This window comes from Streptomyces sp. NPDC052052 (assembly GCF_040680455.1).
In the GTDB taxonomy this organism is placed as follows: domain Bacteria; phylum Actinomycetota; class Actinomycetes; order Streptomycetales; family Streptomycetaceae; genus Streptomyces.
The window spans coordinates 1-112,313 of the sequence record NZ_JBFAWU010000014.1 but is presented as its reverse complement, the minus strand read 5'-3'; the positions used below and the strand labels follow the sequence as shown (position 1 = coordinate 112,313).

104 protein-coding genes and 2 pseudogenes (1 of these 106 running past the window's edge) are annotated in these 112,313 nt (G+C 70.3%); 45 read left to right on the top strand and 61 right to left on the bottom strand.

Annotated features, from left to right (window positions below; all coding sequences use genetic code 11):
- Positions 1-1,231, bottom strand: the 5' portion of a protein-coding gene (locus AB0L71_RS18695; RefSeq protein ID WP_365243869.1) for a hypothetical protein. Its footprint begins 41 nt before the window's first position; only the first 1,231 of its 1,272 coding nucleotides appear in the window; the start codon lies at positions 1,229-1,231; its stop codon lies off the left edge, out of view.
- A 307-nt stretch (positions 1,232-1,538) separates the two neighbouring features.
- On the opposite strand from AB0L71_RS18695, the gene AB0L71_RS18690 reads away from it, so the two are divergent.
- Positions 1,539-2,357 carry an intradiol ring-cleavage dioxygenase gene (locus AB0L71_RS18690; RefSeq protein ID WP_365243867.1) on the top strand — a complete coding sequence of 273 codons (819 nt, stop codon included), beginning with the start codon at positions 1,539-1,541 and terminating at the stop codon, positions 2,355-2,357.
- Between the two features lie 156 nt (positions 2,358-2,513).
- On the opposite strand, the gene AB0L71_RS18685 is transcribed toward AB0L71_RS18690, so the two are convergent.
- Entirely contained in the window at positions 2,514-5,096 is a 2,583-nt protein-coding gene (locus AB0L71_RS18685) for a bifunctional FO biosynthesis protein CofGH (RefSeq protein ID WP_365243865.1), read from the bottom strand.
- Between the two features lie 225 nt (positions 5,097-5,321).
- On the opposite strand from AB0L71_RS18685, the gene AB0L71_RS18680 reads away from it, so the two are divergent.
- The gene (locus tag AB0L71_RS18680) at positions 5,322-5,948 is read left to right on the top strand and encodes a hypothetical protein (protein ID WP_365243863.1); all 627 of its coding nucleotides are present in this window, start codon (positions 5,322-5,324) and stop codon (positions 5,946-5,948) included.
- Between the two features lie 550 nt (positions 5,949-6,498).
- On the opposite strand, the gene AB0L71_RS18675 is transcribed toward AB0L71_RS18680, so the two are convergent.
- The gene (locus tag AB0L71_RS18675; RefSeq protein WP_365243861.1) at positions 6,499-7,266 is read right to left on the bottom strand and encodes an SDR family NAD(P)-dependent oxidoreductase; all 768 of its coding nucleotides are present in this window, start codon (positions 7,264-7,266) and stop codon (positions 6,499-6,501) included.
- Between the two features lie 220 nt (positions 7,267-7,486).
- Between AB0L71_RS18675 and AB0L71_RS18670 the strand changes: the two genes are divergently transcribed.
- From AB0L71_RS18670 to AB0L71_RS18660, 3 genes are all read left to right on the top strand, one after another.
- Complete coding sequence (locus AB0L71_RS18670; RefSeq protein ID WP_365243859.1) at positions 7,487-8,143, top strand: TetR family transcriptional regulator; 657 nt, start codon at positions 7,487-7,489, stop codon at positions 8,141-8,143.
- Positions 8,144-8,591: 448 nt separating this feature from the next.
- Complete coding sequence (locus tag AB0L71_RS18665; RefSeq protein ID WP_365243857.1) at positions 8,592-9,635, top strand: helix-turn-helix domain-containing protein; 1,044 nt, start codon at positions 8,592-8,594, stop codon at positions 9,633-9,635.
- 93 nt (positions 9,636-9,728) lie between these two features.
- Positions 9,729-10,388, top strand: coding sequence for an HAD family hydrolase (locus AB0L71_RS18660; RefSeq protein ID WP_365243855.1), 660 nt, complete (start codon positions 9,729-9,731; stop codon positions 10,386-10,388).
- Between the two features lie 265 nt (positions 10,389-10,653).
- On the opposite strand, the gene AB0L71_RS18655 is transcribed toward AB0L71_RS18660, so the two are convergent.
- Positions 10,654-11,211, bottom strand: a complete 558-nt coding sequence (locus tag AB0L71_RS18655; RefSeq protein ID WP_365244010.1) for a hypothetical protein — start codon at positions 11,209-11,211, stop codon at positions 10,654-10,656.
- Between the two features lie 110 nt (positions 11,212-11,321).
- Between AB0L71_RS18655 and AB0L71_RS18650 the strand changes: the two genes are divergently transcribed.
- The 5 genes and pseudogenes from AB0L71_RS18650 to AB0L71_RS18630 all read left to right on the top strand — a co-directional run bounded on the left by AB0L71_RS18650 (position 11,322) and on the right by AB0L71_RS18630 (position 13,595).
- Complete coding sequence (locus tag AB0L71_RS18650; RefSeq protein ID WP_365243853.1) at positions 11,322-11,564, top strand: helix-turn-helix domain-containing protein; 243 nt, start codon at positions 11,322-11,324, stop codon at positions 11,562-11,564.
- Positions 11,565-11,708 (top strand): annotated as a pseudogene (locus AB0L71_RS18645) (winged helix-turn-helix domain-containing protein); the annotation flags it as partial.
- Positions 11,709-11,723: 15 nt separating this feature from the next.
- Positions 11,724-12,085 (top strand): annotated as a pseudogene (locus tag AB0L71_RS18640) (transposase); the annotation flags it as partial.
- A gap of 145 nt (positions 12,086-12,230) precedes the next feature.
- Complete coding sequence (locus AB0L71_RS18635) at positions 12,231-12,776, top strand: hypothetical protein (RefSeq protein WP_365243851.1); 546 nt, start codon at positions 12,231-12,233, stop codon at positions 12,774-12,776.
- A 306-nt stretch (positions 12,777-13,082) separates the two neighbouring features.
- Positions 13,083-13,595 (top strand): hypothetical protein, encoded by a 513-nt coding sequence (locus tag AB0L71_RS18630; RefSeq protein WP_365243849.1) that lies wholly within the window; start codon positions 13,083-13,085, stop codon positions 13,593-13,595.
- Positions 13,596-13,646: 51 nt separating this feature from the next.
- Here the strand turns inward: AB0L71_RS18630 and AB0L71_RS18625 are convergent, their stop codons facing one another.
- Positions 13,647-14,492 (bottom strand): LLM class F420-dependent oxidoreductase, encoded by an 846-nt coding sequence (locus AB0L71_RS18625; RefSeq protein ID WP_365243847.1) that lies wholly within the window; start codon positions 14,490-14,492, stop codon positions 13,647-13,649.
- Positions 14,458-15,930, bottom strand: a complete 1,473-nt coding sequence (locus tag AB0L71_RS18620) for an MFS transporter (RefSeq protein WP_365243845.1) — start codon at positions 15,928-15,930, stop codon at positions 14,458-14,460. Before AB0L71_RS18620 ends, AB0L71_RS18625 begins: the two co-directional genes overlap by 35 nt.
- 207 nt (positions 15,931-16,137) lie before the next feature.
- Between AB0L71_RS18620 and AB0L71_RS18615 the strand changes: the two genes are divergently transcribed.
- Both AB0L71_RS18615 and AB0L71_RS18610 read left to right on the top strand, forming a co-directional pair.
- A complete protein-coding gene (locus tag AB0L71_RS18615; protein ID WP_365243843.1) occupies positions 16,138-16,776 on the top strand; it encodes a DNA polymerase ligase N-terminal domain-containing protein in 639 nt (212 codons plus the stop codon).
- Between the two features lie 14 nt (positions 16,777-16,790).
- Positions 16,791-17,465 carry an endonuclease gene (locus tag AB0L71_RS18610; protein WP_365244004.1) on the top strand — a complete coding sequence of 225 codons (675 nt, stop codon included), beginning with the start codon at positions 16,791-16,793 and terminating at the stop codon, positions 17,463-17,465.
- Between the two features lie 40 nt (positions 17,466-17,505).
- On the opposite strand, the gene AB0L71_RS18605 is transcribed toward AB0L71_RS18610, so the two are convergent.
- The 8 genes from AB0L71_RS18605 to AB0L71_RS18570 all read right to left on the bottom strand — a co-directional run bounded on the left by AB0L71_RS18605 (position 17,506) and on the right by AB0L71_RS18570 (position 30,328).
- Positions 17,506-20,199: a GNAT family N-acetyltransferase gene (locus tag AB0L71_RS18605; protein ID WP_365244002.1), complete on the bottom strand. Its 2,694-nt coding sequence runs from the start codon at positions 20,197-20,199 to the stop codon at positions 17,506-17,508.
- Between the two features lie 155 nt (positions 20,200-20,354).
- Positions 20,355-21,818: an aldehyde dehydrogenase family protein gene (locus AB0L71_RS18600; RefSeq protein WP_365243841.1), complete on the bottom strand. Its 1,464-nt coding sequence runs from the start codon at positions 21,816-21,818 to the stop codon at positions 20,355-20,357.
- A complete protein-coding gene (locus tag AB0L71_RS18595; RefSeq protein ID WP_365243839.1) occupies positions 21,815-23,554 on the bottom strand; it encodes a D-aminoacylase in 1,740 nt (579 codons plus the stop codon). The genes AB0L71_RS18600 and AB0L71_RS18595 overlap by 4 nt, the downstream gene beginning before the upstream one ends.
- A 265-nt stretch (positions 23,555-23,819) precedes the next feature.
- Positions 23,820-24,947 carry an LLM class flavin-dependent oxidoreductase gene (locus AB0L71_RS18590; protein WP_365243837.1) on the bottom strand — a complete coding sequence of 376 codons (1,128 nt, stop codon included), beginning with the start codon at positions 24,945-24,947 and terminating at the stop codon, positions 23,820-23,822.
- A gap of 110 nt (positions 24,948-25,057) precedes the next feature.
- Positions 25,058-25,855 carry an SDR family NAD(P)-dependent oxidoreductase gene (locus AB0L71_RS18585; RefSeq protein WP_365243835.1) on the bottom strand — a complete coding sequence of 266 codons (798 nt, stop codon included), beginning with the start codon at positions 25,853-25,855 and terminating at the stop codon, positions 25,058-25,060.
- 10 nt (positions 25,856-25,865) lie between these two features.
- Positions 25,866-26,810, bottom strand: a complete 945-nt coding sequence (locus AB0L71_RS18580) for a TIGR03619 family F420-dependent LLM class oxidoreductase (RefSeq protein WP_365243833.1) — start codon at positions 26,808-26,810, stop codon at positions 25,866-25,868.
- Positions 26,811-27,049: 239 nt separating this feature from the next.
- Positions 27,050-28,945, bottom strand: coding sequence for an AMP-dependent synthetase/ligase (locus AB0L71_RS18575; RefSeq protein ID WP_365243831.1), 1,896 nt, complete (start codon positions 28,943-28,945; stop codon positions 27,050-27,052).
- A gap of 114 nt (positions 28,946-29,059) precedes the next feature.
- A complete protein-coding gene (locus tag AB0L71_RS18570) occupies positions 29,060-30,328 on the bottom strand; it encodes an acetyl-CoA C-acetyltransferase (protein WP_365243829.1) in 1,269 nt (422 codons plus the stop codon).
- 71 nt (positions 30,329-30,399) lie between these two features.
- Here AB0L71_RS18570 and AB0L71_RS18565 point away from each other — a divergent pair, with 71 nt between their 5' ends.
- Complete coding sequence (locus AB0L71_RS18565; RefSeq protein ID WP_365243827.1) at positions 30,400-31,719, top strand: 3-oxoacyl-ACP reductase; 1,320 nt, start codon at positions 30,400-30,402, stop codon at positions 31,717-31,719.
- A gap of 4 nt (positions 31,720-31,723) precedes the next feature.
- Entirely contained in the window at positions 31,724-32,632 is a 909-nt protein-coding gene (locus AB0L71_RS18560; protein ID WP_365244000.1) for a MaoC/PaaZ C-terminal domain-containing protein, read from the top strand.
- Here AB0L71_RS18560 and AB0L71_RS18555 read toward each other — a convergent pair.
- The 5 genes from AB0L71_RS18555 to AB0L71_RS18535 form a co-directional block, all read right to left on the bottom strand.
- Entirely contained in the window at positions 32,562-33,215 is a 654-nt protein-coding gene (locus AB0L71_RS18555) for a TetR/AcrR family transcriptional regulator (RefSeq protein WP_365243998.1), read from the bottom strand. The two genes, AB0L71_RS18560 and AB0L71_RS18555, sit on opposite strands and share 71 nt — an antisense overlap.
- A 211-nt stretch (positions 33,216-33,426) precedes the next feature.
- Positions 33,427-34,758, bottom strand: a complete 1,332-nt coding sequence (locus AB0L71_RS18550; RefSeq protein ID WP_365243826.1) for a dicarboxylate/amino acid:cation symporter — start codon at positions 34,756-34,758, stop codon at positions 33,427-33,429.
- 411 nt (positions 34,759-35,169) lie between these two features.
- On the bottom strand, positions 35,170-35,424 hold the full coding sequence (locus AB0L71_RS18545) for a DUF4229 domain-containing protein (RefSeq protein WP_365243996.1): 255 nt from the start codon (positions 35,422-35,424) through the stop codon (positions 35,170-35,172).
- Between the two features lie 188 nt (positions 35,425-35,612).
- Positions 35,613-36,776 carry an aminofutalosine synthase MqnE gene (gene mqnE, locus AB0L71_RS18540; protein ID WP_365243824.1) on the bottom strand — a complete coding sequence of 388 codons (1,164 nt, stop codon included), beginning with the start codon at positions 36,774-36,776 and terminating at the stop codon, positions 35,613-35,615.
- Between the two features lie 88 nt (positions 36,777-36,864).
- The gene (locus tag AB0L71_RS18535; protein WP_365243822.1) at positions 36,865-37,320 is read right to left on the bottom strand and encodes an Lrp/AsnC family transcriptional regulator; all 456 of its coding nucleotides are present in this window, start codon (positions 37,318-37,320) and stop codon (positions 36,865-36,867) included.
- Between the two features lie 132 nt (positions 37,321-37,452).
- On the opposite strand from AB0L71_RS18535, the gene AB0L71_RS18530 reads away from it, so the two are divergent.
- On the top strand, positions 37,453-37,596 hold the full coding sequence (locus AB0L71_RS18530) for a hypothetical protein (protein ID WP_365243821.1): 144 nt from the start codon (positions 37,453-37,455) through the stop codon (positions 37,594-37,596).
- A gap of 8 nt (positions 37,597-37,604) precedes the next feature.
- On the opposite strand, the gene AB0L71_RS18525 is transcribed toward AB0L71_RS18530, so the two are convergent.
- The 3 genes from AB0L71_RS18525 to AB0L71_RS18515 all read right to left on the bottom strand — a co-directional run bounded on the left by AB0L71_RS18525 (position 37,605) and on the right by AB0L71_RS18515 (position 40,743).
- Positions 37,605-38,288, bottom strand: a complete 684-nt coding sequence (locus tag AB0L71_RS18525; RefSeq protein WP_365243819.1) for a UbiX family flavin prenyltransferase — start codon at positions 38,286-38,288, stop codon at positions 37,605-37,607.
- Positions 38,289-38,371: 83 nt separating this feature from the next.
- Positions 38,372-39,289 (bottom strand): menaquinone biosynthesis prenyltransferase MqnP, encoded by a 918-nt coding sequence (gene mqnP / locus AB0L71_RS18520; protein WP_365243818.1) that lies wholly within the window; start codon positions 39,287-39,289, stop codon positions 38,372-38,374.
- Positions 39,286-40,743: a menaquinone biosynthesis decarboxylase gene (locus AB0L71_RS18515; RefSeq protein WP_365243816.1), complete on the bottom strand. Its 1,458-nt coding sequence runs from the start codon at positions 40,741-40,743 to the stop codon at positions 39,286-39,288. Before AB0L71_RS18515 ends, mqnP begins: the two co-directional genes overlap by 4 nt.
- Positions 40,744-40,946: 203 nt before the next feature.
- Here AB0L71_RS18515 and AB0L71_RS18510 point away from each other — a divergent pair, with 203 nt between their 5' ends.
- Positions 40,947-41,351 carry a PLD nuclease N-terminal domain-containing protein gene (locus AB0L71_RS18510; RefSeq protein ID WP_365243815.1) on the top strand — a complete coding sequence of 135 codons (405 nt, stop codon included), beginning with the start codon at positions 40,947-40,949 and terminating at the stop codon, positions 41,349-41,351.
- Positions 41,352-41,360: 9 nt separating this feature from the next.
- Here AB0L71_RS18510 and AB0L71_RS18505 read toward each other — a convergent pair whose 3' ends face one another.
- From AB0L71_RS18505 to hemL, 8 genes are all read right to left on the bottom strand, one after another.
- Positions 41,361-41,888, bottom strand: a complete 528-nt coding sequence (locus tag AB0L71_RS18505; protein WP_365243813.1) for an SRPBCC domain-containing protein — start codon at positions 41,886-41,888, stop codon at positions 41,361-41,363.
- Positions 41,889-41,941: 53 nt separating this feature from the next.
- Complete coding sequence (gene ccsB / locus AB0L71_RS18500; protein WP_365243811.1) at positions 41,942-43,030, bottom strand: c-type cytochrome biogenesis protein CcsB; 1,089 nt, start codon at positions 43,028-43,030, stop codon at positions 41,942-41,944.
- Positions 43,027-44,835: a cytochrome c biogenesis protein ResB gene (locus AB0L71_RS18495; protein WP_365243809.1), complete on the bottom strand. Its 1,809-nt coding sequence runs from the start codon at positions 44,833-44,835 to the stop codon at positions 43,027-43,029. Before AB0L71_RS18495 ends, ccsB begins: the two co-directional genes overlap by 4 nt.
- A 5-nt stretch (positions 44,836-44,840) precedes the next feature.
- Positions 44,841-45,599 carry a cytochrome c biogenesis protein CcdA gene (locus AB0L71_RS18490; RefSeq protein WP_365243807.1) on the bottom strand — a complete coding sequence of 253 codons (759 nt, stop codon included), beginning with the start codon at positions 45,597-45,599 and terminating at the stop codon, positions 44,841-44,843.
- 4 nt (positions 45,600-45,603) lie between these two features.
- Positions 45,604-46,215 carry a TlpA disulfide reductase family protein gene (locus AB0L71_RS18485; RefSeq protein ID WP_365243805.1) on the bottom strand — a complete coding sequence of 204 codons (612 nt, stop codon included), beginning with the start codon at positions 46,213-46,215 and terminating at the stop codon, positions 45,604-45,606.
- 67 nt (positions 46,216-46,282) lie between these two features.
- Positions 46,283-47,524 (bottom strand): hypothetical protein, encoded by a 1,242-nt coding sequence (locus tag AB0L71_RS18480; protein ID WP_365243803.1) that lies wholly within the window; start codon positions 47,522-47,524, stop codon positions 46,283-46,285.
- 382 nt (positions 47,525-47,906) lie between these two features.
- Positions 47,907-48,599: a histidine phosphatase family protein gene (locus AB0L71_RS18475; RefSeq protein WP_365243801.1), complete on the bottom strand. Its 693-nt coding sequence runs from the start codon at positions 48,597-48,599 to the stop codon at positions 47,907-47,909.
- Positions 48,596-49,903, bottom strand: a complete 1,308-nt coding sequence (gene hemL / locus AB0L71_RS18470; protein ID WP_365243799.1) for a glutamate-1-semialdehyde 2,1-aminomutase — start codon at positions 49,901-49,903, stop codon at positions 48,596-48,598. Before hemL ends, AB0L71_RS18475 begins: the two co-directional genes overlap by 4 nt.
- A gap of 283 nt (positions 49,904-50,186) precedes the next feature.
- Here hemL and AB0L71_RS18465 point away from each other — a divergent pair, with 283 nt between their 5' ends.
- From AB0L71_RS18465 to AB0L71_RS18455, 3 genes are all read left to right on the top strand, one after another.
- Positions 50,187-50,777, top strand: coding sequence for a hypothetical protein (locus AB0L71_RS18465; RefSeq protein WP_365243797.1), 591 nt, complete (start codon positions 50,187-50,189; stop codon positions 50,775-50,777).
- 125 nt (positions 50,778-50,902) lie between these two features.
- A complete protein-coding gene (locus AB0L71_RS18460; RefSeq protein ID WP_365243795.1) occupies positions 50,903-51,511 on the top strand; it encodes a hypothetical protein in 609 nt (202 codons plus the stop codon).
- Between the two features lie 81 nt (positions 51,512-51,592).
- A complete protein-coding gene (locus AB0L71_RS18455) occupies positions 51,593-52,465 on the top strand; it encodes an LLM class flavin-dependent oxidoreductase (protein WP_365243792.1) in 873 nt (290 codons plus the stop codon).
- Positions 52,466-52,688: 223 nt separating this feature from the next.
- Here the strand turns inward: AB0L71_RS18455 and AB0L71_RS18450 are convergent, their stop codons facing one another.
- Positions 52,689-53,249 carry an NAD(P)H-dependent oxidoreductase gene (locus AB0L71_RS18450; RefSeq protein WP_365243790.1) on the bottom strand — a complete coding sequence of 187 codons (561 nt, stop codon included), beginning with the start codon at positions 53,247-53,249 and terminating at the stop codon, positions 52,689-52,691.
- A gap of 116 nt (positions 53,250-53,365) precedes the next feature.
- Here AB0L71_RS18450 and AB0L71_RS18445 point away from each other — a divergent pair, with 116 nt between their 5' ends.
- Positions 53,366-54,019: a TetR/AcrR family transcriptional regulator gene (locus tag AB0L71_RS18445; protein WP_365243788.1), complete on the top strand. Its 654-nt coding sequence runs from the start codon at positions 53,366-53,368 to the stop codon at positions 54,017-54,019.
- Here the strand turns inward: AB0L71_RS18445 and AB0L71_RS18440 are convergent.
- On the bottom strand, positions 53,994-56,516 hold the full coding sequence (locus AB0L71_RS18440; protein WP_365243786.1) for a glycosyl hydrolase family 65 protein: 2,523 nt from the start codon (positions 56,514-56,516) through the stop codon (positions 53,994-53,996). The genes AB0L71_RS18445 and AB0L71_RS18440 overlap by 26 nt on opposite strands.
- Before the next feature lie 309 nt (positions 56,517-56,825).
- Between AB0L71_RS18440 and AB0L71_RS18435 the strand changes: the two genes are divergently transcribed.
- From AB0L71_RS18435 to AB0L71_RS18420, 4 genes are all read left to right on the top strand, one after another.
- Positions 56,826-57,287: a cyclic nucleotide-binding domain-containing protein gene (locus AB0L71_RS18435; protein WP_365243784.1), complete on the top strand. Its 462-nt coding sequence runs from the start codon at positions 56,826-56,828 to the stop codon at positions 57,285-57,287.
- 147 nt (positions 57,288-57,434) lie between these two features.
- Positions 57,435-58,436: a nitroreductase gene (locus AB0L71_RS18430; RefSeq protein ID WP_365243782.1), complete on the top strand. Its 1,002-nt coding sequence runs from the start codon at positions 57,435-57,437 to the stop codon at positions 58,434-58,436.
- 114 nt (positions 58,437-58,550) lie between these two features.
- Positions 58,551-59,453: a universal stress protein gene (locus AB0L71_RS18425; RefSeq protein ID WP_365243780.1), complete on the top strand. Its 903-nt coding sequence runs from the start codon at positions 58,551-58,553 to the stop codon at positions 59,451-59,453.
- A 158-nt stretch (positions 59,454-59,611) separates the two neighbouring features.
- A complete protein-coding gene (locus AB0L71_RS18420; protein ID WP_365243778.1) occupies positions 59,612-59,902 on the top strand; it encodes a hypothetical protein in 291 nt (96 codons plus the stop codon).
- On the opposite strand, the gene AB0L71_RS18415 is transcribed toward AB0L71_RS18420, so the two are convergent.
- A complete protein-coding gene (locus AB0L71_RS18415; RefSeq protein ID WP_365243776.1) occupies positions 59,862-60,434 on the bottom strand; it encodes a TIGR03086 family metal-binding protein in 573 nt (190 codons plus the stop codon). The genes AB0L71_RS18420 and AB0L71_RS18415 overlap by 41 nt on opposite strands.
- A 226-nt stretch (positions 60,435-60,660) precedes the next feature.
- Here AB0L71_RS18415 and AB0L71_RS18410 point away from each other — a divergent pair, with 226 nt between their 5' ends.
- The 3 genes from AB0L71_RS18410 (at position 60,661) to AB0L71_RS18400 (ending at position 63,087) form a co-directional block, all read left to right on the top strand.
- Positions 60,661-61,440, top strand: coding sequence for an SDR family oxidoreductase (locus tag AB0L71_RS18410; protein WP_365243774.1), 780 nt, complete (start codon positions 60,661-60,663; stop codon positions 61,438-61,440).
- 119 nt (positions 61,441-61,559) lie between these two features.
- The gene (locus AB0L71_RS18405) at positions 61,560-62,150 is read left to right on the top strand and encodes a GNAT family N-acetyltransferase (RefSeq protein ID WP_365243772.1); all 591 of its coding nucleotides are present in this window, start codon (positions 61,560-61,562) and stop codon (positions 62,148-62,150) included.
- Between the two features lie 154 nt (positions 62,151-62,304).
- Entirely contained in the window at positions 62,305-63,087 is a 783-nt protein-coding gene (locus AB0L71_RS18400) for a Mut7-C RNAse domain-containing protein (RefSeq protein ID WP_365243770.1), read from the top strand.
- A gap of 52 nt (positions 63,088-63,139) precedes the next feature.
- Here AB0L71_RS18400 and AB0L71_RS18395 read toward each other — a convergent pair whose 3' ends face one another.
- Positions 63,140-63,712 (bottom strand): TetR family transcriptional regulator, encoded by a 573-nt coding sequence (locus AB0L71_RS18395; RefSeq protein WP_365243768.1) that lies wholly within the window; start codon positions 63,710-63,712, stop codon positions 63,140-63,142.
- 122 nt (positions 63,713-63,834) lie between these two features.
- Between AB0L71_RS18395 and AB0L71_RS18390 the strand changes: the two genes are divergently transcribed.
- From AB0L71_RS18390 to AB0L71_RS18380, 3 genes are all read left to right on the top strand, one after another.
- Positions 63,835-65,292: an FAD-dependent oxidoreductase gene (locus AB0L71_RS18390; RefSeq protein ID WP_365243767.1), complete on the top strand. Its 1,458-nt coding sequence runs from the start codon at positions 63,835-63,837 to the stop codon at positions 65,290-65,292.
- 195 nt (positions 65,293-65,487) lie between these two features.
- Entirely contained in the window at positions 65,488-65,823 is a 336-nt protein-coding gene (locus AB0L71_RS18385; protein WP_365243765.1) for a YnfA family protein, read from the top strand.
- 54 nt (positions 65,824-65,877) lie between these two features.
- The gene (locus AB0L71_RS18380) at positions 65,878-66,636 is read left to right on the top strand and encodes an SDR family NAD(P)-dependent oxidoreductase (protein WP_365243763.1); all 759 of its coding nucleotides are present in this window, start codon (positions 65,878-65,880) and stop codon (positions 66,634-66,636) included.
- A 36-nt stretch (positions 66,637-66,672) separates the two neighbouring features.
- Here AB0L71_RS18380 and AB0L71_RS18375 read toward each other — a convergent pair whose 3' ends face one another.
- Entirely contained in the window at positions 66,673-67,866 is a 1,194-nt protein-coding gene (locus AB0L71_RS18375; protein WP_365243762.1) for an RtcB family protein, read from the bottom strand.
- A 170-nt stretch (positions 67,867-68,036) separates the two neighbouring features.
- Between AB0L71_RS18375 and AB0L71_RS18370 the strand changes: the two genes are divergently transcribed.
- From AB0L71_RS18370 to AB0L71_RS18355, 4 genes are all read left to right on the top strand, one after another.
- Positions 68,037-68,999: a DUF3558 domain-containing protein gene (locus AB0L71_RS18370; protein WP_365243760.1), complete on the top strand. Its 963-nt coding sequence runs from the start codon at positions 68,037-68,039 to the stop codon at positions 68,997-68,999.
- Between the two features lie 214 nt (positions 69,000-69,213).
- Entirely contained in the window at positions 69,214-70,038 is an 825-nt protein-coding gene (locus AB0L71_RS18365) for a DUF3558 family protein (protein WP_365243758.1), read from the top strand.
- 248 nt (positions 70,039-70,286) lie between these two features.
- The gene (locus AB0L71_RS18360) at positions 70,287-71,711 is read left to right on the top strand and encodes a DUF2637 domain-containing protein (protein ID WP_365243757.1); all 1,425 of its coding nucleotides are present in this window, start codon (positions 70,287-70,289) and stop codon (positions 71,709-71,711) included.
- A gap of 107 nt (positions 71,712-71,818) precedes the next feature.
- Entirely contained in the window at positions 71,819-73,717 is a 1,899-nt protein-coding gene (locus tag AB0L71_RS18355) for a serine/threonine-protein kinase (RefSeq protein ID WP_365243756.1), read from the top strand.
- 166 nt (positions 73,718-73,883) lie between these two features.
- On the opposite strand, the gene lysS is transcribed toward AB0L71_RS18355, so the two are convergent.
- Positions 73,884-75,644, bottom strand: a complete 1,761-nt coding sequence (gene lysS, locus AB0L71_RS18350) for a lysine--tRNA ligase (RefSeq protein ID WP_365243754.1) — start codon at positions 75,642-75,644, stop codon at positions 73,884-73,886.
- Between the two features lie 286 nt (positions 75,645-75,930).
- On the opposite strand from lysS, the gene argS reads away from it, so the two are divergent.
- Complete coding sequence (gene argS / locus AB0L71_RS18345; protein WP_365243753.1) at positions 75,931-77,700, top strand: arginine--tRNA ligase; 1,770 nt, start codon at positions 75,931-75,933, stop codon at positions 77,698-77,700.
- 66 nt (positions 77,701-77,766) lie between these two features.
- Here the strand turns inward: argS and AB0L71_RS18340 are convergent, their stop codons facing one another.
- The 6 genes from AB0L71_RS18340 to AB0L71_RS18315 form a co-directional block, all read right to left on the bottom strand.
- Complete coding sequence (locus AB0L71_RS18340) at positions 77,767-78,561, bottom strand: triphosphoribosyl-dephospho-CoA synthase (RefSeq protein ID WP_365243751.1); 795 nt, start codon at positions 78,559-78,561, stop codon at positions 77,767-77,769.
- Between the two features lie 3 nt (positions 78,562-78,564).
- Positions 78,565-79,524 carry an intradiol ring-cleavage dioxygenase gene (locus AB0L71_RS18335; RefSeq protein ID WP_365243749.1) on the bottom strand — a complete coding sequence of 320 codons (960 nt, stop codon included), beginning with the start codon at positions 79,522-79,524 and terminating at the stop codon, positions 78,565-78,567.
- Between the two features lie 196 nt (positions 79,525-79,720).
- Positions 79,721-80,071 carry a MerR family transcriptional regulator gene (locus AB0L71_RS18330; RefSeq protein ID WP_365243747.1) on the bottom strand — a complete coding sequence of 117 codons (351 nt, stop codon included), beginning with the start codon at positions 80,069-80,071 and terminating at the stop codon, positions 79,721-79,723.
- Positions 80,072-80,092: 21 nt separating this feature from the next.
- On the bottom strand, positions 80,093-81,040 hold the full coding sequence (locus AB0L71_RS18325; RefSeq protein WP_365243745.1) for an aldo/keto reductase: 948 nt from the start codon (positions 81,038-81,040) through the stop codon (positions 80,093-80,095).
- Positions 81,041-81,148: 108 nt separating this feature from the next.
- Positions 81,149-82,195 (bottom strand): S66 peptidase family protein, encoded by a 1,047-nt coding sequence (locus AB0L71_RS18320; RefSeq protein ID WP_365243743.1) that lies wholly within the window; start codon positions 82,193-82,195, stop codon positions 81,149-81,151.
- 78 nt (positions 82,196-82,273) lie between these two features.
- Positions 82,274-83,659, bottom strand: a complete 1,386-nt coding sequence (locus AB0L71_RS18315; protein ID WP_365243741.1) for a helix-turn-helix domain-containing protein — start codon at positions 83,657-83,659, stop codon at positions 82,274-82,276.
- 308 nt (positions 83,660-83,967) lie between these two features.
- Between AB0L71_RS18315 and AB0L71_RS18310 the strand changes: the two genes are divergently transcribed.
- The gene (locus AB0L71_RS18310) at positions 83,968-84,771 is read left to right on the top strand and encodes a DUF4232 domain-containing protein (RefSeq protein WP_365243739.1); all 804 of its coding nucleotides are present in this window, start codon (positions 83,968-83,970) and stop codon (positions 84,769-84,771) included.
- A gap of 135 nt (positions 84,772-84,906) precedes the next feature.
- Here the strand turns inward: AB0L71_RS18310 and AB0L71_RS18305 are convergent, their stop codons facing one another.
- Positions 84,907-85,326: an ATP-binding protein gene (locus AB0L71_RS18305; protein ID WP_365243737.1), complete on the bottom strand. Its 420-nt coding sequence runs from the start codon at positions 85,324-85,326 to the stop codon at positions 84,907-84,909.
- A gap of 151 nt (positions 85,327-85,477) precedes the next feature.
- Between AB0L71_RS18305 and AB0L71_RS18300 the strand changes: the two genes are divergently transcribed.
- Genes AB0L71_RS18300 through AB0L71_RS18285 form a run of 4 tightly spaced genes read left to right on the top strand, consistent with a single transcriptional unit; the run spans position 85,478 to position 88,116 of the window.
- Complete coding sequence (locus AB0L71_RS18300; protein WP_365243735.1) at positions 85,478-86,263, top strand: helix-turn-helix transcriptional regulator; 786 nt, start codon at positions 85,478-85,480, stop codon at positions 86,261-86,263.
- Complete coding sequence (locus tag AB0L71_RS18295; protein ID WP_365243734.1) at positions 86,260-86,571, top strand: DUF397 domain-containing protein; 312 nt, start codon at positions 86,260-86,262, stop codon at positions 86,569-86,571. Before AB0L71_RS18300 ends, AB0L71_RS18295 begins: the two co-directional genes overlap by 4 nt.
- Positions 86,572-86,595: 24 nt before the next feature.
- Positions 86,596-87,267: a 1,4-alpha-glucan branching protein gene (locus AB0L71_RS18290; RefSeq protein WP_365243732.1), complete on the top strand. Its 672-nt coding sequence runs from the start codon at positions 86,596-86,598 to the stop codon at positions 87,265-87,267.
- A 57-nt stretch (positions 87,268-87,324) separates the two neighbouring features.
- On the top strand, positions 87,325-88,116 hold the full coding sequence (locus tag AB0L71_RS18285; RefSeq protein WP_365243730.1) for a DUF4253 domain-containing protein: 792 nt from the start codon (positions 87,325-87,327) through the stop codon (positions 88,114-88,116).
- A 91-nt stretch (positions 88,117-88,207) separates the two neighbouring features.
- Here AB0L71_RS18285 and AB0L71_RS18280 read toward each other — a convergent pair whose 3' ends face one another.
- From AB0L71_RS18280 to AB0L71_RS18270, 3 genes are all read right to left on the bottom strand, one after another.
- Positions 88,208-88,933, bottom strand: coding sequence for a dienelactone hydrolase family protein (locus AB0L71_RS18280; protein WP_365243729.1), 726 nt, complete (start codon positions 88,931-88,933; stop codon positions 88,208-88,210).
- Between the two features lie 175 nt (positions 88,934-89,108).
- A complete protein-coding gene (locus AB0L71_RS18275; RefSeq protein WP_365243727.1) occupies positions 89,109-90,362 on the bottom strand; it encodes a MarR family transcriptional regulator in 1,254 nt (417 codons plus the stop codon).
- A 407-nt stretch (positions 90,363-90,769) separates the two neighbouring features.
- Positions 90,770-91,447 (bottom strand): GAP family protein, encoded by a 678-nt coding sequence (locus AB0L71_RS18270; RefSeq protein WP_365243725.1) that lies wholly within the window; start codon positions 91,445-91,447, stop codon positions 90,770-90,772.
- Positions 91,448-91,730: 283 nt separating this feature from the next.
- On the opposite strand from AB0L71_RS18270, the gene AB0L71_RS18265 reads away from it, so the two are divergent.
- Positions 91,731-92,300 carry a DUF664 domain-containing protein gene (locus AB0L71_RS18265; protein WP_365243723.1) on the top strand — a complete coding sequence of 190 codons (570 nt, stop codon included), beginning with the start codon at positions 91,731-91,733 and terminating at the stop codon, positions 92,298-92,300.
- Positions 92,301-92,493: 193 nt separating this feature from the next.
- On the opposite strand, the gene AB0L71_RS18260 is transcribed toward AB0L71_RS18265, so the two are convergent.
- Complete coding sequence (locus tag AB0L71_RS18260) at positions 92,494-93,075, bottom strand: RICIN domain-containing protein (protein ID WP_365243721.1); 582 nt, start codon at positions 93,073-93,075, stop codon at positions 92,494-92,496.
- Between the two features lie 440 nt (positions 93,076-93,515).
- Here AB0L71_RS18260 and AB0L71_RS18255 point away from each other — a divergent pair, with 440 nt between their 5' ends.
- Entirely contained in the window at positions 93,516-94,778 is a 1,263-nt protein-coding gene (locus AB0L71_RS18255) for a choice-of-anchor A family protein (RefSeq protein WP_365243719.1), read from the top strand.
- A gap of 65 nt (positions 94,779-94,843) precedes the next feature.
- Here the strand turns inward: AB0L71_RS18255 and hemB are convergent, their stop codons facing one another.
- The 6 genes from hemB to AB0L71_RS18225 all read right to left on the bottom strand — a co-directional run bounded on the left by hemB (position 94,844) and on the right by AB0L71_RS18225 (position 101,459).
- Positions 94,844-95,842 carry a porphobilinogen synthase gene (gene hemB, locus AB0L71_RS18250; RefSeq protein ID WP_365243717.1) on the bottom strand — a complete coding sequence of 333 codons (999 nt, stop codon included), beginning with the start codon at positions 95,840-95,842 and terminating at the stop codon, positions 94,844-94,846.
- Positions 95,843-96,004: 162 nt separating this feature from the next.
- Positions 96,005-97,675: a bifunctional uroporphyrinogen-III C-methyltransferase/uroporphyrinogen-III synthase gene (locus tag AB0L71_RS18245; protein WP_365243716.1), complete on the bottom strand. Its 1,671-nt coding sequence runs from the start codon at positions 97,673-97,675 to the stop codon at positions 96,005-96,007.
- Positions 97,672-98,658, bottom strand: a complete 987-nt coding sequence (gene hemC, locus AB0L71_RS18240) for a hydroxymethylbilane synthase (RefSeq protein WP_365243714.1) — start codon at positions 98,656-98,658, stop codon at positions 97,672-97,674. The genes AB0L71_RS18245 and hemC overlap by 4 nt, the downstream gene beginning before the upstream one ends.
- Positions 98,655-100,148, bottom strand: a complete 1,494-nt coding sequence (locus tag AB0L71_RS18235; RefSeq protein WP_365243713.1) for a glutamyl-tRNA reductase — start codon at positions 100,146-100,148, stop codon at positions 98,655-98,657. Before AB0L71_RS18235 ends, hemC begins: the two co-directional genes overlap by 4 nt.
- Positions 100,145-100,912, bottom strand: coding sequence for a redox-sensing transcriptional repressor Rex (locus AB0L71_RS18230; RefSeq protein ID WP_365243711.1), 768 nt, complete (start codon positions 100,910-100,912; stop codon positions 100,145-100,147). The genes AB0L71_RS18235 and AB0L71_RS18230 overlap by 4 nt, the downstream gene beginning before the upstream one ends.
- Positions 100,913-101,183: 271 nt before the next feature.
- On the bottom strand, positions 101,184-101,459 hold the full coding sequence (locus tag AB0L71_RS18225; RefSeq protein ID WP_365243709.1) for a glutaredoxin family protein: 276 nt from the start codon (positions 101,457-101,459) through the stop codon (positions 101,184-101,186).
- A gap of 225 nt (positions 101,460-101,684) precedes the next feature.
- Between AB0L71_RS18225 and AB0L71_RS18220 the strand changes: the two genes are divergently transcribed.
- The 3 genes from AB0L71_RS18220 to AB0L71_RS18210 all read left to right on the top strand — a co-directional run bounded on the left by AB0L71_RS18220 (position 101,685) and on the right by AB0L71_RS18210 (position 105,167).
- Entirely contained in the window at positions 101,685-102,617 is a 933-nt protein-coding gene (locus AB0L71_RS18220; protein ID WP_365243707.1) for an HAD-IB family hydrolase, read from the top strand.
- 364 nt (positions 102,618-102,981) lie between these two features.
- Entirely contained in the window at positions 102,982-103,758 is a 777-nt protein-coding gene (locus AB0L71_RS18215; RefSeq protein WP_365243705.1) for an ECF subfamily RNA polymerase sigma factor, BldN family, read from the top strand.
- Positions 103,759-103,976: 218 nt separating this feature from the next.
- The gene (locus AB0L71_RS18210) at positions 103,977-105,167 is read left to right on the top strand and encodes a DUF5667 domain-containing protein (RefSeq protein WP_365243703.1); all 1,191 of its coding nucleotides are present in this window, start codon (positions 103,977-103,979) and stop codon (positions 105,165-105,167) included.
- Between the two features lie 109 nt (positions 105,168-105,276).
- On the opposite strand, the gene AB0L71_RS18205 is transcribed toward AB0L71_RS18210, so the two are convergent.
- The 8 genes from AB0L71_RS18205 to AB0L71_RS18170 all read right to left on the bottom strand — a co-directional run bounded on the left by AB0L71_RS18205 (position 105,277) and on the right by AB0L71_RS18170 (position 112,191).
- A complete protein-coding gene (locus AB0L71_RS18205; RefSeq protein WP_365243701.1) occupies positions 105,277-106,341 on the bottom strand; it encodes a lysophospholipid acyltransferase family protein in 1,065 nt (354 codons plus the stop codon).
- A gap of 14 nt (positions 106,342-106,355) precedes the next feature.
- Positions 106,356-107,450 carry an NAD-dependent epimerase/dehydratase family protein gene (locus AB0L71_RS18200; RefSeq protein WP_365243699.1) on the bottom strand — a complete coding sequence of 365 codons (1,095 nt, stop codon included), beginning with the start codon at positions 107,448-107,450 and terminating at the stop codon, positions 106,356-106,358.
- A gap of 205 nt (positions 107,451-107,655) precedes the next feature.
- On the bottom strand, positions 107,656-107,754 hold the full coding sequence (locus AB0L71_RS18195; RefSeq protein ID WP_003948845.1) for an AURKAIP1/COX24 domain-containing protein: 99 nt from the start codon (positions 107,752-107,754) through the stop codon (positions 107,656-107,658).
- Between the two features lie 109 nt (positions 107,755-107,863).
- On the bottom strand, positions 107,864-108,076 hold the full coding sequence (locus AB0L71_RS18190) for a helix-turn-helix domain-containing protein (RefSeq protein ID WP_365243697.1): 213 nt from the start codon (positions 108,074-108,076) through the stop codon (positions 107,864-107,866).
- 128 nt (positions 108,077-108,204) lie between these two features.
- Entirely contained in the window at positions 108,205-109,020 is an 816-nt protein-coding gene (locus AB0L71_RS18185) for a phosphatase (RefSeq protein WP_365243695.1), read from the bottom strand.
- 137 nt (positions 109,021-109,157) lie between these two features.
- Complete coding sequence (locus AB0L71_RS18180) at positions 109,158-110,330, bottom strand: acetoin utilization protein AcuC (protein ID WP_365243693.1); 1,173 nt, start codon at positions 110,328-110,330, stop codon at positions 109,158-109,160.
- The gene (locus AB0L71_RS18175) at positions 110,299-111,504 is read right to left on the bottom strand and encodes an MFS transporter (protein WP_365243691.1); all 1,206 of its coding nucleotides are present in this window, start codon (positions 111,502-111,504) and stop codon (positions 110,299-110,301) included. The genes AB0L71_RS18180 and AB0L71_RS18175 overlap by 32 nt, the downstream gene beginning before the upstream one ends.
- A gap of 42 nt (positions 111,505-111,546) precedes the next feature.
- On the bottom strand, positions 111,547-112,191 hold the full coding sequence (locus AB0L71_RS18170) for an HAD family hydrolase (RefSeq protein ID WP_365243689.1): 645 nt from the start codon (positions 112,189-112,191) through the stop codon (positions 111,547-111,549).
- Positions 112,192-112,313 lie beyond the last annotated feature (122 nt).

Here is a 112,313-nt window from a genome sequence, read left to right as displayed (position 1 = left end):
CCAGCCGCCCGTACCGAGTGGTCAGGGCCGCCGCCGTTGCGACGAGCGCGGCCCCCAGGGCGAGCAGGAGGTCGCCGGGATCGGCGTCGCCGAGCACCTGGAGAACACTCAGGGCGGTGCCGACCGGCAGTCCGAGAATGGCGAGGACTCCGAGGGCCCCGGCGATCTGCTGTCCGTCCTGGGTCTGCACGAGCCGGGAGTAGTCGGCGGCTTCCGCGAGGATCTCCTCGAACCTGGTGGGCAGTCGGTACTGCGCGTGGTAGGCGAGGAGCAGCTCATTGGCCGGGCCGTGCGCGGTGAGGTGCTGACGCCAGTAGGTGCTGCGGAAGCCCGCGATGTTCCGCTCCAGGACGGCGACCCGGCGGGCGAGCCCGGGGCCGTCGAAGACCCCGGAGAGTTCGTCGGTCAGTTCGTCGATGTGGTCCCGCTGGACGATGCCGAGGAGCAGGGCGTCCAGATAGACGGAGCGCACATGCAGGGCTGCGAAGTCATAGAAATCGCCGCTGCCTTGATCCGGGCGATGGCCGAGGAAGGCGGTCCCGTGCCGCAGGACGAGAGCGCTCCAGTCCGCCGAGATCCGGACAACGTCCTGGGTCTGGGCCGGCAGCTGCTCCGGGGCCGTGGGAAAGTCCGCCTCGTTGGATCGGGACGCCAGGGCCCAGAGCCATCGGTCCGCCGTGGGCGGCAGCACTCCGGCAGAGCGCAGTGCCGGTGTCTCGGTGGTTCCGGGTGTCAGGAACGCGACGGTGTAGGGGTGCGCTGCCGCGAAGGGCGACCCTGTCGTGGCGGGTGTGGCGATACCGGAGAGCAGGGTGTCGGGGGCAAGGGGCCCGGTGAGCGGATCAGGCCCGGCCCCGGTCCGGAGCCCGATCGCCCTCAGTACATCCAGCAGCACGGCTGTGTGCACGGTGAAGTGCAGGACGGCCAGGGCGTGCTGGGGGTTCAGGGCGGTCGGGGTACGCAGGATCTCCATGCCGTTCAGATGCAGGGCGCCGTGAGTGATATCGGCCAACCGGTGCCAGCGGCGCGGCCGTTCGGGTGTTCCGTACAGCGCACGTCCCGCAGCGTGCGCGAAGTACGTCTGCCGTGCGGCCACGTCCGTACGGTGCCCACCGACGTCGAAGGGAAGGGGGCCTTCGGGCCACGAGCCCGGGTCGGCCGGGAGGCGCACCGGGATGATCAGGCTGACCGACTGGCGAACGCCCACTGCGGAACCGATGGGGGTGGTCATTCGCGCCCCGCCCCGACAGGACAGCACCCACACATACCGTGCCCCCGGTGTTCGCGCACCGACACCCCCGTGTTCAGCTCTCGCCGTATGACGCCGGGCAAGGTTACCCGGATCCGCACCCTCCCGGTACGGACTTCTCCGGCCGGCTCCGCCGTGGGACGACGCGACCAATGGCGTTCCCACCGACCGCAGTTCCGAGAAATTCCGGAACCCCGCACTCCTCCTTGTCCTGCACTTTGCTTGACGAAATGCCTTTTTGCCGTTCTGACAGGTTCCTGACAGGAATGATCCCTACGGTGCCGTGTTCATGACAGACACCTCACGGGAACACCCCGTCCCCTCCGAAGCCGCCGAAGCCGCCGAAGCCACCAAGGCCGAGACTCCCTTAGGGCGCCGCACCGTACTGTTCGCCGCCGGCGCCACGGTGGCCTCCCTGGCGGTCGGCGCGGCCGCCGCGTCGCAGGAACCGGCTGCCGCCGAAGCCGTCCGTGCGGAGCCCGCCGCCGCTGCGGCGGTCTGCACCCTCACCAAGGAGATGACCGAGGGCCCCTACTACCTGGACGGCCAGCTGGTCCGTTCCGACATCACGGAGGGCAAGGCCGGCGCCCCGCTCCAGCTGGCCCTCACCGTCGTCGACAGCTCCACCTGCGCGCCGCTGTCCGGCGCACTGGTGGAGATCTGGCACTGCGACGCGCTCGGCGAGTACTCCGGCTTCGTCGGCGGCAACGGACACAACGAGCCCGACGACGGCACCTTCCTGCGCGGCGGCGTGCTCACCAACGCCAGCGGCCTGGCGAGCATCACCACGATCTACCCGGGCTGGTACCGGGGCCGCTGCGTGCACATCCACGTCAAGGTCCACACCGGCGTCACCCTCACCTCGGACGGCTCCTTCACGGGAGGCAACGAGATCCACACCGGCCAGCTCTTCTTCAACGAGACGATCACGACGGCGGTCGGCAAGGTCTCTCCGTACTCCACCAACACCGTCACCCGCACCACCCTCACCCAGGACTCGATCTACGACGGCGGGGGCGCCAGTTCCGGCCTCCTCACTCTGACCGCGCTGGGCTCCACCGCCGCCTCCGGCTACAGCGGCACCCTCACCCTGGGCGTCGACGCCTGACCCTCTCCCCCACGCAGGTGGCCCGCCGGACGCCGCAATCGTCCGGCGGGCCACCGTCATGACACGCCCTCGCGCCCGCCCGCATCGCTCGCGGCCGCGACGGACCGGCGGACCGGCGGACCGGCGGACCGGAAAGCCCGCAGGGCCCCGCCCGGCTCAGTCCGGCAGCAGGGGCAACAGCTCGGGAAGGTGCCCGTCGGATGCGGTGGCCGCCGCCACCCGCTCCTGCGGGACCTCGCCGTACAGGGTCGTGCGCGGCCTGGCCGGGCGTCCGGCCCGTTCGGCGATCGCGACCAGGTCCTGGATGGACCGGTACGAGCCGTAACTCGACCCCGCCATACGGGAGATGGTCTCCTCCATCAGCGTGCCGCCCAGGTCGTTCGCACCCGAGCGCAGCATCTCGGCGGCCCCCTCCGTGCCGAGCTTCACCCAGCTGGTCTGGATGTTGGTGATGTGCGGGTGGAGCAGCAGCCGGGCCATGGCGGTGACGGCCCGGTTGTCGCGGTCGGTCGGGCCGGGGCGGGCGATGCCCGCCAGGTAGACGGGGGCGTTGGTGTGGATGAAGGGGAGGGTGACGAACTCCGTGAAGCCCCCGGTCTCCTGCTGGAGCCGGGCCAGGGTCCGCAGGTGGCCGAGCCAGTGGCGGGGCTGGTCGACATGGCCGTACATCATCGTGGACGAGGAGCGCAGGCCCACCTCGTGCGCGGTCCTGATGACCTCCAGCCAGGTCGAGGTGGGCAGCTTGCCCTTGGTGAGGACCCAGCGGACCTCGTCGTCCAGGATCTCGGCCGCGGTGCCGGGGATCGAGTCGAGGCCGGCCTCCTTCGCGGCGGTCAGCCAGTCACGGATGGACAGGCCGGTGCGGGTCGCACCGTTGACGACCTCCATCGGCGAGAAGGCGTGCACATGCATGCCGGGGACCCGTTCCTTCACCGCCCGCGCGATGTCGAAGTACGCGGTGCCGGGCAGGTCCGGATGGATGCCGCCCTGCATGCATACCTCGACCGCGCCGACGTCCCAGGCCTGCGCGGCCCGGTCGGCGACCTGGTCCAGCGAGAGGGTGTACGCGTCGGCGTCGGTGCGCCGCTGGGCGAAGGCGCAGAAACGGCAGCCGGTGTAGCAGACGTTGGTGAAGTTGATGTTCCTGGTGACGATGTAGGTGACGTCGTCACCGACCACGTCACGGCGCAGGGTGTCCGCGATCCGGCAGAGTTCGTCGAGCGCCGGGCCGTCCGCGTGGAGCAGGGCGAGCGCCTGGTCGTCGGTGAGCTTCGTCGGGTCGTCGGCTGCCTGGCTCAGCGCCTCGCGCACATCGGCGTCGATGCGGGACGGAACCATGCCGGGGGCGGCCGCCTCGCGCAGCGCCTCCCAGTCCCCGTACACCTCGTCGAAGTCCTCGCGGCGGTCGCCGGTGCGGCCCTCGGTGTCGATGGTGCGGTGCAGGTCGGTGCGGCCGGTGGCGCCGAACTCCTCGTCGGGCTCCTGCCAGGGCAGGCCGACCGGGATCGTCCCCTCCTTCGCCAGGCCCGTCTCCGGATCGGCGAGGGCGCGCACGTGCGGGACGATGCGGGGGTCGAGCCAGGGCTCGCCGCGCTGGATGAACTCGGGGTAGATGGTGAGGCGTTCGCGAAGCGTGAAGCCCGACTCGGCCGTACGGGCGGCGAGTTCGTCGATGTGCGGCCAGGGGCGTTCGGGGTTGACGTGGTCCGGGGTGAGCGGGGAGACGCCGCCCCAGTCGTCGATGCCCGCGCCGATCAGCAGGGCGTACTCGGCGTCGACGAGGTTCGGCGGGGCCTGGATGCGGGCGGACGGGCCGAGGACGTGCCGGGCGACGGCGACGGCCGCGGCCAGCTCCTCCAGCTCGGCGTCCGGCATGCCGCGCATCGCCGTGTCCGGCTTGGCGCGGAAGTTCTGCACGATGACTTCCTGGATGCCGTGGTAGGCGCGGGCGGTCCTGCGGAGCGCGAAGAGGGAGTCGGCGCGCTCCTCGTAGGACTCACCGATCCCGATCAGGATGCCGGTCGTGAACGGGACGTTGGAGCGCCCCGCGTCCTCCAGGACGCGCAGGCGTACGGCCGGTTCCTTGTCCGGGGAGCCGTGGTGCGGGCCGTCCGGCTCGGACCACAGGCGGGTGGCGGTGGTCTCCAGCATCATGCCCATGGACGGGGCGACGGGCTTGAGGCGCTGGAGGTCGGTCCAGGTCAGCACCCCGGGGTTGAGGTGCGGGAGGAGGCCGGTCTCCTCCAGGACCCGGATCGCCATGGCGCGCACATACGCCAGAGTGTCGTCGTAGCCCTCGGCCTCCAGCCACTCCCGGGCCTCGGGCCAGCGGTCCTCGGGGCGGTCGCCGAGGGTGAACAGCGCTTCCTTGCAGCCCATGGCCGCGCCCTCGCGGGCGATCTTCAGCACCTCGTCGGGCGAGAGGAACATGCCGTGGCCCGCCCGCCGCAGCTTGCCGGGGACGGTGACGAAGGTGCAGTAGTGGCAGCGGTCGCGGCAGAGCCGGGTCAGCGGGATGAAGACCTTGCGGGAGTACGTGATGACACCCGGCCGGCCGGCGGCTTCGAGGCCGGCGTCACGCACCCGGGCCGCCGAGGCGGCCAGATCCGTCAGGTCGTCGCCTCGCGCCTGGAGCAGGACGGCAGCCTCGGTCACATCGAGTGCGACACCGTCGCGGGCCCGCTTGAGGGCGCGCCGCATGGAATTGGTGGTCGGACGTCCGTGCTGAGGATCGGTCATGGAGCGAGCATACGAGCGGTGCACGCGCCCCGGACCAGGGAGTCCTTGTGGAGGGGAGGGCCAGGGTCCGGGACCGGCCACCGCGGGACGGCGACGCCGCCTCCCCGGACGCCGGGCAACGGTGCGGGGGCGCCGGGCCGGCTGCGCACATTCCGGTGCCGGCCCCGTCGATCCCTGGCATATGCTCCGCGTGCCCGCGTGCAAGGCAGACCGAGGGGGACCTTCATGAGTGATTCCTGGAACGCCGGTTCGGAGACCAGGGACGGGACCTGGGTGGGCGAGGAGTCGAGGGGGGCGCCGTTTCCGGAGGACATGAGCGGTGCGTCCGAGAGAAGGACCGGGCCATGGCGCAGGCTGTCGTGCCTGGGGGGTGCTGTCATCGTCCTGGCCGTGCTGGCCGGAGGGGGCGTCTGGCTCTTCCAGGCTGACCTGTTCCACCCGTTCGGCGACGCCCGGGCGTGCGAGGGAAGCGACGTGCAGTTGCCGGACGTGATCCACGCCGGGGGTGCGTCGATACCCTCCGGCGCCTCCGACATCCACTATTTCACCCAGAACGGTCGCGCCGAGGTCACCTTCCTGAGCAGCCAGATTCCCGACTACCTTGACCGGGCGGGCATCCTCCCGGAGGGCGAGCCCCTGTTCGACACGAAGTACGGTGTAAAAGGGGATGCCGAAGATGAGTTCGCACTCCCGGACGGTCTGTGCGGCTCTCCCCTGCGGGGCCCCGTCTGGATCTACCACTCCACAAGCGCCACCGGGTCCAGAGTCGAGGTCATGGTCGAGCGCTCTCCCACCCTCAACGACTACTTCCGCGTCCCAGCCCGCACCGTGGTCACCTACAGCCTGCACTGACGGCACAGGGGAAGTTCGCCGGTCACGCGCCCCCTGAGCCACCGATTCAACCCGACCGTCACAGCGGCGGTGTCCGGTCCACGCGGCGCACGTCGGACGCACCGGGACAGGAGCCCGCACCGGACGCCAGGGCACCAGGGCATTGCCGGACGGCTGCTGGCGAGCGCGGCACCATTCGTGGTGGGCGCGGCGGCGGGTGGCGGTGTGCATCTGAGCCGCGCCCGGTGACGGCTCTCTACGCGGGCGTACTCCCGGTCAGCACCGACTACGGCGTCTGGCCCCTTCTGGTCCTCGGGGCCACCGGCCTCGCACTGGCTTGGCGGTCAAGGTCACCCGGGCCGACCGAGACGGCCGTGATGGCCGTGATGGCCGCACCCTGCCCGCCGTTCCTTGCCTACGCCTGCACAGGAGCCTGGGCCACCTGCTTCCCGTCCTGGGCATCGCCGCAGTGGTGCCGCTGACCGGTGCGCCGGCCGCCGGCGCGCATGCGCTTCGCCTTCGCGGCCGGCCCGGCCCGCGCTGAAGCCCTTCGCCGGCGGCCCGTGCGGGGTCAGACCGCGGACCAACCGCCGTCGACCGGAAGGATGGTGCCGTTGATGTTGCTCGCGGCGTCCGAGGCGAGGAAGAGTATCGCGGCGGCCTGAGTCTCTGCCGCGGCCGGCCTGCCGACGTTGCCCATGTAGGCGCCCAGGGTCGCCGGGCCCAGAGCGTTCTCGGCCACGTTCACCTGAATGTTGGTTGCCGTACCGCCGGGGGCGATCGCGTTCGCTCGAATTCCCTTGTCGCGGTACATCACCGCAAGAGACTTGGTCAGCCCTGCGATGCCGTGCTTGGACGCGGTGTAGGCGGCGCCGGCAGCGCTTCCGCGCAGTGACGCCTCGGAGGCCGTGTTGACGATCACGCCCCGGCCGGCCTCGAGCATGTGCGGCAGAACGGCCCGGGTGAGCAGGAACGGCGCCGTCAGATTGATGCGGATGACCCGCTCCCACTCCGCATCCTCCGTCTCGTGGGCTGCGGACATCCGGTCCATGATCCCGGCGTTGTTGACCAGGACGTCGATCGCGCCGAAAGCGTCCAGTGCTGTGGTGACGACGCGGTCGACCACCGCGGGATCGCTGAGGTCGCCGACGACGGTGACGGCCCGGCCGCCCTGGTCCTCGATGGCGGCGACCGTCTCCTTGGCGCTCGCGTCGTTCAGATCGGCGACGACGACCTGCGCGCCGGCGTTCGCGAACGCCAGAGCGGAGGCGCGGCCGATGCCCGAACCGGCGCCGGTGACGATGACGCTCTTGCTGTCCAGACCGTCGACGGTGCTCATGTGCTTCTGCTCCTTGCTGGATCCGGGCGGCCGCGATCAGGCCGCCCGTGGGCGGGGCCGGTGTTGGCCATCCGTCCACACAGCTGAGCGTACAGCCTTTATGGCGCAGCACGACAATATGTCGCGGCGCGCCAGATTGTTAGAATCTGAGAGCGGGGAGGCCGCGGACGCCGGGCCCGTGGCGGAAGCACCTCGCCCTGGGTGCGGACAAAGGGAACTCATGACGCGAACGGATGGACCACCAGTCCTGCATCAGTCCGGCGCTGCCGGTAAACAGGCGGCGTCGCGGACGGGCCGCCCGCCGATGTCCGAGCGTCGCCGCCAGGCAGTGCGGCTTGAGATCTCCCGGGCAGCAGTGCGGCTCTTCGCGTCCCGTGGCGTCGCCGAAACCTCGGCCAACGACATCGCAGACGCTGTCGGCATGTCCACCCGCACGCTGTGGCGTTACTTCTCCTCGAAGGAGGAGTGCGTGCGCCCACTGCTGGCGATCGGCGCCGAGGAGACCGCTGCCCGGTTGCGTGCTTGGCATTCCGACTCACCCTCAATCGCCATGTTCGGCGGTGAGCCAGACCGCCAGATCCGCGAGCAGCTGAGGCAGATGATCCGGCTGACACGCACCGAGCCAGGGCTCCGCGCGGTGTGGCTGGCCGTGCACAACGAGGCGGAATCAGCGTTCGCCAAAGCGTTGGCTGAGCGGGCCGGGCTTGCCGAGGATGCACTCACTCCTCGGGTGCAGGCAGCCATGATCAACGGTGCGCTTCGGGTCGCCGCTGAGGAATGGGCCTGGTCCGGAGATATCGACGAGCCGATGTCGCCGGCCCTTGTGGAGACGATCCGCCAGGCGCTGCGCGCGGCCCTGTCGGGCCTGTCGGCGTGACGTCCCGTCAGTCAGGGGCCGGTTGCGGGTGGCCTTGCAGCCAGTGATCACCGCCTGGTCGGTTTCGGGTCCGCTGTCGTCGCGTACGTGCGCGCCAGGGCCGGGCACGGCCCGCGCCGCCTGACACGCCTTGCGGTGTACCGGATCGCGACAGCCGCGATCCGGGTACACCGCAACTGGCACACCACGACGTGGCACACCGCGACGTGGCGGCCCCCGATGTAAAAGCTTTAAAGGCTTTGGGGAGAAGGAACTTCCCCAACCAACCCCTCCCCCGACCCCACCAGGGACCCGTCACTCGCATGGGTGAGGTTTGCGAACTTAGCTGGATTTCCAGGTGGTTGGCAGACATATGCTCACCGCGACAACCCCAGACATGCGTCGGCCCCCGGCCGGGACTCGGAATCCCGATCGAGGGCCTGACCACCGAGGAAGAAAGCCCTTCCCGATGGATACCCAGCAGGTTAGCGCGCGCCCGCGCGCCACGTCTCCCCGTCGCGGGGACGCCACGCCCTCGTCCGGCGTCATGCACATCCACTCCCGCCACACCAGCCGCTTCACGGTCGTCGGCAACCACCTCGCCCAGCACCGCGAGCTCTCCCTCCTCGCGATCGGCCTCGCCACCCACATCCAGTCGCTGCCCACCGGGGCGAACATCGGGATCAAACACCTCACCGAACGCTTCCCGGAGAGCGAGGCCCGTATCGCCGCCGCCCTGCACGAACTGGAAGCCCACGGCTACCTCCGCCGCACCCGCGAACGCCTCCCCGACGGCCGGATCGTCACCCGTACCTGCTCCTACAACCAACCGGGCTCCACCGACGCCCGCCACCCAGCCCCGGCATCCGGACGACGCTCCAAGCCCAGCCGCCCCGCCCCGGCCCGATTCGTGGCTCCGGCTCCGGCACCGACCCCGGTCGCCGCTCCCGCACCACAAGCACCCGAGGTACCCGAGGTACTTGAGGCGCCCCCGGCACCCGAGGCACCCGCCTTCACGGCCGTAGCCACCGCACCACCAGCCCACCCGCTCGCAGCCCCCGCATCCCCGCCGCACCCCACACCCCCCTGCGTCCCCGCTCGCACCGCACCGAAGCCCCCGCCCTCGCCGCTCCCCCACCCCCGCGAGCCCCTCCCCCAGCTCCTCCACGTCGCCGCCGCGCTCCTCACCGATCTCCACCGCCACGCACCCCAACTCACCCTCTCCGAAGGCGACATCCACCACCTCGCGCCCGCCGTCACCGCCTGGCTCGAACGCGAGGTCACCCCGAGCGCCATCCGCCACGCCCTCACCAACGACCTTCCCCACCCCCTCAAACATCCCGCCAAACTCCTCCGCCACCGACTCACCGCCCTCATCCCGCCCCCACGTATCCCCCGCCCCGCAGCCGCACCGCTCCAGAACTGCGACCGCTGCGACCACGCCTTCCGCTCCCCCACCCCCGGCCACTGCGGCCCCTGCGCAGCCGCCGAAACGCAGCTCTCACCGGCCTGAACACGTGGTGGGGGCCCTGGCCCTGAGGTGCCGGGCGGGCAGCCGGCTGACCTCGCGCCTTCGCCGGCCGACGGGCATCCCTATCCTTTCTGGATGATCACAAGGGCCGCACCTCCCCCCGAACTCGTCATATTCGACTGCGACGGCGTACTCGTCGACAGCGAGCCCATCGCCGTGCGCATCAGTGTCGAGGTGGGCGCCGAGCTGGGATGGCCGCTGACGGCGGACGAGGTCCTGGAGAAGTTCGTGGGCCGGTCGAACGCGTCCGTAGGCGAACTGATCGAGGCGCGCCTGCCGGGCCGGTCCGCCCTCTGGCAGGAGCGCTTCGAGCACCTGCACCGCGAGGCGGTGGACACCGAACTCGTCGCGGTCGACGGCATCCACGAGGCACTGGACGCCCTCACGCTCCCCACCTGTGTGGCGTCGAGCGGCAGCCACGAGAAGATGCGCCACACCCTCGGTCACACCGGACTCCACTCCCGCTTCGAGGGCCGCATCTTCAGCGCCAGCGAGGTCGCGCACGGCAAGCCCGCCCCGGACCTCTTCCTCCACGCGGCCCGGCGGATGGGCGTCGACCCCGCGGCCTGCGTCGTCGTCGAGGACAGCAAATACGGCGTGCAGGCCGCCCGTTCGGCCGGCATGCGATCCCTGGGCTACGCGGGCGGGCTGACCCCGGCGCACTGGCTGGGGGGCCCGGACACGGTGGTCTTCGACGACATGCGCAAGCTGCCGGTGCTGCTGTCCGCGCTCTGAACTCCGCACCCGAACACTCGCACTCAAAACCTCATCCGACCGGCCGCGGTACGCAGAAGGGCCGGGCACCCCACTTCCCGTGAGGGGCCCGGCCCTTCTGCTCACCTCGGCGATGTCAGCGGACGACCGCCTTCGTCGCCTTGCTGGTGGCGTAACCGTTCGCATGGCCGGTGCGGCGGGCGGTTACACGCAAAGGCGTCGCCAACTAGAGCGGGTCTCTTTGATGGGGTGGGCAGTTGATCGGATGTGCCGGCCCGATTAGTGATCAATGATGCGATGCGGGACCGAATCGGGCCGCTAATGCCGGCCGATCCGGTCCGTGGACGACGCCATTCATCTGGGCACGGAGGTTAAATGACGGCCGAATCCACAAGCCCAGGCTCGTGACGAAGGACGAAATGGTAGGTGCTACGACCCGCCATTGGCACAGACGGGGGTTCGTCCAGAAGTCACTACCGACAATGCGTGGGTTAGAGGGATCGGTACGGTAGTCAAGCGCCAGGGCACCATCGTCACCGGGATTGCGGGCGATAGCGATCAGCACAGCCTGGTCAGCGTCGAGCCAGGGGAGTTCGAGTGGGGCGGCTGCCCGGCTTCCGCGTCCCACACTGAAGAAGGCGGAGTGCGGATCGTCGGCGAACATGTCCAGCGATTGGGACGCGAACGTCATCTGCTCCGATTTCTTCACAAAGGCAAGCGAATCCTCGAACCACGGGATTACCTCCGTCAGCACGGCATCGCCCGGGTGCCGCCAGAGGTCGCGATCGATGAGGGACGTCAGTTGGGCGGGCAGAGCAAGTCCACGGACTATCGAAGGCGCCATGGCGCACACCTTCGCACGGCAGGACGACCCCACTGCAGCCGACTACTGAGGTTGAACTCGTGGTGTCGTAGGGGCTGACGTCTCATCTCTCGCTGCGGTATCACCGGGGCATGCGGTATCCACAAGGGGGCGGGCTGACCGCCGAACGGCAGCAGTTCCGCGAGCGGTTACGGCTCCAGGCTGCAAAACTGTTTGCCCTGGGTAAGGTGAGCGCGGCGATCGCCAAGGACCTGCGGGTCAGCGTCCGGTCGGTGCAGCGGTGGCGGCGGACGTGGGACGAGGACGGTCCGCGGTCCCTGCGGTCGCAGGGGCCGGCGTCGCTACCGAGGCTGAGCGAGCAGCAGTTCGCGTAGCTGGAGGCGGAGCTGGCCAAGAGGCCGGCCGCGCATGGCTGGGAGGACCAGCGGTGGACGCTGGCGCGCATCAAGACCGTGATCGGGCGGCGTTTCCAGCTGACCTACACCGTTCAGGGCGTGCGCAACCTGCTGGTACGTAACGGCTGGTCCTGCCACGGACGCAAGAGCTTCTCCTGGCGCGACTACCGCGACCTGCTGACCGCCGCCCACCAGCAGCTCGGCGGCCCGATCGTGCTCATCTGGGACAACCTCAACGTCCACAAAGCTGCCGGACTGCGGGAGTGGGCCACGGCTTGGGACTGGCTGGCCATCTACTACCTGCCGCCCTACGCACCTGACCTCAACCCCGTCGAAGGGATCTGGTCCCTCATGCGACGCGGATGGCTCTCCAACGTCGCCTTGTCACCCCCGAACACCTCGTCCAACGCATCCGACGCGGCCTACGGCACATCCAGTACCGCAGCCACCTCATAGACGGCTGCCTCGCCGAGACGGGGCTGACCATCGGACCCGGCTGAGCAACGACACAACGCCACGAATTCAGCCCCCCCCCCAGCAACCCTGGAAGGTCGTGCTGTGTGACGACCGACTGCCACTGTCCCGGCCGGTCATCTCACCGGCCCCTGATGCGCGGGTCGTGAGCGGGTGCGCGATCACCGTGCGATGGATACGGGTATGTGGCCGGTGCTCCCGGACACGGAACGGGATCAGTGGAACTACCTCCCCGGGCGGACCCTGGGACCGCTGCGCATGAACATGCAGCAGGAAGAGGTCATCGCGGCCATGGCCGCGCACGGCTTCACCGCCCAGCCCGACGGATACAGCCCAGGGTGGGACTGCCTGCGCTTCGCCAAGGAAGGCGCCCCCATGAGCCAGGCGGCGGTGGAATGCTACTTCCATGCGGACGGAGAGCTGGCCTACGTGCAGGTCGATGGACGCCTCGGCCCCCAGGTGACCTGCGAGGGAATCCCGCTCATCGGCCGTGTCCCGTCGCAGCTCGCGCAGGAGATGGAAGCCCACGCGACCAAGCACGACACCGACCTGCGGTTCAGCCCCACAGGAGACTTCTTCTGCGACGGCTTCCAACTCGAACTCGGCGCACAGCGCGTCGGCGACCACGTCGTGTCCTGGGCTCTGTTCTTCGTCGCGGGAGATGACCACTCCATCACACGCGACGAAGCACCCAAAGTGGTCTGGCAACGCTGGTAGACGGCACCACGCTCACCTCGCCGCATCGAACCTCGAACGCCTTCATAGGGGGAGGAAGGGCATCGTGGAGCTGGCGGCGGGGCCGGTCAGCCCCTACGACAGCACGAGTTCAACCTCAGTAACACCACCAAGGAGACAGGCTCTAGCCGGACAAAGGACTCAGCACCACCCTGCGAACGGAACGCCCGCCCCCAACCTCACGTTGTGCTCAAGCTTGTATGCACACCTGGGTGTTCTCGGCTGCGTGTGTGGCTTACTGATGCCATCGCCGCTCCAGCAAAAGGGCGGCCGGGGGAAAGGTGCCTCATGGGCATCATCGGTCGGGGACCCGTGGGTTCCGTCATCGCGTTTGCCGTGCTTGTCGGCACCGCCTCGGTGCTGACCGGATGCAGCGGGGAGGCGGAGCCCGCATCGGCCGGACCGTCCGCCTCTCCCTCTCCCTCTCGATCCGTGGATGCCAGTCCGGCGCACACCGCCGACCGGGTTCAGTACCTCAAGGGCGAGACAACGTCCCAGGCCCCCAAGCCGGTGGATGACCAACAGGTTCTGCTGTCCGTCGCGTCCAGGAAAGGCAGTGCCGAGCTACCTCTGGACAAGGAGGTCGGCGTCGGGGGTCTGGACATCCAGGTCAACTGCCAGGGCACGGGCACACTCCGCGTAACCGTCGAAGCGGTTGGACTCTCCTTCCCGATGGAGTGCGTCGACACGGAAGTCAGCAGCATCTCCAACGAGATCAAGCGAAAGAGCGCGCGCGGCAAGGGAAGTGTGCGGGTTACGGCTCCCTCAACTGTTCGCTGGTCCCTGACCGTCTCGCAGTAGGGCCAAGAGGCGCGCACGGCAAAGGGGAGTTCGCCGGGGCGCGCTCCACCGCTACAGATACGCCGCGTACGCGTCCAGCGTCCGCAGCACCTCCGCCTCCCCCGCCGGGGGCAGTTGCAGGACTACCTCCTCGATGCCCAGGTCCGCGTAGTGCGCGAGCTTTCCGGGGCTCGGCAGCGCCGCGTAGGGAATCACCTGGAGCTGCTTCGGGTCGCGGCCGGCCGACTCCCACGCGGCGCGCAGGGTGGGCAGGGACTCCGTCAGGCCGCGTCCGCCGATCGGGAGCCAGCCGTCGGCGTACTCGGCGATGTGCGCGAAGAGCTTGGGGCCGGCCGCGCCGCCGATCAGGGTGCGCGGGCCGTTCACCGGGCCGCGGGGCGCCTGGACCGGTTTGGGGTAGGCGTAGCTGGCCCGGACGGAGCCGAACTCGCCCTCGTACGCGATTGGTTCGGGCGACCACAGGGCGCGCATCAGGGACATCCGGTCGCGGACGAGATCCCGGCGCGTCGGCCAGTGGACCCCGTGGTCCGCGGCTTCCTCGACGTTCCAGCCGTAGCCGAGGCCCAGGGTGAACCGGCCGCCGGAGAGGTGGTCGAGGGTGGCGATCTGCTTGGCCAGGTCGATCGGGTCGTGCTGGGCAACGAGCGTGATGCCCGTGCCGAGGGCGAGGCGTTCGGTGACGGCGGCGGCCTGGGCGAGGGCGATGAAGGGGTCGAGGGTGCGGCCGTACTCGGGCGGGAGTTCGCCGCCGGAGGGGTTGGGGGTGTCCCTGCTCACCGGGATGTGGGTGTGCTCGGGCAGATAGAGCCCGGCGAAGCCGTGCTGTTCGAGCTCGCGGGCCAGCCTCAGGGGCGTGACCGTCTCATCGGTGAGGAAGATCGTCGTGGCGATCCGCATGGGAGGACACCTCCGTCGTGGTCCGTTGGGACCCCAACGTATGCGGTGCGGCGGGCGAAGCCGAGGGTGCGCGCGTACGGGTCCGGGCATCCGTCTCCGGGGCGGGCGGGGCGAGGAGGCCGAGCCGGTGGGCGCAGGCCCACTGCTGCACGACGGCGAGGCCCGCGACCGCCGTGCCCAGCACCAGCCAGCCTGCCGGCCCTGCGGCCATCACCGCACCGGTGAGCAGAGGCGGCCCGGCGGACTTCTGGATGGACTGGGACATCCCGGCGACCCCCAGATACGCGGCGCGGTCGTCCTCGGGTGCGAGGAGGACCGCCAGCTCCCAGGAGCTGACCGACCGCATCAGCTCCGCCAGCGTGACCACGAGCGCCGCGGCGAGCAGGACCACCGCGGCCGTCCACGTCCCGCCCAGGGGCGCCGCGGCCAGGAGCACACAGCACACCAGCGTCATGGCCCCGTACAGCAGCACCGCCCGGGTGGCCCGGCGTGGGCCCTCGGCCCGCGCCGACACGCTGATCTGCAGCACCACGACCATCACGGTGTTGATGACCAGGAAGGCCGGGATGAGGGCGTGCGGCGCCGAGGTGCGGTCCACCAGCCACAGCGGCAGGCCGACGCCGAGGATCGAGTCGTCGAGGTTCATCGGGATGTCCAGGAGCACGAACGTGAGGTAGCCGCGGTCCCGCCACGGGCCGGCCCGGCGGGCGGCGCGGCGACCGGGAAGCCGTTCGGTCGCCGGGCCGTCGGGCGGGCCTGCCGGGGCCGCCGCCTCGACGGGGGTCTCCCGCACGTCTTCCGTACGCCACACCAGTGCCGCGGCGAGGACGAAGGAGAGCGCGTTGCCGAGGATCAGGGCCTGGTAGGCGCCGGTGGTCCCCACGGCCAGGCCGATGGCCGCGATCCCCGCGCCGACACCGAAACCGGCGTTGGCCGCGCTGCGGGACAGCGCCTGGTAGGCCACGCGGTGCTCGCCGGCCGCCCTGGTCGCGAACAGCATCTCCAGCATCTTCGCCGCCCGGTCCCCCAGATGCGTGACGGCGATGACGGGCAGGAGCGCACCGAAGCTGTCGCACACCAGCACCAGCACCACCGTCACCAGGCGCAGCAGATGACAGCCGATCAGCAGCGAGCGCACGGGGAAACGGCCGGCCAGGCGTCCGGCCAGCGGCGATCCCGCGATGCCCGCGACTCCGGCGACCCCGAGGAGCACCCCGATCTGCGCGGCGCTCAGATGCGTCACAAAGGTGAGGTAGAGGACCACGGACGCCGCCCACAGCCCCGAGCCGATCCGGTCCACGGCCAGGGCGAGCAGCATGATCCGCGCATTGCGGCCGCCCGGCGGGTTCCGCAGCCGGGCCCACAGCCCCTGCCTGACCTTCGGAACCTTTGGAGCCTTCGGATCGTCCGGGTTTCCGCTGCCTGTGCCGCGCCGCATCCCGTACCCCCTCGGATATGCCTCGACATCAAGAGATCGATGGACCAAGAGGGAGCCTTGCAGGAGATTCATCTCGATGTCAAGATACTTGATGTCGACATACCTTCGTGTGTGGCCGCGTCCCGTCCCGGTGCGCCGCGCGGCCGGGAGCGTCACAGTGGAAGGGGGACACGGGGCGGGCCTGCCGGAGGAGGTGTCCGGATGGATGTGACCGGCGCAAGCGACGACCGGCTCCGAAAACACCGGGGCAAGCGGCACTTCGACATGGCCGAGGAGCCGCACGGCGACAGCGGGCAGACGGCCGCGGCACCCTGTTTCGTCGTACAGATCCATCAGACGCGGCGGATGCACTTCGACTTCCGGCTGGAGGTCGGCGGTGTGCTGAGGTCGTGGGCGGTGCCGCGCGGGCCGTCGGAGAACCCGCGCGAGAGAAGGCTGGCCGTCCCCACGGAGGACCACCCGCTGGAGTACCGCACGTTCGAGGGAGTGATCGAGAAGGGCAAGCACGGCAGCGGCACCGTGATCGTCTGGGACCAGGGCACCTACCGCCCGCTCAGCCACAACCGCTGGGGCAAGCCCATACCGTTCGAGCAGTCCCTGGAGGACGGACACGCGACCTTCTGGCTCGACGGCACCAAGCTGCACGGCGAGTTCGCCCTCACGCGCTTCAAGGGAGGCGGCAAGGACGGCGACCCCGGTGAGGAGATCTGGCTGCTGATGAAGGCCAAGGACGGGCGCGCCACCCATGACGGCCCGGAGGCGCCGGACCCGTATCTGGCCCGCTCGGCCCGTACCGGACGCACCCTGGCCCAGGTCGCCGCCGAGGAAGGGGGCGGGTCCTTGTGACCGCTCGCAGGACCATGGAGGTCCTCCTCGACCGCTACGGCACCACCTATGCCGCCGAGGCCGGCATCCGGCTGCGGAACACCCCGCAGCCGCTGTACCAACTCCTCGTGCTCAGCGATCTGTTGAGCGCCCGCATCCGGGCTTCGGTAGCGGTGGCCGCGGCCCGCGCGCTCTTCGCCCACGGCCTGCGCACCCCGGAGCGGATGATCGCCTCGACGTGGCAGGAGCGCGTCGACGCGCTGGGCGAGGGCAGCTACCGGCGCTACGACGAACGGACCGCCACCCAGCTCAGCGACGGGGCGGAGCTCCTGCTCTTCGAGTACGGGGGCGATCTGCGGCGGCTGCGCAAGGAGGCCGACGGCGACCTGGACGTCCTGCGGGGCGGGCTGCGCAGGACCCCGGGCGTGGGGCCGGCCGGTGCGGACATCTTCGTGCGCGAGGTGCAGGACGTCTGGCCGGAGACGGCTCCGTTCCTGGACGGGAAGGCGCTCCAGGGAGCCGAGAAGCTGGGGCTGCCCGCCTCACCGGCGAAGCTCGCACGGCTGGCGGAGCAGGCCGAGGAGTCCGGGGCGGCCGCGGCGGCCGAGGAGGAAGCACCCGACGGCCACGGGCAGGCCGTGCTGGCGGCGGCTCTGGTGCGGGCGGCGCTGGACAAGCACGTGGTGGAGGACGTGCGGGAGCGGGCCTGAGGGCTACCGCCGGGACGTGATCCGCCCCGGCGGTCGCCGCTCAGGCCTGCGTGGCCGCCGGCCGGTCGAGGAACACCAGCCGGGCCCGCTTCTCCGGCTTGTCGATCTCCGGGCCGAGTGCGAAGCCCTCCCGCACCAGGCGGGCGATGACCTTCTCGTTGCGGGCGTCCGGCTCGGCGACGATCCGCAGGTGCTCCGGATCGCTGAAGAGGTAGCCGATGAACACCGAGAACAGTGCGCCGGTGAAGCCGCGTTCGGCGGTGTCAACCGGACCGACCAGGAGGTGGAAGCCGAAGTCCCCGGGCTGGACGTCGTAGCAGTCGGCGAGCGGGTCGGCGGCCGGTTCGTACGTCTGGAACAGGGCGACCGGGACGCCGTCGCGCAGGGCCAGGTAGGCATGGTGCGTGGTGAGCGAGTCCAGGAACTCGTAGGTCTCCAGGACCTGTTCGCGGCTCGCCTCGCCCATGCCCCAGAAGCTGGCGCGCTCCTCGGTGACCCAGCCATGGATCAGATCGAGGTCCGCCGCGGGATCCACGGGGACGAGGCGGACGGTCCCGAAGCCGGGCACCTCCTGCTCGTGGACGCGGGTGCGCACTGCTCTGGCAGCGGAATCGACGGTCAACTCGGCACTCTCCTCTGTTCGGTGCAGTGTGTTCCAGTCCGTGACGACGGGCGCGAGCGCGCCCGTCGCCCACAGCGGCTGCTGGTCGCGGTAGTGGGCGTCGCCGGGGATCCCGGACGCGCCGAACGGGACCACCCACAGGCTGTCCTCGCGCCGGGCCAGGTCCCAGACGTAGCGGGCGGCGGGGCCGCGGGCGAATCCGTCGGTGACGCCGGGAACGCTGGAGGTGGACAGCACGCAGTCGTGGTCACCGGCGAGGCCCGGCAGCGGGGTGGCGTCGTCCGCGTCGGGCCAGGCCCGCCAGGCGATCAGCCGGTGGTGCTCGCCCCACGGCCGCGGCTCCTCGCCCTCGGCACAGCGGGCCGCCACCGCCTCGGCGGCCTCGGCGACCGCCGCCAGCCGGTCGGCATGCGGGAGCGGCCCGTGGGTCAGCAGGGTCTCCAGGGCGAACGCGATGCGCGGCACCGCGGCCAGCCAGGGGCGGAACATCGCCGGGTACGCGGAGGTGACGGCCGGGTCGGCGGGGCCGGTGAGCGCGGCCAGGGCGGGGTGGGCGGCCACCCGGTGCACGACCTCGGCGCGGACGGCCGCGTAGAGGGTGGCGTCCGTGCTGTCGGCCTCCATGTGCCGGTCCCAGCCAAGCAGTCGGTCCCGCAGGCGGGTGGCGTCGGGGCCGAGGCCGGTCGCCGTGGCAAGGAGGTCCAGCAGCGGGCGGGCGGAGGCGAGGCGGGTGTCGGTATGGATGTCCGTCATGGCCTTGGCGCTCCACCGGTCGGACCGGTCGAGCAGTTCCCGGATGCGCGCCGCCCGGTGCGGGGGTGCGAACTCGACGCCGAACGGGGTGGCGAGGCCGCGTGCGTTGGCCATCACCGCCGTGGAGTCGACCGTGGTGCGGGGCAGCGGGGTGTGGTGGCCGCGCCAGGCGTACGCGGCGTCGTGGGCCGGTACGACCCGCAGCCGGTTCTCGCGCGGGCGCAGCGGGACATGGCCGGCGACCCGGTGCAGGGTGGCTCCGGTGGTGTCGGCGGCGAGGACGACGTTGACCGGCTCCACCCAGTGGTCCAGGGCGGCGTCGAGACCGGCGACGTCACGGGCCCGGAGCAGCTCGGGCAGTGCCTCGAAGCCCAACGCGTGGGTGACCCGGGGCGGGTAGCGAAGGCTGATGCCCGACCCGCCGCCGTCCAGGTCGGCCTCCGGGCCGCCGATGATGACCGGACCGCGCCCGGTCTCGATCACCTCGACCGGGACCGGATCGGCGCCGGCCACCTCGATCGTCTCGGTGTGGACGGCGGCCGTCTCCCAGCCCTCGGGGCCCAGCGCCTCGACGCCGCCCGTCGCCGTACGTCGCAGCCGTTCCCGGTACAGGTCCTGGTAGTCGGCCATCGCGTTGGTGATCGCCCATGCGACGCCCCCGGTGTGCCCGAAGTGCGCGATGCCGGGCACACCGGGGACGGCGAGGCCCACCACGTCGAACTCGGGGCAGGCGAGCCGGATCTGCTGGTAGACGCCCGGGTTCTCGATGAAGCGGTGCGGGTCCCCGGCGATGATCGCCGCCCCGGTGGCGGTGCGGTCGCCGGTCAGCAGCCAGCCGTTGGAGCCGGAGGTGCCGGGGCCGTCGGTGGCGAAGAGTTCGATCGCGTCGTCACCGAGCCGGCGGGCCACCTCCTCGCGCCAGAGCTTGGTGGGGAAGCCCGCGAACAGGATGTGGGTGGAGAGCCAGATACCGAGCGGGGTCCAGGGCTCCCACCGGTCGGGGGTGAGGCCGGCAGCCGTGAACTCCGGTGCGGTGGCGGCCCCTTCGGCCAGACCTTCGTTCACCCCGTCGACGTACGAGGCGACCCAGGCCGCGGTCTGCGGCGCGACTCGCTCCAGGCGGTCGAAGCAGCGCTGCGCGGTGTCCGCCAGCCGGGCCTGCCGGGCGAACCGGTCCCACTCGACGGCTTCGGGGCCGAAGGTCGCGGCCGTGGTGCCGCACACGCGGTGGCGTTCGACCTCGATCTGCCAGGCGCGGTCCCGGGCGGCGTTGCGGCCCTGGGCGCGGGCGAGTTCGAGGGCGCTGTCCGCCCATAGGTGGGGTATGCCCCACTCGTCCCGGTAGACCTCTCCACGCATGCCGCTGCCCGCCCTTGTGCTCAACCGTCCACGTTCGAACCCCCTGGAAGTTAGGTTAACCTAACCAAAACGGGGCGGTTCCGGGGGTGGGGTGGACGCGGCGGGCCGGTTCCCCCGTGGGCGCCCGGCCGGCGGACACCCACGGGCCGACCGGTTCAGCCCGGCCAGACGATCGCCTGGAGTTCGCTGTACGCGTGCAGGGCGTAGGAGCCGACGTCCCGGCCGACCCCGCTCCGCTTGAACCCGCCGAACGGCGCCTCCATGTTCCGTCCGATGGTGTTCACACCGACCCCGCCGGCGCGCAGCCGGCGGGCCACCCGGAAGGCGCGCGCCACGTCCGAGGACCAGACGTAGTCGATCAGCCCGTAGTCGCTGTCGTTGGCGAGGGCGATGCCCTCGTCCTCGTCGTCGAAGGGGACGACCACGACGACCGGGCCGAAGATCTCCTCGCGCACCACGCGCATGTCGTTGGTGCAGTCGGCGAGCAGGGTGGGGGCCACGTAGAAGCCCCGGTCGAGTCCGGCCGGGCGTTCGCCGCCCGTGACGATCCTCGCCCCTTCCTTCCGGCCGAGTTCGATGTACGACTCGACGCGGTCCCGGTGGGCGGCGGAGATGACCGGGCCGACGACCGTGCCCCGCTCCCTCGGATCGCCCACCGTGAGGTGGCCCGCGTAGGCGGCGAGCTTCCCGATCAGGGCGTCGTGGACGGTGCGTTGGACCAGGACGCGGGTCGGGGCCGTACAGATCTGCCCGCTGTAGAAGGAGAACGTGGTGCCGATGCCGGCCACCGCGGAGTCCAGGTCCGCGTCGTCCAGGACGACGGCCGCCCCCTTTCCGCCCAGCTCCATCAACTGGCGTTTCATGCCCCGTCCGCACACCTCGGCGATGCGCTGCCCGACGGCGGTGGAGCCGGTGAAGCTGACCATGTCGACGTCCGGCGCGTCCACGGCGGCCTCACCCGCCTCGGCGCCCGATCCGGAGACGACGTTGACGACGCCCGCCGGGACGCCCGCCGCTTCGAGCGCCTCGGCCATCCGGTAGACGGAGAGCGGGTCCTGCGGCGCGGGCTTCACCACGACGGTGTTGCCCATGGCGAGTGCCGGGGCGATCTTGCCGGCCGGGTTGGCCCACGGGTTGTTGTACGAGGTGATGCAGGTGACGACGCCGACCGGCTGACGCACCGCGAGCGCCCCGAAGACCCCGGCCCGTCCCATCGGCCCGGCCTCGTTGATCTGGGGTGCGATCGGCTGCTCGACCGGTTCCAGGGCGCCCTTGGCGTACCGGTGGAAGCGGCCGGCGCCGACGGCGACCTGCATGCCCCGGGCCGTCGCGGTGGTGGCGCCGGACTCCGCCTGGGCGAGCGCGGCGTGGTCGACGAGGTCGCGCCGCATCAGGCCGGCGGCGCGGTCGAGGATCGCGGCGCGCTCCTGGGGGCGGGTGCGGGACCAGGTCGTGAAGGCCTCGCGGGCCGCGGCGGCGGCCGCGTGCACCTGCTGCCGGCTCGCCTCGGGGGCCCGGCCGACGACCTCCTCGGTCGCCGGGTCGATGACCTCGTAGTGGCCGTGGTCGGGTTCGGTCCACTCGCCGCCGATGAAGAGGCGCTGCGCGTCGGTGCTCATACGGTGCTCACCGTCCGGGTGTCCCGGCCGGAGCGGAGCACCGTACCGGGAACCGCACCGGTCACCTTGTCCTCGCGCAGCGTCTCCACCCCGTTGACGCGGACGGACACGATGCCGAGGGCCTTGGAGTCGAGGCGCGGGCTGTCGCCGGGCAGATCGTGCACGAGGATGGCGGGCCCGGCGTCGATGCGTTCGGGGTCGAAGAGGACGAGGTCGGCGTGGTAACCCTCCTCGATCCGGCCGCGGTCGCGGAGTCCGAAGAGCCGGGCCGGGTCGTCGGTGAGCATCCTGACGGCCTGTTCGAGGGGGACGAGCCTGCGCCGGCGCAGGCAGTCGCCGAGGAAGCGGGTCGTGTACGGGGCGCCGCACATCCGGTCCAGATGCGCTCCCGCGTCGGAGCCGCCGAGCAGGACGTCCTCGTGTTCCCAGGTCTGCCGTCGCAGCTCCCAGGAGCCGGGGTCGTTGTCCGTGGGCATCGGCCACAGCACGGTGCGCAGGGAGTCGGCGGCGCAGATCTCGACCAGGCAGTGGAAGGGGTCCTGCCCGCGTTCGGCGGCGATGTCGCCCACGACGCGGCCGCTCAGCCCTTCGTTGGCCGCACTGTAGGTGTCGCCGATGACGTACCGGCCGAAGTCGGCGAGCCGGCGGAAGACACCGGCCTCCTTGCTGTCGGCGCGGCGGAGCATCTCGGCGCGGGTGTCGGCGTCACGGAGCCGTTCGATGCGCTCGGGCACGGGCAGGGCGAGGATGTCGCCCCAGCCAGGGATGAGGTTGAGGGCGCAGAAGGTGCCCAGCGACATGTTCATCGGGGTGAGGATCGGCATGGTGAGCGCGACGATCCGGCCGCCGGCCCGGCGGGCCCGTTCGCTGGGGATCAGCTGGCGCGGCACCCGGTCGGGGACGGCCGCGTCGATGGTGAGGACGTTCCAGTTCAGCGGGCGTCCCGCAGTGGCGGTCATGTCCACCAGGAGTTCGATCTCCTCGTCGGAGAACCGGTCGAGGCAGCCCGCGACGATCGCCTCGATCTGGGTGCCCTCGTGCCGGCCGACGGCCCGGCAGAGCGCGAGAAGTTCCTCGGGGAGCGCGTGCCGGGAGGCGACGGGCTGCCCGTCCCCGTCGGAGTGGGTGCCGGACTGGGTGGTGGACAGCCCCCAGGCCCCGGCTTCCATCGCGTCGTGGAACAGCGCGAGCATGGCGTCGAGCTGTTCGGGGGTGGGCTGCCCGCCGATCGCGTCGGCGCCCATGACGTGTCTGCGCAGGGCGCAGTGGCCGACCATGAAGCCCGCGTTGACCGCGATCCGCCCTTCGAGGGCGTCGAGGTACTCGCGGAAGCTGGACCAGGTCCAGTCGACCCCCTCCTCCAGCGCCTTGAGCGCCATGCCCTCCACCCGCGCCATCATCCGGCGGGTGTAGTCGGCGTCCTCGGGGCGCCCGGGGTGGAGCGGGGCGAGGGTGAATCCGCAGTTGCCTCCGACGACGGTGGTGACGCCGTGGTTCATGGAGGGGGTGGCGTACGGGTCCCAGAAGAGCTGGGCGTCGTAGTGGGTGTGCGGGTCGACGAAGCCGGGGGCGAGGACGAGGCCGGTGGCGTCCTCGGCGGTGACGGCCTCCTCGGTGAGGGTGCCGGGTTCGGCGATGACGGCGATGCGGCCGTCACGGATGCCGACGTCGGCGGGGTACGAGGGCCCGCCGGTGCCGTCCACGACGGTCGCGCCGCGGATGAGGTGGTCGAGCATGACGGGGTTCCCTTCTGCGGTGGGTGGCCGGGGTGCGGCCAGGAGTGGGGTGAGACGTGCAGCCGGGGTGCGCACGGCCGCGGTACGCACCCCGGCTGCACCGGGCGGCGGTCCGGGAAGACGCCGCCGTCGTGACCGGGGCGGGGCCCCGGCTGGTGCCGTGGCAGGCAACGTTCGCCCGGTCGCGGGCACACCTTGCCTGCCACGGCACTCGGGAGGGGACGGGGGAAGGGCCCGGGCCGGTCGGGCCCCCGCACCCCCCGCCCTACGCCCCCGCCGCCGCCCGGAACCGCGAGGTCCGGTGGACCGGATCCGTGTCGATCTCCGGAATCACGTGCTCCCCGATGAGCTTGATGGAGTTCAGCGTGTCCTCGCGGCTCAGCCCGACCGGCAGTCCGAAGCTCAGCTGGTCCGCCCCGGCCTGATCCCACCGCTTGCACTGGCGCAGTACCTCGTCCGGATCGCCGCAGATCATCAGCTCCTCGGCGATCAGGAGCTCGATGATCTCCTCGGAGTACTCCGGCAGGAGCTCGGGCCACTCCGGGATCCCCTCGGGCCGGGGGAACGTGTCGTGGTAGCGGAACAGCAGCGACTGCAGGTAGTTCAGCCCGCCGCCCACCGCGATCTCGACGGCCTTCGCGTGCGTCTCGGCACAGATCGCCGTGGAGGTGACCATGACGTTGTCGTTGACGAAGTCACCGACCGGTTCGGCCTCCTTGACGGCCGTCTTGTAGGAGTCGACGACCCACTCCATGTCGGAGACCTTCTGCACGCTGAAGCCCAGCACGCCGAGCCCCTTCTTCCCCGCCATGGCGTACGAGGACGGCGACCCGGCCGCGTACCACATCGCCGGGTGGGACTTCCCGTACGGCTTGGGCAACACCTTGCGCGGCGGCAGCGACCAGTGCTTGCCCTGGAAGCCGACGTACTCGTCCTGGAGCCACATCTTGGGGAACTCGGCGATGGTCTCCTCCCAGAGTTCCTTGGTGTGGTTCATGTCGGTGATGCCCGGCATGAAGCCCAGGATCTCGTGGCTGCCGGCCCCGCGCCCGGAGCCGAACTCGAAGCGGCCCCCGGAGAGGTGGTCGAGCATGGCGACCTTCTCCGCCACCTTCACCGGGTGGTTGACCGGGGCGAGGGGGTTGAAGATGCCGGACCCGAGGTGGATGCGTTCGGTGGCGTGCGCGAGGTAGCCCAGGTACACGTCGTTGGCCGAGAGATGGGAGTACTCCTCCAGGAAGTGGTGCTCGGAGGCCCAGGCGTACTTGAAGCCGGACTTGTCCGCCTGGATGACGTACTCGGTCTCCTCGATCAGCGCCTTGTGCTCTGCCTCGGGGTCGATCCTGGCCCGCGCGGCGGGCACGTACCCCTGTACAAAGAGGCCGAATTCCAAGGGAGTTCACCGTCCTCAAGTTCTTTTCTGACACATCGTCAGATTGTGATGCGTCCGACTGTTCCACCGGCACCAGCACCCGTCAATACCTGACGCTTCGTCAGACGCGCTCAGAACACACTGACGCCCGCCAGCCACCCTCCGTCGATGACGAACGGCTGCCCGGTGATGTACGAGGAGTCGTCCGAGGTCAGGAAGAGCGCCAGCACCGCGACCTCCTCCGGCTTCCCGATCCGCCCCAGCGGGACGAGCTTGCTGTAGAGCTCGTCCACCGCCGCCGCGGTCTCCTCCGGGTCCGCGGTCGGGTCCAGCGCCGCCGGGTTGGTCATCGCGGTGTCCACCGCCCCGGGGCAGAGCGCGTTGACCCGGATCCCCTTCCCGGCCAGCTCCAGCGCCGCGACCTTGGTCAGCCCGAGCACCGCGTGCTTGGTGGCCGCGTACGTGCCCACGAACGCCATGCCGGTGAGCCCCGTGTACGAGGCGGTGTTCACGATGGTCCCGCCACCCGCGGCCTCGATCTCGGGCGCGACGTTCCTGATCCCCAGGAACGCGCCCACCTGGTTGACCTGCACCACCTGCTGGAACTCCTCCAGCGGCGTGCTCACCAGCTCGTTGAACCGGAGGATCCCCGCGTTGTTGACCAGCCCGTCGATCTTTCCGAAGGCGTCCTTCGCGGCGGTCACGGCAGCGCGCCAGTCCTCCTCCCGGCCCACGTCCAGGTGGACGAAGAGGGCCACCTCCTCCCCGTGCTCCTCCCGCAGCTCCTTGGCCAGCGCCTCACCCTGCTCGTCGAGCACATCGGCGATCACCACCCGCGCGCCCTCCGCCGCGAAGAGACGCGCCTCCTGCTCGCCCTGCCCGCGCGCCGCGCCGCTGATCAGCACGACCCGTCCGTCCAGCTTGCCCATGGCCTGACTCCTATCGGTCGAGATGGGGTGCGACCTCGGCGGCGAACGCCGCCATCTGGTCGGTCAGTTCGCTACGGCTCCGGCTGCGGAACCGCACCTGGATCTGGTGGACGCCCATGGCGGCGTACGCGCGCAGCGACTCCGCCAGGGCCTGCGGCCGCCCGGTCAGGGTGCGCCGCCCCACGGACCACGTCGGCTCTCCGACGTACAGCGGCTCGGTGATCGCACCGATGACGACCGGCGCCTCGACCCCCGCCGCCGCGCGCAGCTCCCGCAGCCGGGCGATCTGCCCGGGCAGCTTGTCCCGCGGATCGCCCTGCGGGAGCCAGCCGTCCCCGCGCAGCGCGGCCCGGCGCACGGCGGCGGGCGAGGAACCGCCCACCCAGACCGGCACCCGCTCCTGGGCCGGACGCGGCAGCTGGCCGAGCCCGGAGAAGGAGAACCGCTTCCCCTCGAACTCCGGGTACTCCTCCGGGCCGAGCGCCGCCTTCAGCGCGTCGATGGTCTCGTCGAGGACGTCGCCCCGCCCCTCGAAGTCCGCCCCGAGCACCTGGAACTCCTCGGGGACGTGCCCGGCCCCGACCCCGAGGATCAGCCGCCCGCCGCAGAGGTGGTCGAGGGTGGCGTACTGCTTGGCGGTGGCCAGCGGATGCCGCAGCCCCACGACGGCGACATGGCTCATCAGCAGCACCCGCTCGGTGATCCCGGCGAGAAAGGACAGGGTGGCGACCGGGTCGTACCAGGTGGTGCCCATGGCTCCGGCGAGCCGCCGCGGGATCGCGACATGGTCGCAGGTCGCGAGGTAGGCGAAGCCGGCCCGGTCGGCGGTGCGGGCGATCTCGGCGAGGTCCGCGGGGGTGGCCGCGGCCTCCCACCCCTCCGCGTAGAGGGCGCTCTGCGACTGGATCGGGAGCTGCATCCCGTACGACAGCGGCCCGGTGGTCGGTAACGGCACCGAACGGCCTCCTTCCCCTCAGGGGATCTGACGCATCGTCATATAACGAGCGCGGGGCCATCGTCGTGCCTGTCGCCGCAACCGGCAAGAGTCCTGCGCGAACCGTGCGGCGGTGAGCGCGGCGTTGCGCGCCGGTGGGGACGGCGACGGGGCGACGGCGCACCGGGCCGAAGCGCACCTGCGCCTCCGGCGTCACCCTCGTCGTCGTCCCCGCCGGTCGCCGCGCACCGCCATCGCGGTCACTTCCGGTAGAGCTCCTCGATCTCCTTCTCGAAGTCGCGTGCGATCACATCCCGTTTCAGCTTCAGCGACGGCGTCAGGTGGCCGCTCTCCTCCGTGAAGTCCACCGGCAGCACGGTGAACTTGCGGATGGACTCGGCGCGCGAGACCAGCCGGTTGGCCTCGTCGACGGCGCTCTGGAGCGCCGTGTGCAGCTCCTCGTCCGCCACCAGATCGCGAATCGGCACACCCTGCTTCTTCTTCATCTGCTGCCAGTGGGCGAGCCCGTCCGGCTCCAGGGTGATCAGTGCGGTGATGAACGGACGGTTGTCCCCGACGACCATGCACTGGCTGACCAGCGGGTGGGCGCGCAGCCAGTCCTCCAGCGGGGCCGGGGTGACGTTCTTGCCGCCGGAGGTGATGATGATGTCCTTCTTGCGGCCGGTGATCGTGAGGTAGCCGTCCTCGTCGAGTGCCCCGAGGTCGCCGGTGGCGAACCAGCCGTCCTGCTGCCCCGGGACGGCCTCGCCGCGTTCGGCGTCCCAGTAGCCCTGGAACACCTGGCCGCCGCTCAGCAGCACCTCGCCGTCCTCCGCGATCCGTACGGCGGAGCCGGGCAGCGGCCAGCCGACGGTGCCGAGGCGCGGTTTGAGCGGCGGGGTGACGGTGGCGGCGGCGGTGGTCTCCGTCAGGCCGTAGCCCTCGAAGATCTCGATGCCCGCGCCCGCGTAGAACGAGGCGAGGCGTCGGCCCAGCGGGGAGCCGCCGCAGATCGCGTACCGGACGTGTCCACCGAGCGCGGCCCGGATCCGGCGGTAGACCAGGGGGTCGTACAGGGCGCGGGCCGCCCTCAGGGCCGGCCCCGGGCCGGGGCCCGTGCCGTGCTGGGCGGCCTCGACGGCCTGCCCGTAGCGCTGGGCGATCCGCGCCGCGCGGTCGAAGGACGAGGCGCGGCCCATCTTCTCGGCCGTGGCGCGGCCGGTGTTGTAGACCTTCTCCAGCACATACGGGATGGCCAGCAGGAACGACGGCCTGAATCCGGCCAGGTCGGCGAGGAGGTCCTCGGTCCGGATGGAGGGGGCGTGGCCGAGGCGGACCCGGGCGCGCAGACAGCCGATCGCGACCATGCGTCCGAAGACATGGGAGAGAGGAAGGAAGAGGAGCGTGGACGCCGGGTACTTGCTGACCGACGTGAAGACCGGGTGGAGCAGTTCGATCGCGTTGTCGACCTCGGCGAAGAAGTTGCCGTGGGTGAGGACACAGCCCTTGGGGCGGCCGGTGGTGCCCGAGGTGTAGATGAGGGTGGCGGGGGTGCCCGGCTCCAGGGTGGCGCGGCGGGCGGTGACGGCGTCGTCGGGGACGTCCCGGCCCAGGCTCTTCAGCCGGCCGATCACACCGGTGTCGAGCTGCCACAGGTGGCTCAGGTCGCCGAGCTGCTTGCGCTCCTGGCTGATCAGCCGGGCCTGGTCGGCGGCCTCCACGGCGCAGGCGACGGCCCGGGAGTCCTGGAGGATCCAGCGGGCCTGGAGGGCGGAGGAGGTCGGGTAGATGGGGACCGTGACGAGTCCGGCGGCCCAGGCGGCGAAGTCGAGCAGGGTCCATTCGTAGGTCGTGCGCGCCATGATCGCGATCCGGTCGCCGGCGTCGAGTCCCTCGGCGACGAGGCCCTTGGCGACGGCGAGCACCTCGGCCGCGAACTGGGCCGCCGTCACGTCCTGCCAGGTGCCGTCCGGCTGTTTGCGGCTGAGGACCGCGTCGGCGGGGGCCTCACGGGCGTTGTCGAACGGGATCTCGGCGAGGGAGCCCCGGTGGACGGGGGGCGCGGCGGGCGGCACGGAGACCTGGTGGACCGCCCCGTCCGCGGATCGGATCTTCTCCGGCTCGACGAGGGCGGGCAGGCTGGGCGGCGTGGGCATGTGCGGCTCCTCAACGGGGAAGGGGGCGGGGCGCCGGGTCCGTCCGGCGGCCGGTTCGTGCTGGGGGCCGGGCGGAGCAGGGCGGGGCCCGTGGGGCAGGGCGCCGGTGGTGCGTCACGGGCGTTCGAGGATGGCCGTGACGCCCTGGCCGCCGGCCGCGCAGATCGAGATCAGGCCGCGGGACGGGGCGTCGCGTTCGGCGAGGAGTGCGGCGAGGGTGGCGACGATCCTGGCGCCCGTCGCGGCGAACGGGTGCCCGGTGGCGAGCGAGGAGCCGGCCACGTTGAGCTTGTCCCGGTCGATGGGGGCCAGGCCCTGCTTCTCCCAGGCCGCGAGGGTGGCCAGCACCTGGGAGGCGAAGGCCTCGTGGATCTCGAAGAGGTCGAAGTCCTCGATGGTGAGCCCGGCGCGCTCCAGCAGGCGCGGTACGGCGTACGCGGGGGCCATCAACAGGCCGTCCTCGCCGTTCACGTAGTCGACGGCGGCGGTCTCGTAGAGCGAGAGGTAGGCGAGCGGTTCCAGGTTGTGGGCGCGGGCCCAGTCCTCGCTCGCCAGCAGCACGGTCGCCGCGCCGTCCGTGAGCGGGGTGGAGTTGCCCGCGGTCATCGTCGCGCCGGGCCGGTCGGTGCCGAACACCGGCTTGAGCCGGGCGAGTTTCTCGGCGGTGGAGTCGGGGCGCAGGTTCTGATCCCGGGTCAGCCCCTGGAAGGGCAGCACGAGTTCGTCCAGGAAGCCTCGCTCGTACGCCGCGGCCAGGCGCTGGTGGCTGGTGGCGGCGAGCAGGTCCTGGTCCTCGCGGCTGATGTCCCAGCGGCGGGCGGTGACCGCCGCGTGGTCGCCCATCGAGAGACCGGTGCGCGGTTCGGCGTTGCGCGGGATGTCCGGGACGAGGTGGCGGGGGCGGATCCGTCCAAGTGCACTGATCCTGGCTCCCGTTGTCTTGGCGCGGCGTACGGAGAGCAGTATTCTGCGCAGCTCGTCGTTGACGCCGAGAGGCGCGTCGCTCGTGGTGTCCGTGCCGCCCGCGATCGCCGAGTCGATCGCACCGAGCATGATCTTGTCGGCGGCGGTGATGACGGCCTGGAGGCCCGTTCCACAGGCCTGCTGGATGTCGTACGCGGGGGTGCGCGGGTCGAGTGCCGAGCCGAGCACGGTCTCGCGGGCCAGGTTGAAATCGCGACTGTGTTTGAGGACGGCGCCCGCGACGAACTCGCCGACGCGCTGCCCCTGGAGAGAGAACCGCTCGACCAGGCCGTCCAGCGCGGCGGAGAGCAACTGCTGGTTGGAGACCTGTGCGTACGGGCCGTCGGAGCGCGCGAACGGAACGCGGCTGCCGCCGATGACCGCGACCCTGCGGGGCTGCGGAAGTGCGAGGGGGATCATCTCGACCAGCTCCTGACTCTTGAGTAACCTTACTCCGCAGTAAATCTACGACCGAGCAGGGAGTCTGGACAATGGCCGACCGCTATCTGCACTTCACCGGCACCGCCCCCGGCCGTTTTCTGACCCGGCGGCTCGGGCTGCCGCAACCCGCCCCGTTGCGCCGCTGGTCACCCGGGACCCCGTCGCTGGACGGGCCGTTGCTGCACCTCACCGCCGGCGAGTCCGCCACCACCAAGGAACTCGGCGCACTCCTCGCGGAGACCGGCCTCGACGTCACCGGGCAGGCCGACCGTCCGGCAGCGATCGTGCTGGACGCCACGGCCGTCACCACCGCCGGCGCGCTCGGCGAGGTCCATGCCGCCCTGCACCCGGTGGTCCGCTCCCTGGCGCCGGGCGGACGCATCGTGGTGGTGGGAGTCCGGCCGTCGGCCGGCGACCACCACCAGGCCGCCGCCCAGCAGGCCCTCGAAGGCTTCGTACGCTCACTGGGCAAGGAGATCGGCAAGGGCGCCACCGTACAACTCCTGCGCATCGAACCGGAGTCCGTCGCCTCGGCCGGGTCCACCCTCCGCTTCCTGCTCTCCCCCCGGTCCGCCTACATCAGCGGCCAGGTGATCGAGCTGACCGATGCCGCACCCGGCCCCGTCGCCGACTGGACCGCCCCGCTCGCCGGCCGCACCGCCCTGGTCACCGGGGCGGCCCGCGGCATCGGCGCCTCGGTCGCCTCTGTCCTGGCCCGCGACGGCGCCCGGGTCGTCTGCCTGGACATCCCCCAGGCGGCCGACGAACTGACCCGGACCGCCGACCGGCTCGGCGCGACCGCACTGCCGCTGGACATCACCGCGGCCGACGCGGCGGAACGGATCGCCGCCGCGGTCCCGCAAGGTCTCGACGTCCTCGTCCACAACGCGGGCATCACCCGGGACCGCCGGCTCGCCAACATGCCCGCCGACCGCTGGGCCTCGGTCATCGACGTCAACCTCGACAGCGTGCTGCGCACCACCGACGCACTGCTCTCCTCCGGCACCGTCAACCGCGACGGCCGGATCATCGCCACCGCTTCCATCGCCGGGATCGCGGGCAACAACGGCCAGACCAACTACGCGGCGAGCAAGGCGGGCATCATCGGCCTGGTCCGCTCGCTGGCCCCACGGGCCGCCGCCGACCACGGCGTCACCGTCAACGCGGTGGCCCCCGGCTTCATCGAGACCAAGATGACCGCGGCGGTCCCCCTCTTCATCCGGGAGGCCGGCCGGCGGATGAACTCCCTCTCCCAGGGCGGCCTGCCGGTCGACGTCGCCGAGACGACCGCCTGGTTCGCCCAGCCCGCCTCCTCGGCCGTCAACGGCCAGATCGTACGGGTCTGCGGCCAGAGTCTGCTGGGTGCGTGACGCGGTGCCGCATCTGAACGCCACCCTCGTACGGGCCGCCGTCACCTCCCCGTTCAAGAAGGCCGGCCGCTCCGGCGCCACCGTCCCCACCGACCGGGCAGTCCTCCCGGCCGCCCCCATCGACTCCGGCCGCCTCGCCCGGTACCGGCACATCTGCGGCTTCCCCGAGTCGGGCCCGCTGCCGCTCACGTACCCGCATGTGCTGGGCTTCCCGCTCGCCATGCGGCTGATGGCCGCACGGAAGTTCCCGCTGCCGGTCGTCGGGCTCGTCCACACCTGGATCGTGATCACCGCCCACCGGACCCTCGACCCGGCCGATCTGCTCGAACTCACGGTGTACGCCGAGGGATTGACCCCGCACCGGCGCGGCACCGAGGTCACCCTGGTCACCGAGGCGCGGCGGGCGGGCGAGCTGGTCTGGGAGTCCCGCAGCGGCTACCTCTCCCGGCACGCCACCGACCGGTCCACCACCGACGGGTCCGCCACCGACGGGGCCTCCACCGACGCCACCCCGGCCGCTCCTGCCCCGGCCACCCCCGCCGCGGAGCTCCCCGCCGTCACCGACTGGCGGCTCCCCGGCGACCTGGGGCGCCGGTACGGGGCCGCTTCGGGCGACCGGAACCCCATCCACCTGTACCCGTTCACCGCCCGGCTCTTCGGCTTCCCCCGGCCCATCGCCCACGGCATGTGGACCGTCGCCCGCTGCCTGGCCGAGGCGCCGCGGTCCGAGGAGATCCGCCGGGTGCGGGCCGACTTCAGGGCGCCCGTCCTGCTGCCCGCGACCGTCACCTACGCCGCGGACGCCACGGGCTTCCAACTGCACGGTGCGGGCCGCGTCCACCTCACCGGGACGACGCTCGCCGGGCCCGGCCCGCAGCCTGAGCCGGCGGCTGCCAGGGACGGCCGTTCATAAGGTTCTCCAGACCCGCCCAGGAGAAGTTCATCAAGGTGGCCGCGGCCTCCCTCGCCGAGACGCCCGGGGTCTCGTTCGCCCACCCGGCGAGCGATTCCGCGGCCCCCACGAGCGCCTGCGCCAGCCCCGACACATCACGGTCGGGCAGCGCCGGATCGTGATGCGCCTCGCGGGCCGCGGCCCCGATCAGACCCGTCACGAACGCAACGATCTCGTCCCGCATCACCATGACCTCGGTGGCGAACGGCTCCCCGTGCGTACGGGCCTGACGGTGCAGCACCGCCCAGCCGTCCGGGTGCTCCGACGTGTGCGTGAAGAACGCGCACAGCCCGGCCCACAGCTGCCGATCGGCCGGAAGCCCCGGCTCCGCCCCGGCCCGTACCGCCTCGACCAGCGCTTCCGCCTCCCGCCGGATACAGGCGGTGAACAGCTCTTCCTTGGAGTTGAGATACAGATAGACCAGGGGCTTGGACACACCGGCCAGCTCGGCGATCTCGTCCATCGAGGCGGCACGGTAGCCACGCTGCCCGAAGGTCCGCACGGCGGCGTCCATCATCTGCTGCTCACGCACGGCACGCGGCATCCGTTTGCTCTTCACAGCACCCACGTCGACTTCCTCCTACCCCCGCTGCACTGCTCCTCGGTAAGGGTACGGGGCGGCCTTCTCCCCCGTGGTGCACTGCGGCCCGCCACCGGCCGGATCCGGCCGGTGGCGGGCACCCGTCCCCACCACGCACCGCGGGCCCCTCCCCCGGTCCGGAGAAGAGGCCCGCACGCACCGGACGGAACAGCCCCTACGCGGCGGCCGGCACGGGCTGCGGCTGGGCGTCGTCGACCGGGGAGGACGAGGCGGAGTGGTACGCGTCGAGGTCGAGGATCTTCTCCCGGGCCGAGACGATCACCGGGACCAGCGCCTGGCCGGCAACGTTGGTGGCCGTGCGGATCATGTCCAGGATCGGGTCGATCGCCATGAGCAGACCGACCCCCTCCAGCGGGAGGCCCAGCGTCGACAGCGTCAGGGTCAGCATCACCGTCGCGCCGGTGAGACCGGCGGTGGCCGCGGAACCGATCACCGAGACGAACGCGATGAGGAGGTAGTCACCGACGCCGAGCTGGACGTCGAAGATCTGCGCGATGAAGATCGCCGCCAGCGCCGGGTAGATCGCGGCGCAGCCGTCCATCTTGGTGGTGGCGCCGAACGGGACCGAGAAGGAGGCGTACTCCTTCGGGACGCCGAGGCGCTCGGTGACCTTCTGGGTGACCGGCATCGTGCCGACCGAGGAGCGGGAGACGAAGGCCAGCTGGATGGCCGGCCAGGCGCCCTTGAAGAACTGCAGCGGGCTGAGCTTGGCGACGGTGGCGAGCAGCAGCGGGTACACACCGAACAGCACCAGGGCGCAGCCGATGTAGACGTCGGCGGTGAACGTCGCGTACTTGCCGATCAGGTCCCAGCCGTAGTCGGCGATGGCGTAGCCGATGAGGCCGACGGTGCCGAGCGGGGCGAGGCGGATGACCCACCACAGGGCCTTCTGGAGGAGCTCCAGGACGGCCTCGCTGAGGGTGAGGACCGGCTGGGCCTTCTCGCCGAGGCTGAGGGCGGCGATACCGGCGACGGCGGCCATGAAGACGATCTGGAGCACGTTCAGCTCGGTGAACGGGGTGATCACGTCGTTCGGGATGATGCCGGTGAGGAAGTCGAGCCAGGAACCCGCGTGTTCGGGGAGCTTGCCGTCCTTCGGCGTGAGGCCGGTGCCGGAGCCGGGGTTGGTGATCAGGCCGATCGTGAGGCCGATGGCGACCGCGATCAGCGAGGTGATCATGAACCAGAGCAGGGTGCGGGTGGCCAGCCGGGCGGCGTTGTTGACCTTGCGCAGGTTGGTGATCGACACCAGGATCGCGAAGAAGACGAGCGGTGCGACGGCCAGCTTCAGCAGCTGGACGAAGATGTGGCCGACCTTGTCGAGCGTGGTGTAGAGCCAGTTGACGTCATACGTGCGGGCCAGCCATCCGAGGACGACGCCGAGGACCAGACCGGCGACGATCTGGGCCCAGAACGGCACCTTGGGTATGCGGAAGCCGGAACCGGACGGGCTGTCGGTCGCGGCGGACGCGGGATTCGCGGACACGGACACACTCCAGGGGTGACGCATCGAGGGGGCGCACGGCTCGGCCGCGCGAGGGAACGGGATGCGGCGCCCGCGTCGGGGCGGGGCCGCTGCATGGTGCCGGTTCAGACGGTGCGGCAACAGGCCGCGGACATACAGCGGCAGAGGTCGACGTGCAGGCGCGCCACGAGCGGGATGCTCGCGGCGTGTGGTGGGCGCACTGCTGTCTTCACGCCCACGACGTTAACACCACGACTTTGAGATCCTCAAAGTCTTTCTTTGGGTGGGGGGATGGGTGCCGAGGCCCCGATGCGTGTGCGGAAACGGCAGAACCCCAGCACAGGAGCGGTTGCTCCGGTGCCGGGGTTCTGTCCGACAGGTATGCGGGGTGTGAGGAAACTTACGCGGTCCTCGCGTCGCCCGACCGGGTTCTCAGAGGCTGACGTGGTCCTCGCTGCTCCGGTTCGCTTCGAGCCGCGCCTTGGTGCGGCCGACCGTGGACACGATCTGCTCGGACATCTCGTCACGCTGCTTGCGCAGCAGCACGTAGCTGAGCGGCGCGGACAGGACCAGCGCGAGCAGGATCACCCAGATGACGTTGGATCCGCCGACCCCGGAGGGCAGCAGGCCGAAGTGGACGGCCACGGCCGCGACGAGGAAGCAGCTGACGAAGATGCTGAGGCGCATCGCGGTGTACCGAATCGTCGCGTTCGGCTTGGCAGCGGACACAGTGGGCCTCTCTCTCCTACGTACGACAGACCTGCGATCCTGCCCGACCAGTGAAGCATGCCCCGGAATCGATCACTTCGGAGGGTTCCGGTGGCCTAGCGCCGCGGCCTGCTGCGGCACTGGGCCACCGGTCGGTGCGGAAGGCGTCAGACGCGCATCGGCTGCGGGGACTCGCGGCGTTCGGCGTCCGGTCCCGGGTACTCGCGGATGATCTCGTACCGGGTGTTGCGCTCGACGGGCCGGAAGCCCGCGTCCCGGATCAGGTCCAGCAGGTCCTCGCGGCCGAGCTTGTTCGGGGTGCCGTAGTTGTCCGCGTCGTGCGTGATCTTGTACTCGACGACCGAGCCGTCCATGTCGTCGGCGCCGTGCTGGAGCGCGAGCTGGGCGGTCTGCACCCCGTGCATCACCCAGAAGACCTTGACGTGCGGGACGTTGTCGAAGAGGAGCCGGGAGACCGCGAAGGTCTTCAGCGCCTCGGCGCCGGTCGCCATCGTGGTCCGCGCCTGGAGCTTGTTGCGGACCTTGCCGTCCTTCATGTCCACGAAGTCGTGCTGGTAGCGCAGCGGGATGAAGACCTGGAAGCCGCCGGTCTCGTCCTGGAGTTCACGCAGCCGCAGCACGTGGTCGACGCGGTGCCGGGGCTCCTCGATGTGCCCGTACAGCATGGTCGCCGGGGTCTTGAGCCCCTTCTCGTGCGCCAGGCGGTGGATGCGCGACCAGTCCTCCCAGTGGGTGTTGTGGTCCACGATGTGCTGGCGGACCTCCCAGTCGAAGATCTCCGCGCCGCCACCGGTCAGCGACTCCAGGCCGGCCTCGATCAGCTCGTCGAGGATCTCGGAGGCGGAGAGTCCGGAGATGGTCTCGAAGTGGTGGATCTCGGTGGCGGTGAACGCCTTGAGGGAGACCTGCGGCAGGGCCTCCTTCAGCGCGCTGAGCGAGCGCGGGTAGTACCGCCACGGCAGGGTCGGGTGCAGCCCGTTGACGATGTGCAGCTCGGTGAGGTTCTCGTTCTCCATCGCCTTGGCGAGGCGGACGGCCTCCTCGATGCGCATCGTGTACGCGTCCTTCTCGCCCGGCTTGCGCTGGAACGAGCAGTAGGCGCACGACGCGGTGCACACGTTGGTCATGTTGAGGTGCCGGTTGACGTTGAAGTGCACGACGTCGCCGTTGAGCCGGGTCCGCACGCCGTGCGCGAGGCCGCCGAGCCAGGCCAGGTCGTCCGACTCGTAGAGGGCGATGCCGTCCTCACGGGTCAGTCGCTCCCCTGCGCGGACCTTCTCCTCCAGCTCGCGCTTGAGCCCCACGTCCATGCGGCTGCCTCCCAGTTGTCGTCGCGCTGTGCCTTCCCGGCGATACCGGGCGAAACCCCCGGTGGCCGGGGGTCCCACCACGTTACGCCTACGCCTGCTCGGGCAGTTCCCCGACCCGGTTCTCCCACTTGGTGGAGAGCACGATCGTGGTACGCGTGCGCGAGACGCCCTTGGTGCCGCTGAGTCGGCTGATGGTCTTCTCCAGGCCGTCCACGTCCCCGACGCGCACCTTGAGCATGTACGAGTCGTCGCCCGCGATGAACCAGGCGTCCTCGATCTCCGCGAGGTCCTTCAGCCGCTGCGCGACGTCCTCGTGGTCGGCGTCGTCGGAGAGCGAGACCCCGATCAGGGCCGTGACCCCGAGCCCCAGGGACGCGGCGTCGACGGTGGCGCGGTAGCCGGTGATGACACCGGCGGTTTCCAGCCGGTTGATGCGGTCGGTGACGCTGGGCCCGGAGAGCCCCACGAGCCGCCCCAGCTCGGCGTACGAGGCCCTGCCGTTCTCCCTGAGGGCCTGGATGAGCTGCCTGTCCACCGCGTCCATATGACTGAAACCTTCCATTGTTCAGCAGTATCGCGAGTCTAAGTGTAGAATCTAAGGCATGCAGGCTTGATCACCTGTAGAACGTCCCGAATATTCAAAATCCGCTTTCGAATCTTCAGGAGTGAGGACACCGTGTACCCGATCGAGCTGGCCTACGCCCACATGCGTGAGCTGCGAGACCTGGCCGACCGCTCGCGTGCCCACCAGCCCGCCGCCGCCCACCGGGTCGACCGGGCCCGCACCACGCGCACCCGGCGCACCTCGAAGAAGCGCTGAGCCGGGCCTCAGGGCCGCGCGCCGCGAGAGCCACCACCGAGCTCTCCCTCCCATCGGCGGTACAGGTCGTGCGGCACCCCCGCCGCGTCCAGTACCCGCCCCGCGACGAAGTCCACCAGATCCTGGATGTGCGTCGCCCCCGCATAGAACGCCGGAGAGGCGGGCAGCACCACGGCGCCCGCCTCGTCCAGGCTCACCAGATGCTTCAGCGTCTGACCGCTCAGCGGGGTCTCCCGCACCGTGACGACCAGCTTCCGCCGCTCCTTGAGCGTCACGCTCGCCGCCCGCTGGAGCAGATCCTTCGAGAGCCCGAGCGCCACCCCGGCCACGCACGCCGTCGAGGCCGGGACGATCAGCATTCCCTTCGCCGGATACGACCCCGACGACGGACCCGCCCCGAGATCGCCGGCCGCCCAGTGCCGTACGCCCTCGATCTGCGCATCGCCCACGTCGAAGGTGTGCGGCTTCCCGTCCGCCCCGCGCGCCAGCCAGCTGAGCAGGTCCTCCTGCCAGTGCGCGTCGCGGAACGCGATCCCGGTCTCGTCCAGCAGCGTCAGCCGCGACGCCCGGCTGACCACCAGGTCGACGCTCTCCCCCGCGGCCAGCAGCCCGCGCAGCACCGCGGCGGCGAACGGGGTGCCCGAAGCACCGGAAACCCCGACAATCCACGGCTGCCGCCGCTGCTGGCTCACTGAACTCCCGGAATCCACACACCCGAGCCTATCCGGCACCCCGCACCGAGAAGACTCCGTTCCCGCGCTGAGGGCTTCAGCCCTCACACCGTCAGGCCGCGCGCCAGCAGGTCGAGCAGCGCGCACGCGAAGAGCGCTATCCCGATGAACCCGTTGACCGAGAAGAACGCCCGGTTCAGCCGGGACAGGTCGTGCGGCCGCACCACCCGGTGCTCGTACACGAACGCGATGGCGACGACCACCATGCCGATCCAGTAGAACAGCCCCGCCTGCGTGGCCAGCCCGAACCAGACCAGCAGCCCGGTCGTCACCACGTGGCTGACCCGCGCCCCCCACAGCGCGGCCGGGATCCCGAACCGGGCCGGCACCGACAGCACTCCGTGGGCCCGGTCCGCCTGGACGTCCTGGCAGGCGAAGATCAGGTCGAAGCCGCCGATCCACACCCCGACCGCGAGACCGAGGATCACCGCGTCCCACGACCAGCTGCCGGTCACCGCCAGCCAGGCACCGATCGGCCCCATGGCCTGCGCGATGCCGAGGATGGCGTGCGGGTAGTGGGTGAACCGCTTGCCGTACGGGTAGACGACCATCGGGACCACGGCGACCGGCGCGAGCGCCAGGCAGAGCGGGTTCAGCAGGGCGGCCGCCCCGAGGAAGACGAACACGGCGACGAGCGCGCCGGTCCACGCCGACCGCACGGACACCGCCCCGGTGACCAGCTCCCGGCCCGCGGTACGCGGGTTGCGGGCGTCGATCTCCCGGTCGATGATCCTGTTCGCTGCCATCGCGAACGTCCGCAGCCCCACCATCGCCACGGTGACGAGCAGCAGCGTGACCCAGTGGATGGACTTGTCGTCCCGGAACATCGCGGTCAGGGCGGCGATGTACGCGAAGGGCAGCGCGAAGACCGAGTGCTCGATCATCACCAGCCGCAGGAAGGCCTTGACCTTGCTGTTCGGCTGGACGGGCTCCGAGCCCAGTGTTGCTTCGGCGGCGCTCACAGTCCGTATTCCTTCCACCGGCGGTCGACCTTCGCCGCCGTCTCCGGGTCGGATTCGACCATGTCCGGCCAGCCCCCGTCCCGGGTGTAGCCCTCCTCGGGCCATTTCCTCGTCGCGTCGATGCCTGCCTTGCCGCCCCAGAACTGCTGGTAGGAGGCATGGTCCAGATGATCGACCGGGCCCTCGGTGACCATCAGGTCCCGTGCGTAGTCGGTGTTGCCGAGCGCCCGCCAGGCCACCTCGTGCAGATCGTGGACGTCGCAGTCCGCGTCCACCACGACGATCAGCTTGGTCAGCGACATCATGTGCGCACCCCAGACGGCGCTCATCACCTTCTGGGCGTGCTTGGGGTACTTCTTGTCGATCGAGACGATCGCGCAGTTGTGGAAGCCGCCCGCCTCCGGCAGGTGGTAGTCCACGATGTCCGGCACGATGATCTTGAGCAGGGGCAGGAAGAACCGCTCGGTGGCCCGCCCCAGCGGCCCGTCCTCGGTCGGCGGCCGGCCCACCACGATCGACTGCAGCAGCGGACGCCTGCGCATGGTCACGCAGTCGATGGTCAGCGCGGGGAACGGTTCCTGCGGGGTGTAGAAGCCGGTGTGGTCGCCGAACGGCCCCTCCGGAAGCATCTTCCCGGGCTCCAGCCACCCCTCGATGACGACCTCCGCATGGGCCGGGACCTGCAGCGGCACGGTCTTGCAGTCGACCATCTCGATCCGCTTGCCCTGGATGAACCCGGCGAAGAGGTACTCGTCGATGTCGCCCGGCAGCGGCGCGGTGGACGCGTACGTCACCGCGGGCGGCGCCCCGAACGCGATGGCGACCGGCAGCCGCTCCCCGCGCCGGGCGGCGACCTGGTAGTGGTTGCGGCTGTCCTTGTGGATCTGCCAGTGCATCCCGATGGTGCGCCGGTCGTGGCGCTGGAGCCGGTACAGCCCCAGGTTCCGTACGCCGGTCTCCGGGTGCTTGGTGTGGGTGAGGCCCAGGTTGAAGAAGGAGCCGCCGTCCTGAGGCCAGGTGAAGAGCGCAGGCAGCCGGTCCAGGTCCACGTCGTCGCCGGTGAGGACGACCTCCTGCACCGGTGCGCTCTCCGGCTTCACCTTCTTCGGCGGCACATGGACCATCGAGCCGAGCTTCCCGAAGGCCTCCCGCACCCCGACGAAACCGTGCGGCAGCTCCGGCTTCAGCAGCCCGCCGATCTTGTCGCTGATGTCGTCGTACGACTTCAGCCCCAGCGCCTTGAGCAGCCGCCGGTCGGTCCCGAAGACATTCATGGCCAGGGGCATCGACGACCCCTTGACGTTCTCGAAGAGCAGTGCGGGCCCGCCCGCCTTGTTCACCCGGTCGACGATCTCGCCGACCTCCAGGTGGGGGTCGACCTCGGCCTTGATGCGCTTGAGCTCGCCCTCGCGCTCCAGGGCCCGGAGGAGGGAACGAAGATCGTCGTAAGCCATGCCGTCCAGTTTGTCATCCCGCCCCGCACCGCCTGCCGGGACTCCCCACCTCGGCCGCCCCGCACGGCCGGCTCGTACCCACCGGCCGGTCCGCCGTACGTTCTCGGCCGCCCGCCGTGGGACGTGCTTGACACCCGCTACCCTGGGCCCTCCATCGGGGCGGGACACGCCCCGTCATCTCTCCGCGGGGGGACGTTCCCATCATGTTCCGGGCCCTGATCTATCTCCTGCCTCTGGCACTGACGATCTACGCGTTCATCGACTGCCTGAACACCCCCGAGGACGAGGCCAAGCACCTGCCGAAGATCGCCTGGGTCTTCATCATCCTGCTGTTCTGGATCGTGGGCCCGATCGTCTGGCTGGCCGCGGGCAAGCTGCGCCAAGCGCCCGCCGGCGGCCGCACACCGTCCGAGTGGCACCGCAACCACCGCACGCAGTGGGTGGCCCCGGACGACAATCCGGAGTTCCTGAAGACGCTGCGGGAGGAGAACAAGAAGGACGAGTCCCTCCTGAAGGACTGGGAGGCGGACCTGCGCCGCCGCGAGGAGGAACTCAAGCGCCGGGAGCGCGGGGCGGGACCGGAGGAGTCGGCACCGCCCGCCTCCTGACGCCGCGCGTCAGGGTCCGCCCGCCGCGTACTGCTCACGCAGCCCGGCCCACCGGACGGGGGTCCACTTCGACCAGTCGGCGGGGTATCCGTCGAGCGCGTCCACGAGGTACTGGAAGTGGTCGTGCCAGCCGGCCAGGCAGTCCAGCCGCAGCGCGTCGTCGCCCCGGAACTCGTTCTTGAAACGCAGCAGCACATGGTCGCCGCGCGGGGGCTCCAGGTGGAAGCGGATGGTGCCGTGCGGCCCGTCGAAGGTGTACTCGGCGATCCGCTCGACGTCCCAGGCGGTGACGGTGCCGACGGCGACCGTGGCGGGCCCGTCCGGGCCGGTGTTCAGCCAGCGCAGCGTGATCGCGCCGCCGATCCGCGGTTCGAACGGCTCCGCGGCGGCGAGCCAGCCCACCAGCCCCTCGGAACTGCCTACGGCTGCCCACACCCGCGGGACGGGGTGGGGCAGCCGTAGGAGGAACCGCAGCGTCTGCAGGTCGCCGTGGGTCTCGCTGGTGCCACGCTCGATGACGGAGGTCGCTTCGGTCATGGTTCCAGCGTGGCCCGGTGGTCCGGGATCCGCACCCTTGCGGGTGAGGCCGGTCAGACGCCGGCGTAGGAGTGCTTGCCGGTGACGAAGATGTTCACCCCGTAGTAGTTGAAGAGCCAGCAGCCGAAGGCGATGAGTGCCAGGTAGGCGGCCTTGCGGCCCTTCCACCCCGCGGTGGCGCGGGCGTGCAGGTAGCAGGCGTACGCGACCCAGGTGATGAAGGACCAGACCTCCTTGGGGTCCCAGCCCCAGTAGCGGCCCCATGCGTCACCCGCCCAGATGGCGCCCGCGATGATCGTGAACGTCCACAGCGGGAAGACCGCGGCGTTGACGCGGTACGAGAACTTGTCGAGCGACGAGGCGGCGGGCAGCCGGGAGAGCACCGACTCGGCGAAGGAGCCGGGCCGGCCACCGTTGGCGAGCTTGTTCTCGTAGCTGTCGCGGAAGAGGTAGAGCAGGGTGGCGACCGCGCCGATGAAGAAGACGGCGCCACAGATGATGGCGGTGGAGACATGGATCCACAGCCAGTACGAGTGCAGGGCCGGCACCAGCTGGTCGCTGGAGGTGTAGAGCACCGTGGTCGCCAGGCCCAGGTCCAGCAGGACGACGGTGACCAGGATCAGACCCATCCAGCGGACGTTCTTCTTCAGCGCCAGGAGGGCCAGGTACGTGCCGACCGCCACCGTGGAGAAGGTGATGGAGAACTCGTACATGTTGCCCCAGGGGGCACGCTGCACCGACAGTGCGCGGGCGACCACGCCGCCGGCCTGCACGAGGAAGGCGAGCACGGTCATGGAGACCGCGACGCGTCCGTAGAGATCGCCCTTGAACGTCCCGCCGGCCGCGCCGGGGCCGTCCGGGACGTCCCGGGAACCGGCCGCGGAACGCGTGACGATCTTCGGGCGCTCCAGCACGGTGGTGCCGCCGCCCTTCTGTGCGACCTGCACCTTCACCGTGGCACCGGCGGCCGTGCCCTCGGTCTCGCTCAGGGCGGCGGCGGTGCGGCCGACCTTGCTGCGGCTGCCGAACACCCATTCCGCGATGTGCGCGAAGAAGGCCAGGGTGTAGACGGCCATCGACGAATAGATCAGCACATTGCTGGTGTGCGCCAGATTCTCGTTGGTTGCGGCGGCGAGATTCACTTCTCAGCCCCTTCGGCAGTTTCTTCGGAGGGTTCCTGGACGGAGCCGGAATCGGGGTCCAGGGCGGGGTCGGAGCCGGGGCCCGGTTCCGGTCCTGCGGGATCGGGGCCGGGCGCGGTGGGCGCCTTGTCATGGAGCGTGCCCGCGAGATCGGCCAGCTCCTCGGGAAGCTTCGCGGACTCGCTGCGGCCCAGGCCCGCCATCTCGACGACGGTGACGCCGTCCGCGCCGCGCACGGCCCGCACCCAGACCCGGCGCCGCTGGATGAACAGCGAGCCGGCGAGTCCGGCGATCGCGGCGACGGCGCCGGTCAGCGCCCAGCCGCTGGCGGGCTGCTTGGAGATCTGGAAGCTGGCCCACTGCTCGACACCCTCGAAGGTGATCGAGCCGGCGCCGTCGGGCAGCTCCATCGTGTCGCCGACCGTCAGGCGCTGCTTCAGCTGCTGGCCCTCGCTGTCCTTGAACTCCTTCATCTTGGTCTTGTCCAGCTGGTACACGTTCTGCGGCAGCCCGGAGTCGACGCCGAGGCTGCCGTAGTAGCCGTTGAGCGCGAGCACGGGCATGTCGGCGGCCGGGAACTGCGAGAACATCGTGCCCTTGCCGTCGCCCGCGAAGGTCGGCACGAAGAACGCCTGGAAGCCCAGCTGGGTCTTCTTGCCGTTCTTGTCGCGATAGCCGTCCATCACCTTGATCGCACCGGTCGAGGTGACGTTGTTGTCGATGGGCAGCAGCGGCACGGCGCTGCGGTAGACCTCCTTGCCGCTGCCGTCCTTGACGGAGACGACGGGGGCGTAGCCGTGCGCGATCAGATAGACCTTGGTGCCGTCGACGACCAGCGGCTCGTTGACCTTGATCACGGTCTTCTTCGACGTGCCGTAGGCGCCCTCGGAGTACGTCACATGGGCCTCGAAGGTCCGGGGCGTACCGGTCTGGGGGCCGCTGCGCTCGTACGTGCCGACGAACTTGTCGAGCGTGAAGCTGAACGGGGCGAGCGAGTCGGGGTCGAAGAGCGAACCGGACTTGAAGTCGTCGTACTGGGTCTGCGTGTTGGAGAAACCGTCGCCCTCGACGACCAGCTTGCCGCCCTCGGACTTGAACAGCTGCCCGCAGCCGAACGCCACCAGCATCACGATCAGCGCGACGTGGAAGATCAGGTTCCCGGCCTCGCGCAGATAGCCCTTCTCCGCGGCGACCGCGTCCCCCGCGGTGTGCGCGCGGTAGCGGCGCCTGCGCAGCATCGCGAGCGCGGCCTCGCGGACCTGCTCGGGCTCGGCCTCGGTGCGCCAGGTGGTGTACGCGGGCAGCCGGGTCAGGCGCCTGGGCGCGCCCGGCGGACGGCTGCGCAGCTGGCCGATGAACTGGCCGGTACGCGGGACGATGCAGCCGATGAGCGAGATGAACAGCAGGATGTAGATCGCGGAGAACCACACCGAGCTGTAGACGTCGAAGAACTGGAGCTTCTCGTAGATCGGCGAGACCGTGGTGTGGGCCTCCTTGAAGGTCTGCACCTTCAGTTCGTCCACACTGTTCTGCGGGATCAGCGAGCCCGGGATGGCGCCGAGCGAGAGCAGGAAGAGCAGGATCAGCGCGACCCGCATCGAGGTGAGCTGCCGCCAGAACCAGCGGGCCCAGCCGATGACGCCCATGGCCGGCAGGTCGGCCGCGCTCTCCTCGCTCGGGGCGGTGGAGAGCTGGGAGCCCGCCGCGCCGAGTTCGCGGGCGTTCTCCCGGTCCTGCTCGTTCCGGATCTCCCGCTCGTCCCGGCGCTCGCGCTTCCGGGCGGGATCGGACGTGGTGTTGCTCATGGAACTCAGATCCCCACCGTGAAGCCGTCGGACCAACCCTGCAATTCCTGCATCATGCTGCCCCACAGACCGGTGAGCAGGAGCAGCCCGGTCGCGATCATCATGACGCCGCCGATGCGCATGACCCATGCGTAGTGGCGCTTGACCCAGCCGAACGCGCCGAGTGCCTTGCGGAAGGCGACCGCGGCGAGCACGAAGGGCACACCGAGCCCGAGGCAGTAGGCGACGGTCAGTACCGCCCCACGTCCGGCGGTGCCCTGGTCCATCGCGAGGATGGTCACCGAGCTGAGCGTCGGGCCGAGGCACGGGGTCCAGCCGATCCCGAAGAGGGCACCCAGCAGCGGTGCACCCGCCAGCCCGGTCACCGGCCGCTTGTGGATACGGAATTCGCGCTGCGTCATCCAGGGCATCAGGCCCATGAAGAAGATCCCCATCAGGATCATCAGCACCCCGAGGACCCTGGTGAGCACGCCGCTGTGCGTCTGCAGGGTCTGGCCGAAGAAGCCGAAGAGCGCGCCGCCGGAGACGAACACGACGGTGAACCCGAGCACGAAGAGCGAGGCGCCCGCGACCATGCGCCCGCGTCTGGCCTGCGCCAGGTCGGTGCCGGTGACGCCGGTGACGTAGCTGAGGTAGCCGGGCACCAGGGGCAGGACGCACGGCGAGAAGAACGAGACGAGCCCGCCGAGCACGGCGAGGGGCAGGGCGGCCAGCAGCGCCCCGTTCAGCACGGTCTCGTTCTGAAGTGCGGCAAGGGTGTGCACGGAGTCACTTCTCCGCGATCAGCGGGTCGATCATCTGGCGCAGCTTGTCGGCGTCGATCGCGGTCAGGGAACGGGCGGCGATCTTCCCGTCCCGGTCCAGGACCACGGTCGAGGGAATGGCCTGCGGACGCAGGGTGCCCTTGGGGAAGCGGAGCATGAGCTTGCCGGTCGGGTCGTAGAGGCTCGGGTAGGGGACCCCGTAGTTCTCCTCGAAGCTCAGCGCGGGGCCCTTCTGGGGGTCCCGGGTGTTGATCCCGACGAACTGCACGCCCTGGTTCTCCGTCTCCTTCGCCACCTGCGCGAAGTGCTTGGCCTCGGCGCGGCAGGGCCCGCACCACGAGCCCCACATGTTCAGCACGACGACCTTGCCCTTGTAGTCGGTGACGGCGAGCTGCTTGCCTTCGAGGGTCTCGCCGTCGAGCTTCGGGGCGGCCTGGCGGTCGGCCTTGGCCACGGTGGAGATCCCGCCACTGCCCGTGACGAAGTTCGTGTTGCCACCGCCGCCGGCCTTGTTGCCGTCCCCGCCGCACGCGGTCAGCGTCAGTGCGAGCGCGACAACCGCCGCGGGGGCGGCGAGCAGGGTGAAGCGGCGTCGGGGTCCGCGGCCATAGCTCATGTGAAAAGTTTCGCATGGCGGTTCCGGCGATCTCGGGCACCCCCCTCGGTGCCCGTAAAGCCCCTTGTCAGGCCTGTTTAAAGAAGGCGTTCCAGCCGCCTTCGGGCGACTGGCCGACCTCCAGCGTACGCAGCTTGTCGAGCACGGCCGGGTCCTGGACGTCGAGCCAGTCGACGAACTGCCTGAAAGAGACCAGCCGCACATCCGGCTTCTGGGCGAATTCCTTGAGCGTTGTCTCGACCGCGTCCATATAGATGCCGCCGTTCCACTCCTCGAAGTGGTTTCCGATGAAGAGCGGAGCGCGATTCGTCGTGTACGCACGGTCGAATCCGGCGCGATAGGTGCCGGCGGCCTGCCGACGCCAGCCCGGATAGCGCGAGGGTATGCCCTTGGTCGAGTTCCGCGACTGGTTGGCGAGGATGTTGTAGTCCATCGACAGCACCTCGAAGCTGTGCCCGGGGAAGGGCATGGCCTGCAACGGCAGGTCCCAGACACCCCGGCGCTTGCGGGGCCACACCTGGTTGCCGCCGGGCGAACTGGCGTCGTAGCGCCAGCCGAGGGCGCTCGCCGCGGGCAGCAGACCGTCCTGGCCGAGCAGACAGGGGGTGCGGCCGCCGACCAGTTCCCTGCGGTAGTCGAAAGGCAGCGGGTCGATGTCGTTCCAGCCGGTGTGGGTGCGCCATTCGGTGACGAAGGAGACCGCTTGATCTATTTCGCTGCGCCACTGGGAGGGTGTCCAGTGCGCGACCGATCCGGAACCGCTGCAGAAATGCCCGTTGAAGTGGGTGCCGATCTCGTGCCCGTCCAGCCATGCCTGACGGACGTACTTCAGCGTCTCCTTGATGTGGTCATCGGAGAGATAACCGATGTCGGAAGCACCGATCGGGTTGTTGGGCGGCCGGTACAGGGATTTCTTCGACTCGGGCAGCAGATAGAGGCCGGAGAGGAAGAAGGTCATCGACACGTCGTGTTCCCGGGCGAGTTGGAGGAAGCGCGGGAAGAGCCCGTTCCCCACCTCACCCGCCCCGTCCCAGGAAAAGATCACGAACTGCGGTGGTGTCTGACCGGGTTCGAGCGGGACCGGCGCGGGAGGCTGGTGCGGCTGCTTCCCGGTGTCCGCGGTGGAACCGTCCCCGATCGCATGGACATCGTTCTTCTTGAGGGGGGTCCCCCGGGTGTGCGGGACGGCACCCTTCGCCCCGTCACTCGCCTCCGGCCAACCCGAGTCGGTACTGCAGCCCGTCAGACCGATGGCCGCCGCGGCCCCGAGCCCGGCTGTGAGCAGACCCCTTCGACTGATTTCGCACATGCGCGCCCCCTCTAGTCGTTTTTGCCTCAAAGCAATACAAACCGACAAGGTCTTAGAGGGAGGAAACAACACGGGGGTTCCGTGATCCGGCGGCTTTGTTGTACGCGACCGTGCCCGGAATGTTGTGCGTGCGCCACCGGGCTCCGGAATGTTGTGCGCAACCCTGCCCGGATCCCGAGCGGACACACGCGGGCGAGGGCCCCGGACGCGGCGGGAGCGGAGCTCGACCGCCGGCAGAACGGCCGGCCCGGCCATGGAAGGCCGACCCCGTCACGGCAGCACCACGGAGACACGACGGAGAGCGGAACCGCGGGGAACGGCCGGAGGACCGGCGGGCCGGGCCCCGCGACATGCGGGGCCGGCCCGGCCCGGACGGAAGAACTCAGGCGCCGAACGCCTTCGACTTCCCCTTCACCGGCTTCGCCCCGGCCAGCAGATGTGCCGGCACCAGGTCCCGGGCCGGCTCCGTGTACCCGACCGACACGATCTTGTCGCCCTGGTACGTGAAGCTGGTCAGCGACGCCAGCGTGCACTGCCGCTTGCGCGGGTCGTGCCACAGCCGCCGCCGCTCCACGAAGCTGCGCACGATCCAGATCGGCAGCTGATGGCTGACGCACACCGCCTCGTGCCCGCGCGCCGCGTCACGCGCGGCGTCCAGGGCGCCCATCATCCGTACCACCTGCTCGATGTACGGCTCGCCCCACGACGGCCGGAACGGGTTCGTCAGGTGCTTCCAGTTGTCCGGCTTGCGCAGCGCCCCGTCGCCGACCCCGAAGGTCTTGCCCTCGAAGACGTTGGCGGCCTCGATGAGCCGCTCATCGGTGGCCAGTTCGAGACCGTGCGCCTGGGCGATCGGCGTGGCCGTCTCCTGGGCGCGCTCCAGCGGGGAGGCGACGACATGGGTGATGTCGCGGCTCTTCAGGTGCGCGGCGACCCGGTCGGCCATCTGCCGGCCGAGTTCGGAGAGGTGGTAGCCGGGGCGGCGCCCGTAGAGCACGCCCTCAGGGTTGTGCACCTCTCCGTGCCGCATCAGGTGGACGACGGTGATGTCCTCGCGGCCTCCGTTCTCGCTCATGCGGTGGCCTCCGACGCGGCGCGGGCGGCGGCGGGCAGCGCGGCGGCGATCCGCTCGACGGCCTGCGTGTCGTGGGCCGTCGAGACGAACCAGGACTCGAAGGCGGACGGCGGCAGATAGACGCCCTGCGAGAGCAGCGAGTGGAAGAAGGCGGTGAAGCGGAAAGCTTCCTGCTGCTTCGCGTCCTCGTAGGTGCGCACCGGCCGGTCGGTGAAGAAGACGGAGAACATGTTGCTCGCCGCCTGCACGGTGTGTGCCACGCCCTCCTTGCTGAGCGCCTCGCTGACCAGGCCGCGGATCTCCGCGGAGGCCGCGTTCACGGTGGTGTACGCGGCGTCGTCGAGCAGCCGCAGCTGGGCGAGACCGGCGGCGGTGGCGATCGGGTTGCCGGAGAGCGTGCCCGCCTGGTAGACGGGGCCGGCCGGGGCGAGGTGGGCCATCACGTCCGCGCGGCCGCCGAAGGCCGCGGCCGGGAAGCCGCCGCCCATGACCTTGCCGAAGGTCATCAGGTCGGGCCGCACCCCGTCGATGCCGAACCAGCCGGCCTTCGAGGTACGGAATCCGGTCATGACCTCGTCGGAGATGTAGAGCGCACCGTTGGCGGCGCAGATCTCCTTGAGCCCGGCGTTGAAACCGTCCAGCGGCGGGACGACGCCCATGTTGCCCGGCGACGCCTCGGTGATCACACAGGCGATCTCGCCAGGGTGCGCGGCGAACGCCTCGCGTACGGCCTCCAGGTCGTTGTACGGCAGCACGATCGTGTCGCCGGCCTGCGCTCCGGTGACGCCCGGGGTGTCCGGGAGGGCGAAGGTCGCGACCCCGGACCCGGCAGCGGCGAGCAGCGCGTCGACATGGCCGTGGTAGCAGCCGGCGAACTTCACCACCTTGGCGCGGCCGGTGAAGCCGCGGGCGAGGCGGATCGCGGACATGGTCGCCTCGGTGCCGGACGACACCAGACGCACCTGCTCCACGGGCTCGACCCGGGCCACGATCTCCTCGGCGAGCGCGACCTCGCCCTCACCGGGCGTACCGAACGAGGTGCCGCGGGCGACAGCCTCCTGAACCGCGGCGAGGACCTCGGGGTGGGCATGCCCGAGGATCATCGGCCCCCACGAGCACACGAGGTCGACATACTCACGTCCGTCCGCGTCGGTGAGGTACGGACCGGAACCGGACACCATGAAACGGGGCGTACCGCCAACGGCCCGGAAGGCACGGACGGGAGAGTTCACGCCGCCGGGCGTCACCACGGACGCTCGGTCGAACAGTGCTTGCGAAACTGGGGCTTGGTATGAATACGCCACTTTTGTCCTGATCTGCGATTCGAGGGTCGGAGGGCCGGGCCGGAAATCCTGGCCACCGGTGGACAGGGAACGTGTTCTCCTCGTGTGACGAAGGGCGTCAGCCGCCTCGCGTCTGCGAAACTGGGGCGTCATAGGGAGAACTCACACCAACCATGGTGTCAGAGCGACGGACGGTCTTGCGGACAGGTGTTTCGCACCACGCCCGTGGGGGAGGTCACTGAGACGATGATCGGGTTGCGCGGCGGGGGCTGTGTCTCCTAAGTAGTAGTCGGGTGGATGAGATATGCATCGCGGTGGCGGAGTGGGCGAAGGGGCCGACGACCTGGGGCCCGAGCCTGCCCGGCGGGGTCGGCACAGACGTGAGTCCGGACGCGGACCGGGCATGCGGGCCGGTGGTGCGCAGGACGTCGGCGCCGGCAGCAGGAGTGGTGGCCGGGTGGGCGTGACCTACAAGTACTTCGGCGCGCCCGACGGAGCCACCGCGGCGCGTGTGCCCATCTCGATGCGCCCCGAGGAACTCGGCGGCGACGAACTGGGCATGGGCGGCATGTTCACCAAGATCAAGCCCGAGACGGTGGCGGCGATGGTCCTCACCGGTATCCAGGGCATACCTCTGCACCGGGTCCCCCCGCTGGAACTGGTCGTGCTGCACCCCGACTACGCCGTGGTCAAGCTCCCGATGACGGTCGTCGACCCGCTGCGCGGCGTCGGCGAGGAATCGGTGGGCGCCGCGGCCTTCATCTGGTCCACCGTCCCCGACCGCGGCGGCCCGAGCGACGCCTTCAACGTCTACCAACTGCTGCACGAGTGGCAGGACTTCTCGCATCGGCTGCATGACGCGGGGCATCAGGCGTACTGCCTGGTGTGGCCCTGACCTGGGGGGTCGGCGGCTTCGGGCGGGGCTTTCGGGCCCCGCCCTCGTCATGTGCCGGACCCGAAAATGCCCGGGCGCCCGCGAAAGGCTTGCGGCATCATCCCTGGGTGATCACTGTCCGACCCGTGCTCGAGGTCCCCTGCCACGAGGGCTTTGGCCTATGGCCGATCTCCGATGTCGAGCCCTACACCTTCCTGGCGCTCGATGGGGCGCTGACGTCGGACGACGTCGGTACTGCGGTGATGGCGCTGGCCGCCTGCAATGACATCGATCCCGGAGACGACCGCCCACCGCGCCCCGACGACCCGCTCGGCGGCTTCCTCCACGGGCTGCTGACCATGGACCCGCTCTTTGCGGCGGGCGGACTGCAGGTGATCGACACCGTTACCGGCACTCGTCTGGTACCGGGCTGCTGCACGGGGCTGGAGGACCGAGGCGACTGGTGGGAAGTCCTCGAAGGCGAGGGTTCCGCAGCGTGGTTCGGGCACGACCCCTCACCCGCCGTCGAACGCCGCGGCTCCACGGTCCGCCTGACCGTCGACTCCGGTGCGGACACCAGTCAGTGGATCGACGTGCCCGCAACCGAACTTCGTCACCTGCTGACACGCGCGGAAGAGGATCTCGCCGACTTCCTGGACCTGGCCATCCGCTGGACCACCGGGCATCTGCCGGATCACTCGGAGCGCGTTCGCAACGCGCTTGCCCGCGCCTTGACGCTGCCGCCGCGAAACTGAGTGCACGCCGGGCCGGTTACGCCACTCGGCCACCTCGGCGGAGCGTTGATCATTTCCCGGGCGGACCATAGGTTGCGGTCCATGACGACCGTACGGATCGGTGTGATGTACGACCGCGACTGGGCCCCGGAAGGGCTGCCCGGGTTCGCGCGGGAGGTCGAGGCGCTCGGGGTGGACGACCTCTGGGTGGTCGAGGATCTCGGCTGGAACGGGGGTGTGACCGCCGCGGCCGTGGCGTTGGGAGCGACGGAGCGGCTGCGGGTAGGCATCGGGATCACGCCCGCACCGCTGCGCAGTCCGGCCCTGCTGGCGATGGAACTGGCCACGCTGGCACGGGTGTTCCCGGGCCGACTGGTGGCCGGCATCGGGCACGGCGTACGGGAGTGGATGGCCTCGGTCGGTGTCGCGCCGCGCTCGCCGCTCGCTCTGCTGGAGGAGACGATCGGCTCGGTACGTGCGCTGCTGCGCGGGGAGCGGGTCGAACTGGAGGGCCAGGAAGTGCGGCTGGACGGAGTCCAGTTGGTGCATCCGCCCGTCGAGCCGCCGCCGGTGGTCGCGGGGGTGGTGCGAGCCCGTTCCCTGGAACTGTCCGGGCGGGTCGCGGACGGCACGGTGATCGCCGAGGGGCACGGGCCCCGTGACGTGGAGACGGCCCGGGAGCTGACCGGCAAGGGCGGGGCCGGGCCCGGTCACACCCTGACGGTGCTCGCCTTCTGCTGCGTGGACGACGATCCAGGGCGGGCGGCGGAGACGTTGCGGCTTCAGGTGGAGGGCCAGGGTGCCTGGCTCGGCCGCCCGGCGGAGCAGGTGTTCACCATCTCCGGCCGCGCCGGGGAAGCCGCCGACCGGGTCCACGAGCTGGCGGCGGCCGGAGCGGACACGGTCGTCCTGCGGATGGCCGGCCCCGAGCCGGTGCGGCAGCTCGGTCGCGTGCTGGAGGCCCTTGGCCGCTGATGCCCTACCCGGCAGCACCACCGACCGGACCTGGTCGTGGGGTGGGGTACGCGGACATCGGCCAGAGCCGGCCGTCACCGGACTCCCCTACGTGAGCGTGACGATCCGCGCCGGCCGCTGACCGGCGCGGCAATCCGCGTACGCGCCCGGCGCACAGCCCGGGCCGGCCCCCAAGGCGACAGCGACGGCGTGGCATCCTCCACACGCCGCCGCTCACGCGAGGTCAGGCAGCCTTGGACGCGGCCTGCTTGCTCACCTGGTCGATGACCTCGAGGAGGCCGGTCACGACCTCGGCGTCGTCGGCGGGGTGCGTCTCGGCGAAGCGCACCACGGAGCCGGGGATGGAGAGCTTGACGTCCTCCAGGACCACGGCGCCCGCGATCCCGGCGGACTTACGGGCGTCGTCCTGCGCCCAGACGCCGCCGTACTGGCCGAAGGCGGTGCCGACCACGGCGACCGGCTTGCCGGAGAGGGCGCCGGCACCGAACGGCCGGGACAGCCAGTCGATGGCGTTCTTCAGGACGGCCGGCATGGTGCCGTTGTACTCGGGCGAGAAGAGCAGGAACGCGTCGGTACCGGCGGCCGCCTCGCGCAGCTGGGCGGCAGCGGCCGGGACGCTGCCCTCGACGTCGATGTCCTCGTTGTAGAAGGGGACGTCGGCCAGACCCTCGTACAGCTCGATGGCGACGCCCTCGGGGGCGTGCTTGACGGCGGCTTCGGCGAGCTGGCGGTTGTGGGAGCCGGCGCGGAGGCTGCCGACGAGCGCGAGGATGCGAACTGACATGGGGGAACTCCCGGAAGGCAGGGGGCTGGAAATCAAGCGGACCGCGGTCCGTTAAAATTTGTACCACTTAACCGGACCGCGGTCCACTTTCCCTCTTCGGGCGCTACGCTGACCCCATGACCGGTCCCGTTCTCCCGCCGCCCAGGCCGCCCGACCCCGGCGAGGAGCGGACGCATCTCCCGCTCGCACCGACCGGTGGACCGCCGCAGCTGAGGGCAGACGCGGCCCGCAACCGCACCCGCCTCCTGGAAGCCGCTTCCCTGCTTCTGACCGAGTGCGGAGCGGCGGACCTGACCATGGAGTCGGTGGCAGCGGCGGCGGGCGTGGGCAAAGGCACCGTCTTCCGCCGCTTCGGCGACCGGACCGGGCTCCTGATCGCGCTCCTGGACCACCACGAAGGACAGTTCCAGGCGGCCTTCCTCTCGGGCCCCCCGCCTCTGGGCCCCGACGCCCCCGCGGCGGACCGGCTGCACGCCTTCGGGCCCGCCGTCCTGCGCCACGAACGCAAACACCACGCCCTGATCCTGGCCAGCCGGTCCGACCCGCTGCGCAACCACACCGTCCCGGCCCACCAACTGCGGGTCAGCCACCTCACGATGCTGCTGCGCCGGGTGGACGTGGACGGAGATCCGGAACTGCTGGCGCACACCCTGCTCGGCTCCATCAACACCGCGCTCGTCCACCACCTCACCGAGAACTGCGGCATGCCGCCGGAGCGCCTGGAGGAGGGCTGGCACCACCTGCTCACCCGGCTCGGAGTGCCGCGCTGACCGCCGTTCCGAGGTCCGGGGCGGGGGCGGTGACGTGCCGGGACAGGGGCAGGTCCAGCCACCGGGCCGTACCGGGCGGGATCACATGGGTGTGGCCTCCCACGACGACGCGTACGGCCGGGGTGTCCGAGTCCGGCACGGCGATCCGGAGCCGCTGGGCACGGATGTAAAGGTCCACGTCCCAGTGCCGGCGGAACCTGATCCGCATCCGGAACTTCGAGAACTGGGGCAGCAGAGCGGGCTCCAGCCACAGGGCGTCCTCGCGGGTCTCCAGCCCCGTCATTCCCCGCTGCACGAAGTCGAGCGTGCCCGCCATGGCCCCCAGGTGGATGCCCTCCTCCGTCGTGCCGCCCTGGATGTCGGCCACGTCCCCGGTCAGCGCCTCCTCGCAGTAGGTCCACGCCAGCTCGGGGTGGGTACGGGCGAGGACCCAGGCATGGACCAGGGAGCTGAGGGTGGAGCCGTGGCTCGTACGGGCCAGGTAGTAGTCGACGGTGCCGCGCCAGGTGGCCTCGTCCAGGGTGTACCCGAGCTGCCGGAAGAGTCCGGCGAGTTCCTCCGGTGAGAAGAGGTAGCCGAGCATCAGCACGTCCGCCTGTTTGGACGCCTGGTAGCGGTTGACCGTGTCGTCCTCCGCCTCCAGGATCCGGTCGAGTCGCCGGATGTCTCCGTACCGCTTCCGGTACCCCTCCCAGTCGAGCTCCTCCAGCTCCCCATAACCCGCGAACTGGCTGATCACACCCTGGTGATACGGGACATACAGCTGGTGGGCGATGGCCTCCCAGCGTTCCGGTTCGGCGCTGTCGAGCTGGATCCGGTCGAGGAGCTGCCGCCGCCGCGACGCGCTCAGGACGCGGTACAGCTCCGTGGCACGTGACAGCACCCAGGCCGCCGTCACGTTCGTGTAGGCGTTGTCGTCGAGGCCCGCCACCCCGGATCCCGGGTAGGCGTCGTGGTACTCGTCCGGCCCGACGACACCCCGGATGCGGTACCGGGCCAGGGACGAGTCCCAGGCGACGCTGCCCGCCCAGAACCTGGCGATCTGCAGCAGCATCTCCGCACCCCTGGAGTGCAGATAGTCCGTGTCGCCGCTGGCCTGGCAGTACTGCCAGACGTTGTACGCGACGGCCGAGCCGACATGGTGCTGCAGCCGGGTGCGGTCGGGCAGCCAGCGCCCCGAGTGCGGATTGAGATGGAGAGTCTGGGTCTCCTCGAGTCCGGTGTCGGCGCTCTGCCAGGGATACATCGCCCCGGTCCGGCCCGCCTCGCTCGCCAAACGGCAGGCCGCGGGCAGCCTTCGGTAGCGATAGTCGAGAAGCCCTCGGGAGACTTCCGGGAGATGCAGGTTCAGGAACGGCAGGACGAACAGCTCGTCCCAGAAGACATGACCCCGGTACGCCTCACCGTGCAGCCCACGCGCCGGGACGCCCACATCGAGGCCGGCCGTGTGCGGGGAGAGCGTCTGGAGTACGTGGAACAGGTGCAGCCGGAGAATGCGGCCCGCATCTCCCGGGACCTCCAGCCGGACCTGCTGCCACAGGTCGGCCCAGGCCCGCCGGTGCGAGGACAGGAGCTGCGCGAAGTCCGGAGCCCGGCCCACCGCGGCCACGGACGCCCGCAGCGGGCTGCCGATCGCGCGGTCGCGCGAGGTGTGGAGTGCCACGGTCTTCTCGACGGCGGCGTCGGAACCCGGACCCAGCGGAAGCACCAGCCGCTGGGAGACGGCCTTCTCCGCGCACCGGGCGCCCGAAGCGCCCACCGAGCCGCCCGCCCCGATCCGCGCCCCTTCACCATCCCGCACCGCTTCGTCTTCACCGCCGCAGGGGCCGGGCCGGGTGCGGGCGGCCAGGGCGAGACCGATGTCCGACTCCACCGTGCGGCACCTCAGCGACACCGCACCGTCCTCCTCCGCCCGGGTCGCCCAGCCGGTGAGGTGCCGGTTCGACAGGTCCTGGTACCGCGCGACGCCACAGTTGCGGACGTCGCCGTCGATCCCCGACTCCACCTCGACGCCCCCCGTCCATCCCTCGGCCCGGAACACCGTGCGCAGGGCGGCGAGATGCGGATCGCCCATGTGCACCAGGCGGCACTCCTCCACGCACAGCCGCCGCCCCGCCCCGTCCTCGTAGACGGACCGGCGGGTCAGCGTGCCGCCCCGCAGGTCGAGCGACTGACGGTGTTCCACGAGGTGCTCGTGATCCGGCGAGAGCCACGGCCCGGGGGCGGCGTCGGCGGGACGGATGCGGTAACGCAGCAGCAGCCAGTTCGGCAGGTTGACCAGGTCCTCGTTCTCCACCTCGCGGCCGTACACCGAGGAGGTCAGCCGGTCGTAGCAGCCCGCCACATAGGTGCCGGGGTAGTGCGACCGGCCCGCGGTGGTCTCGGACGCGGCTCCGCGGGTGGCGAAATAACCGTTGCCGAGCGTGCACAACGCCTCGCGCAGCCGTTCCTGCTGCGGGTCGTACCCCTCGTACGACCAGGTCCAGTCCGTCGTCATCGGTCGCCCCCGTCCGTCAGCAGTGCGGCAGCCATGACCGAGGCGGTCCCTTTCGTCGGGGGCACTCCCCTTCATGGCACCACGGTTCCGGCCCACGGGCGCGTCGTGGCCGCGGTGCGAGGTCACGGCGCGGGTACGAGGCCATGGCGCCAGTACGAAGTCACAGCGCGGGTGCGAGGTCACAGCACGGGCACGAGGTCACGCCGCGCCCGATGTCACGGTCTCTCGGCGCCATGGCCGAGCGCCCGTGCGGAACCACGCATATCGTTCACCTCAGACGGTCCCGACCGGACACGGGCGGAGGTTTCCATGTCAACAGCCAGAAGTCTGCTCGATGTGATCCCGCCGGACGGACGGGCACGCCTGCTCGACGAGGCGGCACGGGACGTGCCTCTCGTCCTCGACGATCGCCTCTTCGAGGAAGGCAGACGAGCCGACCGTTTCTGGATCATCCGATCCGGACAGGTGGAGCTCGACCTCCACGTACCCGGCCGTCGTGCCGCCGTCATCGAGACGCTGGGCCAGGACGATCTGCTGGGATGGTCCTGGCTGTTCGCCCCGCACGTGTGGCACATGGGCGGGCATGTGATCCGGGCGGGAAAGGCCATGGAGTTCGATGCCGCCACGGTCCGCTCGTTGTGCGAGGCCGACGCGCCGCTGGGCCGTGCGGTGTACAAGTACATCGCCGAAACGGTCGCGGAGCGGCTGTACGGAACCCGGACCCGGCTGCTCCAGCTGTACGGCCCCGGGACCGGTGTCCGCGATTTCTGAACGGCCTCGCGCGGGACCCTCGGCGCCCGATCGGGGCCGAAGGACCCATACCGCCCGGGCGCCATCCGACCCATCCTGAGGAGACCATCGGCCGTTCACCAAGAGACCATCGCCACCATCGCCCGTTCCCGATCTGCGGGAGTTTCGATGCACCGCCCGACACTCGACGACACAACGCTGGCCGACCTCGTCGCCGATGCCACCACCGCACCGTCCATGCACAACGCCCAGCCCTGGAAGTTCCGCTACACCCGCGGCGACCGGACTCTCACGCTCCTGGCCGACCTCGACCGCGCGCTTCCGGAAGCCGACCCCGCCACCCGCGCCCTGCACGTGGGCTGCGGCGCGGCCCTGCTGAACCTCCGGGTGTCCGCCGCCCACCACGGCCTGGACACGGACATCACGCTGCTGCCCGAACCGTCCGCCCCCGCCGAGCTGGCCGCGGTCCGGCTGAGCGACCGGCCGGACACTCCACGGACGCCCGACGACGAGCTGCTCGCCGCACTCCACCCCATGCTCCGGGAACGGCACACCAGCCGCTATCCCTTCGAGGACCGGGCGATCCCCGAGGACGTCCGTACGCAGCTCGCCGAAGCGGCCCGGACCGAGGGCGTGGACTTCACGTTTCTGGCCCCGCCCCACCTCCAGACCGTGCTCGAACTGATCCGGGACGCCGAGGGGTACGACCGCGGGGATCCGGCCCGGGAGGCCGAGCAGAAGCGCTGGACCCGGGACACGCAGACCGACGCTCCGGTCGACGGAATCCCGGACTACGCCTTCGGCCCCCGCGACGCCTCCGGACAGGCGACCACCCGCGATTTCGCGGGCACCGACTTCCTTCCCGGCCGGGCACGGGTGCCGTTCGAGAAAACGCCGCAACTGGCCCTGCTGAGCACCGCGGAGGACCACCCCGTCGACTGGCTGCGCGCAGGTCAGGCGCTGGAGCGGGTCCTGCTCACCGCCACCCTCCACGAGGTCTCCACCTCCTTCGCGACCCAGCCCATCGAGTGGCCCGACCTGCGGTGGCTTCTGCGCGATCCGGTCTTCGGCAGCGGGAACGCGCAAATGATCATCCGCCTGGGGTACGGGCCCACCGGACCGCACACCCCGCGCCGCCCCCCGGGCCAGGTGCTGACGATCGAACCGTAGAAGCACGTCGAATCCGCGGAAGCACGTCGCATCCGCAGGGGTACCGGGACGCGCGGCGCCCACACCTGGCCGCCCGGCCGAAAAACGAAACGAGCAGGAAAGGCGGTGCGAGCGATGGAGCTCCCCGTAGTCGTCGGAGTGGACGGATCAGAGGGAAGTCTCCGCGCCCTGGACTGGGCAGCGGCGGAAGCGGCCCGCTCAGCACTTCCCCTGCGCCTCGTCCACGCGTCGCTGTGGGAGCGCTACGAAAGCGCCGGCTCCGCCGCGGACAGCGAGCGCCCCAGCGAGCAGGTCCTCGCCGAGAACCTGGTCGCCGAGGCTCGGGACCACGCGCAGCGACTCCACCCGGAACTGTCCGTGGAGACGTCCGTGGAGCCCGAGGACCCGGTGGCCGCCCTGGTCGGTGCGAGCCACACGGCAGCCCTGGTCGTCCTCGGCTCGCGCGGCCGGGGCCGGATCGCCGGGATGCTCCTGGGGTCCGTCAGCCTGTCGCTCGCCAACCGGTCCCACTGCCCGGTCGTGGTGGTCCCGGCGTCGAAGCCGGACACCCCGCCTACGTCCGGCCGCGTCGTCGTCGGGATCGGCAGCGCCCCCGGGCCCCAGGCAGCCGCGGTGTTCGCCCTCGAAGAGGCGGCATCCCGCCACGGCGAACTGGTCGCGGTACGGTCCTGGCGCTCCCCCGCCCACGGGTCCATGGCCATGAGCCATCCGCTTCTCACCGGCTCAGCGACCGCCGCCCACCACCACGAGGCCGAGGAACACCTCGAAGACGTACTGGAGACACTGGACCTGGCCGGTTCCCCCGAGGTCACCCTCCACAAGTCGGTGGTCCAGGGGCCGGCGCACCAGAAGCTGCTGGAAGCCTCCGCGGGTGCGGACCTGCTGGTCGTCGGCTCCCGACGGGACAGCGGACGGCTGGGGCTCCATCTGGGCCCGGTGAACCACGCGATGCTGCACTACGCGCCCTGCCCGGTCGCCGTCGTCCCCGACACCTACCTTGAATCCCGGGGGGCCTGACCCGGGGCCCGGTACGCAAGCAGGGACGTACCGGGCCCGAAACCTCTGTGTCGCCCCGCATTCGGCCATTCATTGGCCGAAGAATGATCTTCAGGCGGCCTGCGGATCCTGCCGAAGCAGGAGACATCGACGTTGTCCTCGCCGTGAGGAGGCCTGCCATGGGCGACACTCTGTCGGCCCTGTCCATCCCCGTGCTGCTCCTCGCCAGCGGCGTCTACGCGGTATGCGAGAGCTGGTGGCGGCGCCGGCACCCGGCCCCTCCGTCCCCGTACACCCATCAGGCGGCACGGCTGGCCGAGCGCGCGGTGCTGGCGGACGCCGAGACCCTCGTCGACGACGCGTACACCAGGCCGGGCACGCTCTCCGGCAGCCCTGAAGCACCGGACACACGCGCTCCGGTCCCCGGCATCACGTCCGGGGAGGCCGCCAGCCCGGATCCCGACCGGTGAGAGCCAGCATCTGCTCGAAGGGGCCGGCCCCGTCCGGTACGGGACAGGGCTCACCGAACACCTTCGCCTCCCTGGCCATCGGCGCCATCGCGGCCAGCCCGGGGCCGATCTCGGCCAGCACGGCCTCGTCCGGGACGAACTCCTGGCCGGTGGCGCGCGCCAGGTCCCAGGCGTGAACGGTCAGATCGCCGAGAACCATGTTTCCGACCGTCCTGGCCGGGAGCCCCATGGCCCCCGCCGTTCCCTCGTCGGCGCCGGGCGCGGCCCAGGCCGCCACCAGCTTGGCCGCCTCCTCGCCGAAGCGGGCCCGCCAGTCGCCCTCGACGAATTCCGGCACCTCACCGAAGTCGGCCTCCTCCCTTGCCGCCAGGGCCCGGAAGTTGACGACCACCTGGAAGAGGTGGTTGACCAGGGCCCGGACGTCGTACTCCGTACACGGCGTGGGGTCTGCCAGGCGGTCGTCGTCGATCCCCGCCAGGACGGGGGCGGCCTGCCCAGCGGCTGTTTCCAGCAACTCACTGATCTTCTTCATGCTTCAACCTTGCACACCGGTGCTGCCGGGCGCTGAAGAAACGCGACACTGCCCCGAGCGACAGCTCGCCACGAGAACCCCGCCGGTTCAGGCCCTCGACGCAACACCCGAGCATCGGCGATGCCGCCGATCCGGAGCTCCTCACACGGAAGCCGGAGGATCGGGATGGTTCTGCGGGTGCGGTGCGGGCCCGGCGGTCCCCGGGCTCGCCGTCTAGGGTTCCGGCATGAACTCGCAGACCTACCTCTCCGAACTGTTCTCGCTGGACGGACGGGTCGCCATGGTGACCGGCGGCAGTTCCGGCATCGGCCGCGCTGTCGCCGGGGCTCTCGCGCGGGCGGGGGCGAGCGTCGTGGTTGTGGCGCGCGCCGAGGCGAACCTCGTCACGACCGTCGACGAGCTGGCGGCCGACGGCTGCCGAACGGCCTGGGTGAGCGCCGACCTGAGTACACGCGACGGGGTACGCGCAGCAGCAGAGCAGGCGGCAGAGGCATTCGGGGAGCCCGACATCCTCGTCAACTCCGCCGGGATCAACCTGCGGCCCCCGATGGGCGAGCTGGGCGAGGAGGTGTGGGACACCACGATGGCGGTGAACCTGGAGGCGCCGTACCTGCTGGGGCAGCGGTTCGGGCCCGGCATGGCCGAGCGGGGCTTCGGACGGATCATCCACATCACCTCCCAGCAGGCGCATCGGGCCTTCGTCCAGAGCGGCGCCTACGGCGTCTCCAAAGGGGCGTTGGAGTCACTGGCCCGTTCGCAGGCCGAGGCCTGGTCGCCGTATGGCGTCACCTGCAACACCCTGGTGCCGGGGTTCGTCATGACGCCGCTCAACGCCCGACTGTCGTCCGATCCCGAGCGGGTGGCGGCGCTGGCCGCTCGCACGATGGTCGGGCGCAACGGTCTGGCCGAGGACTTCGCGGGCGCGGCGGTGTTCCTGGCGAGCCGCGCCTCCGCCTATGTCACAGGGCAGGCGATCTTCGTCGATGGCGGGTTCTCCGTTCACTGAACCAGCTCGCTTGCGGGGAGACGGCGGGACATCGGACGAGTGCACCCGGGCCTCCGGCCCATTCCCCGCGTCTTCCCCGCGCCGCCCGGCTGTCGGCACCACGTCCTACAGTTTTGGTCATGGAACGCACCGCATCGCCGTCCGTACGGATCGTGCCCTGGTCGGACGCCGACCTGGAACTGCTCCGCCGTGCCAACGCTCCGGAACTCATGGACCACCTGGGAGGCCCTGAGTCGGAGGAGCAGCTCATCACGCGTCACGAACGCTATGTGGCCATGAGCGCGGACCGGCAGGGCGCAGGCCGGATGTTCCGTATCGCGCTGGCCGGCGAGGACGACGCCGTGGGCACGATCGGCTTCTGGGAACGGACCTGGCAGGGCCGGAAGGTGTACGAGACGGGCTGGGCCGTCCTCCCCGGCCACCAGGGAAAGGGCATCGCGACCTCCGCCACGACGGCCGTCGTGGAGCAGGCCCGCGCCGAGCACAAGCACCGCTATCTGCACGCCTACCCGTCCATCGACAACGGAGCGTCGAACGCGGTCTGCCGCAAGGCGGGCTTCACGCTGATCGGCATGTGCGAATTCGAGTACCCGCCCGGCCATGCGCTGCTGACGAACAACTGGCAACTGGACCTCGCGCCGGACGCACCGGACGCCCCGGACGCCCCGGACGCCCCGGACGCCCCGGACGCCCCGGACACAGAACGCTGAATCCCGCCCCTGCCGCAGCCCCGTCACCGGTGGTCGCGGCCCCAGCCACCAGCGGGCCAACGCTCACCAGCAGGCCAACGGCCACCGCCGAGCCAACGGCCACCGGCACCGAAATCCCTGGCTGACACCACCCGCGCAATGACATCCTGACGAGGTGAACGGACCGGAGATCCTCCTCGAAGTCGACCCCGAACTGCGTCTCTTCGTCGCCCATGAGCGCCGCCGGGGACGGTCGACGGTGACCACCGACGGCTCCTCCACGCTCGGGCATGTCGTGGAGTCGCTCGGCATCCCGCTCACCGAGGCCGGACAGCTCCTGGTCGACGGCCGCCCCGTGGCTGTCTCGCACATCCCTGCGGCGGGCGAGCGGGTCGAGGTGCGCGCCGTGCAACGCCCCCAGCAGGTCCCGGGCGCTCCCCTGCGGTTCCTGCTCGACGTCCACCTCGGCACACTCGCCCGACGGCTCCGGCTCCTGGGTGTCGATGCGGCGTACGAGAGCGAGGACATCGGCGATGCCGCACTGGCCACCCGGTCGGCCGATGAGCGCCGCGTACTGCTCTCCCGGGACCGGGGACTGCTGCACCGGCGGGAGATCTGGGCCGGGGCCTACGTCTACAGCGACCGGCCGGAGGACCAACTGCGGGACGTGCTGGAGCGGTTCGCACCGCAGCTGGCCCCCTGGACCAGGTGCACGGCCTGCAACGGTCCGCTGGAAGCGGCCGACAAGGAATCCGTCAGCGACCATCTGGAGCACGGCACCCGGCGCTCGTACGACGTCTTCGCGCAGTGCACGGAGTGCGACCGCGTCTACTGGCGGGGTGCCCACCACAGTCATCTGGACGCGATCGTCACCAAGGCACTCCACGACTTCGCGCCCGTCACCGTGGAGAGCGCCGAGGAGAACGACCACGGCGGGGCACCGTCGAGCCGGTCCTGAACCGGCGGTCGGCCGGAGCCCGCTCCTCTCCCGCCTGCCCGGCGCGGCGGCCTCATGGCCGCTCGGCGGTCAGATAGCGCTGAACGGTGGGCGCGAGCCAGGCAATCACCTCCTCGCGCGGCATCGAGACGGCGGGCGGGATCCGCAGGACGTAGCGCGCGAGAGCCATCCCCAGGATCTGTGAGGCGACAAGGGCCGCGCGGCGCGGGGCATCCGCCGGGACGGGGCAGACGCCGGCCGCTATCGGGCCGAGCTGCTCGGCAAAGACCGCCCGCATGCGCTCGGCACCCGCTTCGTTGGTGACGCCGACCCTGAGCAGGCCCGTGAGCACGTCGTCGCCCTCCCAACGGTCCAGGAAGTGTGCGACGAGAGCGGCGCCGATGTGCCGGCCCGGCAGCGCGCCGAGCTCGGGTATGCGTAGGTCGATCGCGGACGCGGCGGCGAACAGTCCCTCCTTGTTGCCGTAGTAGCGCATGACCATCGACGGATCGATGTTCGCGTCACGGGCGATGGCCCGGATGGTGGCGCGCTCGTATCCGTCGGCGGCGAACCGCTCGCGCGCGGCTTCGAGGATCGCGGCCCTCGTGGCATCCGAGCGGCGGGGAGCGGCAGGCTTCGTCATCATGCCAACAACTGTAGGCCAACAAGCGTTGACATGCCACTCCGGACAGAACTACCGTTGCCAACAAGCGTTGACCAACACCTGTTGGCACAACGACCGCTGAGGAACGGGCCCAGGAGGCAGTCATGTCCACCACCCCGCGCACCGCACCCGAAACCGCCGACGTCCTCGTCGTGGGCGCAGGCCCCACCGGCCTGCTGCTCGCGGGCGACCTCGCCGCCCAGGGCCTCTCGGTCACGCTCGTGGAACGCCGCCCGCACCAGACCAGCACCATGACACGCGCCTTCGTCGTACACGCCCGCACACTCGAACTGCTCGACACCCGCGGCCTCGCCGACGAACTCGTCGAGGCGGGCACACCCCTCTCCGCCCTGCGCTTCTTCGGCAAGCTCTCGCTCGACCTCTCCCGGCTGCGCACCCGCTTCCCCTTCGTACTGATCGCCCCGCAGTACGAGGTGGAGCGCCTGCTGGAGCGCCGCGCCCGCGCCGCGGGCGTCCGTTTCCGCTACGGCACGGAGCTGACCGCGTTCCACCAGCACGACGGATCGGACATCGTCACCGCCGAACTGCGTGCGACGGACGGCGGCCCAGCCACGCTCGACGCCCGCTATCTCGTCGGCACCGACGGAGTGCGCAGCCGGGTGCGGCAGGGACTCGGTCTCCCCTTCCCCGGCAGATCGGTGATCCGGTCGATGGTCCTCGCCGACGTACGGCTCGCCGAGGAACCCTCCGCCGTCCTGACGGTGAACGGCGTGGGGGACGCCTTCGCCTTCATCGTCCCCTTCGGCGACGGCTGGTATCGCGTCATGGGCTGGGACCGCGCCCGCCAGGCCGCCGACAGCGACCCCGTCGACCTCGCCGAACTGCGGGAGATCACCCGCCGCGTCCTCGGCACGGACTACGGCATGCGCGAGGCACGCTGGATCTCCCGCTTCCACAGCGACGAGCGCCAGGTGCCCGCCTACCGCACGGGCCGGGTCTTCCTCGCCGGGGACGCCGCCCATGTCCACTCACCCGCGGGCGGCCAGGGCATGAACACCGGCCTCCAGGACGCCGCCAACCTCTCCTGGAAGCTCGCCGCCGCACTGCGCGGACAGACGGCCGCCCCGGAGACGCTGCTCGACAGCTACCACGCGGAACGGCACCCGGTCGGCACGATGGTGCTCCGCTCCAGCGGCGCGCTCGTCCGCCTGGCCATGGCCCGCACCCCGCTCCAGCGGACGGTCCGGGCCCTCGCCGCCAAGGCCCTGGACATGCTCCGGCCGGCCTCCGACAAGGCCATCGGCTTGATCTCCGGCCTCTCCATCGCCTACACGGCACCGCGCGGTGCCCACCCCCTCACCGCGAAGCGCGCGCTCGACCTGAGCCTGCAGGAGGGACGCCTCCACCACCTGCTGCGCGGCGGCACATTCGTCCTCGTCACCCCCGCCGGAGTCACCGCTCCGGCATCGCCGGCCCCGTTGGTGCACGCCCACTGGAAGGGCGACCGCAGCACCGCCCTGCTCGTCCGCCCGGACGGCTACATCGCCTGGGCGAGCGACCACACCGACCCGGCGGCCCTCCGTGCCGCGCTCGCCCGATGAAGCCGCGCCCGGCCGGCACGGCGACCGCCGCAATCGAAGCCCCGCCGCCCCGGCCGATCCCATCCACCGTCCCCGCCACGGACCCAGCCACGATCCCGCCCACCGTTCCCGCCACGATCACGCCCGACCTCCGCGGCCACCGGCGTACCGACAGCCGCACCGCCCGCCCCCGGCCCCCTGTGACACGCTGCTCGCATGTCCCTCGCACGCTCTGTCGCCCTGTTCGCCGTCGCCGCGCTCTTCGAGATCGGCGGTGCCTGGCTCGTCTGGCAGGGCGTACGCGAGCACCGGGGCTGGATCTGGATCGGCGCGGGCATCATCGCGCTGGGCGTCTACGGCTTCGCCGCGACCCTTCAGCCGGACGGCGAGTTCGGCCGCATCCTCGCCGCGTACGGCGGTGTCTTCGTCGCGGGCTCGATCGCCTGGGGCATGGTCGCCGACGGTTATCGCCCCGACCGCTGGGACGTGACCGGGGCACTGATCTGCCTGGCCGGGATGGCCGTGATCATGTATGCCCCGCGCAACCACTGATCCTGCGCCTGCCTATCCTGACCAGGTACCGATCAGCTGTCCGAGGAGTCCGCCATGGCCGCCACCCCGATCGCCGTCATCACCGGAGCAAGCAGCGGCATCGGCGCCGCGACTGCCCGGCAGCTGGCCGCCGCCGGCTACCGCGTCGTGCTGACCGCCCGCCGGAAGGACCGCATCGAGGCGCTCGCCGCCGAGATCAACGAGGCGGGCCACCAGGCAACGGCCTACGCCCTGGATGTCACCGACCGTGCCGCGGTCGACGAGTTCGCCACGGCGTTCCGCAGCCTCGCCGTCCTCGTCAACAACGCGGGCGGAGCGCTCGGCGCCGACCCCGTCGCCACCGGCGACCCGGCCGACTGGCGCCAGATGTACGAGACGAACGTCATCGGCACGCTCCACGTCACCCAGGCCCTGCTCCCCGCCCTCACCGCGAGTGGCGACGGCACGATCGTGATCCTCTCCTCCACCGCGGGCCACGCCACCTACGAGGGCGGTGCCGGCTACGTGGCCGCCAAGCACGGCGAACACGTCCTGGCCGAGACCCTCCGCCTGGAGATCGTCGGCACCCCGGTCCGTGTCATCGAGGTCGCCCCCGGCATGGTCAAGACGGAGGAGTTCGCCACGACCCGCTTCCGCGGCGACACCGAGAAGGCGGCGAAGGTGTACGCAGGCGTCGAGGCCCCCCTCACCGCCGACGACGTGGCCGACACCATCACCTGGGCCATCACCCGCCCCAGCCACGTCAACATCGACCTGCTCGTCGTCCGCCCCCGCGCCCAGGCCTCCAACTCCAAGGTCCACCGCACCTCTTGACCCCGCCTGCACGCGCCGGCCGGAACGCCCAGGGCCTCAGCCCTTCACGCACACGACCTGCTTGAGCTTGGCGACGACCTCCACGAGGTCCCGCTGCTGCTCGATGACCTGCTCGATCGGCTTGTAGGCGGCCGGAATCTCGTCGACGACGCCGGAGTCCTTGCGGCACTCCACCCCCCGCGTCTGGTCTTCCAGGTCCCGCGTGGAGAAGCGCCTCTTCGCGGCGTTCCGGCTCATCTTCCGGCCGGCGCCGTGCGAGGCCGAGTTGAAGGACTTCTCGTTCCCGAGACCCTTCACGATGTACGAACCAGTACCCATCGAGCCCGGAATGATCCCGAAGTCCCCGGAGCCCGCCCGGATCGCGCCCTTCCGCGTGACCAGCAGGTCCATGCCGTCGTACCGCTCCTCCGCCACATAGTTGTGGTGGCAGGAGATGACCGGATCGAAGGTGACCTTGGCCTTCTTGAACTCCTTGCGGACCACGTCCTGGAAGAGCGCCATCATGATGGCGCGGTTGTGCTTCGCGTACTCCTGCGCCCAGAAGAGGTCGTTCCGGTAGGCCGCCATCTGCGGGGTACCGGCGATGAACACGGCCAGATCCCGGTCGACCAGGCCCTGGTTGTGCGGCAGACTCTGCGCCCGCCCGATGTGGAAGTCGGCCAGTTCCTTGCCGATGTTCCGCGATCCGGAGTGCAGCATCAGCCAGACCGAACCCGACTCGTCGAGGCAGAACTCGATGAAGTGGTTGCCCGAACCGAGCGTTCCCATCTGCTTCGTGGCCCGTTCCTCACGGAACTTGACCGCGTCGGCCACCCCGTCGAACCGGCCCCAGAAATCGTCCCAGCCCTGCGTCCGGAAGCCGTGGAGCCGGCCCGGGTCCACGGCCTCGTCGTGCATGCCGCGGCCCACCGGAATGGCCTCCTCGATCTTCGACCGCAGTCGGGACAGGTCACCCGGCAGGTCATTGGCCGTCAGAGAGGTCTTCACGGCGGACATTCCGCAGCCGATGTCCACCCCGACCGCCGCCGGGCAGACCGCCCCCTGCATCGCGATCACCGAACCGACGGTCGCGCCCTTGCCGAAATGGACGTCCGGCATCACGGCGAGGCCCTTGATCCAGGGCAGCGTGGCGACGTTCCGCAGCTGCTGCATCGCAACGTCCTCGACCGAGGCCGGGTCGGCCCACATACGGATCGGGACCTTGGCACCCGGCATCTCCACGTACGACATAATTCCTCGATTCCCCCGAAAAGTGTGAAAGCGCAAAACCGGCGCCAAGGCCGACAAATAAGTCGGTCAACCGACATTCACAGCGGCGTGTGCGATACACATTGTGTCCACCGGCCGCGATCGAGCGGCAACCGTTTTTCGCACGAAGGGAGCCCAGGACCGTGCGGCGAATGGCGTACGTACCCGGCATCGCGCTCGTGGCAGCACTTGCCGTCGGCTGCAGCGCCAGCACCGGAACAGGTGGATCCGCCCCTGACAGCAAGTCGGGCGAGTCGACCGTCACCGTGGCGGCTCCCGGCAAGTACCGCACCCTTCCCGACCCTTGTCGAGCCATCACGTCGTCCACCCTGGAGGAGATGTTCCCGGGCTCGGCCGAACTCACCGAGGACCAGCAGGAGGAGCTGTTCGCGGGCACGGCCACCGTGACCTACGACACCGACCGCAAGGTCGGCTGCCGCTGGAAGGCTGAGACCACCACCTCCTCGCACACCCTCTTCATCGACTTCGAACGCGTCGTGTCCTACGACCCCACGGTGAGCGACGACGACCGCGCCAGCGAGGTGTACGCGGAGAAGGAGGCAGCCGCCGGCCTGTCCTCGCCGTCCACCGCACCCAGCGACACCAAGGCCACGAAGGAAGGGGCAACCCCCTCCGACTCCGCCGATTCCGCAGACGACTCCGCATCGGGATCCAAGACGGAGTCCACGTCGGGCTCCGCCTCGCACGCCCTGTCCGGCTCCGACTCCGAGGAAGAGGCCACGGACGGGACCACGGGCGCGACCACCGACGGGGACACCGACGGGGGCACCGATGGTGACACCGCCGAAAACGACAGCTCCGACAGCTCGGGCGACTCCGACAGCTCCGACGGCTCCGGCGGCGAGGACGACAGCCTGGCACCGCGCGTCCTCGACAACCTCGCAGACAACGCATTTCTGAACGATTCGCTCACAAGGGAAGGTTCCACCGCCCAGAACCGCACGGTGAGCGTGGTCTTCCGCACATCGAACGTCATCGTGACCATCGAGTACACCGCCCAGCCCACCGTTTCCACCGTGGTCCCCGACAGCAAGGAACTGCAGGACAAGGCACGGTCGCTGGCCCAGCAGCTGGTCAACAGCTTCACCGACTAGTCCCGCCCGAAGTGCCCCGGCCCGGTCTCACCCCCCGCCGGCCGAGCACCCGGCCGAGGCGGCATCCGAGCGCCGTCCGTCGTACCGTGGCCCTCCGGAACACCCGCCGACCCCCCGCCGGCCGCATCGGAAGTCCGACCGCACCGGAAGCCCGACCGCCCCGCAGCCCGACCACCTGGCAGCCCGCCGACCGCGCCACCTGAGTGAAGGAACCATGCACCGTTCAGCCTCGCGACTCCCCCGCATACTCGCCTGCGCCGCCGTTCCGGTGATGCTCGTCGTCGCCGGCTGCTCGTCGGACTCCGACGACACGAAGGCCTCGGGTTCGTCCTCGTCCGCCACCCCGAGCGCGACGACGTCGGAAGCGAGTGTCGAGCCCGCGAAGTTCGCCGCGCTGCCCGACCCGTGCAAGTCGATCACCACGAAGACGGTCACCTCCCTGGTTCCCGCGGTGAAGTCCAAGGCCGGCACGCCCGCCAAGTCCAGCGACACCGCGGCCCGGGCCGGCTGCTCCTGGAACGGTCTCGACGACAACGGCGTGAAGGGCTCCCAGTACCGCTGGCTCGACGTCGGCTTCACCCGCTTCGACTCGGACCAGACCCTGGGCAGCGGAGCCGCGCGCGCACAGCAGGACTACACGAAGCAGGTCGAGAAGGCCAAGGCGGCCGAGGGCGCGAAGAAGGTCGCCGAGGCAGCCGTCTCCGGCATCGGCGAACAGGCCACCACGATTACCTACGACCTCTCCAAGACGAGCGAGGACTTCAAGTACGCGACCGTCATCGCCCGCACGGGGAACGTCGTCGTCACCCTCACCTACAACGGCGCGGGTTACGCGGGCGCGAAGACACCTGCCGCGGCCGACATCCTGAAGGGCGCCGAGAAGGCGGCCAAGGAGGCCGTGGCCTCGGTCGCCACCAGCGACGCGGCGTCGAACGCGGCGAGCAAGTCCGCCGATCCCAGCAAGTCCTCCGCGGCCGACGAGAAGGCCTCGGACGAGAAGAGCTCGGACACCAAGACCTCGGACAAGAAGACGGACTGACCGCCCCGGCAGAGGGCTTCCCCCCACCCAACACCCCTTCCCAGAAGCGTTTTCAGAAGCCCGGTACTCCCGCCAGTACCGGGCTTCTCCCCTCCCCGCGCAACATGCCACCCGCTCATGTGCCAGGCTGTGCGCGCCGGAATTCGAAGCAGGACGTCGAACGGGACGTCAGGCAGGACGTCGGGCAGCGCGCCGCACCAGGGCGCCGCCACGGGGCGCCGAATACGGGAAACGGAAGGGGAACGCGGGTGGCCGCAACGCAGCTCACACGCACACACCGAATACTCATCGGAGTCGTCGTCGCCGGGGCGGTGGTCATCGCCGGGATCGGCTTCGCCGGCTCCTACGCGGCCGTGCGCGAGCTGGCCATGAAGAAGGGGTTCGGGAGTTTCTCCTACTTCTTCCCGATCGGCATCGACGCCGGCATCTGTGTCCTGCTGGCCCTGGATCTGCTGCTGACGTGGATCCGCATGCCCTTCCCGCTGCTGCGCCAGACGGCCTGGCTGCTGACCGTAGCGACCGTCGCGTTCAACGCCGCGGCGTCCGACGATCCCCTCGGCATGGGCATGCACGCAGTCATCCCGGTGCTGTTCGTCGTCACCGTGGAGGCCGCCCGCCACGCGGTCGGCCGGATCGCCGACATCACCGCCGACAAGCACATGGAAGGCGTCCGCATCACCCGCTGGTTGCTGGCGCCGGTCCCGACGTTCCTGCTGTGGCGGCGCATGAAGCTGTGGGAACTGCGCTCCTACGACCAGGTCATCAAGCTGGAGCAGGAACGCCTCGTCTACCAGGCAAGGCTCCGCTCCCGCTTCGGCCGCGCATGGCGCCGCAAGGCTCCGGTCGAGTCCCTGATGCCGTTGCGCCTCGCACGGTTCGGCGTGCCGCTCGCACAGACCGCTCCGTCCGGCCTCGCGGCGGCGGGGATCGAACCGCAGCTGCTGCCCCCGCAGCAGGCGGCCGCACAACCGGAACTCCCGCAGCAGGCGGTCCCACAACCGGAACTCCCACAGCAAGCAGTCCCACAGCAAGCGGTCCCGCAGCAGGTAGTCCCGCAGCAGGTAGTCCCGCAACAGGCAATCCCGCAGCCGACGCCCCCGCAGCTGGAGCCCACGCCGGCGGCCCCGGCCCAGGAACCGGCCGCAGTTGCCGAGGCGGGACCGAGCCAGTGGTTCACCACCCCTGCGAAGGTTCAGTACCAGGGCAACTACGACCCCACCTACGAACCGCCCACGTACACGCCTCTGCAGGAGCACCAGACCTGGTACGAGGAGCAGCCCCAGCGGGTCCCGGTGCCTGCGCAGCGCACGGCACAGGCCGCACCGGCTCAGGAACCCGAGCCGGTCCACCCCGAGGCACCGGTTCAGGAACCCGAGCCGGAGTCCCAGCCCGCCCCCGCCGAGGCGGCGAAGCAGCAGTTCCAGGTGCCGAACGGTGCGGGCGGCACACGTCCACTGGGCGAGGGCGTGCAGGAGACCGCCGTATCGGACGAGGACCTGTACCAGGTGTTCCGGCACTCGATAGAAGGTGAGGGCATGCCGACGCCCGGCGCCTTCGCCACCAACGTCGAGGCGGCGTACGGGATGCGCCTCCAGTCCCGCGAACTGAACCATTACATGGACCAGTTCATCGCCCGCCTCAACAGTGAGCTGATGGAGGACCACATCGCGTAGGGCCCATGGCCCGGGCGGTGCGGCCGCCGTGGGACAGCTTCTCTCCGAACCGGTAGTGTCGCCGCCGCGCGGAACAGCCTGACGCACACGGGGAGAGCGGGGCACGGATGGACGTCCTGGAGCCGGGGGATCCGCCCCGGATAGGGGACTTCACGCTGATCGGCCGACTGGGCGTCGGCGGTATGGGCCAGGTCTTCCTGGGACGTTCCTCGGGCGGACGGGCCGTGGCCGTGAAGGTGGTCAAGGCGGCTCTGGCCGAAGACCCCGAGTTCCGGGCCAGGTTCCGCCGGGAGGTCGCCGCGCTGCACCGGGTGGGCGGTGCGTGGACGACGCCGGTGCTGGGCTCCGACACCGAGGCCGCGGCCCCCTGGGTGGCCACCGAGTACGTGCCCGGCCCTTCGCTGCACCAGGTCGTCGAGTCGGGTTACGGGCCGCTGCCCGAGGCCACCCTGCACGCGCTGGCCGGGCAGCTCGCCCGGACGCTGAGCGCCGTCCACGGCGCCGGTCTGGTGCACCGCGACCTCAAGCCGTCGAACATCCTGCTGACCGTCGACGGTCCGCGCGTCATCGACTTCGGCATCGTCCGGGCGCTCGACACCGTGGCGGGCACGCTGCGCACCTCCACCGGAGTCGTGCTCGGCTCACCCGGTTTCATGTCGCCGGAGCAGGTGCGCGGGCAGCGGGTGACGCCTGCGGCGGACATGTTCAGTCTCGGCTCCGTGCTGGTGTACGCGGCGACGGGGCGGCTGCCGTTCGGCTCCGCCGATCTGGGGGCCCACACGCTGATGTTCCGTATCGCCGCGGAGGAGCCGGACCTCACCGGAGTGCCGCACACACTGACCGGCCTGGTCAGCGCCTGCCTCGCCAAGGACCCGGAGCAGCGGCCCACCGCGGAGCAGGTGGCCGTCGGGACCCGTACCGACTCGGACGCCCCGTGGCTGCCCGCCGAGTTGCTGGCCGAACTCGGCCGACTCGCCGCCCGGATGCTCACTGCGGAGACACCCCCGCAGGGCGCACCGGCCCAGGTCACGCCGTCGCCCCCGGGCACACCCACACCCCACACCCCGCCCCACGACACACCCGCACCCGCACCCGCACCGGGCACCCCACCGCAGGGCGCGCCCGCACCCGCCCCGTCCAACCGGCCCCGGTCCAAGCCGCGGTGGCGGCCCGTCCTCGCCGGGGTGCTGGCGCTCGCCGCGGCGGCCACGGGTACGGCGCTGGCCCTGCGTGGCATCGGTATCGGTGAGAAGGGCCCCACGGCGGGCGGTGCGTCCTCGGCGACCACGCCGGCCTCCGGTTCGACGGCGTCCGGTGCCCAGGGTGTCCCGGAGGACTTCGTCGGCGCCTGGGAGGGCGTGCTCGACGGCAATGTCGAGATGCCGAAACGGGTGCTGCGGCTGGAGATCTCATCGGGCGAACCGGGCGAGAAGGTCGCCACGTACATCGACACCGACGGCGATCTGCAGTGCACCGGGCGCAGCGAACTGGTCTCCGCCGACGCCGACATGCTGGTCATCGACCAGGGCCAGGTGACGGCGGGGGTGCCGGAGGGGCGCTGCACGCCGCTCGCCCGGCAGACCCTCAGGGTGAAGTCGCGGGACGTCCTGGTGTTCACGTCCGGCAGCGTGACGGCCGATTTCTACCGGTCGACCGGCGGACGGGCGGCGGTGCCGGAGGAGTACGTCGGCGCCTGGGTACCGGTCAACGAGTTCTACCGAGAACAGGAGATGATCCGGATCACCCAGGGCCCGGTCGGTGGCCGTCTGGTGCGGCTGGCGGTCACGGCGGGCACGGAGAACGGCACGGATCAGTACTGCGACGGCACGTTCGTCGTCGGCGCGGTGTCCCCGGTGCTGGCCCTCAGTCCGGCGGTGTACACCGCGGAGTCGGGCCAGGAGTGCCGTCAGCCGGACGCGGTCTTCCTCACGGTCGCCGACGACCACTTGATGCTGTACAGCATGAATGCGAACGCGGAACCGGCGGAGTACATCCGGAAGTCCTGACCGACGTCCGCGCGGCGGCCGGGACCCTCCACGCATGCGCACCGCCCCCGGCCACAGCTGCCCGATCCGGCTTTCGTGGACGAAGCCGGAGCCGGCCCGGAGCGGCCGTAACGACGCAGGGCCGCCACCCGGTGATCCGGATGACGGCCCTGTGTGCGGGAACCCTCTACGCGCCGAGCAGCCTGCGCACCCGGTCCGCCCCGACGGCCAGCAGCAGCGTGGGCAGTCGCGGCCCCGTGTCCCGGCTGACCAGCAGTCGGTACAGCAGTGCGAAGAACGACCGCTGGGCGACCTTCAGCTCGGGCGTCGGCTTGGCGTCCGGCTCCAGTCCGGCCAGGATCTTCGGCACGCCGTAGACGAGCGTGGTGAGCCCGTCCAGCGACCAGTGCGAGTCCAGCCCCTCCAGGAGCAGCCGCAGCGACTCGCTGCCCTGCTCGTCCAGCGAGCCGAGCAGCTCCTTGTCCGGCTCCGCGCGGACGATGGTGCGGGCCTCGGCCGGGACCTGGCTGGTGATCCAGTTCTCGGCGCGGTCGAGACGGGGCCGGGCCTCGTCCAGCGAGGTCAGCGGGTTCTCCGGGTCCAGCTCGCTCAGGATGCGCAGCGTCTGCTCGTCGTGCCCGCCCGTGATGTCGACGACCGAGGCGAGCGTGCGGTAGGGCAGTGGACGCGGCGTACGCGGCAGCTCACCGGCGGCCGTGCCGATGGCCCGCGCGTACGCGGCGGCGTCGGCCGGCAGGACCGAGCCGTCGGCGACCTTGCGGGCCAGCGAGTCCCACTCGTCGTAGAGCCGCTGGATCTCCTGGTCGAAGGCGATCTTGAAGGACTGGTTGGGCTTGCGGCGCGCGTACAGCCAGCGCAGCAGCGGCGCCTCCATGATCTTCAGCGCGTCGGCCGGGGTCGGTACGCCGCCCTTGCTGGAGGACATCTTCGCCATGCCGGAGATGCCGACGAAGGCGTACATCGGGCCGATCGGCTGCACGCCGTCGAAGACCTCGCGGACGATCTGGCCGCCGACGACGAACGAGGAGCCCGGCGAGGAGTGGTCCACGCCGCTGGGCTCGAAGATCACGCCCTCGTACGCCCAGCGCATCGGCCAGTCGACCTTCCAGACCAGCTTGCCGCGGTTGAACTCGCTCAGCCGGACGGTCTCGGCGAAGCCGCAGGCGTTGCAGGTGTAGTTCAGCTCCGTGCTGTCGTCGTCGTACGACGTGACGGTCGTGAGGTCCTTCTCGCAGTTGCCGCAGTAGGGCTTGTACGGGAAGTAGCCCGCCGAGCCGCCGCTGCCGTCGTCCTCGGTGGCCGCGCCGGAGCCCGCCTCGGCCTCCAGCTCGGCCTCGTCGACCTTCTTCTGCTGCTGCGGCTTCTTGCCGCCCTTGGCGCCCGCCGGGTCCTTCTTCGTCCGGTACCGGTCGAGGACGGCGTCGATGTCGGCGCGGTGCCGCATCGCGTGCAGGATCTGCTCGCGGTAGACGCCGGCCGTGTACTGCTCGGTCTGGCTGATGCCGTCGTACACGACACCCAGCTCGTCCAGCGCGGCGGTCATGGCGGCCTTGAAGTGCTCGGCCCAGTTCGGGTACGTGGACCCTGCCGGGGCGGGCACCGAGGTCAGCGGCTTGCCGATGTGCTCGGCCCAGGACTCGTCGACGCCCGGGACACCGTTCGGAACCTTGCGGTAGCGGTCGTAGTCGTCCCAGGAGATCAGGTGCCGGACGGTGTAGCCCCGGCGGCGGATCTCGTCGGCGACCAGGTGCGGGGTCATGACCTCGCGGAGGTTGCCCAGGTGGATCGGGCCCGACGGGGAGAGACCGGACGCGACGACGACCGGTTTGCCAGGCGCACGACGCTCCGATTCGGCGATGACATCGTCCGCGAAGCGGGAGACCCAGTCGGCCTCGGTGCTGCTCTGACTCTGAGCCACGGTCTGCACGTCCTTCTCTCTTGTGGGGCTCGTCAGGGAAAACCCTGATGGGACAAAAACTTGATGGCCTCATGAACCTGATGGGACTCATGAGCCTGTGGGGACTCATGAACCGCATGGGACTCATGGACCCTCGACGCACGCGTGGGACCCCTGTGGGACGGGCGGGGCCCGCTGCGACGCGCAGGGGCAGTGCCCATTCTCCCAGGTCCCACCGGCAGCGCGAAAACGGCTTTACTCGCCGTGGAATACTGGGTGTGATCCCCTGCACCCCTACGGAAACGGCACCCAGCCCATGGCCTCGGTCACTTCCCTCGCTTCCACACTCCAGCAGCAGCTGGCGGACGCCCTGACGGCAGCACTGCCGGAGGCAGGCACCGCCGACCCGCTGCTGCGACGAAGCGACCGGGCCGACTTCCAGGCCAACGGCATCCTGGCCCTGGCCAAGAAGCTCAAGGGCAACCCGCGCGAGCTGGCGTCCCAGGTCACGGCCGCGATCCCGGCGGGTGACCTGATCAAGGAGATCGAGGTCTCCGGCCCCGGCTTCCTGAACATCACGCTGACCGACAAGGCCATCACCGAGACGCTGGCCGCGCGTGCCGCGGACGACGAGGGCCGGCTCGGCGTGCCGTACAACAGCGCCGCGGGCACCACGGTCATCGACTACGCCCAGCCGAACGTGGCCAAGGAGATGCACGTCGGTCACCTCCGTTCCGCGGTGATCGGTGACGCCATGGTGCAGATCCTGGAGTTCACCGGCGAGAGCGTGGTCCGGCGCCACCACATCGGCGACTGGGGCACTCAGTTCGGCATGCTCATCCAGTACCTGATCGAGCACCCGGGCGAGCTGGATCACCGGGGCGACGACGCGGCCGCCGGCGAAGCCGCCATGTCCTCGCTGAACCGCCTCTACAAGGCCTCGCGGGCGCTCTTCGACTCCGACGAGGAGTTCAAGGCCCGCTCCCGGGACCGGGTCGTGGCGCTCCAGGCCGGGGACGAGGAGACGCTGTCCCTGTGGCAGCGCTTCGTCGACGAGTCGAAGATCTACTTCTACTCGGTCTTCAACAAGCTCGACATGGAGATCCGCGACCCCGACATCGTCGGCGAGTCCGGCTACAACGACATGCTGGAGGAGACCTGCCGCATCCTGGAGGAGTCGGGCGTCGCCGTCCGCTCCGAGGGTGCGCTGTGCGTGTTCTTCGACGATGTGAAGGGCCCGGACGGCAACCCGGTTCCGCTGATCGTCAAGAAGTCGAACGGCGGTTACGGCTACGCGGCCACCGACCTGTCCGCGATCCGTGACCGGGTCCAGAACCTCAAGGCGAACACCCTGCTGTACGTGGTGGACGCGCGGCAGGCCCTGCACTTCAAGATGGTCTTCGAGACGGCCCGCCGGGCCGGCTGGCTGAACGAGGACGTCAAGGCCGTGCAGCTGGCCTTCGGCACGGTGCTCGGCAAGGACGGCAAGCCGTTCAAGACCCGTGAGGGCGAGACGGTCCGGCTGGAGGACCTGCTGGACGAGGCGATCGACCGGGCCTCCACCGTCGTGCGCGAGAAGGCGCAGGACCTCACCGACGAGGAGATCACCGAGCGCGGCACGCAGGTCGGTATCGGCGCGGTGAAGTACGCGGACCTGTCCACGTCGGCCGCCCGCGACTACAAGTTCGACCTGGACCAGATGGTGTCGCTGACCGGTGACACCAGCGTGTACATCCAGTACGCGCACGCCCGGTCCCGCTCCATCAAGCGCAAGGCGGGCGAGCTGAAGTCCCAGCCGCACCCGGAGCTGGAGCTGGCCCCGGCCGAGCGCGCGCTGGGCCTGCACCTGGACCAGTTCGCCGAGGTCGTGGCCGAGGTCGCTACCGCGTACGAACCGCACAAGCTGGCGTCGTACCTCTACCAGCTGTCGTCACTCTTCACGACGTTCTACGACCAGTGCCCGGTGCTGAAGGCCGAGGTGCCGGGCGATGTGGCCGAGAACCGCCTCTTCCTCTCGGACCTCACCGCCCGCACCCTGCACCAGGGCATGGAGCTGCTCGGCATCCGCACCCCCGAGCGCCTCTGACTTACGGCCTGACGACAAAGGAGGCCCGGACGCATGCGTCCGGGCCTCCTCCGCTTGCTGCCCGCGTCACACGAGGAAGTCGACGAAGAGAGCGCCCGCCAGGAGCTGGGCGCTGCCCCGGGGGCTGAGGTTCCGGGTGCGCAGATGCCGGTCGAAGTCCTCCAGCGCCCGCCACCCCGCGTCGGTGCCCGCACCGCCCGCGTCGAGGACAGCCCGGGCCCCGTTCTGCACCTCGCGCAGGCCGTGCGGGCCCGCGGTGTGCAGGAGTCCGGTGTCCTGAAGGGTGCTCATCACGGTGAGCAGTGCGTCGAGCCGCGCCTGCGGCTCGCGCAGCCCGGCGCCACGGGCCGTACCGAGGGCGGCCGTTGCCCTGCGGACGTGCGGAAACCCGGCCCGGGCCTCGCCCCGCGCACCCGCCGCGCCGTAGCGGGTGGCGACCGCCGATCCCGTCGTCGGGCGGCGCGGCGCGCGGCGGTCGGGGAACGCGGCGAGCTGCCGGGCCATGTCGGTGATGTCCTTCACGGCCGTGCTCCGGGCCAGGACGGCAGAGGCGACGAGCAGGCCGAGCGGCCAGATCACCCCATGGTGCAGGGGGGTGCCTCCGTTCGCCACGGTCATGGACCGCTCCGTGCACCGGCCGATCGCGCCGAGCTCCTCGCGCAGCGTACGGGTGGGCTCACCGGTGCGGCGGGCGGCGGCGGCCATCGCCGCAAGGCCGGGCGCCAGCGAACGGGCCGACCAGCGCAGGGCGCTGATGTCCGCGTCGCGGGCGTCCGGGAGGCCGGGCTCGGGGTTCAGCTCGACCTCGGCCAGCAGCGCGTCCACCGCCGTCCGCGCAACTCTCTCCTCCTCGCGACCCATGGGTTACGAGGACGCGGACGCGGTCGGCTCGGGGGCGCCGCTCGGCGGCTCGCCGGTGGGGGCACCGCTCGGCGGCGTGCCACCACCACCGCCACTCGGGGGCTCACCACCGCCGCCCTCGCCGCCGCCCGCGCCGTCGTTCTCGGCGTCCGGGTCGATACCGAGGACGATGGTCCCGGTGAAGCCCTTCTCGATCTTGTTCTTGTTGATCGGCTCCAGGGTCAGCAGACCACCTGAGGCGCCGCCGCCCTCGTACACCATGTCGTCGTCCAGGGCGGTGTACGAACCGGAGTGCTGGGAGTAGGGCTCCAGCGCGAAGACGGACTTGGCGGTCTCGTCGTCGAAAAAGAGCTGGCCGGTGTAGTTCACCTTGCCGCCCTCATAGGTGCCGTCCGCCTTCTCGCCACCGGTGTGCACCTTGACGTGGATGTGGCAGGTGCGCGGGGTGTACCAGCCGGGCATGATCGTCGTGAACTTCACGACCCCGTTCCCGCCGGCTATCTGGTAACCGCGCAGATACGTCTTGTCGTTCGCGGTGGAACCGTCCTCGCTCTCCGCGGGCGCGCTGCCGCCGGGGTTGGCCGTGGTGTAGCCGGAGTAGTAGCCCCAGGCGTCGCAGTGCCAGATCTCGACAGCGGCGCCCTTGACCGGGTTGCAGGAGTCGGTCGTGTCCTGAACGGTGATGTTCAGATGGAGCGGGACCCCGTCCTTGCCCTCGGTGATGTCCTTCCGTACGAGCGCACCATCCAGGTAGTACGGCCCTTCGGTGACGCTGGACATCAGCACGCACTGACCGCTGGAAGCGGACGTGGAACCGGCCGTGGCCGCCGCTTCCTCAGTGGCATCCGAACCGAAGGCGTTGACGCCGACCGCGGTGACCACTCCCGCTCCGGCCACCACTCCACCACCGATGGCCAGCGCCTTGCGCCTGGTTACCGTGTTGTCTGTGTGTTTCGCTGTCATGGTTGCCGACCGTAGGACGTCAACCTGGCAACCCCCTCGCCCGGAGCTGTGCGACGGCTGTGGCTCGATTCCGAGCAACGCCTGCACGCCCTGCAGCAGGCTGGAGACGTCCCCCACACCCCGATCCCTTCGGGACCAGAACTCCCTTGCAGCAGAACGGAATCGGATCCCACAGGGGATCCACCACGCAGGGTTCTCAGCTGTAGTAGGTGATCTTCTCGTCAAGGACCTCCATGGCCCGGCGCAGTGCCACCACCCGCTGCTCCAGAGCGGCTCGACGCTCGCGGAGGAAAGCGACCCGGTCCTGCGCAGAGTGCTCGGCACGCAGCATGGCGACGAACTCCCGCAGGTCCGCGATGCCGAGGCCGGCCTCACGGAAGCACGTGACCAGGCCGATCCAGAAGACATCGTCCTCCGTGTACTCCCTGCGCCCGCCGACGGAGCGCCGGATCGGGCCGATGAGCCCCTCCCGCTCGTAGTAGCGCAACGTGTCGATCGAGGCGCCGGTGCGCTCGGCGGCCGCTGCCGGAGTGAGGGTGGTGGCCATGGGGCTCCTTGGGTGACCGCGCTACCGCGCTTCGGCGAAGCGCGTCACGTGCTTGTCGTCGAGCCGCACACGGCGTGCGGCGAGTGCCTCCTCGATCTGCTCCACCCGGCTCGCACCGACGATGGGATCGATACCCCGCCGCATCAGCCATGCGAGGACGACCTGGTTCCTCGTGGCCGAGAGTTCGCCGGCCACGTCGTCCAGGGCCGCGAGCACCCGGGTCGTTCCGGGATGATCATAGGTTTCCGGGAGCGGCTTGTCCGCGCGCACATAGGAACCCCACATCAGCGAGCTGTACGACCACACGGCAAGCCCTTCCGACCGCGCGAGGTCCAGGTCCTCGGCGGTGAGCATGCGGTGGCCGGCCTCCGCAACAGGGGTGAGTGGGCGCGGCTGGACGAGTGAGTGGCGCAGTTGCAGCGACGTCCACGGTTCCACACCCTGCTCCCGCGCGAGCGACCGGGCACGCTCGACGCGCCAGGCGGCATGGTTCGCCGCCCCGACCCGCAGAGCCACTCCCTTCGCGACCAGCTCACCGAAGGCACCGACCGTCTCCTCCAGTGGCACGGCACGGTCCTCGGCGTGGGCCCAGAGCAGATCGACGTGATCGACTCCGAGACGTTCCAGGCTGCCCTCCACACCGGTGCGAACGGCGGGGGCGGAGAGTCCTTCGGCGCTCTGTGGCCAGGAGTGCGGGACGAGCGGGTTCTGCCGCACCTTCGTCGCGATCCGCACCACGTCGCGGGCGCCCGGGCGGGCCCGGAGCCACGCACCGATGAGGCGCTCGCTCGCGCCGCCGCCCCCACTGGGGTCTGACCAGAAGGAGTAGCAGTTCGCGGTGTCGAGCCAGACACCGCCGTCGGCGACGAAGGAGTCGAGGATCGCGAAAGCCTGGTCGGGGGCAATGCGCGTACCGAAGTCCATCGTCCCGAGGACGATCTGAGGGGTGTTGGTGTCCATGCCGTCCATGCTCGGATCTGGAGCGCGCTCCAGGTCAAGTGCAGTTGTGGCGCACGGTCCGGGACCCGGCCTCCGCGTGCCCGAAGCCGCGTGCCCGAAGCCGCGTGCCCGAAGCCGTCAGTACGTCACCGTGATCCGCCGCGCAGGGCCGTCCACACGGACCATTCCGCCGTAGGGGATGACCAGTTGGGGATCGGTGTGCCCGAAGTCGACATCGAACACCGCCATGGTGTGTGGGGCGTATGCCGCCAGCGCACGCAGCACCGCGTCCCGCTGCTCAGCGACATAGCGCCGCTTCTCCTCCTCGTTGTTCGGCTGCTGGAAGGACCATGCCTTGGCGCGGGCCATCAACAGGGCCGGGAAACGCGCCAGCAGGCCACGCTCTCCCATGTTGCGCAGGATCCGGAAGACGTCCTCCCCGGTCGGCATTTCCTCTGATGTCTCCAGGAACAGGACGCCACCCTCATAGACGGCGGGATCACGTTCGATCTCGCGGTCAGCCATCAACAACCACGACAGGATCTCCAGGTTGCCACCCCAGGCACGGCCGGTGACGACGTGGTCGGGCTGGTGCCAGATCCAACCGCCGGCGGGCTGCGAGTCCGGTTCCACCTCGAAAGTGGCCGGGTCGGCCCAGTCGCGGTCGGTGTCGCGGTAGCGCTTGGCGGGCCGGAGTTCGTAGGGCCCCGAGGTGAACAGGGCCGCACGCACCGACTCGGCGGTGGCGGGATGGAGCGCTGCCGGGCGGCCGATCTCGGGCATCACGGAGGCGCCGTGGTAGGCGACCATGCCCAGGTTGCGCAGGAAGAGCAGCACATTGGTGTTGTCGCTCGAGCCGAAGAACGGCTTGGGGTTGGCGCGGATCAGCTCGCGGTCCAGGAAAGGAAGCACGGTGATCTGGTCGTCGCCACCGATGGTGGCCATCACCGCCCTGATCGAGGGATCGGCAAACGCGGCGTGGATGTCATCGGCGCGTTCCTTCGGCGTGGAACCCATGGTGCGCGTGCTCGGATACTCCACCGGTTCGAGGCCGAAATCCTCACGCAGCCGCTTGAGCCCCAGCTCGTAGGGAAGAGGGAGGAGTCCAGCCAATCCGGACGAGGGGGAGATGATCGCTATGCGGTCACCTGGAACAGGCTTGGGAGGGTATGCGGGTGAGGTCATGACCGGCAGGCTAAGGGGCCGATCGACCTCCGTTCATCCCCATTTCATCCCGTACACGCCGCCCCGGCCCCGTGACCGCTACTGCCTGGTCACCCACTGGGCCGTATCGTGCCGGTAGATGTACTGCGGCCGCGTCTCGATGCTGCTCGTACGGAAGGGCTGCCCGCCGTCGTCGATGCGCAGCGTTCCCTTCCGGTCGCCGCTGCTCCACTCCAACTCCAGGTACCAGCTGACGTCATGCCCTTCGACATGGACGTCGAGGTCGAACACCTCGACGTCGGTGGACGTCACCCGGAACGGAAAGTCCTTCGCCGACACGGGCTTGCCCGCATACTCGCCCGCCACCGGGGTGACGGTCGGCCGGCTGTCGTCGAGGTCGATGTCGAAGGACTGCGGTGTGATGCCGCTCCCGCAGCCCTCCCCCATCGAGTACGCCCCCCACGGCAGCGGCTGCTTCCTGGAGAGCTGGCGCACGTGGAGTCCGTGCAGCACGACGGCCTGGTCGGACTTTCCCTGCACGGTGACTTCGAGCAGCATCTGGCCGCCGTCCACACCACCGAGCGCCTTGGCCCAACCACGGTTGTCCTGCGGCGGCGGAGGCGGAGGCACGTCATTCGGTTCCTGGTTCAGCACGTAGTACTGGCCGCAGGGCTCCTCCCAGTTGTACGAGCTGATGGTGGCGCTCAGCGGTACGCCCGTGCCTGACCACGTCCCCGTCGCGTGCCCGGCGGACGGATGGGCCGAGGCGGTTTCCGACCGGCGGGGCGCGACGGTCCCGGTGCCGGACGCGCTGGGACTGCTCGACGGATGATCCGGCGCGGCCGACGAGGCGGAGGCACGTGCCTCGGAGCCAGGCAGCCCGGTTGCCTTGTCCACGGCGGAGGCGTCGCTGAGCCCGTCGGTGTCCGAGCCCGAGAGATGACCGGCAACGAGCGCGGTGGGCACACTGAGCGCGACGACGGCAACGGTCGCGAGCACGATGCGCGCCCGCGCGGAGGACCACAACCGCCGGGGCCGAACTGCCGCACCGTTCACGGGCGCAGTCGCATCACCGACCGCCACGACCTCGGACTCCGCCCCGCCCGCATCCGCCGCCGCACCGGACTCCCGCACCGACTCGGCATCGGCCTCGGAATCAGCAGCAACAACGGGTTCAGAAACAGGAGCAGGAACGGGCCCCGCAGCAGGGCCGGTTACGGAACCGGACGCAGGACGCCGCCGCGCCGCATCCGCCACGATCCATCGCCGGTGCAGCTCCACCAACTCGTCCGCATCCGCCCCGCACAGCCGCGCCAGCCTTTCCACCGGGGCGTACTCGTTCGGCACGGCGTCACCGTTGCAGTACCGGTGCAGCGTCGACGTGCTGACGTGCAGTCTGCCGGCGAGAACCCCGTAGCTGCGTCCTGAACGATCCTTCAGTTCCTTCAGCAAAGCCGCGAAGTCCGCGGCCTCCGGCGTCGCCATGACGGCGTTCCCCCTCCTGATCCGTCCCAGAACGCCGTTCCAGGGACGTGGAATCTGCCCAGCTCAGAGTACGCACAAGCATTCCGGCATCCCCAATGGGCCAGTCGGCGTTGCGGCCGAAACCCGCAGTTCCGCACTCTGGGATCACACCGCAGCGACCACCCGGAAGACGCAGTGCGAACACACTTCCGCATCGAACTGATCGATGTCGTGGCCATCGGAGTGCTGATCATCTCCACCACGATCGTCATGGTTCTGATCTGCCACAACTGACCAAACGAACCACACACACGGGGAGTACCACCACCATGCGCAGCAACCGCATCATCCGCACCACCACGCTCGCCGCAACCGCCCTCCTGGCCGCCCTCTCGCTCACCGCATGCACCGGCGACGACGGGGTCGACAACGGCAAGTCGGGGGCCTCGGCTCCGGCGTCGAGCACCACTGACCAAAAGTCCCCGGACGCCGCCACGTCGGGTTCGGACCAGGACGACAAGGACGCCGGCAGCACCTCCGATGCTTCCGCCGGGTCCTCGACGGGCACCAGCAAGGGCTCCTCCTCCGGCACGAACGCACAGAAGAGCAACACCAGCAATACCGGCAGCACCGGCAACACCAGCAGCACCGGCACCTCCGGCAGCACCGCCACCTCCGGCAAGACCGGTACCTCCGGCAACAGCTCCCCCGTCACCTGCATCGGCTCCAACACCAAGCTCACCCTCAGCAAGGTGCAGCGCCCCATCAACCACATGCTGCTCACCATGACCAACACGGGCTCCCGCCCCTGCTACGCGTACTACGCGCCGAAGCTCAGGTTCGACGATGCGCAGTCCGTCTTCCCGATCCTCGACGACAGCCGGCCGCAGGCCGTGGTCACGCTGGAGCCGGGCCAGTCCGCGTACGCCTCCATCGGGCTCAGCTCCGCCGAGAGCGGGCCGGACGACGTGTACAAGGCCACCCGCCTCACGATCTACTTCTCCGGCAAGGACTTCTCCGGCGACTCCGGCACCGCCCCGGACGTGCTGAAGCTCCCGGCCGACACCTACTGGGACGACAAGGGCTTCGTCACCTACTGGCTGAGCGACATGGCCGACGCCCTCACCTACTGATCCCTCCCCACGCGCCACACCAGCCTCTCGCCGCTCCTCACGGGCAGTCGATCGCAGGACCGCTGATCGACACCCGAGGGGAGCGGCATGCTGCCGAAACCGACGCGGCCCGCCGCCCTGAGGTGCGGATCCGCCCTACGGGACACCGAGCAGACCGTCCCGCCCGAACGCGCACCACACCACCTTGCCCGGATCCCGCTCACCCACGCCCCACGCGTCCGCCAGCGCGTCCACGATCAGCAGACCCCGCCCGGACTCGCCGTCCGGCTCCCGCACGGCCGGCGCCCCGTCCCCGCTGTCGTGGACCTCGACCCGCATCCACCGCCCGTCGTCCCGCAACAGCAACCGCACCAGATACCCACGCCCCGGCGGCACCCCGTGCACCAGCGCGTTGGTGGCCAGCTCGCTCACACAGAGCAGCACATCGTCCAGCCGTCCACCGAACCCCCAGTCGACGACGGCAGCACGTACAAACTCCCGGGCATCAGATACCGATCGGCGCTCACGCCGACAGAACCGCTCACGCAGCAGCGAGAGTTGCATCGTCTCGTTCATGAGACGAGAGTCACCCTCCGTGACTACACTGCCACAGTATGCGCACCCGTACAGATTTCTTGTACGGGTAGCGGCCGCGTGACGTACGCATGCAGGTGGGAGTTCGATCCGTATGCACCCCAGGAAGCGACAGCGCAAAAACGCATCGGCAATGAGACTCGTGGGAAAACTGGTCGGCGTGTTCCGCGTCGCTTCGGGCCTGACCCAGGCCCAGCTCGCGGACCGGGTGGGCCACCAGGTGGAGACGATCGCCTCGATCGAGCAGGGCAGACGCGCGCTCCTGCCGGAACTGGCCTGCCGACTGGACCAGCTGCTGGAGACGAAAGGGGCACTGGAGACGGCAGTGGACAACATGCCGGAGATGGACCTGATCCCGGCTTGGGCGGAGCAGTACATGGACCTGGAACGGGAGGCACTCGCCCTCTGCTTCTTCGCCAACCAGGTCCTTCCTGGCCTGCTTCAGACTGAGAACTACGCCCGAGCCGTCTTCGACAGCCGAGTACCCACGTTCAGCAGGGATGAGACCGACTCACACGTCATCAAACGACTGGAACGTCAAGAGATCCTGCACCGTAAAGCACCCCCTACCACCAGCTTTGTCATCTCGGAGGCCGTACTGCGCGATCGCCTCGGAGGTGGGGAGGTATACCGAGAGACCCTGCACCATCTCCGCGTCTATGCCGATCTGCCGGGCGTCACACTCCAGGTCCTACCCCTCGGCCGTAGGAACCACGCGGCGCTCGATGGCCCGTTCATCCTGCTGGAAACTCCGGACCACCAGCACATCGCGTACACCGAAACGCAGCGAGGCAGCCAACTCATCTCCGATCCAGATGAGATCAGCATCCTGGCGCAGAGGTATGCGATGCTGCGAACGCAGGCCCTCAACATCGAGGAAACGAGGGACTTGCTGGACCAGCTGCTAGGAGAGCAATGAGCACCGCACTTGAGTGGTTCAAGTCCAGCTACAGCAGCGACGAGGGCGGGCAGTGTCTCGAAGTCGCTTACGAATGGCGCAAGTCGAGCTACAGCGGCAGTGATGGTGGCGAATGCATCGAAATCGCCTACGCCTGGCAGAAGTCGAGCCACAGCGGCGACGAAGGCGGCGCCTGCGTCGAGGTGGCCGCCCATACCGCCGCCGTCCACATCCGGGACTCCAAGAACCCCGACGGCCCCATGCTCACCGTCGCCCCCACCACCTGGGCGGCCTTCGCCGGTTTCGCCGCCGACCGGCGTCCCGCCTGAGCCCACGGAAGGGAGAGCACCGCCATGTCCTTCATCCACCACACCACGCTCACGCCCACCAAGCTGGAGCTCCTCACCACCTGGCTGCCCGCGCAGCCCTGGTACCGCGGCAAGGCGGGAGCGCGGCCCGAGCTGGAGAAGTCAGGCGGATTCCGGCTGGACGACCCGGAGGGCGAAGTCGGCATCGAGTTCATGGCGGCCACGGACACCTCCGGCGCCCAACCGGTGACCTACCACGTGCCGTTCACCTATCGCGACGCACCGGTCCCGGGCGCCGACGCCGCGCTCATCGGCACAGCCGAGCACGGGGTGCTCGGCAAGCGCTGGGTCTACGACGGGACACGTGACCCCGTCCTCGTCGCCCAGCTGTTCGCGCTGTTCCTCGGTGAGGCCGAGCCGCAGATGCAGAGCACCAGCGACACTCCCGACCCCTCGGTCATCGCCCGGTTCGACGGGCCCGCCACCACGACGGCGCTCGCCTCCACGACCGTGACCGACGACCCGAGCGGCACCCACCTCGTCGTGGAGTCGGCATCGGGCGGGCGCCGACTGGCCATCCGCATCCACCGTGCGCTCCAGCCCGGCCAGGACAGCACGGAGCAGCCACCCCTGGGACACGTCACCGCGGGCTGGCCCCTGCCCGACGGCACCACGGCCCGAGCCGTGTTCGCCACCATGCACCACGCACGCCCGTAGGCAGGTCCACGGGCCGCGTGCGGGCCGCTGTCAGTGGCCGCGTCTAGAGTCACGGTCATGGCATCGCTCCCGAACCCGCTTCCCTCCCTGGCGACTTCAGGCCTTCCCCTCCCGCCCGGGACACTGGTCGACGCCACGGTCGACGGCCCGTGGCACGAACCGCTGCTCTGGATGGCCGACGAACCCGCCTCCCCGGGCGCATGGGACGAACTGCGCGCGGCCGGGCGGGCGGTAGGGCTGCTTCCGGTACTGATCGACGGCGGCCGGCGCGACCAGTGGCCCGACACCTGGGACCTGGACCCGGACAGCACCTCGTACCCCGGTGACCACGACGCCGAGGAGGTGCTCGGCGAGTACTGGGACGACTGCGCACCCGACGAACTCGACGAGGCCGAGGACGAATGGCCGGGTCTGGCACCCGTTCCGGCCGTCGAGGCGCGGCAGTCCTCCGACAGTCTCGCGGCCGAGATCGCGGACGAGTGCGCCGGCCTTGACGGCTGGTTCCCCGGAGTGCGAGCAGCGCTCGTCCCGGCCCGCCGCAGTGCGGACATACCGGCGGCGATCGGCTGGTCGGGACCGCTCAACCACGAGAACGACGTGGCCCGCCTCTGCGCGGTGCTCCGCTCCTGGGAGGACCGCTTCGGCATACGGGTCGTGGTGCTGGGCTTCGACACCCTGACCGTCTCGGTCGGACGCCCGCCCACCACTCCCGCGGAAGCGCGGGCCGTCGCTGCCGAACACTTCGCGTTCTGCCCGGACAACATCGAGCAGAACCCGCCGTACGACCTGGACGAATACGCCGAGAAGAGGGTACTGAACCAGGAGACTTGGTCGTTCTGGTGGGACTGAGCCGGACGTCCCGCCACGGTGGCGCGGCGCTGCGGGCCGGTGGCGGTCCACCGACCTGGTTTGCGGCCCGGAATCGCGGGTGCCGACCAGATCACTCCGTTACGGGCAGGCACTCGGCGAGCAGGTCGACGATGTCGCGCCAGGCTCGCTGCGCATGCCGTGGGTGGTAGCCGACGCCGGGGCGCACGGCATGGTCGACCGACGGGTGGTGGAAGGCGTGCAAGGCGCCGCCGTAGACCACGAGGCGCCAGTCGACACCCGCGGCCTGCATCTCGGCGGTGAACGCGTCCCGCTGCGCTGGCGGCATGATCGGGTCTTCCGACCCGACCCCGGCCCACACCGGGCAGCGAATGCGCGCTGCCTCGCCCGGTCGGCCCGTCGTCAGTGCGTTGACTGTTCCGATCGCGCGCAGGTCGACGCCATCGCGCCCGAGTTCCAGCGCAATTGCGCCCCCGGTGCCGTAGCCAAGGGCGGCGATCCGGTCGGGGTCGGTCCGCGGTTCTGCGCGCAACACGTCGAGCGCCGCGTGGCCGATGCCCCGCATCCGGTCGGGGTCGGCGAGCAGCGGCATGCAGCGGGCCAGCATTTCCTCTGGGTCTTCCACATAGCGTCCGCCATGGAGGTCGAAGGCCAGCGCCACGTACCCCAGCTCGGCCAGAGCCTCGGCCCGGCGGCGCTCGACATCGCTGAGCCCCACCCCCTCGGGGCCGACCAGGACCGCGGGCCGACGGTCGACACCGGCCGGAAGCGCGAGGTGCCCGATCATCGTTAAGCCGTCGGCCGGATACTCGACCGTGCGCGTGGTAATTGCCGTCATGAGACTGGACGGTAGTGACCGTCGAGCATGGTCGGACCGGTGTTCACTGCTGGCCGAACAGCGCAGGTATGCCTCTGAACCTGGCGTCAGCCACACCAGCGTTCGTCCGATGCACGACACCTCCTGAACAGGAAGCTTTCCGTGAGGTCCGCCGGATTTGCCAACAACCCTGGTGTCAAGGGGCGTGGAGAATCGACCGGAGTTCGCCGACCCGGGCACGCACCTCACGCCTGGTAGCGGACTCGACGGTGGCTCCTGCAACGGTGCCCGGAGCGCCGACCACATCATCTGCACCGGCTGCACCGCCTGCCCCTGGGGCGGACAGCGAGCAGGGGCGGCAGAGGCCATCGGGAAGGGCCTCAGGGCGGCCGGGGGTGCCGCACCGGGTGCATTCCACCATCAGACGGCGACGGGTTCCGGCAGGCGCGTCCGGCAGTGCGGGCAGCGCGGGCGGGATCTTGTTCGCGAGCCGGTGGCGCAGGAAGCCGACGGGCGAATCGACCCGTGCGGGCAGTCCGGCGAGCAGGGCCTGCGTGAGGTAGTCCGTGGTCACGCCGCGCGCGAGCCACTCCGCGGCCCGCTCCTCCAGCGCCTCACAGTCAGCGGCGGAGAGCGCCAGCCGCGGATCGACGCGCCCGAGCCGGGCCAGCGCCAGGTACGCGGGCGAGGGGCGCTCAGGGCCCGGCTGCACGGGGACGGCGGGCGTGGTGGCGGCAGCATCCAGGCGTTCCCGAATCCGGGGTTCCGGAGCATCGGGAACCGGCACCTCAGGCTCCGACACCTCAGGCATCGGAACGCGAGCGGCCGAGACGGGAGCGGCCGGGACGGGAGGGATCGAGACGGGAGGGATCGAGACGGAAGAAGCCGAGACGCAAGAGTCCGGAAGCCGAGGCGCCGGAACCAGCCCCTGCGCATCACCGGCCCGCGCCGACGGGAAGTCGGCCGCAAGAGCTGCGGGGCCTCCCGGTTCGGGGACTCCGGTGAGCCCGCCCCACTCCCCCGGCTCAGCCCCGCCCACAGCCCGACGGTCCTCCGCGTCCAGAAAAGCGGCCCACCACGCGTTGTCGCGCGCCGTGCGCGACCAGAACGTGCGGAAGACCCAACGGACCTCCTCGCCCTCACCCACCACCCGACGCACCCGACGCAGGTGCCCCGCCACCGACAGCGCGGTCAGGGCACTGCCGACGGCCTGTTGCCCGTACAGCGGCAGCTGCTTGGCCAGGGATTTCACACTCATCTCCGCACCGTCGGGAAGGTGGTCGACGAAGCCCGCGACGTACCGCTCCCGTTCCGGCAACAGCGCGAAATCGTCGGTATGCGGCGGGAGTTGGCTGCGGACGGTTCGTTTGCCGTAGCCGGGCTTGGCCATCGGGTAGGCGGGGGAGGATGCGGACGCACAGAGGACAGGGCTAAGGTTTTGAGTAGCCACGAGATCGCTTTCTCTTGGGTTCGATCTTGAGGTGAGACCCCGGCCTGGTGCTTGAGACACCGCGTCGGGGTCGTTTCTTGTCGGCACCGTAAGCAGCCGCGACGACACCTCGCAAGCTGTCACGATTAGTCATATTTGCGGCCCGTGACGGGCCCGGGAGGAAGGAAGGTTTCTCCCAACCCACCTTCCTGACCCACCGGTTGAAGAAGGCGCTCGAATCCCGGAGCCCGAAGCCCGGCGCTCGAATCCCGACGCCCGAGTCTCGGGTCCCACCGCCCGTCAGCGGCCCCCGAATGTCCCTCGCAGGAGTGAATCAACGAGCCCGAAGCTCGAAGCCCGAGGCTCGAAGCTCGGCCGAAACAACAGGGTGCCGCACCACAACTCCTCGGAGCCGGGACACAACCGGCTCACGCGACAAGGACACCGATGCCGTCCCCGAGCAGTTTCAGTCCCAGGACGAAGAACAGGACGGCCATCACGGCAACGTTGTGCAGCACGGCCCAGTCCCGCCAGGTACTGAGCACACTCTTCGCTCGCTCCCCCATGCACAGATAGACGCCCAGCGGCGCCAGCACCCCGAGGGACGCGATGATCACGAACACGGCAAGCACCCCGATCTGCTGCGGGACGGGAATCCCTGCCGAGCTGATCGAGGCACCGGCGGCGATGGTCAAAGGAGCGTTCTTGAGGTTGGCCGCCGACAGGGCGAGCCCGAGGCCTAAGATCTTGAGAGGGGTGAAGCGATCGATCGCAGCCATCCACTTCGGCAACTGCGCCTGGGCCGGGTCCCGCGGACGCCTGCGCCACTGACGGGCACCGAACAGGGCCAGCAGGGCGCCCAGGACCACCTTCAGGACCCCCACCCAGGGGGCAGGTTCCTTGTGCGAGGAGGCACCCCCCGCGCCACCGATCGCCAGCATGATCCCGCCCAGCAGGGCGAGCCCCACGACCCAGGCGAGAGCGAACAGCGGACCGTTCAGCCGTCCGCGCGGGGTGGCCAGGACAAGGATGAGGGCGACGATGGGGAGCGGACTGACCGCTACACCGGCAGCCAGGCCCAGCACGTCGCCGAGCGCTTTGCCCATGAGCCACCTCCGCAGGCGATCAGGAAGCAGGAAGAAGGAAGAAGGATCCGGCACCCATTTTCGGCCCGGGGCCCGTCCGGCCGCGCGGCGGAAGCGGTGAACGGGTGGCGACGGGCTGCCGCCCATCGACGGCCCCGGCGGACGCCCACAGGCTGCTGAAGCAGCCTGGCGCCGCACGTGGCCTCCGCGGGCCGCTGATGGACTCCCCGGGACCGGAGCCGATGAGCGGACCCCACGACACCGACCGTAAAGAACTGGCAGTCCCCGTGCCTCACGGACAACCATGGAACACATGAGTGATCAACCCGCACGATGGACCCAGGCCACTGTCTACCCCGATATGTGGGTCGACCCGGACGACGACCCCCGCAACAGCGAAGGTCCCGGCCCGGACGGTGAACTTCCTACGCTGCAAGGTTTCCTGACGGACTACCGGCACACTCTGCGCATGAAGTGCGAGGGCCTGGATGCGGAGCAACTGGCCCGCCGGTCGGTCCCACCGTCGACGATGTCGCTGCTTGGCCTGGTCCGGCACCTCGCCGAGGCGGAACGGGACTGGCGCAACTGGATCAGCGACGGCGATCCGCTGCCCAAGCTGTACGGCAAGCGAGACGCGGACTTCGACGACGCCGTCGCCGAGCAGGCCGCAGTCGACGCCGCGTACGCCGATCTGGCGCGGGAGCAGGCCGCGACCGACGCCGCACTGGCCGCACACCCGGACCTCGGCGAGCGCCTGGGGAAGGACGGGATCGCGGTCCGGGAGCTGATGGTGCACAGGGTCGAGGAATACGCCCGTCACTGCGGGCACGCCGACCTGTTGCGCGAGTGCATCGACGGAAGGGTCGGTCAGTGACGGGGTGACGAAGGTCAGCCCCCGCCCGTCCTGCATCGGGACGGACGAGGGCTCACCGGTAACGGGCTCACCGCTCACGGGCCCACCACTCACGGCCCACCCGTCACGGGCTCACCGGACGCGGCCCACCGACCCGGCGCGACCCCTGATCGGTCCGAACCATGCCGGACCGGCCCGGACCGGACCGAACCGGTCAATCCAGGTTCCAGGCCGCATCGTTGGGCGCGATACGCCACAGCCGGTCGGAGCTGGGGTAGGCGGTGTCGAGGTGCAGGGTGTCCCAGTTGCCGTCGTTGTAGCGGTTCAGGGCGATGGCGACGTTCCTGTTGACCTTCGGGCGCCACATCCACCACCCGGTGTACTTGCCGTCGACCTTCTCGCCCCTGAGGATCCACTTCTGCAGGTCGGAGCCGTCACAGGTGCGCACGACGATGGTGGTGCCGCGCTCGGCGGTCGCGGAGGCGGGCTGGAGACACTTGTTCGCCGCCCTGTTCCGGTACACGGTGGTCCAGGTGCCGGCCTCGTCCGCGCTCCAGGTCGAGTCCGCGTCCCATGCCTCCGTGCTGTACTTCCACGACGGACTGCGCAGGGTGATGGCCGTACTGCCCTCACCCGTGGCGTCGCCGGACAGGGCCAGACGCCCACCGCTCATCTTGTTGATGAGGTCCTGGTTCGCATCCTCCACCGCGGAGGCCGTGGCGGCCCCGAGCGTGAGCGTGCCGGCGACAACGATCGTGATACCCAGGGCGACGCGCGGGAGATGGCGATGTGCCATGTCGGAATCCTGCTCTCATGAGTACGTGGTGCCCCGCACCGGAAGGGCGGGCCCGGTCATCATGAGGAGGCCAACTCGCCCACAACGGCAAAAACATGGCCTATTCACTCAAAAATGCGTGCCCTATTCACTCAAGAGGCGGGCGCACAGAGGGGGCGCTCATTCTCCGTCGCCCCCATGCCCCGCTCACACATCCTCGCCCCCGCTTCACCCGTCACCGAGCGATTCACGGCGCGCCGAAGCGCCGAAGAAACGACGCAAAAGAACCCATCTCCCCTTTGCGGAGGACGAGTTCAAGCAAGCGTACGCGACTCACTCCACCTGCTGGTACTCCGTCAGCGCATTGACGCATGGGGATTGACCAAGACCCTTTCGTGTGAAAGGTATGGGCCTGCCAACACGGAATCTCCATGACCACTTCCGTAGGAGAACCAAGCACCATGCGCATACCCGCAACAGCCGCAGCCACCGCACTCGGGGGAGCTCTTCTTCTCGGCCTCGGGACCATCCCGGCCGCGCAGGCCGCACCCGCCGACTCGGCCGGCTGCACCACGGACGTCTTCGGAATCGCCGGTAAGTACGGGGAGTTCGTTCTCGGCGACGACGTCCACTCACCCGACGCGGAGGGAGCGGTGGCCGTCGGCGGCAACGCCGACTTCCGCGGCGGTTTCAGCGTCGGGAACGAACTGTCGGCCGCAGAGGTCGACGCCCTGCCCGACCGGGCGACGCTCGTCGTCCGCGGCGACCTGGTCAACGACACCTCGGTCACCGCGGTGATGAAGGGCAACGCCGTCGTCGGCGGCAAGATCCGCGACCGCGCCCTCGAAATGCACTCCGGCAGCTCCCGTCAGAACGCCGGACTGATCGACTTCGAGGCCGAGTTCGCCAAGCTCCGGTCCTACTCCTCCGCGCTGGCCGCCGAACCGGCGACCGACGGCGCCACCGTGCAGGCCGCGGGCACCAAGCTCACCCTGGAGGGCACCGACACCACCCGCAACGTGTTCACCGTGACCGCGGACCGGCTGGAACAGGCCAAGGAGATCTACCTCAAGGTGCCCTCCGGCTCGACCACGGTCGTCAACGTCAGCGGAAAGACCTACGACATGGCCGCGGCCGGCACCACCGGCTTCTTCCTCTCCGACGGCCAGGGCTACGTCCTCGACGACAAGCTCCAGAGCGCCTCCGGAGGCAAGGTCCGCTCCCACCTCCTGTGGAACTTCCCCGAGGCCGGCACGATCACCAAGAACAGCCACGCCGCCTGGCCCGGCAGCGTGCTGGCACCCCGGGCCCACCTGGAACTCGGCACCGCCGCACCGGTCAACGGCTCGGTGTGGGTCGCCTCGCTGCACGGCTCGGGCGGTGCGGAGACCCACCACTTCCCGTTCAGCGGCTGCCTCCCGGAGACCGGCACCACACCCTCGACGGACACCACACCGTCAACGGACACCACCCCCTCGACGGACAGCACCCCGTCCGGCTCCGTGACCCCGTCCTCGGAGAGCGGCACCCCGTCAGCCGAGTCGTCCCAGCCGGCCGCACCGGGCACCCCGGCCGCGTCGAGCCCGGCGGCGGAGACCCCCGAGGGTGACCTGGCCTCGACCGGCAGCAGCGGCACGCTCCCGCTGGCGATCGGCGCCGCCGCGGTGCTCGCCGCGGGCGCCGGGATGGTCGTGGTGGCCCGCCGCCGCTCCAAGCGGGCCTGACAGCAGCCAGGACCCCGCCCGAGCCGGGCGGGGTCCTGGCTGGACACCTCAGCGTTCGACGACGGTCAGCCCCGCGCCAGCCGCTGCGCGACCTCCGTCGCCCAGTACGTCAGGATCATCTGCGCACCGGCCCGCCGGATCCCCGTCAGGCTCTCCATGATCGCCGCGTCCCGGTCGATCCAGCCCTTCTCGGCGGCGGCCTCGATCATCGCGTACTCACCACTGATCTGGTACGCCGCGACCGGCACGTCGACCGCGTCGGCGACCTTCGCAAGAACGTCCAGGTACGGTCCGGCCGGCTTGACCATGACCATGTCGGCGCCCTCTTCGAGGTCGAGCGCCAGCTCGCGCAGCGACTCCCGGACGTTCGCCGGGTCCTGCTGGTACGTCTTGCGGTCACCCTTGAGCGAGGAGCCGACGGCCTCCCGGAACGGCCCGTAGAACGCCGACGAGTACTTGACCGTGTAGGCGAGGATCGAGACGTCCTCGTGGCCCGTCTGGTCCAGCGCGTCACGGATCACGCCCACCTGGCCGTCCATCATGCCGCTGGGGCCCACCACATGGGCGCCCGCGTCCGCCTGGACCTGCGCCATCTCGGCGTACCGCTCCAGCGTCGCGTCGTTGTCGACGCGGCCGTCGGCCGTCAGCACACCGCAGTGGCCGTGGTCGGTGTACTCGTCCAGGCACAGGTCGGACATCACGACGAGATCGTCACCGACCTCCTCGCGCACCGCACGCAGCGCCACTTGGAGGATGCCGTCCGGGTCGGTGCCCGCCGTGCCCCGGCCGTCCTTCTTCTCGTCCGTGGGCACGCCGAAGAGCATGATCCCGGAGACCCCGGCCGCGACCGCGTCGACGGCGGCCTTGCGCAGGGTGTCCAGGGTGTGCTGCTGCACCCCGGGCATGGCCGAGATGGGGACGGGGGCGTCGACGCCCTCACGTACGAACGCGGGCAGGATCAGGTTCGCCGCATCGAGCCGTGTCTCGGCGACCATGCGCCGCATCACCGGGGTCGTCCGCAGCCGCCGGGGGCGGGAGCCGGGGAAGTTTCCGTACACAGTCATGCTTCGAGACTAGACCCGTACACATCACCGTCTTACCGACACTCGTGCCGGAAAACCGGAACCGGCCGGGGTACTACCCCACACGGATCACCGCCTCCCGGAAAACGGCCGGGGCCCGGCCGCCGAAGCAGCCGGGCCCTCGAACACCGTCGACCGGACCGGTCAGGTCGTCGTACGACGCCGCCGCGCCCCCGGACGCCGCTCGCTCGGACGCGTCACCGGGTCACCGGCCTCCCTCGCCGCCTCCCGGCGCTGCGCGCCGAACGTGGCGAGGGCCTCGGCCAGCTTGTGCACCGAAGGCTCCGGCGACAGGACGTCGACGCGCAGCCCGTGCTCCTCCGCGGTCTTCGCCGTCGCCGGGCCGATGCACGCGATGACGGTCACGTTGTGCGGCTTGCCCGCGATGCCGACGAGGTTGCGCACGGTCGACGACGAGGTGAAGAGCACCGCGTCGAAACCGCCGCCCTTGATGGCCTCGCGCGTCTCGGCCGGCGGCGGCGAGGCACGGACCGTGCGGTACGCGGTGACGTCGTCGACCTCCCAGCCCAGCTCGATCAGCCCGGCCACCAGCGTCTCGGTGGCGATGTCGGCGCGCGGCAGGAAGACACGGTCGATCGGGTCGAAGACCGGGTCGTACGGCGGCCAGTCCTCCAGCAGGCCCGCGGCGGACTGCTCGCCGGACGGCACCAGGTCCGGCTTCACACCGAAGTCGATCAGCGCGGCAGCGGTCTGCTCGCCGACGGCCGCGACCTTGATCCCGGCGAACGCACGGGCGTCGAGCCCGTACTCCTCGAACTTCTCGCGCACGGCCTTGACGGCGTTGACGCTGGTGAAGGCGATCCACTCGTAACGGCCCGTGACCAGGCCCTTCACCGCACGCTCCATCTGCTGCGGGGTACGAGGCGGCTCGACTGCGATCGTCGGGACCTCGTGCGGCACGGCACCGTAGGAGCGAAGCTGGTCGGAGAGCGACGCCGCCTGCTCCTTGGTACGCGGGACGAGCACCTTCCAGCCGAACAACGGCTTCGACTCGAACCACGCGAGCTGGTCACGCTGGGCGGCCGGGCTGCGCTCACCGACCACGGCTATGACGGGCTGGTGCCCCTCCGGCGACGGGAGGACCTTCGCCTGCTTCAGGACCTGGGCGATCGACCCGAGAGTCGCCGTCCAGGTGCGCTGGCGGGTGGTCGTGCCGGCCGCGGTCACGGTCAGCGGGGTGTCGGGCTTGCGGCCCGCCGAGACCAGCTCACCGGCGGCCGAGGCCACCGAGTCGAGGGTCGTCGAGATGACGGCCGTCGCATCGCTCGCGCCGACCTCGGCCCAGCAACGGTCCGAGGCGGTACGGGCGTCGACGAACCGGACGTCGGCACCCTCCGCGTCCCGCAGCGGCACACCGGCGTACGCCGGCACCCCGACCGCATTGGCGACACCCGGCACGACCTCGAAGGGGATGCCCGCGGCGGCACAGGCGAGCATCTCCGCACCGGCGTTTCCGTCCAGTCCCGGGTCGCCCGAGACGGCACGGACGACCCGCCTGCCGCCCTTCGCTGCCTCCATGACAAGATTGGTGGCATCCCTGAGAACGGGAACTCCGGCGGCTGTTGACTGCGCGTCAACAACCGTCAGCTCAGGGGTGCTTACGCCTGCCCGCGCATGGCAGCGGACAACGCCGAGAACGTCCGGCTCGGCGACAAGGACGTCCGCGCTCGCAAGCGCCTCGACAGCGCGCAGGGTCAACAGTCCCGGATCGCCGGGACCGGCACCGAGGAAGGTGACGTGCCCCTGTGCGGACAGGGCCGGAAAGTCGGATGCGGCGGGGCCGGTGGGGCTCAAAGTGCTCGCTCCCCCATAAGACCGGCCGCACCCTTGGCAAGCATCTCGGCCGCGAGTTCGCGACCGAGGGCCGCCGCGTCGTCGTGCGACGTGGGGACGGGACCGGTGATGGACATCTGTACCAGCGTGGAACCGTCGGTGGAACCGACGACACCGCGCAGGCGCAGTTCATTGACAGCCTGTCCGTCGACCAGGAGGTCGGCCAGCGCACCCACAGGTGCGGAACAACCGGCCTCCAGGGCGGCGAGCAGGGCACGCTCGGCGGTCACGGCGGCCCGGGTGTACGGGTCGTCGAGCTCGGCGAGTGCGGCGGCGAGGTCCGCGCTGGCAGCAGCGCATTCGATCGCCAGTGCTCCCTGGCCGGGAGCGGGCAGAACGGTATCGGTCGGCAGGAAGTCGGTTACCTCACCGGTCCGGCCGAGGCGGCTGAGACCGGCCGCGGCGAGTACCACCGCGTCCAGTTCCCCGCTGCGCACGAAACCGATACGCGTATCGACGTTCCCCCGGATCGGCACCGTCTCGATGTCGAGGCCGCGGGCGCGGGCGTACGCGTTGAGCTGCGCCATACGACGCGGCGAGCCGGTACCGACACGGGCACCGGACGGCAGTTCCCCGAGGGTCAGCCCGTCCCGCGCCACCAGCACGTCGCGCGGGTCCTCGCGCTCCGGTACGGCGGCCAGCACCAGGCCCTCGGGCTGGGCGGTCGGCAGGTCCTTGAGCGAGTGCACGGCGAAGTCCACATCGCCGCGCAGCAGCGCCTCGCGCAGCGCGGCGACGAACACGCCGGTCCCGCCGATCTGGGCGAGATGCTCCCGGGACGTGTCCCCGTACGTGGTGATCTCGACGAGCCCGACGGCGCGTCCGGTCACCTCGCTGACCGCCTCGGCGACGAGGCCGGACTGCGCCATGGCGAGCTTGCTGCGCCGGGTCCCCAGCCTCAGCGGCTTGGTGGCCCCCGCGCCCAGGGGTGAGTTGTCGGTCATGACCGCCCTCTATTCGGGTCGTTCAGGTCTGCCCGGGAGACGGCGGCGACCGTCTGCGGGTCGAGGTCGAAGAGTTCCCGCAGCGCATCGGCGTACCCGGCACCTCCGGGCTCGCTGGCGAGCTGCTTGACCCGCACGGTGGGCGCGTGCAGGAGCTTGTCGACGACGCGGCGCACGGTCTGCGAGATCTCGGCGCGCTGCTTCTCGTCCAGGTCGGGGAGGCGTCCGTCGAGCCGTGCGATCTCGCCCGCGACCACTCCGGCGGCCATCGTGCGCAGGGCGACGACGGTCGGGGTGATGTGGGCGGCACGCTGGGCGGCTCCGAAGGCGGCGACCTCGTCACCGACGAGGGTGCGCACCTGGTCCACGTCGGCGGCCATCGGGGCGTCCGCGGACGCCTCGGCGAGCGACTCGATGTCGACGAGGCGCACACCGTCGAGCCGGGCGACGGCTCCGTCGATGTCGCGCGGCATGGCGAGGTCGAGCAGGGCGAGGCGCACCGGGCCGGAGCCCTGGGCGGGCACGGTGGACCGGCGCACGGCCTGGCGCACCGTCCCGGCGGCCCCGTTCTCCACCCAGGCGGCATGCCGGTCGGGGTCGGCGGGCGGGGCCGGAACGGACGCGACGGGCTCCTCGCCGGCCGGGGCGAAGTCCAGCCCGAGCGCCCCGGCGACGGCCTGGGCGGTCAGCACCAGACCCGTGGCACCGGTGCACGAGACGACGACATCGGCACGTGTCAGTTCGTCGGAGACCGCGGCCATCTCCACGGCGCGAGCGGCCACTCCGGTACCGCCGGCCTGGGTCAGGATCTCGACGAGCCGGTCGGCACGGGCCCGGGTCCGGTTGGCGACAACGATCTCGGCGACACCGGCACGGGCCAGGGTGGCGGCGGCCAGCGAGGACATCGAGCCGGCACCGATCACCAGGGCGCGCTTGCCCCTGGCCCAGTCGGTGACCTCCGCGCCGTCCGCGAGCTGTTCGAGACCGAAGGTGACGAGCGACTGCCCGGCCCGGTCGATCCCGGTCTCGCTGTGGGCACGCTTGCCGACCCGCAGCGCCTGCTGGAACAGGTCGTTCAACAGCCGGCCGGCGGTGTGGCGGGTCTGGCCCAGCGCCAGCGCGTCCTTGATCTGGCCGAGGATCTGACCCTCGCCGACCACCATCGAGTCCAGCCCGCACGCCACCGAGAAGAGGTGGTGGACGGCCCGGTCCTCGTAGTGCACATAGAGATACGGAGTGAGCTCTTCCAGCCCGACGCCACTGTGCTGGGCGAGCAGGGTGGACAGCTCGGCGACACCGGCGTGGAACTTGTCCACGTCGGCGTACAGCTCGATGCGGTTGCAGGTGGCCAGCACGGCGGCCTCGGCCGCGGGCTCCGCGGCGAGGGTGTCCTGGAGGAGCTTGGCCTGTGTCTCGGCAGCCAGCGAGGCCCGCTCCAGTACGGAGACGGGGGCGCTGCGGTGGCTCAGCCCTACGACGAGAAGACTCATGCGGGCATCACGGCGGGCATGTCCCCGTCGGGTCCCTTCCGTCCTCCGGCGGGCGCGCGCAGAGGCGGCGCGGCCGGGTCCGGGTGGCTCTCCGCGCCCTCGTCGCCGGACTTGCGCTGCTCGTGGAAGGCAAGGATCTGGAGCTCGATGGAGAGGTCGACCTTGCGCACGTCGACACCGTCGGGCACGGAGAGCACCGTCGGCGCGAAGTTCAGGATCGAGGTGACGCCGGCCGCGACGAGCCGGTCGCAGACCTGCTGCGCGGCTCCGGCCGGAGTCGAGATGACGCCGATCGACACCCCGTTCTCGACGACGATCTTCTCCAGCTCGTCGGCGTGCTGCACGGGGATACCGGCGACGGGCGTACCGGCCAGCGCCGGGTCGGCGTCGATCAGTGCGGCGACCCGGAAACCACGGGAGGCGAAGCCGCCGTAGTTGGCGAGCGCGGCGCCGAGGTTACCGATGCCGACGATCACGACCGGCCAGTCCTGGGTGAGGCCGAGTTCGCGGGAGATCTGGTAGACGAGATACTCGACGTCGTACCCGACCCCACGCGTCCCGTAGGAGCCGAGGTAGCTGAAGTCCTTGCGCAGCTTGGCAGAGTTGACCCCCGCCGCCGCGGCCAGTTCCTCGGACGAGACCGTGGGGACCGAGCGCTCGGAGAGCGCGGTCAAGGCGCGCAGATACAGCGGAAGTCGGGCGACGGTGGCCTCGGGAATGCCTCGGCTACGGGTCGCCGGTCGGTGATTTCGGCCAGTTGCCACGGTGCTCCTGCGGGATGAGCGGGGCTGTAGGCGGCCGCACGTCCGATGGCCGCCCCGTCGAATGCAGGCTATGTCTTTGTGAACACGTGCACAAAGATGGTGTCCGTTTTGTCCGGTCAAAGTGACCGGGGTCACGCATATTCGTCGCGTAGCCCCGGAACCAAGGATCGCATCAACCCGTTGCGGGCCCGAAGGGGGCAAAGCGGAACACACTCCTCACTACCACTCCCCCGAGACCACTCAAAACGCCCACGATGGTAGCCGTCTTCGCTTACGAAAGCAGTGCCTTGCGCAGCCTCACCGGGTCCACCTTCCAGAACGTGTGCTGTTCGTGATCGATCAGGACGACCGGGATCTGCTCCCAGTACTCCCGGTGCAGTTCCTCGTCCTGGGTGATGTCCTTCTCCTCCCAGGAAGCGCCGGTCTGCGCACAGACCTCCCGCACCACCGCCCTCGCGTCGTCGCAGAGGTGGCACCCGGGCTTTCCGACCAGGGTCACCACCCGGTCCTCGGGCTTCTTCTTCGTACGTCGCAGCAGGGCACTCATGCCTTCATTCTGCGCCGCAGAAGCACCGCGGCCCGCGCCACCGGGGACCGGCCCGCGCGCCGGACACAGACCGACGCTCCGGTACGGGCAGAACCGGGCCCTGCGATCCTTGGACCGGAATCACCCGGACGCCGCTCGGCAATTCGGCGATGCGGCATCCCAGAGTTCACGGCACGGCATCCCCGCAGCCCGGGAAGGGCCGGACCGAATGGCTATGCTCACGGCATGGCCGCTCTTGGATGGCTCACACCGCGTAGGCGCCCCGCGACAGCACGGAGCGTGCTGGCAGGCGAGGCAGCAGCTGAGGCAGCACGGAAGTCCTCCCTTCCCGAACCTCCCGACGATCAGTCCGCCGCGGCCGAGGAACCACTCTTCCCCGTCGTCGGCGACGAGCGGGCCGCCGCCTTCTTCGACCTGGACAACACCGTCATGCAGGGCGCGGCGCTCTTCCACTTCGGCCGCGGCCTGTACAAGCGGAAGTTCTTCCAGCGCCGCGAACTGACCCGCTTCGCCTGGCAGCAGGCCTGGTTCAGGCTGGCCGGCGTCGAGGACCCCGAACACATGCAGGACGCCCGCGACAGCGCGCTGTCCATCGTCAAGGGCCACCGCGTCTCCGAGCTGATGTCCATCGGCGAGGAGATCTACGACGAGTACATGGCCGACCGCATCTGGCCCGGCACCCGTGCACTCGCCCAGGCCCACCTCGACGCCGGGCAGCGGGTCTGGCTGGTCACCGCCGCCCCGGTGGAGACCGCCACGATCATCGCCCGCCGCCTCGGCCTGACCGGCGCGCTCGGCACGGTCGCCGAATCGGTCGACGGCGTCTACACCGGCCGTCTGGTCGGCGAGCCGCTGCACGGCCCCGCGAAGGCCGAGGCGGTCCGCGCCCTGGCCGCGGCCGAGGGCCTGGACCTGCACCGCTGTGCGGCGTACAGCGATTCGCACAACGACATCCCGATGCTGTCCCTGGTCGGGCACCCGTACGCGATCAACCCGGACACCAAGCTCCGCAAGCACGCCCGCGCACACGACTGGCGGCTGCGGGACTACCGCACAGGCCGCAAGGCGGCCAAGGTCGGCATCCCGGCCGCCGCCGGCGTCGGCGCCCTGGCGGGCGGCACCGCGGCCGCCGTCGCCCTGCACCGCCGCCGCCGCTGACGCACACCCGTTCCCGCCCGCCCGCCCGGCCCCCGGGCCGCCGGGCCACGCCCGGACATCCGGCGCCAAATCCGGTCTTGTACCCACCGACCGCCCCCGCCAGCCGAATTGCTCGCACGCGACCACAACCCGTCACCCTCGAAGACAGTTCGCGAAGTAATCCGGTCAATAACCGGTCACGGTTTGCTACTCGGCACATCGAATAATCGCTACAGAAGCGACGGAATCGACGATTTGAGAAACTCGGTGTAGCAAGGCCTGCACTAAGCGTTATTCTCCTCAGACGCATTCCGGACCCACCACTCACTACGACGGGTGACGGTTCCGCACTGCACGTGATGGAAGCTCTGCCTCTGGGAGTCCCGTGTACCCACACGTCGGGGTTGACGCCTCGGGCCTGGCTACGCTGCGCGCAACGATCGCTGACCGCTTGCGCGGCTTCGTCCCCACCGCGTACGCCGTACCCGCATTCGCCACCCCTGCACCTGTCGGCCCCTGCTACGCCCTGGCCGAACGCGGGGCGGCGGTCGGAAGACGCAGCAACCGCGGCGCCCCTACTACGTCCACCGCCCGTCGGCCCACCGCCGACAGCGACAGCGCCCGCATGATGGAACTCGTCGAGCGCGCACAGGCCGGCGAGGCCGAAGCCTTCGGCCGCCTCTACGACCAGTACAGCGACACCGTCTACCGCTACATCTACTACCGCGTGGGTGGCAAGGCGACGGCGGAGGACCTCACCAGCGAGACCTTCCTGCGCGCCCTGCGCCGCATCTCCACCTTCACCTGGCAGGGCCGCGACTTCGGCGCCTGGCTGGTCACGATCGCCCGCAACCTGGTCGCCGACCACTTCAAGTCCAGCCGTTTCCGGCTGGAGGTCACCACCGGCGAGATGCTCGACGCCAACGAGGTCGAGCGCAGCCCCGAGGACTCCGTCCTGGAGTCCCTCTCCAACGCCGCACTGCTGCAGGCCGTGCGCCGACTCAACCCCCAACAGCAGGAGTGCGTGACCCTGCGCTTCCTGCAGGGCCTCTCGGTGGCCGAGACCGCGCGCGTCATGGGCAAGAACGAGGGCGCGATCAAGACCCTGCAGTACCGTGCCGTCCGCACCCTGGCGCGTCTCCTCCCGGACGATGCCCGCTGACTCCGCCCCCGCACTCGTGGTGACATGCCTCTCACCCACCGATCCGATCATCTTTCTTGCGTAACCCAAGCGCCGCGCCCCTCGTTGTGCTGGTTGCAGGCCCCCTGTCGTCACCTCCTGTCCGCTGCCACTCACTCGTTCGAGTGGAAGCGCTCAAGGTGCGGAACTTTCCGGACGCGCAGGGGAGTCGACCGTCATGATGAGAGGAGGTGCCGCCAGTGATCGCACCCATTTCGGCACACCGGCGGGCGAACGCCTTCGCCCAGGCCCTGGAGGAGCAGCCGCTCCACGGGGCAGCGGCCGTACAGCCCGAGGAACCGGCCGAAGCGGCCGACCACGGACCGCTGTTGGCCCTGGCGAACGGCCTCGGTGAGCTACCGCGGCCGGAGTTGGACCCCGAAGTCAAAAGGGCGCAACGCGCCGAGCTCGTCGCCGCCATGGAGGCCGCGTTCGCCGAGGGCGATGCGTCCGCGGACCCTACGGTGCCCGAACAGCGGACCAAGGGGGCCCATCGGGCCTCCCCGCTCCGGAAGTTGCGCCCGCGCTCACGCTGGACGAAGGGCCTCGCGGCCGGCGGGCTCACCGTCGGTGTGGCCGCGGGAGCCTTCGGCGGAGTGGCCGCTGCCAGTTCCGACGCCCTGCCGGGTGATTCGCTGTACGGGCTCAAGCGCGGCATGGAGGACCTCCACCTCGGCATGGCCAGCGGCGACACCAACCGCGGAAAGGTCTATCTCGACCAGGCGTCCACCCGGCTCAGCGAAGCCCGCCGGCTGATGGAACGCGCCCGCTCCGGCGATCTGGACCACGAACAGCTCGGCGAGGTCAGGCGCACGCTCAACGGCATGACGCACGACGCCACCGAGGGACACCGCCTGCTCCGCTCCGCCTACCAACGCGACGGCGCCATCGGCCCGATCCAGACCCTGGAGTCCTTCTCCCGCGCGCACCGCGGCAGCTGGAGCAGCCTGCGCGACCGCCTGCCCGTCCAACTCTCCGATGTCGGTGACCAGGTCAGCTCGGTCTTCGACGCCATAGACGACGAGGTCGAACCGCTGCAGTCGTTGCTGCCCGCCACCCCGGACAGCAACAGCAACTCCCAGCGGTCGAGCCAGAACGACCAGGACACCGGATCCTCCCGTACGGACCAGACCTCGCCCTCGTCGTCGGAGAGCTCACAGGACCGTACCGGCGACAGCACCTCGCCCAACCCCTCCGAATCCGACAGCACCTCGTCCGACGGCCTGATCGGCGGCGGCACGGACGGCATCTTCGGTACCCCGTCCCCGAGCACCACGCCGTCCACCCGCGGCGGGGACAGTGCCACACCCGTCCCAGACGTCACCCTGCCCCCGCTCCTCCCGGGCCTGCTCCCGGGCCTGGGCATCGACGGCGAGGACCTGAGCGAATAGTCGACGAGTGCTGCGGCCGGAAAGGTTCACCAGAGGGACAGAGACCTTTCCGGCCGCAGCACTCGCACACACCTCGGCCGGCGGGCAGGAAGCACCCCGCGGGAGAACCTCAGAAGAACACCGATCTCCGCTGCACCAGCAACTTGTACAGCGTGTGCTGAATCTGCTCGCGCACCTGATCCGTCAGATTGAACATCAGCATCGGATCCTCCGCCGCCTCCACCGGATACCCGCTCGTGGAGATCGGCTCGCCGAACTGGATCGTCCACTTCGTCGGCAGCGGCAGCGTCCCGAGCGGCCCCAGCCAGGGAAACGTCGGCGTGATCGGGAAGTACGGAAAGCCCAGCAGGCGCGCCAGCGTCTTCGAGTTGCCGATCATCGGGTAGATCTCCTCCGCCCCCACGATCGAGCACGGGACGATCGGCACCCCGGCCCGCAGCGCTGTGGAGACGAAGCCGCCCCGTCCGAAGCGCTGCAGCTTGTACCGCTCGCCGAACGGCTTGCCGAGGCCCTTGAAGCCCTCCGGCATCACGCCGACGACCTCCCCCTGCCGCAGCAGCCGCTCCGCGTCCTCCGCACAGGCCAGCGTGTGCCCCGCCTTGCGGGCAAGCTCGTTGACCACCGGCAGCATGAAGACGAGATCGGCGGCGAGCAGCCGCAGATGCCGCCCCGCCGGATGGTTGTCGTGCACAGCGACCTGGAGCATCAGCGCATCGAGCGGCAGCGTTCCCGAGTGATTGGACACGATGAGCGCCCCGCCGTCGGACGGGATGTTCTCGATGCCCTTCACCTCGACCCGGAAGTACTTCTCGTACATCGGCCGCAGCATCGACATCAGGACCTGATCGGTCAGCTCCTTGTCGTACCCGAACTCGTCGACGTCGTACTCACCGGTGACCCGCCGCCGCAGAAACGCCAGCCCGCCGGCGATCCGCCGCTCCCAGCCACCGCTCTGCGCGTCCTGGAGGGGCTGCTCGGCCTGCTGGGGCTCCTCCTGCGGCAGCGAGTCGTGCTGCCCCGGAAGGGCACTGACGGCCGCATTCCCGACCCCGGGGACCACCGAGGGCCCCTGCCCCCGACCACCGGCCCCGGTGGACCGGCGGCGCGCGGAGCGCGGTGAGCCGCCCGGCCGCGAACGGTCGTCGTCGAACGGAATGACCTTGGCGTCCGCCATCGTCCTGCGCTCCTCTACCTGGCGCTGGGGGTCGGGTGCCTGTCGCCCGCCCCGGTGGTTCCCGGAACACCGCCGGCCGCCCCGGCGAACGGCAGGGCGGCCAGTCGGTCGATCGTCCTGCCCACCGCCTCCGGCGGCAGCAGCCCCGGCCCCTGGCTGCGTGCGAACTCCGCGAACGTCCCCGCGGTGCTGAACCGCGGGCGGAACCCGAGGATCTCGCGCATCTGGACCGTGGAGACCACCCGGCCGTGGGTGAGGAGCCGGATCTGCTCCGGCGAGAAGTCCGTCATGCCGACCGTACGCAGCGCCTGGCCCACCCAGGTGACGGCGGGCAGCAGCAGCGGCACCGTCGGCCGTCCCAGCCGCCGCGAGCACTGCGAGAGCAGCAGCACGCCGTCCCCGGCGATGTTGAAGGTGCCGCTGTTCAACGTTCCGCGCCGCGGATCGCGCGAAGCGATCTCCAGGACGTCGAGGACATCGTCCTCGTGCACGAACTGGAGCCTGGGGTCGTACCCGAACACCGTCGGCAGCACGGGCAGCGAAAGGTAGTCGGCGAGCGGCGAATCCGCCTTCGGCCCCAGGATGTTCGCGAACCTGAGCACGCACACGGCGACGTCCGGCCGACGGCGCGCAAAGCCCCGCACATAACCCTCGACCTCCACCACGTCCTTGGCGAAGCCCCCGCTCGGCAGGGACTTGGGCGGGGTGGTCTCGGTGAAGACCGCGGGGTCGCGAGGCGCCGAGCCGTACACATTCGTACTGGACTTGATCACCAGTCGCTGCACGCTCGGGGCCTTCTGGCAGGCACCGAGCAGCTGCATGGTCCCGATGACGTTGGTCTCCTTGACCGTCGTCCGGCCACCCATGCTGACGGCCTTGGCGGAGACGTCCAGATGGACGACCGTGTCGATGGTGTGCTCGGCGAGGACTCTGCCGATCGCGGGCTGCCGGATGTCCGCCGTCACGAAGTCGGCGTCGCCCAGCTGATGTGCCGGCGCCACCACGTCGACCGCGATCACCCGGTCCACTCCCGGATCACGCTGGATACGGCGCACGAAGCGGCCGCCCAACTGCCGGGCCGCTCCCGTCACCAGCACGACCTTCCCCAAGACCAGCGCCTTCCGTAGAAAGGTTTCTCCCTGGCCGTCACCGTAGCGGGTGGATGTTGCCCTGTGATGCCCGCGCGACGGCCTTCGCCTGAGTCTTTGGCCCGAATGCGCGTACGCGCACCGTCCACGGCGCAACGCCGCGCAACGCACCGCAGCCCTCCCGCCGGATCGGCGGGAGGGCTGCGGATTCACGAACTGCGTTCGCCTACTTCTTGTTGCGACGCTGAACGCGCGTGCGCTTGAGCAGCTTGCGGTGCTTCTTCTTGGCCATCCGCTTGCGCCGCTTCTTGATAACAGAGCCCACGACTACCCTCGCTCACTTCTTCTTCACTGGTGCGGGGCGTCTGGGCCCACACGACCTACGTCGGCCTAGCCTACCCGCCACTGCGCGAGGGACGTAATCCGAGGGGACCTCAGGCGGACTCCACCCTCACAAATGACTCGCGGAGATACTCGTGAACCGCTTGCTCCGGAACCCGGAAGGACCTTCCCACCTGGATCGCCGGCAGATGACCGCTGTGCACCAACCGGTACACGGTCATCTTCGACACTCTCATGACCGAGGCGACTTCCGCCACGGTCAGAAACTTGACCTCGTTGAGAGGCCTCTCGCTGCCAGCAGCCATGACCCACCTGTACCTTCCGCGCCAGACGCGCACCGGCTTCCCCTCCGGTGACTCTTCGTCGCTGTGCGCTCACTCCCCAGATTAGGGGCGCGTGATGCGAGTGGGGAAGAGGAGAGCCGATCGGCCGCCTACTGTGACAGACACGCCCGATTGAGCACATAGCGCGTGAGCGGCCGGTAGTGGTCGGACCGCACGGCATCGTCGAGCGGAACGGCGACCCGCACCCGCCCCTCGGCCTCTCCGACGAACAGCGCCGGATCATCCGTATCCGCCAGCCCGATCGCCTCAATGCCCAGCTGACCTGCTCCGCAGACCCATCCGTGGTCCCCGACGACCAGTTCCGGCAGGCTCCCGTCCCCCTCCGCCACCGCCTCCAGGGCGACCCGTACGGGCAGCGGCGAGTGAGTGTGTACGCCGGTGACACCACCGGGAGCCTGCACGCCGGGTTCACGCACCATCGCGACTCCTCGTACGTAGTCGAGGCGGTGCGTACGTACGCCGAACCGGGTCGTTATGTCGATACATCGCCCCTGCGCGGGAGTGAGTACGGGGCATCCGGCCGCCGACATGGCGTCTGCCAGCTCTGCGTAGAAACCGAGCAGCCGGTGCGGGTGACCGGTCCCGAACAGCACCGGAGCCCGCCGGACCGCGGCGCAGGACAGCCGCGCCGCGAAGGCATCCAGACCTGCCAGTGTGCGCTCAGGATCAATCACATCCGTCCCCGCAACATGAGCAGGATCATCCGAAACCCCGCACTTGTCGGCCATGAGACGAAGAAGATCGGGCTCATCCCAGCCCCGCTCGGGCGTGAGACCGAGCGTCACCCGCGGGTCGCGGGCCGCGAACAGCCGATAGCTCCGCAGGCTCGCCTCTCTCGTCGTGGCGACGGGCCCCGCCAGTCGGGCCGCCAGCAGATGCGCACGCAGCGCTCCGGTGCTCAACACCCCACCGATGCTCCCCCAATCACCCGGACGGCGGGCCAGAAGCCCGGCCCAGCCCCACGGTTGGCGTAACCGTCCCTGACCGCGGCACAAAGAACAGCCGTACGGAGAACAGCCGCACCGCGACCATCCCGCCCGCCTCAGGCCAGCAGCCCCCGCAGCGGGAACACCGCCCGCCTGGTCGCCAACACCGCCTGATCCACCCGGTTCGCCGGGTCGTACCCCTCCTCCCAGGGTTTCCAGGAAGGAGTACGCCCGTCCGTCATCCGCATCGGCCCCAGCTGCCGCGTCCGCGCATAGACCTCGTCCCGCCACGACGACGGAATCACAGACTCCGGGTCCACCGGCGCATGCGCGGCGATCCCCACCAGATGCGTCCAGGACCTCGGCACCACATCGACCACCGCATAGCCGCCCCCGCCGAGTGCCACCCAACGCCCACCCTCCGTGTACTCATGGGCGAGATCGTGACAGGCCTCCATCACCGACCGCTGCGCGTCCAGCGACACTGCGAAATGCGCGAGGGGATCATCGAAATGCGTGTCGGATCCGTGCTGGGTCACCAGCACCTGGGGACGGAAGTCCGCCAGCAGCTCCGGGACCACCGCGTGGAACGCCCGCAGCCATCCCGCGTCCCCGGTACCGGCCGGCAGCGCCACATTCACCGCACTGCCCGCACCCGCACCGGCTCCGGTCTCCTCCGGCCAGCCGGTCTGTGGGAAAAGCGTGCGCGGGTGCTCGTGCAACGACACGGTCAGCACCCGGGGGTCCTCCAAGAACGCCGCCTGCACCCCGTCCCCGTGATGCACGTCCACATCGATGTACGCCACCCGCTCGGCACCCAGTTCCAGCAGCCGCGCGATGGCGAGCGCCGCATCGTTGTAGATGCAGAACCCGGCCGCGCCGCCCGGCATCGCGTGATGCAGCCCGCCCGCGAAGTTCACGGCATGGGCGGCGTCCCCGCGCCACACCGCCTCGGCCGCGGCCACCGACTGACCGGCGATCAGCGCCGACGCCTCGTGCATCCCCGAGAAGGCGGGGTCGTCCGTCGTACCGAGACCGTAGAGCTGGTCGGCCTGGCTCGGATCCTCCGAAGCGGCCCGCACGGCAGCCAGATAGTCCTCACGGTGCACCAGCCGCAGGGTGGACTCCCCGGCGGGCCTGGCCGCCACCACGTCCACCGCGCCGTCGAGCCCGAACGCCCGCACCAGCCCCATGGTCAGGGCGAGCCTGACGGGGTTCATCGGGTGGCTTTCCCCGAAGTCGTAACCCGTTACTGCGTCATCCCACATCAACTGCGTGCGGCCGCTCATGCCCGCCACCGTATCGGGCAGGGTCCGCACCGAACGACTTGGCATACACGAGCGTCGCCAGCACCAGCACCATCGGCACGAGCATCGCTCCCCGATAGCTCCACGCGTCCCCGAGCGCCCCCACCAGCGGTGACCCCACCAGGAATCCCACGTAGTTGAAGACATTCAGCCGCGCGATGGCCGTATCACTGGCCCCGGGGAACATCCGCCCGGCAGCGGCGAACGTCTGCGGCACGATCACGCACAGCCCGAGCCCCAGCAGAGTGAACCCGAGCATTCCCGTCCACGCCCCGCCGGCCCCCGCCACCACACCGAAACCCGCCGCCGCCAGCACACTCCCGAACCGCACCACGGTCACCGCCCCGAACCGCCGCACCCCGAAGTCCCCGACGGCCCGCCCCAGCAGCGTCGTCACCATGTAGACGTTGTACGGAACGGTCGACAGCTGCTCGGAACTCCCCAGCACGTCCTGCAGATACTTGGCGCTCCAGTTCGAGACCGTCGAGTCCCCGATGTACGCGAAGCTCATCACCAGACAGAGCGGCATCAACAACCTGAAGGAGACCGGGACAGATCCCTTCAACTGCTCCTCCGCAGGGCCCTCGTCCATCGCCGTCCCGTCGACGTACCAACGGCTCCCGATGAACGCGGCGGGCAGCAGCACCACGACCGCCGGCCAGTAGGACATCAGCAGCGAAAGGTCCCAGTGCGCCCCGGCCCATGCCATGGACGCACCAGCGATGCCGCCCAGACTGTAGGCGGCATGGAATCCGAGCATGATGGAACGCCCGTATGCCCGCTGAAGACTGACGCCCATCATGTTCATGGAGGCATCGAGCGCCCCGACAGCAAGCCCGAACACTCCGAGCGCCAGAGCAACCTCCCCCACCGCGCTGCCGGCACCGACAGCGAGCAGCGCAAGCAGCACCACCGGCTGAGCCCATCGCAGGACGGTCCCGGGCCGCGCCCGTACGACCACCTTCTCGATGGCCACGCTTCCCACTCCGGCCAGGATCGGCACGGCGGCGAGAAACACCGGCAACAGCCCGTCGGATATCCCGTACCGGTCCTGGATGGCGGGAATCCGCGTCACCAGTAGGGCAAACGTGGCTCCCTGCGCGAAGAAGCTCAACGTGAGCGAGGCCCTGCCGTGCCGCAAACGAGCGTTTGTCATGGCCGCGAGCGTAAGGCCAGTCTCTACCCATGGGTAGAGCGATCAAGCGAGCAATTCCCTCAGCTGGCTCATGTCGGAGAAGTACCCGGTCACACTGCCGAGCCGGTCGGCAGGCATCATCGACGTAAACCCGTACACATCCATCCCGGCACGCCTGGCGGCCTCGACTCCGAGCGGGCTGTCCTCGATGACGACACACCGCTCGGGGGCAACCCCCATCCTCTCGGCGGCATACAGGAACAGATCCGGGGTCGGCTTTCCCTGCCCCACGTCCTCCGCGCTGAAGATCCACTCTTCTTCGAACCACTGGTCGATCCCGGTCTTGCGGTGACCGACTCTGATGCGCTCGTGGCTGCTGGAGGACGCGACGCAGTAGGCGGTCCCGTCGGCGACCAGCTTTCCCAGCACGTCGTCGACGCCCGCGACCGGCTCCAGTTCCTGCTCGAACGCGGCGAAGACCCGGGAGTGGAGTGTCTCGTCGAAGTCCGCGGGCAGCTTCTCCCCGGTCCTCTCCTCGAAGAGATCGTGCACCCGGTGCACGGAAGAACCCATGTAGTCGCGGAGACACTCCTGGTACGAGGTGGGGTGTCCGAGCTCCGTGAGGTACTCGGACAGGATGGTGTTGGAGATCGGCTCGCTGTCCACGAGCACACCGTCGTTGTCGAAGATGACCAGTTCGTAGCGCATGGTTCGAGCCTAAGGGCTGTGAACGCAGAAAAGCCCCGTGCCACAAGGGCACGGGGCTTCCCGTAAAAGAAGTTCGGCGGCGTCCTACTCTCCCACAGGGTCCCCCCTGCAGTACCATCGGC

What these genes read in the sequence shown, in the direction of transcription:
- AB0L71_RS18290 (WP_365243732.1), top strand. Translation starts at nt 86,596, where the DNA reads ATGTCCTTCATCCACCACACCACGCTCACGCCCACCAAGCTGGAGCTC.
- AB0L71_RS18315 (WP_365243741.1), bottom strand. Translation starts at nt 83,659, where the DNA reads ATGGCGACGCCGGAGGCCGCGGACTTCGCGGCTTTGCTGAAGGAACTG.
- AB0L71_RS18505 (WP_365243813.1), bottom strand. Translation starts at nt 41,888, where the DNA reads ATGACCGAAGCGACCTCCGTCATCGAGCGTGGCACCAGCGAGACCCAC.
- AB0L71_RS18535 (WP_365243822.1), bottom strand. Translation starts at nt 37,320, where the DNA reads ATGGACGCGGTGGACAGGCAGCTCATCCAGGCCCTCAGGGAGAACGGC.
- AB0L71_RS18455 (WP_365243792.1), top strand. Translation starts at nt 51,593, where the DNA reads ATGACGACCGTACGGATCGGTGTGATGTACGACCGCGACTGGGCCCCG.
- AB0L71_RS18325 (WP_365243745.1), bottom strand. Translation starts at nt 81,040, where the DNA reads ATGGACGGCATGGACACCAACACCCCTCAGATCGTCCTCGGGACGATG.
- AB0L71_RS18565 (WP_365243827.1), top strand. Translation starts at nt 30,400, where the DNA reads ATGGCCGACCGCTATCTGCACTTCACCGGCACCGCCCCCGGCCGTTTT.
- AB0L71_RS18655 (WP_365244010.1), bottom strand. Translation starts at nt 11,211, where the DNA reads ATGGCGCCTTCGATAGTCCGTGGACTTGCTCTGCCCGCCCAACTGACG.
- AB0L71_RS18385 (WP_365243765.1), top strand. Translation starts at nt 65,488, where the DNA reads ATGTCCCTCGCACGCTCTGTCGCCCTGTTCGCCGTCGCCGCGCTCTTC.
- AB0L71_RS18280 (WP_365243729.1), bottom strand. Translation starts at nt 88,933, where the DNA reads ATGACGGCAATTACCACGCGCACGGTCGAGTATCCGGCCGACGGCTTA.
- AB0L71_RS18600 (WP_365243841.1), bottom strand. Translation starts at nt 21,818, where the DNA reads ATGAGCACCGACGCGCAGCGCCTCTTCATCGGCGGCGAGTGGACCGAA.
- AB0L71_RS18285 (WP_365243730.1), top strand. Translation starts at nt 87,325, where the DNA reads ATGGCATCGCTCCCGAACCCGCTTCCCTCCCTGGCGACTTCAGGCCTT.
- AB0L71_RS18180 (WP_365243693.1), bottom strand. Translation starts at nt 110,330, where the DNA reads ATGAGCGGCCGCACGCAGTTGATGTGGGATGACGCAGTAACGGGTTAC.
- AB0L71_RS18485 (WP_365243805.1), bottom strand. Translation starts at nt 46,215, where the DNA reads ATGAGCTATGGCCGCGGACCCCGACGCCGCTTCACCCTGCTCGCCGCC.
- AB0L71_RS18415 (WP_365243776.1), bottom strand. Translation starts at nt 60,434, where the DNA reads ATGAAGAAGATCAGTGAGTTGCTGGAAACAGCCGCTGGGCAGGCCGCC.
- AB0L71_RS18660 (WP_365243855.1), top strand. Translation starts at nt 9,729, where the DNA reads ATGATCACAAGGGCCGCACCTCCCCCCGAACTCGTCATATTCGACTGC.
- AB0L71_RS18175 (WP_365243691.1), bottom strand. Translation starts at nt 111,504, where the DNA reads ATGACAAACGCTCGTTTGCGGCACGGCAGGGCCTCGCTCACGTTGAGC.
- AB0L71_RS18320 (WP_365243743.1), bottom strand. Translation starts at nt 82,195, where the DNA reads ATGACCTCACCCGCATACCCTCCCAAGCCTGTTCCAGGTGACCGCATA.
- AB0L71_RS18190 (WP_365243697.1), bottom strand. Translation starts at nt 108,076, where the DNA reads ATGGCTGCTGGCAGCGAGAGGCCTCTCAACGAGGTCAAGTTTCTGACC.
- AB0L71_RS18480 (WP_365243803.1), bottom strand. Translation starts at nt 47,524, where the DNA reads ATGTGCGAAATCAGTCGAAGGGGTCTGCTCACAGCCGGGCTCGGGGCC.
- AB0L71_RS18370 (WP_365243760.1), top strand. Translation starts at nt 68,037, where the DNA reads ATGGCGTACGTACCCGGCATCGCGCTCGTGGCAGCACTTGCCGTCGGC.
- mqnE (WP_365243824.1), bottom strand. Translation starts at nt 36,776, where the DNA reads ATGGACGTGGGGCTCAAGCGCGAGCTGGAGGAGAAGGTCCGCGCAGGG.
- AB0L71_RS18225 (WP_365243709.1), bottom strand. Translation starts at nt 101,459, where the DNA reads ATGAGTGCCCTGCTGCGACGTACGAAGAAGAAGCCCGAGGACCGGGTG.
- AB0L71_RS18310 (WP_365243739.1), top strand. Translation starts at nt 83,968, where the DNA reads ATGCGCAGCAACCGCATCATCCGCACCACCACGCTCGCCGCAACCGCC.
- AB0L71_RS18475 (WP_365243801.1), bottom strand. Translation starts at nt 48,599, where the DNA reads ATGAGCGAGAACGGAGGCCGCGAGGACATCACCGTCGTCCACCTGATG.
- AB0L71_RS18690 (WP_365243867.1), top strand. Translation starts at nt 1,539, where the DNA reads ATGACAGACACCTCACGGGAACACCCCGTCCCCTCCGAAGCCGCCGAA.
- AB0L71_RS18235 (WP_365243713.1), bottom strand. Translation starts at nt 100,148, where the DNA reads ATGAGTCTTCTCGTCGTAGGGCTGAGCCACCGCAGCGCCCCCGTCTCC.
- AB0L71_RS18450 (WP_365243790.1), bottom strand. Translation starts at nt 53,249, where the DNA reads ATGTCAGTTCGCATCCTCGCGCTCGTCGGCAGCCTCCGCGCCGGCTCC.
- AB0L71_RS18595 (WP_365243839.1), bottom strand. Translation starts at nt 23,554, where the DNA reads ATGCTCGACCACCTCATCCGCGGCGCGACCGTCGTGGACGGCACCGGC.
- AB0L71_RS18355 (WP_365243756.1), top strand. Translation starts at nt 71,819, where the DNA reads ATGGACGTCCTGGAGCCGGGGGATCCGCCCCGGATAGGGGACTTCACG.
- AB0L71_RS18465 (WP_365243797.1), top strand. Translation starts at nt 50,187, where the DNA reads ATGCATCGCGGTGGCGGAGTGGGCGAAGGGGCCGACGACCTGGGGCCC.
- AB0L71_RS18545 (WP_365243996.1), bottom strand. Translation starts at nt 35,424, where the DNA reads ATGCGCCTCAGCATCTTCGTCAGCTGCTTCCTCGTCGCGGCCGTGGCC.
- AB0L71_RS18625 (WP_365243847.1), bottom strand. Translation starts at nt 14,492, where the DNA reads ATGCGGATCGCCACGACGATCTTCCTCACCGATGAGACGGTCACGCCC.
- AB0L71_RS18680 (WP_365243863.1), top strand. Translation starts at nt 5,322, where the DNA reads ATGAGTGATTCCTGGAACGCCGGTTCGGAGACCAGGGACGGGACCTGG.
- AB0L71_RS18295 (WP_365243734.1), top strand. Translation starts at nt 86,260, where the DNA reads ATGAGCACCGCACTTGAGTGGTTCAAGTCCAGCTACAGCAGCGACGAG.
- AB0L71_RS18380 (WP_365243763.1), top strand. Translation starts at nt 65,878, where the DNA reads ATGGCCGCCACCCCGATCGCCGTCATCACCGGAGCAAGCAGCGGCATC.
- AB0L71_RS18515 (WP_365243816.1), bottom strand. Translation starts at nt 40,743, where the DNA reads ATGGCTTACGACGATCTTCGTTCCCTCCTCCGGGCCCTGGAGCGCGAG.
- AB0L71_RS18390 (WP_365243767.1), top strand. Translation starts at nt 63,835, where the DNA reads ATGTCCACCACCCCGCGCACCGCACCCGAAACCGCCGACGTCCTCGTC.
- AB0L71_RS18620 (WP_365243845.1), bottom strand. Translation starts at nt 15,930, where the DNA reads ATGCGGCGCGGCACAGGCAGCGGAAACCCGGACGATCCGAAGGCTCCA.
- AB0L71_RS18420 (WP_365243778.1), top strand. Translation starts at nt 59,612, where the DNA reads ATGGGCGACACTCTGTCGGCCCTGTCCATCCCCGTGCTGCTCCTCGCC.
- AB0L71_RS18305 (WP_365243737.1), bottom strand. Translation starts at nt 85,326, where the DNA reads ATGAACGAGACGATGCAACTCTCGCTGCTGCGTGAGCGGTTCTGTCGG.
- AB0L71_RS18555 (WP_365243998.1), bottom strand. Translation starts at nt 33,215, where the DNA reads ATGCCGCGTGCCGTGCGTGAGCAGCAGATGATGGACGCCGCCGTGCGG.
- AB0L71_RS18605 (WP_365244002.1), bottom strand. Translation starts at nt 20,199, where the DNA reads ATGCGTGGAGAGGTCTACCGGGACGAGTGGGGCATACCCCACCTATGG.
- AB0L71_RS18570 (WP_365243829.1), bottom strand. Translation starts at nt 30,328, where the DNA reads ATGATCCCCCTCGCACTTCCGCAGCCCCGCAGGGTCGCGGTCATCGGC.
- AB0L71_RS18445 (WP_365243788.1), top strand. Translation starts at nt 53,366, where the DNA reads ATGACCGGTCCCGTTCTCCCGCCGCCCAGGCCGCCCGACCCCGGCGAG.
- AB0L71_RS18300 (WP_365243735.1), top strand. Translation starts at nt 85,478, where the DNA reads ATGAGACTCGTGGGAAAACTGGTCGGCGTGTTCCGCGTCGCTTCGGGC.
- AB0L71_RS18270 (WP_365243725.1), bottom strand. Translation starts at nt 91,447, where the DNA reads ATGGGCAAAGCGCTCGGCGACGTGCTGGGCCTGGCTGCCGGTGTAGCG.
- AB0L71_RS18685 (WP_365243865.1), bottom strand. Translation starts at nt 5,096, where the DNA reads ATGACCGATCCTCAGCACGGACGTCCGACCACCAATTCCATGCGGCGC.
- AB0L71_RS18265 (WP_365243723.1), top strand. Translation starts at nt 91,731, where the DNA reads ATGGAACACATGAGTGATCAACCCGCACGATGGACCCAGGCCACTGTC.
- AB0L71_RS18395 (WP_365243768.1), bottom strand. Translation starts at nt 63,712, where the DNA reads ATGATGACGAAGCCTGCCGCTCCCCGCCGCTCGGATGCCACGAGGGCC.
- AB0L71_RS18575 (WP_365243831.1), bottom strand. Translation starts at nt 28,945, where the DNA reads ATGCCCACGCCGCCCAGCCTGCCCGCCCTCGTCGAGCCGGAGAAGATC.
- AB0L71_RS18220 (WP_365243707.1), top strand. Translation starts at nt 101,685, where the DNA reads ATGGCCGCTCTTGGATGGCTCACACCGCGTAGGCGCCCCGCGACAGCA.
- AB0L71_RS18205 (WP_365243701.1), bottom strand. Translation starts at nt 106,341, where the DNA reads ATGGCGGACGCCAAGGTCATTCCGTTCGACGACGACCGTTCGCGGCCG.
- AB0L71_RS18510 (WP_365243815.1), top strand. Translation starts at nt 40,947, where the DNA reads ATGTTCCGGGCCCTGATCTATCTCCTGCCTCTGGCACTGACGATCTAC.
- AB0L71_RS18675 (WP_365243861.1), bottom strand. Translation starts at nt 7,266, where the DNA reads ATGAGCACCGTCGACGGTCTGGACAGCAAGAGCGTCATCGTCACCGGC.
- AB0L71_RS18405 (WP_365243772.1), top strand. Translation starts at nt 61,560, where the DNA reads ATGGAACGCACCGCATCGCCGTCCGTACGGATCGTGCCCTGGTCGGAC.
- AB0L71_RS18435 (WP_365243784.1), top strand. Translation starts at nt 56,826, where the DNA reads ATGTCAACAGCCAGAAGTCTGCTCGATGTGATCCCGCCGGACGGACGG.
- AB0L71_RS18430 (WP_365243782.1), top strand. Translation starts at nt 57,435, where the DNA reads ATGCACCGCCCGACACTCGACGACACAACGCTGGCCGACCTCGTCGCC.
- AB0L71_RS18410 (WP_365243774.1), top strand. Translation starts at nt 60,661, where the DNA reads ATGAACTCGCAGACCTACCTCTCCGAACTGTTCTCGCTGGACGGACGG.
- AB0L71_RS18365 (WP_365243758.1), top strand. Translation starts at nt 69,214, where the DNA reads ATGCACCGTTCAGCCTCGCGACTCCCCCGCATACTCGCCTGCGCCGCC.
- AB0L71_RS18665 (WP_365243857.1), top strand. Translation starts at nt 8,592, where the DNA reads ATGGATACCCAGCAGGTTAGCGCGCGCCCGCGCGCCACGTCTCCCCGT.
- AB0L71_RS18425 (WP_365243780.1), top strand. Translation starts at nt 58,551, where the DNA reads ATGGAGCTCCCCGTAGTCGTCGGAGTGGACGGATCAGAGGGAAGTCTC.
- AB0L71_RS18330 (WP_365243747.1), bottom strand. Translation starts at nt 80,071, where the DNA reads ATGGCCACCACCCTCACTCCGGCAGCGGCCGCCGAGCGCACCGGCGCC.
- AB0L71_RS18440 (WP_365243786.1), bottom strand. Translation starts at nt 56,516, where the DNA reads ATGACGACGGACTGGACCTGGTCGTACGAGGGGTACGACCCGCAGCAG.
- AB0L71_RS18335 (WP_365243749.1), bottom strand. Translation starts at nt 79,524, where the DNA reads ATGACAGCGAAACACACAGACAACACGGTAACCAGGCGCAAGGCGCTG.
- AB0L71_RS18610 (WP_365244004.1), top strand. Translation starts at nt 16,791, where the DNA reads ATGGAGGTCCTCCTCGACCGCTACGGCACCACCTATGCCGCCGAGGCC.
- AB0L71_RS18495 (WP_365243809.1), bottom strand. Translation starts at nt 44,835, where the DNA reads ATGAGCAACACCACGTCCGATCCCGCCCGGAAGCGCGAGCGCCGGGAC.
- AB0L71_RS18260 (WP_365243721.1), bottom strand. Translation starts at nt 93,075, where the DNA reads ATGGCACATCGCCATCTCCCGCGCGTCGCCCTGGGTATCACGATCGTT.
- AB0L71_RS18255 (WP_365243719.1), top strand. Translation starts at nt 93,516, where the DNA reads ATGCGCATACCCGCAACAGCCGCAGCCACCGCACTCGGGGGAGCTCTT.
- AB0L71_RS18630 (WP_365243849.1), top strand. Translation starts at nt 13,083, where the DNA reads ATGGGCATCATCGGTCGGGGACCCGTGGGTTCCGTCATCGCGTTTGCC.
- argS (WP_365243753.1), top strand. Translation starts at nt 75,931, where the DNA reads ATGGCCTCGGTCACTTCCCTCGCTTCCACACTCCAGCAGCAGCTGGCG.
- AB0L71_RS18340 (WP_365243751.1), bottom strand. Translation starts at nt 78,561, where the DNA reads ATGGGTCGCGAGGAGGAGAGAGTTGCGCGGACGGCGGTGGACGCGCTG.
- AB0L71_RS18170 (WP_365243689.1), bottom strand. Translation starts at nt 112,191, where the DNA reads ATGCGCTACGAACTGGTCATCTTCGACAACGACGGTGTGCTCGTGGAC.
- hemB (WP_365243717.1), bottom strand. Translation starts at nt 95,842, where the DNA reads ATGACTGTGTACGGAAACTTCCCCGGCTCCCGCCCCCGGCGGCTGCGG.
- hemC (WP_365243714.1), bottom strand. Translation starts at nt 98,658, where the DNA reads ATGACCGACAACTCACCCCTGGGCGCGGGGGCCACCAAGCCGCTGAGG.
- AB0L71_RS18375 (WP_365243762.1), bottom strand. Translation starts at nt 67,866, where the DNA reads ATGTCGTACGTGGAGATGCCGGGTGCCAAGGTCCCGATCCGTATGTGG.
- AB0L71_RS18670 (WP_365243859.1), top strand. Translation starts at nt 7,487, where the DNA reads ATGACGCGAACGGATGGACCACCAGTCCTGCATCAGTCCGGCGCTGCC.
- AB0L71_RS18650 (WP_365243853.1), top strand. Translation starts at nt 11,322, where the DNA reads ATGCGGTATCCACAAGGGGGCGGGCTGACCGCCGAACGGCAGCAGTTC.
- AB0L71_RS18635 (WP_365243851.1), top strand. Translation starts at nt 12,231, where the DNA reads ATGGATACGGGTATGTGGCCGGTGCTCCCGGACACGGAACGGGATCAG.
- AB0L71_RS18585 (WP_365243835.1), bottom strand. Translation starts at nt 25,855, where the DNA reads ATGGGCAAGCTGGACGGACGGGTCGTGCTGATCAGCGGCGCGGCGCGC.